92 protein-coding genes, 20 pseudogenes and 1 other annotated feature (2 of these 113 only partly in view) are annotated in these 115,343 nt (G+C 57.9%); of the genes and pseudogenes, 83 read left to right on the forward strand and 29 right to left on the reverse strand.

Features of this window, described 5'->3' with window-relative positions; all coding sequences use genetic code 11:
* The 11 genes from nifH to CCGE531_RS31230 form a co-directional block, all read left to right on the forward strand.
* Positions 1-181, forward strand: partial view of a nitrogenase iron protein gene (gene nifH, locus CCGE531_RS31180; protein WP_004126102.1) — the 3' portion only. The gene continues 713 nt to the left of window position 1, outside the view; the window shows 181 of its 894 coding nt (coding positions 714-894); the start codon falls outside the window, past its left edge; its stop codon occupies positions 179-181.
* Between the two features lie 103 nt (positions 182-284).
* Entirely contained in the window at positions 285-1,787 is a 1,503-nt protein-coding gene (gene nifD, locus CCGE531_RS31185) for a nitrogenase molybdenum-iron protein alpha chain (protein ID WP_004126105.1), read from the forward strand.
* Positions 1,788-1,912: 125 nt separating this feature from the next.
* On the forward strand, positions 1,913-3,454 hold the full coding sequence (gene nifK, locus CCGE531_RS31190; protein WP_004126108.1) for a nitrogenase molybdenum-iron protein subunit beta: 1,542 nt from the start codon (positions 1,913-1,915) through the stop codon (positions 3,452-3,454).
* Positions 3,455-3,566: 112 nt separating this feature from the next.
* A complete protein-coding gene (nifE, locus tag CCGE531_RS31195; protein ID WP_240535527.1) occupies positions 3,567-5,012 on the forward strand; it encodes a nitrogenase iron-molybdenum cofactor biosynthesis protein NifE in 1,446 nt (481 codons plus the stop codon).
* On the forward strand, positions 5,012-6,403 hold the full coding sequence (nifN, locus tag CCGE531_RS31200; protein ID WP_120670840.1) for a nitrogenase iron-molybdenum cofactor biosynthesis protein NifN: 1,392 nt from the start codon (positions 5,012-5,014) through the stop codon (positions 6,401-6,403). The genes nifE and nifN overlap by 1 nt, the downstream gene beginning before the upstream one ends.
* The gene (gene nifX, locus CCGE531_RS31205; RefSeq protein WP_120670842.1) at positions 6,369-6,869 is read left to right on the forward strand and encodes a nitrogen fixation protein NifX; all 501 of its coding nucleotides are present in this window, start codon (positions 6,369-6,371) and stop codon (positions 6,867-6,869) included. Before nifN ends, nifX begins: the two co-directional genes overlap by 35 nt.
* A 12-nt stretch (positions 6,870-6,881) precedes the next feature.
* Positions 6,882-7,370, forward strand: a complete 489-nt coding sequence (locus tag CCGE531_RS31210) for a NifX-associated nitrogen fixation protein (RefSeq protein WP_120670844.1) — start codon at positions 6,882-6,884, stop codon at positions 7,368-7,370.
* Between the two features lie 24 nt (positions 7,371-7,394).
* Complete coding sequence (locus CCGE531_RS31215) at positions 7,395-7,598, forward strand: CCE_0567 family metalloprotein (protein ID WP_120670846.1); 204 nt, start codon at positions 7,395-7,397, stop codon at positions 7,596-7,598.
* A complete protein-coding gene (fdxB, locus tag CCGE531_RS31220; RefSeq protein ID WP_120670848.1) occupies positions 7,595-7,924 on the forward strand; it encodes a ferredoxin III, nif-specific in 330 nt (109 codons plus the stop codon). Before CCGE531_RS31215 ends, fdxB begins: the two co-directional genes overlap by 4 nt.
* A gap of 108 nt (positions 7,925-8,032) precedes the next feature.
* A complete protein-coding gene (locus tag CCGE531_RS35080) occupies positions 8,033-8,203 on the forward strand; it encodes an exopolysaccharide production repressor protein (protein WP_245459610.1) in 171 nt (56 codons plus the stop codon).
* A 360-nt stretch (positions 8,204-8,563) separates the two neighbouring features.
* Positions 8,564-9,577, forward strand: a complete 1,014-nt coding sequence (locus CCGE531_RS31230) for a 1-aminocyclopropane-1-carboxylate deaminase (protein WP_120670852.1) — start codon at positions 8,564-8,566, stop codon at positions 9,575-9,577.
* 292 nt (positions 9,578-9,869) lie between these two features.
* Here the strand turns inward: CCGE531_RS31230 and CCGE531_RS31235 are convergent, their stop codons facing one another.
* Positions 9,870-10,583: a winged helix-turn-helix transcriptional regulator gene (locus tag CCGE531_RS31235; protein WP_120670854.1), complete on the reverse strand. Its 714-nt coding sequence runs from the start codon at positions 10,581-10,583 to the stop codon at positions 9,870-9,872.
* 473 nt (positions 10,584-11,056) lie between these two features.
* Between CCGE531_RS31235 and CCGE531_RS31240 the strand changes: the two genes are divergently transcribed.
* From CCGE531_RS31240 to CCGE531_RS31275, 8 genes and pseudogenes are all read left to right on the forward strand, one after another.
* Positions 11,057-11,836 carry a hypothetical protein gene (locus tag CCGE531_RS31240; RefSeq protein ID WP_245459536.1) on the forward strand — a complete coding sequence of 260 codons (780 nt, stop codon included), beginning with the start codon at positions 11,057-11,059 and terminating at the stop codon, positions 11,834-11,836.
* Between the two features lie 347 nt (positions 11,837-12,183).
* Positions 12,184-13,167, forward strand: a complete 984-nt coding sequence (locus tag CCGE531_RS31245; RefSeq protein ID WP_120670856.1) for a LuxR family transcriptional regulator — start codon at positions 12,184-12,186, stop codon at positions 13,165-13,167.
* 240 nt (positions 13,168-13,407) lie between these two features.
* Positions 13,408-14,682 (forward strand): diaminobutyrate--2-oxoglutarate transaminase, encoded by a 1,275-nt coding sequence (gene ectB, locus CCGE531_RS31250; protein WP_120671013.1) that lies wholly within the window; start codon positions 13,408-13,410, stop codon positions 14,680-14,682.
* Positions 14,683-15,455: 773 nt separating this feature from the next.
* Entirely contained in the window at positions 15,456-16,349 is an 894-nt protein-coding gene (locus tag CCGE531_RS31255) for a MurR/RpiR family transcriptional regulator (RefSeq protein ID WP_120670857.1), read from the forward strand.
* A gap of 181 nt (positions 16,350-16,530) precedes the next feature.
* Positions 16,531-17,313, forward strand: a pseudogene (locus CCGE531_RS31260) (IS5 family transposase); the annotation flags it as partial.
* A 97-nt stretch (positions 17,314-17,410) separates the two neighbouring features.
* The gene (locus tag CCGE531_RS31265; RefSeq protein WP_004126183.1) at positions 17,411-17,788 is read left to right on the forward strand and encodes a transposase; all 378 of its coding nucleotides are present in this window, start codon (positions 17,411-17,413) and stop codon (positions 17,786-17,788) included.
* Positions 17,785-18,132, forward strand: a complete 348-nt coding sequence (gene tnpB / locus CCGE531_RS31270; RefSeq protein ID WP_120670858.1) for an IS66 family insertion sequence element accessory protein TnpB — start codon at positions 17,785-17,787, stop codon at positions 18,130-18,132. The genes CCGE531_RS31265 and tnpB (CCGE531_RS31270) overlap by 4 nt, the downstream gene beginning before the upstream one ends.
* A gap of 68 nt (positions 18,133-18,200) precedes the next feature.
* Positions 18,201-19,637: pseudogene (locus tag CCGE531_RS31275) on the forward strand (IS66 family transposase); the annotation flags it as partial.
* A gap of 24 nt (positions 19,638-19,661) precedes the next feature.
* On the opposite strand, the pseudogene CCGE531_RS31280 reads toward CCGE531_RS31275, so the two are convergent.
* Positions 19,662-21,721: pseudogene (locus CCGE531_RS31280) on the reverse strand (recombinase family protein).
* Complete coding sequence (locus CCGE531_RS31285; protein ID WP_028752705.1) at positions 21,714-21,893, reverse strand: hypothetical protein; 180 nt, start codon at positions 21,891-21,893, stop codon at positions 21,714-21,716. Before CCGE531_RS31285 ends, CCGE531_RS31280 begins: the two are co-directional and overlap by 8 nt.
* Before the next feature lie 315 nt (positions 21,894-22,208).
* Here CCGE531_RS31285 and CCGE531_RS31290 point away from each other — a divergent pair.
* A pseudogene (locus CCGE531_RS31290) lies at positions 22,209-22,436 on the forward strand (transposase domain-containing protein); the annotation flags it as partial.
* Here the strand turns inward: CCGE531_RS31290 and CCGE531_RS31295 are convergent.
* Positions 22,417-22,650 carry a DUF6429 family protein gene (locus CCGE531_RS31295; RefSeq protein ID WP_004129017.1) on the reverse strand — a complete coding sequence of 78 codons (234 nt, stop codon included), beginning with the start codon at positions 22,648-22,650 and terminating at the stop codon, positions 22,417-22,419. The pseudogene CCGE531_RS31290 and the gene CCGE531_RS31295 overlap by 20 nt on opposite strands.
* A gap of 58 nt (positions 22,651-22,708) precedes the next feature.
* Here CCGE531_RS31295 and CCGE531_RS31300 point away from each other — a divergent pair.
* From CCGE531_RS31300 to CCGE531_RS31330, 6 genes and pseudogenes are all read left to right on the forward strand, one after another.
* Positions 22,709-23,235: pseudogene (locus CCGE531_RS31300) on the forward strand (transposase); the annotation flags it as partial.
* A 485-nt stretch (positions 23,236-23,720) separates the two neighbouring features.
* Positions 23,721-24,154 (forward strand): annotated as a pseudogene (locus CCGE531_RS31310) (transposase).
* Positions 24,151-24,504, forward strand: coding sequence for an IS66 family insertion sequence element accessory protein TnpB (gene tnpB, locus CCGE531_RS31315; protein WP_120670859.1), 354 nt, complete (start codon positions 24,151-24,153; stop codon positions 24,502-24,504). Before CCGE531_RS31310 ends, tnpB (CCGE531_RS31315) begins: the two are co-directional and overlap by 4 nt.
* 45 nt (positions 24,505-24,549) lie before the next feature.
* Positions 24,550-24,819 (forward strand): annotated as a pseudogene (locus tag CCGE531_RS31320) (IS66 family transposase); the annotation flags it as partial.
* A gap of 642 nt (positions 24,820-25,461) precedes the next feature.
* Positions 25,462-27,003: a group II intron reverse transcriptase/maturase gene (gene ltrA / locus CCGE531_RS31325; protein ID WP_120670860.1), complete on the forward strand. Its 1,542-nt coding sequence runs from the start codon at positions 25,462-25,464 to the stop codon at positions 27,001-27,003.
* A pseudogene (locus CCGE531_RS31330) lies at positions 26,999-28,481 on the forward strand (IS66 family transposase); the annotation flags it as partial. The gene ltrA (CCGE531_RS31325) and the pseudogene CCGE531_RS31330, both read left to right, overlap by 5 nt.
* A 466-nt stretch (positions 28,482-28,947) precedes the next feature.
* Here the strand turns inward: CCGE531_RS31330 and CCGE531_RS31335 are convergent.
* Positions 28,948-29,889 (reverse strand): cupin-like domain-containing protein, encoded by a 942-nt coding sequence (locus CCGE531_RS31335; protein ID WP_245459537.1) that lies wholly within the window; start codon positions 29,887-29,889, stop codon positions 28,948-28,950.
* A gap of 871 nt (positions 29,890-30,760) precedes the next feature.
* On the opposite strand from CCGE531_RS31335, the pseudogene CCGE531_RS31345 reads away from it, so the two are divergent.
* From CCGE531_RS31345 to tnpB (CCGE531_RS31355), 3 genes and pseudogenes are all read left to right on the forward strand, one after another.
* Positions 30,761-31,197 (forward strand): annotated as a pseudogene (locus tag CCGE531_RS31345) (transposase).
* Positions 31,198-31,231: 34 nt separating this feature from the next.
* A complete protein-coding gene (locus CCGE531_RS31350) occupies positions 31,232-32,656 on the forward strand; it encodes an IS701 family transposase (protein ID WP_065091965.1) in 1,425 nt (474 codons plus the stop codon).
* 68 nt (positions 32,657-32,724) lie between these two features.
* The gene (gene tnpB / locus CCGE531_RS31355) at positions 32,725-33,057 is read left to right on the forward strand and encodes an IS66 family insertion sequence element accessory protein TnpB (RefSeq protein ID WP_081598427.1); all 333 of its coding nucleotides are present in this window, start codon (positions 32,725-32,727) and stop codon (positions 33,055-33,057) included.
* Here tnpB (CCGE531_RS31355) and CCGE531_RS31360 read toward each other — a convergent pair.
* The 3 genes from CCGE531_RS31360 to CCGE531_RS31370 are packed head-to-tail and all read right to left on the reverse strand — an operon-like array spanning position 32,965 to position 35,575.
* A complete protein-coding gene (locus CCGE531_RS31360; RefSeq protein WP_348633856.1) occupies positions 32,965-34,827 on the reverse strand; it encodes a recombinase family protein in 1,863 nt (620 codons plus the stop codon). The genes tnpB (CCGE531_RS31355) and CCGE531_RS31360 overlap by 93 nt on opposite strands.
* Positions 34,824-35,087 (reverse strand): hypothetical protein, encoded by a 264-nt coding sequence (locus CCGE531_RS31365; RefSeq protein WP_037136419.1) that lies wholly within the window; start codon positions 35,085-35,087, stop codon positions 34,824-34,826. The genes CCGE531_RS31360 and CCGE531_RS31365 overlap by 4 nt, the downstream gene beginning before the upstream one ends.
* Before the next feature lie 26 nt (positions 35,088-35,113).
* A complete protein-coding gene (locus CCGE531_RS31370; RefSeq protein WP_120670862.1) occupies positions 35,114-35,575 on the reverse strand; it encodes a helix-turn-helix domain-containing protein in 462 nt (153 codons plus the stop codon).
* A gap of 708 nt (positions 35,576-36,283) precedes the next feature.
* Here CCGE531_RS31370 and CCGE531_RS31385 point away from each other — a divergent pair.
* Entirely contained in the window at positions 36,284-37,936 is a 1,653-nt protein-coding gene (locus CCGE531_RS31385) for an IS66 family transposase (protein WP_120670864.1), read from the forward strand.
* 272 nt (positions 37,937-38,208) lie between these two features.
* Here CCGE531_RS31385 and CCGE531_RS31390 read toward each other — a convergent pair whose 3' ends face one another.
* Positions 38,209-39,456 carry an acetyl-CoA carboxylase biotin carboxylase subunit family protein gene (locus tag CCGE531_RS31390; RefSeq protein WP_120670865.1) on the reverse strand — a complete coding sequence of 416 codons (1,248 nt, stop codon included), beginning with the start codon at positions 39,454-39,456 and terminating at the stop codon, positions 38,209-38,211.
* Between the two features lie 450 nt (positions 39,457-39,906).
* On the opposite strand from CCGE531_RS31390, the gene tnpA reads away from it, so the two are divergent.
* The 7 genes and pseudogenes from tnpA (at position 39,907) to CCGE531_RS31420 (ending at position 46,646) form a co-directional block, all read left to right on the forward strand.
* Entirely contained in the window at positions 39,907-40,332 is a 426-nt protein-coding gene (tnpA, locus tag CCGE531_RS31395; RefSeq protein ID WP_120670866.1) for an IS200/IS605 family transposase, read from the forward strand.
* Positions 40,333-40,428: 96 nt separating this feature from the next.
* The gene (locus CCGE531_RS31400; protein ID WP_120670867.1) at positions 40,429-41,292 is read left to right on the forward strand and encodes a site-specific integrase; all 864 of its coding nucleotides are present in this window, start codon (positions 40,429-40,431) and stop codon (positions 41,290-41,292) included.
* 4 nt (positions 41,293-41,296) lie between these two features.
* On the forward strand, positions 41,297-42,484 hold the full coding sequence (locus CCGE531_RS31405) for an IS91 family transposase (RefSeq protein ID WP_120670868.1): 1,188 nt from the start codon (positions 41,297-41,299) through the stop codon (positions 42,482-42,484).
* Complete coding sequence (locus CCGE531_RS34580) at positions 42,481-42,729, forward strand: hypothetical protein (protein WP_162944139.1); 249 nt, start codon at positions 42,481-42,483, stop codon at positions 42,727-42,729. The genes CCGE531_RS31405 and CCGE531_RS34580 overlap by 4 nt, the downstream gene beginning before the upstream one ends.
* 258 nt (positions 42,730-42,987) lie before the next feature.
* Positions 42,988-44,523 (forward strand): IS21 family transposase, encoded by a 1,536-nt coding sequence (gene istA, locus CCGE531_RS31410; protein WP_120670869.1) that lies wholly within the window; start codon positions 42,988-42,990, stop codon positions 44,521-44,523.
* A gap of 13 nt (positions 44,524-44,536) precedes the next feature.
* A complete protein-coding gene (gene istB, locus CCGE531_RS31415) occupies positions 44,537-45,292 on the forward strand; it encodes an IS21-like element helper ATPase IstB (protein ID WP_065091859.1) in 756 nt (251 codons plus the stop codon).
* A gap of 281 nt (positions 45,293-45,573) precedes the next feature.
* Positions 45,574-46,646 (forward strand): annotated as a pseudogene (locus CCGE531_RS31420) (IS5/IS1182 family transposase).
* Between the two features lie 176 nt (positions 46,647-46,822).
* On the opposite strand, the gene CCGE531_RS31425 reads toward CCGE531_RS31420, so the two are convergent.
* Positions 46,823-47,968: a lysine 2,3-aminomutase gene (locus CCGE531_RS31425; protein WP_120670870.1), complete on the reverse strand. Its 1,146-nt coding sequence runs from the start codon at positions 47,966-47,968 to the stop codon at positions 46,823-46,825.
* A gap of 631 nt (positions 47,969-48,599) precedes the next feature.
* On the opposite strand from CCGE531_RS31425, the pseudogene CCGE531_RS31430 reads away from it, so the two are divergent.
* A pseudogene (locus CCGE531_RS31430) lies at positions 48,600-49,629 on the forward strand (IS110 family transposase).
* A 208-nt stretch (positions 49,630-49,837) separates the two neighbouring features.
* On the opposite strand, the gene CCGE531_RS31435 reads toward CCGE531_RS31430, so the two are convergent.
* Together CCGE531_RS31435 and CCGE531_RS31440 are read right to left on the reverse strand one after the other, a co-directional pair.
* A protein-coding gene (locus CCGE531_RS31435; protein WP_245459538.1) for an IS3 family transposase occupies positions 49,838-51,015 on the reverse strand; the annotation gives its coding sequence in 2 pieces (ribosomal slippage) (positions 49,838-50,724 and positions 50,724-51,015; 1,179 coding nt in all).
* Positions 50,618-50,734 (reverse strand) — a sequence feature (AL1L pseudoknot). Its footprint overlaps the gene before it by 117 nt.
* A 92-nt stretch (positions 51,016-51,107) precedes the next feature.
* A pseudogene (locus tag CCGE531_RS31440) lies at positions 51,108-51,389 on the reverse strand (serine recombinase); the annotation flags it as partial.
* A 116-nt stretch (positions 51,390-51,505) separates the two neighbouring features.
* Here CCGE531_RS31440 and CCGE531_RS35085 point away from each other — a divergent pair.
* From CCGE531_RS35085 to CCGE531_RS31460, 4 genes and pseudogenes are all read left to right on the forward strand, one after another.
* Positions 51,506-51,787, forward strand: a pseudogene (locus CCGE531_RS35085) (hypothetical protein); the annotation flags it as partial.
* A gap of 42 nt (positions 51,788-51,829) precedes the next feature.
* Positions 51,830-52,207, forward strand: a complete 378-nt coding sequence (locus CCGE531_RS31450) for a transposase (RefSeq protein ID WP_004126183.1) — start codon at positions 51,830-51,832, stop codon at positions 52,205-52,207.
* Positions 52,204-52,551: an IS66 family insertion sequence element accessory protein TnpB gene (tnpB, locus tag CCGE531_RS31455; RefSeq protein ID WP_120670858.1), complete on the forward strand. Its 348-nt coding sequence runs from the start codon at positions 52,204-52,206 to the stop codon at positions 52,549-52,551. The genes CCGE531_RS31450 and tnpB (CCGE531_RS31455) overlap by 4 nt, the downstream gene beginning before the upstream one ends.
* 67 nt (positions 52,552-52,618) lie before the next feature.
* Positions 52,619-54,277, forward strand: a complete 1,659-nt coding sequence (locus CCGE531_RS31460; RefSeq protein WP_120671016.1) for an IS66 family transposase — start codon at positions 52,619-52,621, stop codon at positions 54,275-54,277.
* Here CCGE531_RS31460 and CCGE531_RS31465 read toward each other — a convergent pair.
* From CCGE531_RS31465 to CCGE531_RS31475, 3 genes are all read right to left on the reverse strand, one after another.
* Complete coding sequence (locus tag CCGE531_RS31465; RefSeq protein ID WP_004129017.1) at positions 54,258-54,491, reverse strand: DUF6429 family protein; 234 nt, start codon at positions 54,489-54,491, stop codon at positions 54,258-54,260. The genes CCGE531_RS31460 and CCGE531_RS31465 overlap by 20 nt on opposite strands.
* A 179-nt stretch (positions 54,492-54,670) precedes the next feature.
* Entirely contained in the window at positions 54,671-55,516 is an 846-nt protein-coding gene (gene proB / locus CCGE531_RS31470; RefSeq protein ID WP_120670872.1) for a glutamate 5-kinase, read from the reverse strand.
* 78 nt (positions 55,517-55,594) lie between these two features.
* A complete protein-coding gene (locus CCGE531_RS31475; protein WP_004128847.1) occupies positions 55,595-56,878 on the reverse strand; it encodes an acetyl-CoA carboxylase biotin carboxylase subunit family protein in 1,284 nt (427 codons plus the stop codon).
* Between the two features lie 636 nt (positions 56,879-57,514).
* On the opposite strand from CCGE531_RS31475, the gene CCGE531_RS31480 reads away from it, so the two are divergent.
* The 3 genes from CCGE531_RS31480 to CCGE531_RS35095 all read left to right on the forward strand — a co-directional run bounded on the left by CCGE531_RS31480 (position 57,515) and on the right by CCGE531_RS35095 (position 59,195).
* The gene (locus tag CCGE531_RS31480; protein WP_245459540.1) at positions 57,515-58,537 is read left to right on the forward strand and encodes a C45 family peptidase; all 1,023 of its coding nucleotides are present in this window, start codon (positions 57,515-57,517) and stop codon (positions 58,535-58,537) included.
* 164 nt (positions 58,538-58,701) lie between these two features.
* Complete coding sequence (locus tag CCGE531_RS35090) at positions 58,702-59,001, forward strand: hypothetical protein (RefSeq protein ID WP_245459542.1); 300 nt, start codon at positions 58,702-58,704, stop codon at positions 58,999-59,001.
* Complete coding sequence (locus CCGE531_RS35095) at positions 58,998-59,195, forward strand: hypothetical protein (RefSeq protein WP_245459544.1); 198 nt, start codon at positions 58,998-59,000, stop codon at positions 59,193-59,195. Before CCGE531_RS35090 ends, CCGE531_RS35095 begins: the two co-directional genes overlap by 4 nt.
* Before the next feature lie 273 nt (positions 59,196-59,468).
* Here CCGE531_RS35095 and CCGE531_RS35100 read toward each other — a convergent pair whose 3' ends face one another.
* The 3 genes from CCGE531_RS35100 to CCGE531_RS31495 form a co-directional block, all read right to left on the reverse strand.
* Positions 59,469-59,978: a CocE/NonD family hydrolase gene (locus CCGE531_RS35100; RefSeq protein WP_348633860.1), complete on the reverse strand. Its 510-nt coding sequence runs from the start codon at positions 59,976-59,978 to the stop codon at positions 59,469-59,471.
* A 681-nt stretch (positions 59,979-60,659) separates the two neighbouring features.
* A complete protein-coding gene (locus CCGE531_RS35105; RefSeq protein WP_245459545.1) occupies positions 60,660-61,247 on the reverse strand; it encodes a CocE/NonD family hydrolase in 588 nt (195 codons plus the stop codon).
* A 251-nt stretch (positions 61,248-61,498) separates the two neighbouring features.
* Positions 61,499-62,689, reverse strand: coding sequence for a Xaa-Pro peptidase family protein (locus tag CCGE531_RS31495; protein ID WP_004128852.1), 1,191 nt, complete (start codon positions 62,687-62,689; stop codon positions 61,499-61,501).
* A 547-nt stretch (positions 62,690-63,236) separates the two neighbouring features.
* Between CCGE531_RS31495 and CCGE531_RS31505 the strand changes: the two genes are divergently transcribed.
* The 3 genes from CCGE531_RS31505 (at position 63,237) to CCGE531_RS31515 (ending at position 67,363) form a co-directional block, all read left to right on the forward strand.
* A complete protein-coding gene (locus tag CCGE531_RS31505; RefSeq protein ID WP_004128854.1) occupies positions 63,237-64,340 on the forward strand; it encodes an ABC transporter substrate-binding protein in 1,104 nt (367 codons plus the stop codon).
* Positions 64,341-64,477: 137 nt separating this feature from the next.
* Positions 64,478-65,572, forward strand: a complete 1,095-nt coding sequence (locus tag CCGE531_RS31510; protein WP_004128856.1) for an ABC transporter ATP-binding protein — start codon at positions 64,478-64,480, stop codon at positions 65,570-65,572.
* 18 nt (positions 65,573-65,590) lie between these two features.
* The gene (locus tag CCGE531_RS31515; RefSeq protein WP_120670875.1) at positions 65,591-67,363 is read left to right on the forward strand and encodes an ABC transporter permease subunit; all 1,773 of its coding nucleotides are present in this window, start codon (positions 65,591-65,593) and stop codon (positions 67,361-67,363) included.
* Positions 67,364-67,744: 381 nt separating this feature from the next.
* Here the strand turns inward: CCGE531_RS31515 and CCGE531_RS31520 are convergent, their stop codons facing one another.
* Positions 67,745-68,629 carry a MurR/RpiR family transcriptional regulator gene (locus CCGE531_RS31520; RefSeq protein WP_004128868.1) on the reverse strand — a complete coding sequence of 295 codons (885 nt, stop codon included), beginning with the start codon at positions 68,627-68,629 and terminating at the stop codon, positions 67,745-67,747.
* Positions 68,630-68,863: 234 nt separating this feature from the next.
* On the opposite strand from CCGE531_RS31520, the gene CCGE531_RS31525 reads away from it, so the two are divergent.
* The 17 genes from CCGE531_RS31525 (at position 68,864) to CCGE531_RS31605 (ending at position 87,307) form a co-directional block, all read left to right on the forward strand.
* Positions 68,864-70,189, forward strand: a complete 1,326-nt coding sequence (locus CCGE531_RS31525; protein ID WP_120671017.1) for an aspartate aminotransferase family protein — start codon at positions 68,864-68,866, stop codon at positions 70,187-70,189.
* Between the two features lie 12 nt (positions 70,190-70,201).
* On the forward strand, positions 70,202-70,738 hold the full coding sequence (locus CCGE531_RS31530; RefSeq protein WP_120670876.1) for a carboxymuconolactone decarboxylase family protein: 537 nt from the start codon (positions 70,202-70,204) through the stop codon (positions 70,736-70,738).
* Positions 70,739-70,874: 136 nt separating this feature from the next.
* The gene (locus tag CCGE531_RS31535) at positions 70,875-72,089 is read left to right on the forward strand and encodes a Xaa-Pro peptidase family protein (RefSeq protein WP_244441502.1); all 1,215 of its coding nucleotides are present in this window, start codon (positions 70,875-70,877) and stop codon (positions 72,087-72,089) included.
* Positions 72,090-72,270: 181 nt separating this feature from the next.
* Complete coding sequence (locus CCGE531_RS31540) at positions 72,271-72,738, forward strand: Lrp/AsnC family transcriptional regulator (RefSeq protein WP_004128880.1); 468 nt, start codon at positions 72,271-72,273, stop codon at positions 72,736-72,738.
* A 141-nt stretch (positions 72,739-72,879) separates the two neighbouring features.
* Positions 72,880-74,064, forward strand: coding sequence for a M20 family metallopeptidase (locus CCGE531_RS31545; RefSeq protein ID WP_120670877.1), 1,185 nt, complete (start codon positions 72,880-72,882; stop codon positions 74,062-74,064).
* Positions 74,065-74,093: 29 nt separating this feature from the next.
* Positions 74,094-75,083 (forward strand): hydroxyectoine utilization dehydratase EutB, encoded by a 990-nt coding sequence (gene eutB, locus CCGE531_RS31550; RefSeq protein WP_120670878.1) that lies wholly within the window; start codon positions 74,094-74,096, stop codon positions 75,081-75,083.
* Positions 75,080-76,069 (forward strand): ectoine utilization protein EutC, encoded by a 990-nt coding sequence (gene eutC / locus CCGE531_RS31555; protein WP_004128888.1) that lies wholly within the window; start codon positions 75,080-75,082, stop codon positions 76,067-76,069. Before eutB ends, eutC begins: the two co-directional genes overlap by 4 nt.
* 121 nt (positions 76,070-76,190) lie before the next feature.
* Positions 76,191-76,907 carry a hypothetical protein gene (locus CCGE531_RS31560; protein WP_120670879.1) on the forward strand — a complete coding sequence of 239 codons (717 nt, stop codon included), beginning with the start codon at positions 76,191-76,193 and terminating at the stop codon, positions 76,905-76,907.
* A gap of 30 nt (positions 76,908-76,937) precedes the next feature.
* On the forward strand, positions 76,938-78,119 hold the full coding sequence (locus CCGE531_RS31565; RefSeq protein WP_120670880.1) for a Xaa-Pro peptidase family protein: 1,182 nt from the start codon (positions 76,938-76,940) through the stop codon (positions 78,117-78,119).
* Between the two features lie 118 nt (positions 78,120-78,237).
* Entirely contained in the window at positions 78,238-79,293 is a 1,056-nt protein-coding gene (locus CCGE531_RS31570; RefSeq protein ID WP_004128892.1) for a C45 family peptidase, read from the forward strand.
* Between the two features lie 409 nt (positions 79,294-79,702).
* Positions 79,703-81,106: an aspartate aminotransferase family protein gene (locus CCGE531_RS31575; protein WP_120670881.1), complete on the forward strand. Its 1,404-nt coding sequence runs from the start codon at positions 79,703-79,705 to the stop codon at positions 81,104-81,106.
* Between the two features lie 138 nt (positions 81,107-81,244).
* The gene (locus tag CCGE531_RS31580; RefSeq protein ID WP_120670882.1) at positions 81,245-82,654 is read left to right on the forward strand and encodes an aldehyde dehydrogenase family protein; all 1,410 of its coding nucleotides are present in this window, start codon (positions 81,245-81,247) and stop codon (positions 82,652-82,654) included.
* A 104-nt stretch (positions 82,655-82,758) separates the two neighbouring features.
* Positions 82,759-83,457 (forward strand): CoA transferase subunit A, encoded by a 699-nt coding sequence (locus tag CCGE531_RS31585; protein WP_004128896.1) that lies wholly within the window; start codon positions 82,759-82,761, stop codon positions 83,455-83,457.
* A gap of 16 nt (positions 83,458-83,473) precedes the next feature.
* Positions 83,474-84,103, forward strand: a complete 630-nt coding sequence (locus CCGE531_RS31590) for a 3-oxoacid CoA-transferase subunit B (RefSeq protein ID WP_004128898.1) — start codon at positions 83,474-83,476, stop codon at positions 84,101-84,103.
* A 70-nt stretch (positions 84,104-84,173) separates the two neighbouring features.
* Positions 84,174-85,307 carry an acetyl-CoA C-acetyltransferase gene (locus CCGE531_RS31595; RefSeq protein ID WP_004128900.1) on the forward strand — a complete coding sequence of 378 codons (1,134 nt, stop codon included), beginning with the start codon at positions 84,174-84,176 and terminating at the stop codon, positions 85,305-85,307.
* A gap of 12 nt (positions 85,308-85,319) precedes the next feature.
* A complete protein-coding gene (locus tag CCGE531_RS31600) occupies positions 85,320-85,817 on the forward strand; it encodes a UPF0262 family protein (RefSeq protein WP_004128902.1) in 498 nt (165 codons plus the stop codon).
* A gap of 134 nt (positions 85,818-85,951) precedes the next feature.
* Positions 85,952-87,307 (forward strand): Glu/Leu/Phe/Val dehydrogenase, encoded by a 1,356-nt coding sequence (locus tag CCGE531_RS31605; protein WP_120671018.1) that lies wholly within the window; start codon positions 85,952-85,954, stop codon positions 87,305-87,307.
* A 26-nt stretch (positions 87,308-87,333) separates the two neighbouring features.
* On the opposite strand, the gene CCGE531_RS31610 is transcribed toward CCGE531_RS31605, so the two are convergent.
* Entirely contained in the window at positions 87,334-88,758 is a 1,425-nt protein-coding gene (locus CCGE531_RS31610; RefSeq protein ID WP_245458839.1) for an IS701 family transposase, read from the reverse strand.
* Positions 88,759-89,004: 246 nt separating this feature from the next.
* Positions 89,005-89,461 (reverse strand): annotated as a pseudogene (locus CCGE531_RS31615) (aldehyde dehydrogenase family protein); the annotation flags it as partial.
* A gap of 90 nt (positions 89,462-89,551) precedes the next feature.
* Between CCGE531_RS31615 and tnpB (CCGE531_RS31620) the strand changes: the two are divergent.
* The 5 genes and pseudogenes from tnpB (CCGE531_RS31620) to CCGE531_RS31645 all read left to right on the forward strand — a co-directional run.
* A pseudogene (gene tnpB, locus CCGE531_RS31620) lies at positions 89,552-89,702 on the forward strand (IS66 family insertion sequence element accessory protein TnpB); the annotation flags it as partial.
* Positions 89,703-89,750: 48 nt separating this feature from the next.
* A pseudogene (locus CCGE531_RS31625) lies at positions 89,751-90,479 on the forward strand (transposase); the annotation flags it as partial.
* A gap of 333 nt (positions 90,480-90,812) precedes the next feature.
* Entirely contained in the window at positions 90,813-91,031 is a 219-nt protein-coding gene (locus tag CCGE531_RS35110; RefSeq protein ID WP_085999212.1) for a MarR family transcriptional regulator, read from the forward strand.
* Between the two features lie 127 nt (positions 91,032-91,158).
* The gene (locus CCGE531_RS31640) at positions 91,159-92,760 is read left to right on the forward strand and encodes a flavin monoamine oxidase family protein (RefSeq protein WP_004128922.1); all 1,602 of its coding nucleotides are present in this window, start codon (positions 91,159-91,161) and stop codon (positions 92,758-92,760) included.
* A 120-nt stretch (positions 92,761-92,880) separates the two neighbouring features.
* Positions 92,881-93,195, forward strand: coding sequence for a cytochrome c (locus CCGE531_RS31645; protein WP_245276724.1), 315 nt, complete (start codon positions 92,881-92,883; stop codon positions 93,193-93,195).
* A 69-nt stretch (positions 93,196-93,264) separates the two neighbouring features.
* Here the strand turns inward: CCGE531_RS31645 and CCGE531_RS31650 are convergent.
* Positions 93,265-94,026, reverse strand: a pseudogene (locus CCGE531_RS31650) (IS5 family transposase).
* 673 nt (positions 94,027-94,699) lie between these two features.
* On the opposite strand from CCGE531_RS31650, the gene ltrA (CCGE531_RS31655) reads away from it, so the two are divergent.
* Positions 94,700-95,950, forward strand: coding sequence for a group II intron reverse transcriptase/maturase (gene ltrA / locus CCGE531_RS31655; RefSeq protein WP_120670883.1), 1,251 nt, complete (start codon positions 94,700-94,702; stop codon positions 95,948-95,950).
* A 518-nt stretch (positions 95,951-96,468) separates the two neighbouring features.
* Here ltrA (CCGE531_RS31655) and CCGE531_RS31665 read toward each other — a convergent pair.
* Positions 96,469-97,758: an acetyl-CoA carboxylase biotin carboxylase subunit family protein gene (locus CCGE531_RS31665; protein ID WP_004128937.1), complete on the reverse strand. Its 1,290-nt coding sequence runs from the start codon at positions 97,756-97,758 to the stop codon at positions 96,469-96,471.
* 276 nt (positions 97,759-98,034) lie between these two features.
* On the opposite strand from CCGE531_RS31665, the gene CCGE531_RS31670 reads away from it, so the two are divergent.
* The 10 genes and pseudogenes from CCGE531_RS31670 to CCGE531_RS31715 all read left to right on the forward strand — a co-directional run bounded on the left by CCGE531_RS31670 (position 98,035) and on the right by CCGE531_RS31715 (position 107,022).
* Positions 98,035-98,505, forward strand: coding sequence for a transposase (locus CCGE531_RS31670; protein ID WP_004128939.1), 471 nt, complete (start codon positions 98,035-98,037; stop codon positions 98,503-98,505).
* Positions 98,502-98,621, forward strand: a pseudogene (tnpB, locus tag CCGE531_RS31675) (IS66 family insertion sequence element accessory protein TnpB); the annotation flags it as partial. The gene CCGE531_RS31670 and the pseudogene tnpB (CCGE531_RS31675), both read left to right, overlap by 4 nt.
* Positions 98,622-98,763: 142 nt before the next feature.
* The gene (locus CCGE531_RS31680) at positions 98,764-100,002 is read left to right on the forward strand and encodes a site-specific integrase (RefSeq protein ID WP_120670884.1); all 1,239 of its coding nucleotides are present in this window, start codon (positions 98,764-98,766) and stop codon (positions 100,000-100,002) included.
* Positions 99,999-100,931 carry a tyrosine-type recombinase/integrase gene (locus tag CCGE531_RS31685; protein ID WP_120670885.1) on the forward strand — a complete coding sequence of 311 codons (933 nt, stop codon included), beginning with the start codon at positions 99,999-100,001 and terminating at the stop codon, positions 100,929-100,931. Before CCGE531_RS31680 ends, CCGE531_RS31685 begins: the two co-directional genes overlap by 4 nt.
* The gene (locus CCGE531_RS31690) at positions 100,928-101,935 is read left to right on the forward strand and encodes a tyrosine-type recombinase/integrase (protein ID WP_004126146.1); all 1,008 of its coding nucleotides are present in this window, start codon (positions 100,928-100,930) and stop codon (positions 101,933-101,935) included. Before CCGE531_RS31685 ends, CCGE531_RS31690 begins: the two co-directional genes overlap by 4 nt.
* 217 nt (positions 101,936-102,152) lie before the next feature.
* Positions 102,153-103,031: a tyrosine-type recombinase/integrase gene (locus CCGE531_RS31695; protein WP_120670886.1), complete on the forward strand. Its 879-nt coding sequence runs from the start codon at positions 102,153-102,155 to the stop codon at positions 103,029-103,031.
* 7 nt (positions 103,032-103,038) lie between these two features.
* A complete protein-coding gene (locus CCGE531_RS31700) occupies positions 103,039-104,235 on the forward strand; it encodes an IS91 family transposase (RefSeq protein ID WP_120670887.1) in 1,197 nt (398 codons plus the stop codon).
* Positions 104,236-104,596: 361 nt separating this feature from the next.
* Positions 104,597-104,839: pseudogene (gene tnpB, locus CCGE531_RS31705) on the forward strand (IS66 family insertion sequence element accessory protein TnpB); the annotation flags it as partial.
* A 48-nt stretch (positions 104,840-104,887) separates the two neighbouring features.
* Entirely contained in the window at positions 104,888-106,462 is a 1,575-nt protein-coding gene (locus CCGE531_RS31710; RefSeq protein ID WP_120670888.1) for an IS66 family transposase, read from the forward strand.
* Positions 106,459-107,022 carry a UPF0149 family protein gene (locus CCGE531_RS31715; protein ID WP_004128954.1) on the forward strand — a complete coding sequence of 188 codons (564 nt, stop codon included), beginning with the start codon at positions 106,459-106,461 and terminating at the stop codon, positions 107,020-107,022. The genes CCGE531_RS31710 and CCGE531_RS31715 overlap by 4 nt, the downstream gene beginning before the upstream one ends.
* A gap of 180 nt (positions 107,023-107,202) precedes the next feature.
* On the opposite strand, the gene CCGE531_RS31720 is transcribed toward CCGE531_RS31715, so the two are convergent.
* From CCGE531_RS31720 to CCGE531_RS31750, 6 genes are all read right to left on the reverse strand, one after another.
* A complete protein-coding gene (locus tag CCGE531_RS31720) occupies positions 107,203-108,348 on the reverse strand; it encodes an ISAs1 family transposase (RefSeq protein ID WP_004112765.1) in 1,146 nt (381 codons plus the stop codon).
* Positions 108,349-108,639: 291 nt separating this feature from the next.
* Positions 108,640-109,569, reverse strand: a complete 930-nt coding sequence (locus CCGE531_RS31730; RefSeq protein ID WP_004128985.1) for an electron transfer flavoprotein subunit alpha/FixB family protein — start codon at positions 109,567-109,569, stop codon at positions 108,640-108,642.
* A 23-nt stretch (positions 109,570-109,592) separates the two neighbouring features.
* Positions 109,593-110,342 (reverse strand): electron transfer flavoprotein subunit beta/FixA family protein, encoded by a 750-nt coding sequence (locus tag CCGE531_RS31735; RefSeq protein WP_120670890.1) that lies wholly within the window; start codon positions 110,340-110,342, stop codon positions 109,593-109,595.
* A 15-nt stretch (positions 110,343-110,357) separates the two neighbouring features.
* Positions 110,358-111,233 (reverse strand): 3-hydroxybutyryl-CoA dehydrogenase, encoded by an 876-nt coding sequence (locus tag CCGE531_RS31740; RefSeq protein WP_004128992.1) that lies wholly within the window; start codon positions 111,231-111,233, stop codon positions 110,358-110,360.
* On the reverse strand, positions 111,230-112,408 hold the full coding sequence (locus CCGE531_RS31745; RefSeq protein ID WP_120670891.1) for a CaiB/BaiF CoA-transferase family protein: 1,179 nt from the start codon (positions 112,406-112,408) through the stop codon (positions 111,230-111,232). The genes CCGE531_RS31740 and CCGE531_RS31745 overlap by 4 nt, the downstream gene beginning before the upstream one ends.
* Positions 112,408-113,601: an acyl-CoA dehydrogenase gene (locus CCGE531_RS31750; RefSeq protein ID WP_015342015.1), complete on the reverse strand. Its 1,194-nt coding sequence runs from the start codon at positions 113,599-113,601 to the stop codon at positions 112,408-112,410. The genes CCGE531_RS31745 and CCGE531_RS31750 overlap by 1 nt, the downstream gene beginning before the upstream one ends.
* A gap of 148 nt (positions 113,602-113,749) precedes the next feature.
* Between CCGE531_RS31750 and CCGE531_RS31755 the strand changes: the two genes are divergently transcribed.
* Positions 113,750-114,646, forward strand: a complete 897-nt coding sequence (locus CCGE531_RS31755; protein WP_004128999.1) for a LysR family transcriptional regulator — start codon at positions 113,750-113,752, stop codon at positions 114,644-114,646.
* Positions 114,647-114,864: 218 nt separating this feature from the next.
* Positions 114,865-115,343, forward strand: a pseudogene (locus CCGE531_RS31760) (IS256 family transposase); it runs 644 nt beyond the window's last position.

Below are 115,343 nucleotides of genomic sequence, written 5' to 3' on the forward strand. Positions count from 1 at the left end.
CGGAGAATATCGCACCCTGGCTGAGAAAATTCATGCCAATTCGGGTCAAGGGACCGTCCCGACCCCGATCACCATGGAAGAGCTCGAGGACATGCTGCTCGACTTCGGCATCATGAAGACCGACGAGCAGATGCTTGCGGAACTTCAGGCCAAGGAATCGAAGGTGGCGGCCGCCCAATAACCGCCGCTTTCGACGGACGCGCCGGCCCTTGACCCGGCGCGTCCTTCCCGAGAACGCGCCTCAGCGCGAGGCGACATCCGAACCTTAAAAGAGGGCAGGCCCTATGAGCCTCGACTACGAGAAAAACGGCGCTTTGCATGAAAAGCTTATAGCGGACGTGCTGTCGCAATATCCGGACAAGGCGGCGAAGCGCCGCAACAAGCACCTCGGCGTTGCAACGGGCAAAGACGCGACCGACAAGGAGGACGACGTTCTTTCCGAATGCAGCGTCAAATCGAATATCAAATCCATTCCGGGCGTTATGACCATCCGCGGCTGCGCCTATGCCGGTTCCAAAGGTGTCGTGTGGGGGCCGATCAAGGATATGGTCCACATCTCCCATGGACCGGTTGGTTGCGGCCAATATTCCTGGTCGCAGCGTCGCAATTATTATGTCGGCACGACAGGGATCGACACCTTCGTGACGATGCAGTTCACCTCCGACTTCCAGGAAAGAGACATCGTTTTCGGCGGCGACAAGAGGTTGGACAAGATCATCGATGAGATCGAGGAATTATTCCCGCTGAACAAAGGCGTCAGCATCCAATCGGAATGCCCGATCGGTCTGATTGGCGATGACATCGAGGCTGTGTCGCGCAAGAAGGCGAAGGAACACGACAAGACGATCGTGCCGGTGCGCTGCGAGGGCTTCCGCGGCGTATCGCAATCACTTGGCCACCATATCGCCAACGATTCCATCCGTGACTGGGTTTTCGAGAAAACGGATGTCGAGTTCGAGGCGAGTCCTTACGACATCAACGTCGTCGGCGATTACAATATCGGCGGCGATGCGTGGGCCACGCGCATCCTCCTGGAGGAGATGGGGTTGCGCGTGGTCGGCAACTGGTCTGGAGACGCCACGCTTGCCGAAGTGGAGCGGGCGCCGAAGGCCAAGCTCAACCTCATCCACTGTTACCGGTCGATGAACTACATCTGTCGGCACATGGAGGAAAAGTACGGCATTCCATGGATGGAATACAATTTCTTTGGTCCGTCGCAGATCGAAGCCTCTTTGCGCAAGCTTGCCAAGCATTTCGGGCCGGAAATTGAGGAAAAGACCGAGAAAGTCATTGCCAAGTACCGGCCTTTGGTCGACGCCATCATCGCCAAATACCGACCACGCCTCCAAAGCAAGACCGTGATGCTCTACGTCGGCGGTTTGCGCCCTCGTCACGTGGTCACGGCCTACGAGGATCTCGGCATGGAGATCGTTGGCACCGGCTACGAGTTCGCCCACAACGACGACTATCAGCGCACCGGCCATTACGTGAAAAAAGGCACGCTCATCTACGACGACGCGACCGGTTATGAACTGGAAAAATTCATCGAGGGGATCCGCCCCGATCTCGTAGGCTCCGGTATCAAGGAAAAGTACCCGGTGCAGAAGATGGGCATTCCATTCCGCCAGATGCATTCGTGGGACTACTCCGGCCCGTATCATGGCTACGACGGCTTTGCCATCTTTGCCAAAGACATGGACCTCGCCATCAACAATCCAGTCTGGGATCTTTACGACGCCCCCTGGAAGAGAAAGGTCGCGCCGGCTGAGGCGGTTGCGGCCGAATGAGGGCCTGGCCTGTCTTGGAGCAGGGGCAGGCTAGGCTCTCGCCGCGGATTTGATCCTGACACCTCGAACATCTCGACGTCCTTTGCCGCCATTGGTGCGGCACGATGAAACGAAAGGCGATTACCATGCCGCAGTCGGCGGAAAAAATTCTCGACCACGCGCCTCTGTTCCGCGAGCCGGAATACAGGCGAATGCTTGCCGAAAAGAAGCTGAATTTCGAATGTCCGCACCCGGACCAGGTCGTTGCCGATCAAAGCGAGTTCACCAAGACCTGGGAGTACAGGGAGAAAAATCTTGCCCGCGAAGCCCTGGTGATAAATCCCGCCAAAGCCTGCCAGCCGCTCGGGGCCGTCTTTGCGGCTGCGGGCTTCGAGCGGACCATGTCCTTCGTCCACGGCAGCCAGGGCTGCGTTGCCTATTACCGGTCGCACCTTTCGCGACACTTCAAGGAGCCTTCGTCGGCGGTTTCGTCCTCGATGACTGAGGACGCGGCGGTATTTGGCGGACTGAAGAACATGGTCGACGGGCTCGCCAACACCTATGCGCTCTACGACCCGTCGATGATTGCCGTCTCGACCACCTGCATGGCGGAGGTTATCGGCGACGATTTGCACGGCTTTATCGAAAACGCCAAGAGCGAAGGCTCGGTCCCCTTAGACTTCGATGTTCCTTTCGCCCACACGCCCGCCTTCGTCGGCAGCCATGTCGATGGCTATGACGGCATGGTCAAGGGCATCCTGGAGCACTTCTGGAAGGGCAGGGAGCGCAAGGAACCGAACGGCACCATCAACATCATACCCGGGTTCGACGGCTTCTGCGTCGGCAACAACCGCGAGCTCAAGCGCCTGCTGAACCTCATGGGCGTATCGTATACCCTCATCCAGGACGCATCCGACCAGTTCGATACTCCCTCGGATGGCATGTATCGCATGTATGATGGCGGCACGACGATCGGAGACGTCAAGGAAGCTCTTGGCGCCGAAGCGACACTATCGCTGCAGCACTACAACACCCGCAAGACGCTGGAATATTGCAAGGAGTTCGGACAGCCGACGGCTTCCTTCCATTATCCCCTTGGCGTTAAAGCAACCGACGAATTGCTGGTGAAAATCTCGGAGATTTCCGGCAAGGAAATCCCTTCCGCGATCGGACTGGAGCGTGGGCGCCTCGTCGACGCCATGGCGGACAGCCAAGCCTGGCTGCACGGAAAGAAATACGCGATCTACGGCGATCCAGATTTTGTCTATGCGGTGGCCCGGTTCGTGATGGAAACCGGCGGCGAGCCCACACATTGCCTCGCGACCAACGGCACATCTGCGTGGGAAAGCGAAATGAAGGCATTGCTTGCATCCTCGCCGTTCGGAAAGGATGCCAAGGTCTGGGCGGGCAAGGACCTCTGGGCACTGCGCTCACTGCTTTTCACCGAACCGGTGGACCTGTTGATCGGCAATTCCTATGGCAAATATCTGGAGCGCGACACCGGCACGCCGCTGATCCGGCTGACGTTTCCGATTTTCGACCGGCACCATCATCATCGCTTCCCGCTGATGGGCTACCAAGGCGGGCTGCGTGTCTTAACGACAATCCTCGACACGATATTCGACAAACTCGACCGCGAGACGAGCCAAACAGGTGTCACGGACTATTCCTATGACCTCACACGCTAACGGCAAACGCTCGGCTCCGCCGCCGAGTGTCTTGCAATCGACATCCAAGACCGGCGCAAGCCGGTCGCTCGATGCCAGGATCCAGGACGTCTTCGAGGAACCCGCTTGCGAGATGAACCGCGGCAAAGATGCCAATGTCCGCAAGAAGGGTTGTTCCAAGCCGCTCACCCCCGGGGCGGCAGCCGGTGGCTGCGCGTTCGACGGCGCAAAGATCGTGCTGCAGCCGATCACCGACGTCGCGCATCTGATCCATGCTCCGCTCGCCTGCGAAGGCAATTCCTGGGATAACCGTGGTACGGCTTCGTCCGGCCCGATGCTCTGGCGCACGAGCTTCACCACCGATCTTACCGAACTCGACGTGGTGATGGGCCACGCCGAGCGGAAGCTTTTCAAAGCGATCCGCGAGATCAAGGAAACCTACGCGCCACCGGCGATCTTCGTCTATTCGACATGCGTTACGGCGCTAATCGGCGACGACATCGAAGCGGTCTGTAAGCGCGCTGCGGAAAAATTCGGCTTGCCGGTGGTGCCGATCAATGCGCCCGGCTTTTCCGGCTCCAAGAATCTTGGAAACAAGCTCGCCGGCGAGGCGCTGCTCGATCATGTCATCGGCACGGTGGAGCCCGATGATGCCGGCCCCTACGACATCAATATCCTCGGCGAATTCAATCTTTCCGGCGAGTTCTGGCTGGTAAAGCCGCTTCTTGATCGGCTTGGCATTCGCGTGCGCGCCTGCATCCCCGGTGACGCGCGTTATCGTGACATTGCCTCAGCGCATCGTGCCCGGGCAGCGATGATGGTGTGCTCGACCGCACTCATAAATCTTGCCCGCAAAATGGAGGAACTCTGGGACATTCCGTTCTTCGAAGGGTCCTTCTACGGCATTACCGACACGTCGCAATCGCTGCGGCAGATCGCTGAGCTGCTCGTCAGGAAGGGCGCCGATCCGGAGATTCTTGAGCGCACCGAGGCGCTGATCGCAGAGCAGGAGGCGATCGCCTGGAAAAAGCTCGCGGCATACCGGTCGCGGCTTCAAGGCAAGCGTGTGCTCCTTAATACCGGTGGTGTGAAGGCCTGGTCGATTGCCCACGCGCTGATGGAGATCGGCGTCGAAATTGTGGGCACCTCGACCAAGAAATCGACGGCCGAAGACAAGGAGCGCATCAAGGAAATTCTGAAGGAGGATCACCGCATGTTCGAGTCGATGGGATCGCGGGAGATGTACGACATTCTCGCAGAACACAAAGCCGACATCATGCTGTCTGGTGGGCGTACGCAATATGTCGCGCTGAAGGCAAAAACGCCCTGGCTTGATATCAACCAGGAGCGCCATCATCCCTATGCCGGCTATGAGGGCATGGTGGAGCTCGTTCGCCAGATCGATCTTGCTATCCACAACCCGATCTGGAGCGAGGTGCGGGAGCCGGCACCATGGGACGCCCAGCCCGCAATGAAGGAAGAACTGCAAAGCACGCAAAGCGAGAGCGAGACGTTCCCCGCCTCACAGATCTCGTCGGCGCCTCCGCCGGCGGCTTCCGCGGGTGGTGAGGAAAGCTGATGGCCTGCATTCTCCCGCAGACCAAGTCGGCGGCGGTCAATCCGCTGAAATCGTCGCAGCCCCTCGGTGCCGCTCTAGCCTATCTTGGCGTCGATGGTGCGATACCGCTGTTCCACGGCAGCCAAGGCTGCACCAGCTTCGCGCTGGTGCTCTTCGTGCGCCATTTCAAGGAAGCCATCCCCCTGCAGACAACGGCGATGGACGCAGTCGCGACGATCCTCGGCGGCGCCGGCAATTTGGAAGAGGCGCTCCTCAATATCAAAACACGCGCTAAACCGAAGCTGATCGGGATCTGCACGACGGCGCTGGTGGAAACCCGCGGCGAGAATTTCGAGGGCGATCTTGTCAATATCAAGCTGGAGCGTGCCGAAGAGCTAGCAGGTACCGAGGTCGTGCTAGCGAGCACACCCGATTTCGACGGTGCGATCGAGGAGGGTTGGGCAAAGGCAGTCACCTCCATGATCGAAGGCATTACGACCCCAGGCGGCCGGCCCCGCGATCTGAAGAAGATTGCGATCCTCCCCGGTTGGCACCTGACGGTCGCCGATATTGAGCTTCTGCGCGAAACGGTCGAAAGCTTTGGTCTGAAGCCGGTGATCCTGCCGGACGTCTCGGGCTCGCTCGACGGCACGGTTCCTGACGACCGCTGGGTGCCGACTACCTATGGCGGCACGAAGGTAGAGGAAATCCGCGAACTCGGCACCTGCTTCCAGGCGGTTGCGATTGGCGAGCATATGCGCACGGCCGCCGCGGCCCTGCAGGCGAAGACCGGCGTGCCTTATGTCCTCTTCGAGCAGCTTGTCGGCTTGAAAGCAATCGACCGTTTCATGACGATGCTGGCGATGATCGCCGGCAATCCCGTGCCGGCCACGGTGCGCCGCCGCCGCGCACAATTGCAGGACGCACTCCTCGACGGCCATTTTTATTTCGGCGGAAAGCGCATTGCGATTGCGGCGGAGCCAGATCATCTTTTTCAACTTGCGACGTTCTTCAAAGGGATGGGCGCCGAAATAGTCGCCGCCGTGACGACCACCGGTACCAGCTGCATTCTGCAGAAGGTGCCAGCCGACGCTGTGCAGGTCGGCGACCTTTCCGATCTCGAAACCATGGCGCGTCACGCTGGCGGTGACTTGATCGTGACCCATTCCCACGGCCGTCAGGCGGCCGAGCGGCTTGGCGTTCCGCTGATGAGGGTCGGGTTTCCGATCTTCGATCGGCTGGGCAGCCAGCATAAGAAAACCATTCTCTATGAGGGCGCGCGCAACTTCCTGTTCGAGGCCGCCAACATTTTCCAGTCGAACTGCCGCCGGCCGAGCCCCGAAGCGCTCAATCCCTTGCAAGACATGGAGGCAAAAAATGACGGCCGTCAGACGTCTTTCACTCGTCACTGACGAGGGGCCTGCCCCTGCGCCAGAGTGCCCGAAGGGAGTTCTGCGCGTTGCGATCGCGACGCAGGACCTGAAGAGGCTGAATGCCCATTTCGGATCTGCCAAGCTTTTTGCAGTCTATGACGTCACCCCAACCGGTTGGGAAATCGTCGAAGCCGTCGATTTTGGTGAGGCAACTGACGAAAGCGGCAAGCACACGAACGACGGCGGCACCGATCGCATCGCGATGAGGGTCGAGGCGTTGAAGGGATGTCATCTGCTGTTCTGCCTTGCGATCGGCGGCCCCTCCGCCGCGAAGGTCGTCGCGGCAAAAATCCATCCGATCAAGGTGCCCGAGCCATCTTCCATCGAGGAGGTGCTGACGCGCACCCAGACCATGCTGAAAACGGCCCCGCCGCCATGGCTGCGCAAGGTGCTTGCAGATGCCGGCATGGGTCTCGCCAAGCCGTTCTTCGACGACGAAGATTAAAGGAGATCGGCGATGACTTCGCCCAGCAACCTTGCGAACATACTCGCAGATGATGACAGCGACGCTATGGCAACCCCGTTCATGAAACGTCTGGTTCGCCTGGTGAGGGCGCAGGATGCTCATGGGTCGTGGGACGGAAAATCGGACACTGACCTGCTTGCCGATTTCATCGTGACGAAGGAGCAGCGCCGGCAGATGCCGATCATCGGCGACCCCGATCCGGACGTAATTTGGAGGCTTCAAATCTTTTACACCTGCGTCGGGCTTGAAATCGAGGGGCACTCCGGCCTCGTTGCATCCTCGATCGTGACGATGAATCCCGAGGGCTTTGGGCGAGTGGTTCTCACGACAGGGCGTTTGGTCGTTTTGTCGAAAACGCTCCGAGACGTCCATCGGTTCGGCTTTGAGACGCTTCGCAAACTCACCGAGGCCGGCACGAGATTGGTCGATGATGCCGTCATCGCCATTAAAGCCCATCCCGATGTGGCGCGGGCGCCATGAAATCAGTTTTTGAGGAAAGAGATAATGTCAGACATTGTGGAGCAGCTTCAGAAGGTCCGCAAACTGCAGTCACGAGCGGCAACTGCGAAGATGGAGTTGCATGACCTTGCCGAGGACCTGCCGGTCAACTGGCCCAAGATCAAGACGATCGCAGAAAAAACGTTCGCGGTATTCGCCGAGTTGAATGTGGCAAAGAAAGAGCTTGCCGCCTTGGAGGATTCACGATGACGGGGACCTTCGTTACCCGTGATGGATCCACCTGGGTGCCGGAGTATCTTACCGCTATCGATGGCAAAACCTGCATCGGCTGCGGCCGCTGCTTCAAGGTCTGCTCGCGCGATGTCATGCATCTTTACGGCGCCAATGAAGCGGGTGAAATCCTCGGTATCTGCGATGACGAAGACGACGACTTCGATGGCGAACTCAATCGTATGGTCATGGTCGTGGACGAAGCAGGGCGCTGTATCGGCTGCGGTGCCTGCGCCCGCGTCTGCCCGAAGAACTGTCAAATTCATATCGCGGCTGACAAGCTCGCTTCATGTGCTGGCGCATAAACCTGGAGAACGGCGGTGCCTTTTGCAATTTTCTGTCGCCTCCTGCAACTAATCATGTGCGTCAGCCTTCTAGGCACTTACCTCGTTTCACATTCCATCCGCAGAGCAATGGTCACGACGCTGGAAATTTGGCTCCTTCTTCAGGTGGCCTATTTCGCAAGCGTGCTTTTTTTGATCTGGCGGGCCAGTTGCGCTTCAAAGAGGAGCCAGCGTGCCTTGCGTTTTGATGATCTCGAGGAAATGCGCTACCGGCCAGACCATTGCGGAGAGAAAGACTGAAGGATTCCGATGTCCGCCAGCTTGGCTTGATGGGGCCGTTTAACGCCCTTGAGTACCGGGAATAGATCAGTCTTGAGCCTCGGGCTGCTTGGAAGACATTGCTCTTAGAGCATGACGTTGTTGGAACAACTACACGACATGAGCGTCGGCGATGGCTTCTACGGTATAGCAAACTAATGAGTTTATTGCTGTTCGGTTGCGTTGACGTTGAAGCGCGGAGGATCGGCCTGGGAGTTGCGTCGTCTTGATGACCAACGGAGGCGAGGGGACAATGGGAATGTTTCGAACGTGGGAGAGCGCCGCAACAGCTTAAGGATCGTGCATAGCTGACTTCGATTTAAAGCCACATCTGGAGCAAAAATGCTTGAAAAATTCGAACGATATCCCCTAACCTTCGGCCCTACGCCTATCGAAAAGCTTGACCGCCTCAGCGAGTATCTAGGGGGAAAGGTGGAGATCTATGCCAAGCGCGAGGACTGCAACTCGGGTCTGGCGTTCGGCGGCAACAAGCTCCGCAAACTCGAGTACATCATCCCCGACGCGATCGCGTCCAATGCCGATACGCTTGTTTCCATTGGTGGCGTGCAGTCCAACCATACCCGTATGGTTGCCGCAGTTGCCGCCAAGATCGGCATGAAATGCCTTCTGGTGCAGGAGGATTGGGTACCATATGAGGATGCTGTATACGATCGCGTTGGCAATATCCTCTTAAGCCGGATCTTGGGAGCGGAGGTCCGGCTGGTCGACGACGGCTTCGATATCGGCATCCGCAGCAGTTGGGAACGGGCGCTCGACGACGTCAAGCAAAAGGGCGGCAGACCCTATGCGATCCCAGCCGGTGCGTCTGTCCATAAATATGGCGGCTTGGGTTATGTGGGTTTTGCCGAGGAAGTGCGCGCGCAGGAAAAACAGCTTGGTTTTGCCTTTGACTATATCGTGGTTTGCACTGTGACGGGTTCGACGCAAGCCGGCATGGTCGTTGGGTTCGCCAAGGATGGACGACAGCGCAATGTGATCGGCATCGATGCTTCGGCAACTCCCCTCCAAGCCCAGTCGCAGGTGCTCAACATCGCCCGGCAAACTGCAAAGCTCGTCGAACTCGGAAGAGAAATCGCCAATGATGATGTGGTACTGCTCGCGGACTATGCGCACCCCCGTTATGGCATTCCTTCCGAAGAAACAAACGAGGCCATCCGCCTTTGTGCTCGGCTGGAGGGCATGATGACTGATCCCGTCTACGAGGGGAAATCAATGCAAGGGATGATAGATCTCATCAGCAAAGGCTTCTTTCCGAAAGGATCAAGGCTCCTATTCGCGCATCTCGGCGGCGCGCCGGCAATCAATGCGTACAGCGACACGTTTCGCGACGGCTGATCCCGAAGGATAGAGTCTCCATGTGTGCCCCCAAACTTGAAGGCTCTACCGATGCCAACAAGCGAAAGTTCTGTCGGTGACAGCCCGTTTTCACCAATCTCAGCAATATGAAGATGCGCTAACATCAGCAACAATGGCATACCGTTGGCAACTAAAAAATCCTCCGTGTGAAAACGCTGAATATCAAGCGCTGTTTTAATATGCCTACTCTACTGGGTATGCCTATTTTGACTGATCAAGACGCAGCCAAATTGGCGCCGCTTACACGGCCAGCTTCAGGCCGATCCCGCAATTACGAATCCGGTTTTTCGGAAAGCGCGTAGCCGACAGATCTTACAGTCCGTATCAGATCGCGGTCGCTATCCCTATTTAGTGCCGCGCGCAAGTTACCGATGTGAACATCGATGGTGCGAGGCCCGATATGAACGGCATGGGGCCAAGCTGCATTCTTTAGTTCATCTCGCGAGTACGCCCGGTATGGGTTCCTCATAAAGTGCTCCAGCAAGCGGAACTGGGTTGGAGCTAGATGAATCGTCCGGCCGTTTCGGCGCACATAGTGGGTGGCCACATCCAATTCAATGTCGTGAAAGGCAAGTAGTTCTTGATGGCTGGGAATGGAACTCCGACACGAGCCGTCCAAGATTCTGCCGATGCTCGTCAGCGCTATCTCTCGCGATCGGCTAACATGCTCATTGTCATCGAACGCGACCTTGTCTTCTTGAGTTACTTCGTCAGCAACCGCCGCAATCGCAATGATCGACGTTGACCGCGCCCGGCGAGAAAGACGCAGGCGAATACAGAACGTCTGCGTCTCAACGTCAGGGAAATGCGTCCTAAGAAACACCACATCTGGCGTTGCCTCTTGGAAGTGTTTGGCGAGGGCGTTCCCATGGCTGGTATTGATGTACTTACATGCGCATTCCAAGAACTGACCAGAGCAATCGTCTCGTGCAGTGATCAGCACCGCCGCTGAGTGGAAATCCCGATTAGTCTCGTTCTTCGACATCGCGTGAAATCCTCGAATGAAAGTTCGACCGACCTTCAGATTTTTTCGACAACAAAGTTTTGCACTTATCTCCAAAATCCAGTTTGTAGAACTGCGGCTCACGCAGAAGCCTTCCATCACGGCACGTCGGCGAATGGGCTTGATCCTGGAGGGAGTTCACTCCTCAGTCGGCAGTTTTGCGGATAACCATGCACACATCGTGCCAATGTAAAGATTGTTTTGAAACAGTGCCATGGCTCTAAACTGAGCGCATATGTTTGAAGTCTCGGACTTGAGCGCTTTGTCCCTAAAGCAAAGATACTCCAACCGGATCTGTAGCGAGCGACCTTGCATTAACACGCGCTTTCGGTTCGTGAAGAAATGGACATGTCAGCGGCAGAAAGAACAGCCACACACTCTTGACGCGGATCACCTGTTCGACCCTCTGATCTTGATGCTTCGCTGTCGCCGATGGCTGCGAATAGCGTTTGGACATGAGCCCGGAAGAGGCGCTGATCCACCAACCAGTCAACTATCTGATTGGGGAGTGGACCGAGTACGTTGCAGAGTTAGTCTCACCTTCTGTGCACGATCCGAGGGCACTGCTAATGGAGAAATGTGCGATCGTTATCGCAAGCCCCCGACATATTAGATTAACTGGCAAAGAGCGCCTCCCAGCCAGCGCAGTTATGGTCGACGGCACGTCCGTTCTGCAACATTTATTATCTCAATTGGCACGTGTTGGCGTGCAAAAGACGATTATCCTTGGGCTAGGAGGCGTGGGCGAGGTCGACCATCGTTTCTGTCACGAGCTGTATGGTATGGAGCTCCGCGTACGCCCACTGCGTACGCCATATCCCGGGCGTCTTATTGATGTGACAGCGGCAGATGAAGTCGCTGATGTCGATGGAGTAGTTTTGATATTTACCGCGGAAACGGTGATCAATTTCACTATGCTGGAGCGCTTGGTACGGTCATCATATCGCAACATTGTCGTTGTGAGCCAGTCACTCGGCAAACGATCGCTACGAGTGCTGACGGGCAAAGCGCAACGCCTTACAGCAATTGTACCCGAAGGCTCCGACAGCCATAAAAGTGCGTCTGCAGATTTGAGCCTCGTCGGCGTTTATAAATTTGATGCGGCGTTAGTTCGGAGGATTGCGCGGAGGCGGCAACGTCGCTCGCATGACGATCCGGAGTTCTTTGAAGCAGCATTTGGGTTTCACGGTCATCCAATCTATGTCATGTGCGCCGAACCGGGCGAAATACGATGAACCAACGACATCCATGCAGCAAGATTTTGAGTGCCGCAACTGAAGAACCTGGCCGCAACCCTGTTCCTTCGGCGCACGCAATCTTTGAGGCCCCAGATGCGGTTCCTGTTGTCGAAATGCAAAGCTTGGTGCCTGACGCAGATTGGGCGTCACAAGGTTGGTGACTCATAGCAGAACTATTGTCAACCTTATCCGGCTCAGGGCGCGACGTACTCGGCTGATTCGATGCTGCATTTCGCATACGCGGTTAAAATTTGTAGAGGCTCTGTGGGTTCTTTCAAGATTGGCACGACTCTTGAACTACGGACAGCAATTCCGACCCCTCGGAAAAACGAGAGGAAAGCAGGATGTCAGCTCTTCCACAGCCCGCTTCCAAAGCTTTAGCGATCAAGTTCGCCGGAGGCTCGGAGAGCCGTAGCCGCTCACGGCCAGCGACGTCATCTGACGGCAACATGGCGTGCCATTATTTGCCCGAGAGAGAGCATCGATTGTTTCGGGACGGTTGCGGTTCTACTCAAGTCAGTAATCAGACCGGCCGAGTTACCGATCTGAATTCCTCGGACCTCTCGCCACCTTCTCAAGCTTTAAATCGAGGGGAACTTGCGGTCGAGTTCGGCCGATTTCTTGACCAGACACACACCATCGCTCAGTCTAAACAGTTATTTGAGCACTTATCAGCTTTTGCTCTGAATCTTGGCTGCGCGTGGATAGCCTACGGTCCTCTTACAACCGAGCGCAAGGTTCTACAGCCGGTTCGATGCCCTTCATTTGAGATCCTGAACTATCCTGATGAATGGCAGAAGCGATGTCTCGAAATGGGTTATGATCGGAAAGCTCCTATTATCAAGGAAAGTCGAATGCGATCAGGCCCTATTCAATGGAGGGAGGCATACGTTGGCCCGAGTACAACTCCAAGCGAACGGCGCATCTTCGACGAGGCTGCAAGCTTTGGCGTAAGGTCAGGCATTACTATTCCATTGCGCAGCTCGGCTGGAAGTTTCGCCATCATGAGCTTTGCCCAGCAGATTGAGCGTGAATTCCACCAAAGGGCAATCGCCTACTTACAACTTGCGGCGATACATTTCCACCTGAGACTTACAAATGTGGCGAATTCGAATGCCCTGGAGAAAGTGCCTGAGCTCTCGCTCAGGGAGAAAGAATGTATTCTCTGGGTGGCACGCGGAAAATCGTCATGGGACATAGGAATTATCATGAGTATATCCGAAAACACTGTTAATTTTCACATTAAAAACGTTATGCGAAAGTTGGACGCTGCCAGCAGAACGGTTGCGGCTATTAAGGCAATAAATCTCGGATTTATCGAGCTGTAGGAGGCGATCGTCTCTCTAGGCGGCAAGCTGCCACTGCCGCAGCTCTGTTTTCCTGCTACAGGCCAGCTATAGGCAGTAGGAAGCTATCATTCTAGGTAGGAGCACAGTTAGCAATGGTCGTATAGAGTTGCAAAAGCTTCCAAATGGACGCTGGATTTCGAGGCATTGCTAGATTTCGCGGTAGCTGGCGTCAAGGGTACAGGCGCTGCTGGGTCATGGCATCTGGTTGAGGAAATAATCGTGAGTAATGACAGCATTTCCAATTCCCTATTTGCTTTTGAAAACCACGAATCCAACGTGCGATCCTATTCACGATCATTCCCCGTGGTGTTCACGAAAGCGGCAGGAGCCATCCTCGAGGACGAAAATGGTTGTGCGTTCATTGATTTTCTTTCCGGAGCGAGTGCCCTCAACTACGGTCACAACGACCCCGATATCCTAAGTGCTGCCGTGGAATACCTGCAATCAAATCAGGTTGTCCACGCATTAGACATGGCTACGTCGGCGAAACGAGAGTTTATGGAGTTCTTTGACGAGCTGATATTGCGCCCGCGTGGTCTTACATACAAATACCAGTTTGTCAGTCCCACTGGCGCCGACGCCGTCGAGGCAGCTTTAAAACTTGCACGCAAGGTCACTGGACGTCATAGCATCGTTTCATTCACCAACGGTTATCATGGGGTGAGCCTGGGCGCGCTTGCTGTAACTGGTAATCGATACTTCCGAAATGCCGCAGGTCTTCCTCCTTCCGGCGCGGTCTTCATGCCTTACGACGGTTATTGGGGGCCTGATCAGGATACGACGGAATATCTGGACAAAGTGCTTGCGGATGGTAGCAGTGGCGTCGATTTGCCGGCAGCTGTTATTCTCGAAACCGTTCAGGGTGAGGGCGGCATCAATCCTGCGAGCAGAAACTGGCTGCAGTCGCTAGAGCGGCTTTGCAGGAAGAACGACATCCTCCTGATTATTGATGACATTCAGGCGGGCTGCGGACGAACTGGCGATTTTTTCAGCTTTGAGTTTGCGGACATTTCTCCGGACATCGTTCTTTTGTCGAAGTCTCTCAGCGGTTGTGGGCTGCCGCTGTCGCTCTTACTGCTCAAACCTGAATTTGACGTATGGCAACCAGGCGAACACAGTGGAACCTTTAGGGGCAACAATCTCGCACTCGTGACAGCGACCGCTGCTTTGCGAAAATACTGGACAAATGAAAAGCTATCTAGAGAAGCTGTCGAAACAGGATGCATTCTAAAAGAGCGCCTTCAGCAGGTCGCCCAAAGCAACCAAAATTCCAACATTTGCGTGCGTGGAAGGGGCATGATGCTGGGGCTCGACTGCAGTACCGGCAAATTGGCTGCGGAAATCGTACGGAAAGCCTTTGAAGACGGGCTTGTAGTAGAGCGATGTGGCGCTGAAGATCAGGTTATTAAGCTTCTTCCTCCATTGATAACTGAACGGCAGACCTTGCAGCGTGGCCTGGACATTCTGGAGAAATCCGTGCACTCAAGCGTGTAAAACTATGCTTGGCTCTTGGAGGCATGGCAGAGCCAAAGCGATCACGCGAAGGCATCGATTGTGGTTTGGGGGCACCGCGGCTCGCACGAACCGGTTCGTCTACGGATCGCGCAGCCGTACGGGCGTCTTGCAGGCCAAACGTGTCGTAACCTGCTGGCGCTATAAAAAGTGCGCCCCCCAAGCTTATTGGGTAACGAGATCCCCCAAATGGCTAAGGTCCAGAACTATCGTTGTGAGAATCTAGCGATCACGTCGTTCCAACGGTCTCCGTCATCGCATTTGGGAACGCGGAGGTTTCCTAAGACGATGCCGAAAACCGGCCAACGGGCACTCAGTTTTGTCGGATTCCCGACACGGAATGTTCGGCCCTGCACCCCATCCTCCTAAATAGTTGAATGGTGGAAATAGGCTCTTCTTTAGCCGATACTGCGGAGTTGGCACATCTTTTGCTTTCTCCTTATTGCGAAGCAATGGATTATCGATCTTAACGTCAAGGTCGAGTCCATTATGGTAGGATGTAGAAGACAGCGTGTCACACAAGAGTAACTCCATGTTCGGCGCTGTCTTGGTTCTCATGACGATGTTGTGCGACACATGACCTTATTCTTCAAGAAAGATTCAATCAAACCAGCTCCCGGGAATGCTGCAGCGCTTGGATGAGCTAGCCACCACGGTTGTTTGAGGCGTCGCGAAAACGGCGGCCTTAAAATCCATAGGCCAAGAAAAAGACCTTTGTTGCTTAAGCATTTGCCTAATAGACTTCAGGAGTAAGAATGGATTTTCCCACCACAAGTCTCATAAAGAACAGCTATGAGCGATTTCCCCGGCAAATGAAGGTCGCTGCGCGTTGGTTGGTTGACCATCCGACAGAGGTCGCACTGCTGTCAATGAGGGAGCAGGCACGCCGAGCACGAGTGCCTCCGGCAACGTTAACGAGACTTGCAAAACGCCTTGGCTTCGATGGTTTCGACAAATTAAAGGAGGCATTCGCCGATAGCGTCAGGGATCGGCCGGAAAGCTTCGGTGGGAGTGGCGAGGAGTTATTGGCACGAGCGGAGATCGGGGGCGATGGCGTCCTCATATGCGATACAGTGAATGCTTTGCAGGGTCATCTAAGCAGGTTCGCGCAGCCGCCCGCGATTGCCGCGTTGGCGGCAGCAGCCGACCTAATAGCGGAGGCGAAACAAATTTTTTGCATCGGCCGCCGTTCAAGCTTTCCCATCGCGTATCTAATGCACCATGTTGGATCATTGCTTGGCTCTCCCACAACATTGATCGATGGGATGGGCGGTGCCTCCGATGATGCGCTTCGGTCTGTCGGCCCAGAAGACATTTTGCTAGCGGTCACAGTCAACCCTTACACTCGCTTCACAGTACAGGCAGCCGAGTTTGCCGTATCCCGTGGTGCAAAACTCGTCGCTTTGACGGACAGCGAACTGTCTCCAATCGCCAAGATTTCTCAAGCGGTAATCCGCGTTCGCACCGAAGTTCCTTCATTTATTCACACGATGACGCCGGCATTGGCCGCAGTAGAATGTCTCATGGAACTGGTCGCCGCGAGACGCGGGAGCTTCGCTCTTCGAGCTCTGGCTGACCATGAAGAACAACTTATGGAATTCGACACTTATGTCCTGAAGAGCGGCGTCGGCAAGAACTCTCATGACTAAAGAGTCGGCCGTGAAGTATCGTCAAGCTGTTGATATTCATGGTGTATTTGAGGCTTCCGAGTAATCGCTATCGCAAGAAAGGGCAGGTTTTCGATCTGTTTTCTTGCGATTTCAGATTTCGGTTTCATGATGGGCCGAAGCGTGATTCAATCCGCCATCGGCGATGAATCGGAGCCAATAAATGTCGAGACCTGATGAACGGCGCGAGGCGGGAGAGCAGGATCTGTTCCGGTCTAGCCTTGATCAGATCATCGATCTGAAGCACGAACTTGTCCGGCTGGCGCAGACGATCGATTGGCCGTTCCTGGAAGAGCGCTTCGGCGAGGTTTATCGGGACGGCGGCGGCATGCCGCCGCTGCCGACGCGGTTGATGGCGGGGCTTGCGATCCTCAAGCATACGTTCAACCTGTCGGATGAGGCCGTTTGCGCCCGCTACCTCGACAGCCCGTATTGCCAGTATTTCTGCGGCGAGGCATTCTTCCAACACACATTGCCGTTCGACCGTTCATCGCTGACACGCTGGCGCCAACGCATGGGCGAGGAGCGGATAAAGGCTCTTCTGCAAGAGAGCCTCTCGGTGGCGGTCAAGACCGGTGCGATGAAGCCCTCGGACACGCGGCAGGTGATCGTCGATACGACAGTCCAACCCAAGAACGTGATGTTTCCGACCGACGCCAAGCTCATTCACCGGGCACGGGAGCGGCTCGTGCGGCTGGCTCGCAAGGTGGGGCTCGATCTGCGCCAGACCTATGTGCGGTTGGGTAAATTCGCCCTGATCCAGCACCAGCGGTATGCCCATGCAAAACAGTTCAAGCGGGCTGGCAAGGCACTACGCAAGCTGAGGACCTATCTCGGGCGAACCGTCCGCGACATCGAGCGTCAGATCGCCGGCGACGAGCAACTCAAGGCGATCTTCATCTGGCCGCTCTATCAGGCAAAAATCGTCCTGGAGCAGAAGCAGCGTATCCCCACGCCGAGGACCGCCTTGCTTTGTCACGGTGATAGCGATGTTTTGCTGAGGTGAGCGGTATCGCCACGTTGCTAACAACGAGGATAACGACGTGTCTATCCATCAGCTTGAGATTTTGGCGGGCAGTATGCGGCGCCGGAAGTTCACACGAACTTCCAAGGAATCGATCGTTTCGGAGACGCTGACTGGCGAGATGACGGTGACGGAGGTTGCGCGACGTCACGACGTTGATCGGTCACTGGTTTATCGGTGGCGTCGTGAGCTTGGTGTTGCAGAGAGAGCGGAAGAGCCGCGCGCCTTCGTTCCGGTGAAGGTACAACAGGCGCCGGACTCGGCAATGGGAATGCCGGCTGCGACGGCGTCTTCTGCGATCGAAATCCATGTTGGCCGGGGCCGGTCGGTGCGGGTCACTCGTGACTTTGATGCCTCGACGTTGTCGCGCGTGCTTGATGTGCTGGAGGGACGATGATCCCGATCAGTTCGAACGTCAGAGTGTGGATTGCCAGCGGTCACTGCGATATGCGCAAGGGTATGCAGGGGTTGGCTCTCATCGTGCAAGAGGGGCTTAGCCGCAATCCGTTCCAGGGCGACGTTTTTGTTTTCCGCGGGAGAAATGGTCGATTGATCAAGGCCCTATGGCATGACGGTGTCGGACTATCGCTTTATGCCAAACGGCTCGACCGAGGCCACTTTATTTGGCCGGCGACAGTGGACGGAGCCATTGCCCTTACAGCCGGGCAGATGTCCTACCTTCTTGAGGGAATAGACTGGCGAAATCCGCAACAGACATGGCGTCCGACGAGCGCCGGATAGGTGCATTTTGCGGCTTGAACCTTGAAGAAAAGCTATGCAAATCAGTGGCTTTGTGGTTTGATCCGGACATGGAAAACGGCCTGGAAAACCACTCCGATTATGCCGCTGCACTTGAAGCAGAGCTGGTCGTGGCGCGTGCGGAGCGCGCCGTTGCCTTAGCCGAACTTGCCGTCGCCAAAGCCAAGGAAGCGGACGATCAAGCCACCATTCTGCGTCAGAAGGTCCATATCGAAAAGCTGCAAAGGCAATTGCGTGGTCAAAAATCGGAGCGGACTGCCAGGCTGATCGCTCAAATGGAGCTGATGCTCGAGGATGCCGAGGCGGCGGCCACCGAGGATGAACTTGCCGCTGAAATGGCCATTGCTGCGGCCGCCCCCATTGCTGTCGCCGGCTTCACACGCAAACGCCCCGTTAAGAAGCCATTCCCCGATCACCTGCCGCGCGAGCGTGTCGTTGTGCCCGGTCCGGTCGCCTGCAGCTGCTGCGGTAGTGACCGGCTGCGCAAGCTGGGCGAAGATGTCACCGAGACGATGGAGAGCATTCCACGCTCCTGGAAAGTCATTCAGACGGTGCGCGAGAAGTTCACCTGCCGCGACTGCGAGAAGATCAGCCAGGCACCGGCCCCATTCCACGTCATTCCCAGAGGCTGGGCAGGTCCAAGCCTTCTGGCGATGATCCTCTACGACAAATTCGGCCAACACATTCCCCTTAATCGTCAGGTGGAACGATTTGCGCTTGAGGGCGTGTCAATCAGCCTGTCGACGGCAGCCGATGCTATCGGTTCTTGTTGCCATGCCCTTGATCCAATCCTGAGGCGGATCGAGGCTCACACCTTTGCAGCCGAGCGGATTCACGGCGACGATACCACGGTTCCGGTTCTCGCAGCCGGCAAGACCGATACTGCTCGGATCTGGACATATGTGCACGATGATGCCGCGTTCGGTGGCACGGCGCCGCCGTCGGCGATGTTCTATTATTCCCGCGACCGCAGCGGTGACCATCCGCAGGCGCATCTGGCCGGCTATTGCGGCATCCTGCAAGCAGATGCCTATGGCGGTTATACCAAGCTCTATCTTCCTGATCGCAGTCCATGTCCGATCTATGAGGCAGCGTGCTGGGCGCACGCAAGGCGACCATTCTTCATCATGGCCGATCTCGAGGCCAATGCCCGGCGCAAGGCTCAGGGCAAACCCGCTGCCGTCATCTCACCAATCGCCATCGAGATGGTGCGCCGGATCGATGCGCTGTTCGAGATCGAACGTCAGATCAATGGCCAGACGGCCGATGAGCGCAAAGCGACGCGTCAGCAGCATAGCAAGCCACTGATCGCCAACATGGAGCGGTGGGTGCGCGAGCAACGTGCCAAGCTGTCTCGCGACAATGATCTGGCCAAAGCGTTCGACTACATGTTGAACCGCTGGGTATCGTTTACTCGTTTCCTCGACGATGGCCGGATCTGCCTGTCGAACAACGCGGCAGAGCGTTCGCTGCGCGGAATTGCGATGTCTGATTCATTGTACGCGTCCTTCTCAAGTGTTTGGAAACATTAGGATCTGATTTTGGGCTTCGAGGTGACACGGCCCCCCGTTACGCCCCATCGCACGAACTACGGCGTCGGAGTGAAGATCGGCGGCGAGGATTTGATAGGGAGCGCCGGGCACGACCTGTTCTGCGGGAAGGATTTTAGCCTCGATCAAGCGCCGGATCCGATGACTTGTGACCCCGCAGTGTTGTGCCGCCTCGCGCAGAGTGAGCCACGTGCCGTCCTTCTCCGCCGAACGATAAGCGTGGATATCGCGCACGCGCCGTATGGAACTCACGCGCTTGGCTGTCCAAGTCTTCCCTTGCGCCGTCGGCATCCGCATTCTGTTCAGCGTGGCGGCGATATCCTCGTCAGACCATCGAGCGGCCATGCTGGTAATCACGGCAATGGCGTCGTCGGACGTGCGGCATTCATGTTCTCCGGAGCTCGGTTTATGCAGTCGAACCTCCGAGTGCTGACCGCCCTTCCAATGGATGATCAGAACAATCTCACGGGCAACGTCATCGATATTGGCCGTGATCTCGTTGACGAGCGACCGAAGCAACTGCTGGCGGGTGCGCATCGTCACTTGCGGACTTGCCCAAGCCGCTTGCAGATCGTCGGCGAGACCGGCAAAATCCGGAACGGTCTTACCAGCGTTGGTGGCTTTTGCGGCGCTCAACCGCGCTTCGAACTCTTGAACGCGTCGTAGGGTCGCCTCCCAGTTCTTCTCGAGCGTCGCGGCGATCAAGCGATTGTCTGGATCGCAGGCTGCGTAACGGCGCTCGGCTAAAGAGGCATCATAACGGGCTTGCTGAAGTTCCAGCTCGATCATCCGCTGTTGCTCTGCCTGACCTTCCATGTACGTCCTCTCCGCCGTAAGCGCCGCTTCGACCGCCATGGGCTCGACGGCACGGATGAGCTCAGAAGCGATCACTCTATCGGTACGTTGCCCCGCAAAACTCATACAGCGCGTCGAGTTGTAGACATCCGCGCCGAAGCATTGGTAGATGGGGTAAGGATAGCGCCCCCTATACCCAACCTTCAAGCGGCGTCCGCATCGACCGCAAGCCATTAATCCAATCAGTAAGGATCGCCCACCTCTACCGGACTTCGGCCCACCCCGACGGCCGAAATCGTTGAGGGAAAGCTGCTTCTGGTTGCGTTCGTACTCGGACCAATCGATGCCCTCATGGTGGCCCTTTAGAAGAATCTCGCAATCGCTGAGGGCGCGAGGATGTTTATAGGTTTTGTGGGCGCGTCCGTCGATGATCTCAGTGCGTTTCTCAGTCTTACCGTAGGCATAGGCTCCCGCATAAAATGGGTTCTTCAAAACCGAGATGACGTTACGATAGCGGATCGGCGTCCAATCAAACGACACTGACCGCTTACCGTCGGATGGGCGGGGGAAGTGAACTCGCTCCGCGCTGAGAGCGCGGTAGACCTGGCGACCACTTCCCTGTTGGCGAAAGCGCTCGAATATTTGACGAATGGCTTCTTGAACCCGAAGGTCAGGATCAAAACCGAGGCCAACTTCCCGGTGCCAGATGTAGCCGATTGGCACCGGAATACGCAGTTCGCCGCGACGCGCCTTGGATCGAGCCGCATCGAGCATTCTTAATCGCAAGATACCAAGTTCAAACTCGCTGATGCTGCCCTTCATTCCCAGAAGCAGCCTATCGTTCGGGCGGCAAGGGTTGTACACGCCTTCAAGATCAATGACCCTTGCCTCAACCAGCCCGCAGAGCTCAAGCAAATGATGCCAGTCACGCCCATTGCGAGCCAAACGCGACGCATCCAGGCAGAGAACGGCGCCCACATTGCCGGCACATAGCCCAGCGACGAGTTTATCAAATCCTGGGCGAGCGACCGTTCCGCTAGCAGAACGGCCAAGGTCATCGTCGATAACTTCAACGTCTCGGAATCCGCGCCGGTGGGCCTCATCGGCTCATACTGCCGCCGCTGGCTCTCAAGGTTGTTTTGGACCTGGGCTTGCGTCGATTGGCGAACATAAACCACGGCTTTGCGCTTCAATATCGAAGGCGGCAAAATATCGACGTCAGTCATTGCCGCTCTCCACCGTTATCGCGCCGGCGGCCTCCATGAGAAGCCGCGCCAACCTTACGGTGACCGCGCTTCGTTCGATGGCCTTGATCCCCTTCAGCTCCGGCGGGTCCAACAAGATGCAGAGCTGGCGCGGCCGGCGGGGCGTTAACATCAGGTCGAATGACTTCCTCATGACGGTCCTCCTGGACGACGGTGCTGTCGTCTGAAGAACTTCGCCTGAGTCTATGCCCTTCAAGCAAGCGACATAGATCTGCGAGACCCTCAATGTTTACGTGGGGCTCCCCGATCTGCATGACGGCACAAATTATCGGATCGAAGATCCAAGCCGGCAAGCAAAGCGCCACCCCAGGCGCCACTTCGGCGACGATCGTCTCCATACCTCGCCGCGTCTCATCATAAAACCGCCGCACGCGACGCCCGTAAAGCGCGTGCCAGCGATAATGGACTACAAGCTCTTGCTCGATATGGGCAGAATGTCCGCCCGACCGCATTGGGAAGAAAGGCTTGGCTATTCGCCGGCTCCGACCGTGGTGGTCAACGAGCTGCCGCCATGTACAGTTTGATCGTCACCGCAAAGATGAACCATGTCGATCCGCAGGCCTGGCTTGCCGATGTGCTTGCCCGTATCGCCGACCACCCGGCAAACAGGATCGACGAGTTGTTGCCGTGGGCTTGGAAGGCCGAAAAGGCGGCACCTATTGCGGCGGCCGCGTAAACAGTTCCCGAAACAGCTCCTCTGACCGTTGCAGGCCTTCATCCGTTAAGATCAACGACTTCGACTTGTTCACCGGATCGGCGATCAGCCCCTTCTTGAACAAACGATCCGTCGTCTCCCAGTCCAAACCCTTCCAGGCTCGATACCCGTCATGCAGCGTCAGCCACAACAGCGCCAGCACCGCATCGTCGATCTTGTCTTCGTCGATATCCATTGCGAGAGCTTATCACGTGCAAATACGAAATTAATGCGGTACTCGCCGAATGCGTACGAGGCAGCGTCAGCGCGGCCGCAAGATCTACAGCCTGCACGCCGACGAAGTTGAGTGCATCGGCAAGGGAAAGGCCCATCGCCCAGATGAATTTGGCGTTAAGGTGTCGGTAGCCACGACATTGCACCGCTCCAAGGGCGGCCAGTTCGCCCTGCACGCCATGGCACTGCCAGGCAACCCTTATGATGGCCACACCCTCGAGACCGTCATCCCCGATATCGAGGAGACGATCGGTAACGAGCTCTCCCGCATTCTGGCCGACGCCGGATACCGCGGCCACAATGCGCCCCAGAGCCACAAGCTGCGGGTCTTCACAAGTGGCCAGAAGCGCCGCGTGACGCCGGCCATCAAGCCATCAAACGTCTGATGCGAAGGCGGTCAGCCGTCGAACTCTTAGCCGGCAGGCGCATGCTCGCATGCGCCGAAAGGCCCGTCATCGGGCACCTCAAGAACGAGCGCAGAATGGACCGCAACTATCTTGCCGGACAGCAGGGCGATGCCCTCAATGCCGTTCTGGCTGCCGCCGGATCAGGCTTACTTCAACGCGCTGACACCGATGATGGTAGCAGCATAATCGAGGCGGAAATCCACTTAGCGAAACGCCCGGAACTGTTCAGACAAACCGAGCCACCTCACTTCTCTGTTGCGATCCCGCCAAATCCCCACCTAAAAACCACCCTAAAACCATAATCAGGCAAACTCTCGACGCCGACAATCATGCGCCGCCACACCGAAAACGGCGTTCTTCACGGGCGACTAAAGAAGAGCCAGAAATTTGAACCGCTCGTTTCCGCCTAACATGGTCGCTGAACTCTATCGCATCGAGGCTGAGTTGCGTTTGTTTCCCCTATCGATTGGTCGGAGGACAGGATCGATCAGCGCCCTTGATAGCGCACATGCGGACCTAGCTGAGCCACCATCTGGCTGTATCCGTCCGAGCGAGACCGCCTGTGAATATTGAGTAAAATTGTTCAGACCTGTCCTTATTCCCATGCATAAGGACAGTTGGACGGATGGAGATTTTGGGAGGAGACAGCGGGTCTCGGGTGAGCCGTATCGAGGTGATCAACACCGGTCGGCGGCGTCGCTTTACTGAGGATGAGAAGCTGCGGATTGTCGCAGAAAGCTTTGCGGGGAGAGGCCGGGCGTCGGCCACGGCGGTCAGTACGGCATCAGTCGCTCCCTGTTGAACCGTTGGCGCAAATCGGTTCGCCAAGGTTTGCACGGCCAGAAACAAACCGATGGTTTTGTGCCGGCGTTCGTCATGCCGGAAACTTTTGTGCCAGTAAAGCAGGTCACTCCACCTGTTGCGATGGAGCATCCGGTGGCGCCTCCTTCCGGCCGCATGGAGATTGTTGCGGCGAACGGCCGTCGTGTGATCGTGGACGGCAGCGTCGACGTTGAGGCGCTGCTGCGGATCATGCGGGGGCTGGAGACGTTGCGGTGATCACGCTTCCTTCCGGTCAAAATGTGCGGGTGTGGATTGCAACGGGCCATACGGACATGCGGTGTGGGTTTCCATCCCTTGCGTTGCGGGTGCAGGAGGTGCTGAAACTGAACCCTCTGGACGGCAATCTTTTTGTATTCCGCGGTCGCAGCGGATCGCTGATAAAAGTGATCTGGAGTGACGGCCAGGGGAGCTGCCTTTTTACAAAAAAGTTAGACCGCGGGCGGTTCGTCTGGCCGTCTGCGGAAGGCGGCGCGATAGCGATATCGCCTGCGCAGCTTTCTTATTTGTTGTCCGGAATTGATTGGCGCCATCCGCAGGAAACCTCTCGTCCGACGAAGGTCGGATAGCATTATTATATTGAAAATGTTGAGTGAATCTGATCAGATGGCTTCATGGTATCGAAGCCCTCCGATCTTCCTGCGGACCTTACAAGCGCCTATCGGGCGCTGCTTTCCGAGCGTGCGATCCTTCAGGCCGAACGCGATGTCGTTGCCGCCGAGCGCGACATCGTCACCGCCGAGCGGGACATCGCGGTGGCCCAAGCTGCCAATGCACAGGCCATGCTGTCGGACAGCGAGGCGCTGATCGTCAGTCTGGAACTGGCGATCGAAAAGCTCCGGCGCGAACTGCGCGGTCAGAGGTCCGAGCGCACGGCGCGTCTGAATTACAGCTCGAAGAGCTCGGTGCGACGTGAAGTCGCTTGAATAATTGTTCGAAAGGGAAAGGAGAAAATCCACGCAGAGAACCTGACGTTCCGTCGTCTGTAGCCTACCGGCACATGCGGGATTGGCAACAATCCGGTGTGAAGCTGCCGGGACAATGTAGCCGGGCCCTCGGGCCGTGCGGAAGCCGTGAGGTGGAGGCATCATCTGCGAGCATCGACGCGGATCGGGCGCTAGGCTGGGCGGTATGACCAACTCAAGTGAACTGCTGTACTCGTCGTCATCGAGAACAAGCCAAAGATGCTGACAGGCTTGAACCAAAAGGTGCACGGTCGGATGCTTCCCGCTAGTTTGGAAGCACACGGACAACATGACCGCCGGCGAAAAGGCAGGGTCTAACCCGCTCCTGTTATTCAAGTGAAACACGGTAAGCCCGTATCCCCGCCCGGCAACGGGCAGGCCGACCGCAAGGAACGCTGTCGGAGGTGCGGGTAAAGGATGTTGGAGAAAGCGAAGGCCGTGCTGCAATGGCGCGGATAGGGGTTATGGGCAACCAACATCACCCCGCCCGAAAGGGAGCAGACTTCCGACTGGTCTCTCATCGCGAGAGAACAGGCAGAACCCTCACAGGAGGAAAAGCAAATGGCGGTCATGAAAATGACTGGTGCAGCCTCCCGCGGAACGGCGGACTGGAACCAGATTGACTGGAGCAAGGTTCGACAATCCGTGCGGCGGCTGCAAGTGCGTATCGCGAAAGCAGTTCGGGAACGCCGCTGGGGCAAGGTAAAAGCCTTGCAACGGCTGCTGACCCACTCGTTCAGCGGCAAGGCATTGGCCGTGAAGCGAGTAACGGAAAATAGAGGAAAGAGAACACCCGGGGTGGACCGGACCATCTGGGACACACCCGGGAAATGCATCGGAGGATTATCGTCACTCAAACGGCGAGGGTATTCCCCGCTGCCGTTGAGGCGGGTTCATATATTGAAGCCGAACGGCAAATTAAGGCCGCTCGGCATACCCGCAATGAAGGATCGGGCGATGCAAGCACTGTACTTGCTTGCACTTGAGCCCGTGGCGGAGACCACAGCAGATCCTAACTCGTACGGCTTCCGGCCGTATGGGGCCACCCGCGATGCTGCCGCGCAGTGCTTCAATACACTGAGCAGTCGGCACGCAGCGGGCTGGGTTTTGGATGCCGACATCTCCGGCTGTTTTGACGAAATCAGCAAAGACTGGATCATCACCAACATCCCCACGGACAAGGTGGTGCTCCGGAAATGGCTGGACTCCGGCTACATGCAGGACGGTGCATGCTATGCGACGAAGGCAGGGACCCCGCAAGGTAGTCCGATCTCGCCGACGATCGCTAACATGGCTTTGGACGGAATGGAGGCGATGCTGCAAGCCCATTATGGCCCAAGGCGCCGCAACTGCCGAACCAAGGTTAACTTGATACGCTACGCCGACGACTTCGTCATCACTGGAGCTTCAAAGGAAGTTCTGGAGGAAACGAAGTCGATGGTTGAAACCTTCCTGTCGGAACGAGGGCTATCCTTGTCCGCAGAGAAGACCCGCATCGTGCGGGTGGAAGAAGGTTTCGACTTCCTCGGCTGGACCGTGCGCAAATACGATGGGAAGCTCCTCATCAAGCCCGCCAAGAAGAATGTGGCGGCGTTCCTGCGCAAAGTCCGGGCGATCATCAAGGGCGCCGCCGGCATGACGCAGGAGTATCTGATAGCCAGGCTCAACCCAGTTATTCGTGGCTGGGCCGGCTATCATTGCAATCAGGTGGCGAAGGAGACCTTCTGCAAGGCCAACTACCTCATCTGGGAGCAACTCTGGCGCTGGGCCTGTCGCAGACATCCGAACAAACCGCGCCGATGGGTGAAGGATCGTTACTTCGCCCTGGAAGGCACGCGCAAATGGGTGTTCCGCGCAGCTAGGAAGGACAGGGATGGAAAATGGACCTCTGTGCAGCTGCTAAACGCGGCGGACGTTCCCATCCGTCGTCATCGTAAGATACGGGCTGACGCCAATCCATTCGATCCGGCGTGGGATGGTTACTTCGCCCTACGGCGACACCAACCCTCGCCACGAGCGGATAAGCTCGATCCACGATCCCACTCCCTTTTATTATCACCGGAACCGGTGGCTCTCGTCGCTGAGGGCTTAGCAGAGGCTTGAGCTGCATGCCGGGAAACTGGCACGTGCAGTTCTAAGGGGGGTGCGGCCCGGAAACGGGCCGCGCCTACCCGACTGATGGCCGCGACGGAGGATGAAGTGGCGGCCCAGGCTGCTGCCCCCAGAACGTCGAGCGTGCGTTCGTTCACACGCAAACGGCCGGTGCGCAAACCCTGGCCAGAGGATGCCGAGCGCGAGCGCGTGGTGATCGATCCCCCGACCATCTGTGCTTGCTGCGGCGGGTCGCGCCTGTCGAAGCTGGGCGAGGATGTCAACGAGACACTGGAGGAGATACCGCGCCGCTTCAAGGTGATCGAGACGGTTCGGGAGAAATTTACCTGCCGCGATTGCGAGGCGATCAGCCAGGCGCCAGCACCGTTCCATGCCACGCCGCGCGGCTTCATCGGTCCGCATCTGCTGGCGACGATCGTCTTCGACAAATTTGGGATGCACAGTCCGCTGAACCGCCAGAGCACAAGGTTCAAATGTGAGGGCATAGACCTGTCGACCTCGACGTTGGCCGATCAGGTCGGATTTGGAGCGGCGGCCCTCATGCCGGTCTATGACCTGATCGAGAAGCATGTCTTCGCGGCCGAGCGATTGCATGGTGACGACACGACCATCCCGATCCAGGCCAAGGGCAAATGCGTAACCGGGCGAATATGGACCTACATCCGGGACGACCAGCCGTTCGGGGGAACGGCTGCGCCGGCGGCGATCTATTATGCGTCAAGTGACCGGCGCGGCGAACATCCGCAGAAGCATCTGGCCGAGTATGGCGGCATTCTACAGAGCGATTGCTACAATGGCTTCGAGCCACTCGCTGTCGCCGAGGCAAAAACGGTTCCGATCACCTTTGCCTTTTGCCACGCCCATTCGCGTCGCAAATTCTTTGCACTGGCCGATATCCAGAAGAATGCTCGGGATCACAAGCGGAAAGGCAAGCCGATCTCGCCGATCGCATTGGAAGCCGTCAAGCGCTACGACGAATTGTTCGAGATCGAGCGGCAGATCAACGGATTGAGCGCCGAAGAACGACTGGCTGTGCGGCAGCAGAAGAGCAAGCCACTGTTTGATGACATGCACGAGTGGTTGACGAAGGAACGCGCCACGCTCAGCAGATCGTCCGAGGTCATCGAGCCGATCGACTACATGCTCAAGCGCTGGGAGGGCTTTGCCCTCTTCCTCGAAGACGGAAGGGTCTGTCTTACGAACAATGCAGCGGAAAGAGCGTTGCGCGGTGTGGCGTTAGGAAGGAAAAACTGGACCTTCGCCGGTTCCCAGCGTGGGGCGATCGTGCCGCCGTCATGCTGACCGTCATCACCACATGCCGCCTCAACGATGTCGACCCAAAGGGATGGCTTGCCGATGTCTTCGCCCGCATCGCCGATCTGCCCGTCTCCCGGCTGCACGAACTGCTCCCATGGGAGTGGAAAAGGCTGCGCCAGGCCGAAAAAGCCTCTGCTCAAATCACCGCCTGAATCTTATCCGCAGCATACATCAGCAATGACCCGCGCACGCGACCCAGTTCCGCGGTTCCCGGAGTATGAATACATCTGGCTCGCGTCGCTGGCTGCTCAACTCTCTAAAGCTCTGTCTCCCGCCCTGCGCAGCCGCTCCAAATACCAGGCCCATAATAAGGAAGGCCGAAGGTTGCACAATTTACCTTTACAATGAACATCAGAGCTCACGTGCGATAACTGGCTATCAAACCGAACCTTCAAATCGACGACATCGTCTTTCACTGCTGCGATGCATGGCGCAAGCTTCAACGCCAGCTTTGGCGCGTCATGTCAATGGGCCAGGGCATGGAAAGCCCTCCTGTTACGAGGATTACTCGGCTTGTTCAAGCGACCGTCGGAGGAACAGCTCAGGGGGCAACACCTTACTACCGCAGCAGGTTTGATCTAGCAATCCCGTATGCGAGCTCGTTGCGGCTCACTGTTGTCAACTCACATAGCTCAGATAGGGCCGATATAGGGGAAACGTGATAGCTTCCGGTAGGTTGCTGATTACCGCCAGCGCGGTGACCGCGTTGTAAAAAATGACCTCTTTCGGCATGCCCTTGTCTGCCTGCGTTAGCGCATCTAATACGCTGCGATTCGTGTGAAAATCGATGTTGAAGGAAATCGAGGCCGATAAGCTGCGAACGTGATGGAGCGTTCCGGGCGGCATATAAAGGATGTCACCGGGATTTACCGTGATTACGACGGGTGTCGCTCGCTTGTACTGCGGAAAGCGCACATAGTCCGGTTGCTCCGGGTCCACATCAAACCACCGCCAACCTCGGCGTGCACAGCGGGTGGCTTGGCTGGGTGGGAGAATGGTGAACTGCTTCGCACCGAAGATTTGGAAAAATAGGTTATGGCTAAGCAGCGTATCGAAGTGGAGGGGGGTAACGGTTCCTTCCGGACCCATGAAAAACTGCGTATAGCGCCACCAGTGCCGGCGGTAAGACGAACTGACAAAGTTAACCGGGAAGGGCTGACAGTCCTCCGCCAAGCTCTCCACTAAGCCCAGTAGGGGGATGTCGTGGCAGTAGGGTGCCGCTCTCGCGTTCAATGAAGAGGCTCCATCGTGGCAAGATGGTGACTCCATTACAAACCGGGCGTATTTTGCTAGTTCCCAAGAAGAGACCTTAATCTCGCTGCCGTCGAGCGTTTTGGTGGGCACAATCATTGACCCGGCGACTTTCTCAAAATACTCAGGTGACCAGCGCTGACAGGCACTCCAGGCTGCACAGCCTCCACGTAGGAGAACCGGCCGCATGGGATCTCGGTAGTTCGTCGCAAATTCCCAGTCAAATAGCTCTGTCACTGTAGGAATCGATGACCAGCCAGAGTCTTCTAGCGGCGCCAATGAGGATGCTACTGTTTCGAGTTCAACCATTTTTAATCTCATATTTTGCGTGAATTCGTTGAGCGACGACTCCCATCGCGACCGTAGCGAATTGGCTAACCAGCAGCATGCGGTATTAACCTTTTGGACGGGTAAGTAGACCTTATATTTATGCAGGCGGCGGTCGAAACGTAGACCCGGCACTATCGAACCACTCGGGTCCCATTTCCGTATGCTTGCTCACATACTCACGAGCACTTGTCGCGGAAGGTGTCGTTTGCACCGAACTCTCTGAGCTTTGTAAACCGCATGGGATCACAATTCCCGCAGACGCCCGGGTGTACATTCATTCCTGTCATTTTCCTGTTAATTTCCGGATAGTAGGATATTCCGAATGTGCCCACCTGCTCAACTATTAGTCTTGGTAGTTGGTGTATATACATCTGAGCAGACCACCTCGGATGCGTACTGTCGACCGCGCGCATACAACTCGACCGCAAATGTCGGGATCTGGAACGATGCGCACGAGATAGGTGCTGGTTTCCATTGCTTTTGACGGATGGAGCGTGCTGAAACCAACGCATCAACGGCAGGGCGTTGCTTTTGCAAAGCAGGTAGAGACGTGGGGAAGTGACCTTCTCACCAGCAGCTTTGGGTTCGCACCAGTTGGCGACTTAATTGGCAATCGCGGTTTGCTGAACATCTGGCGTCGGGACGCTCGGCTGACCGTATGTCGGCGAGGAGATCTTGAAGATCGTCAATCCCATTTTCGGTCAGGCCTTTCATGGCGGCGATTTCTTGTGAGCAAGATAAAACCTCCACCTTCGGTGGAGCGTAAGCCCCGTCTGTGTCCATCGGTTCGGCTGCTTTTTGCAGCATAGGTTCGAATGCGAGAAGGTTTCCAGGCGCATATGGAAGCTGAATGATGGATGATGGATTTGTTGGTCGCTACGAGGTTGTTGAGCCGCGCCGCGGTAACCGGCGGTGGCCGGATGAAGTGAAGGCTCGAATTGTGGCGGAAAGCCTTGAGCCTGGTGTGCGAGTTGTGGATGTCGCGCGTCGTCACGGCGTAATAGCGAACCAGCTTTCCGATTGGCGGCGTCAGGCTCGCAACGGCATTCTGATACTGCCGCAATACTGCCGTCGGAGCGCAATGGTGTCGAGCCAGCGTTCGTGCCTCTGCCAATCGCTGCGGAGTCGCCTGAGCCTGTCACTCGTTTGTCGCTGCCGAAGCCGGCCTCCGACGGGCCTCAGGCGCAGGTTTTGACGTTGGAGATTGGCTCAGACATAGCGATACGGGGTCCTAATCTTACTGAGTCACAAAAAACGGGAGATTCGCAGTTTGCGATGATGTGCTAGCGTGGCGATTCGTGGTCAGCAGGAGCAAGCTGAGATGAATGGCCTGAGCGGAAGAAGTGAATCAGACTTTGCGGATTATGTCGAGAGGCTTGTCGATGTGATCGGCCATGCCGATCGGGCAGAGCCGCTGAAGGATTACTGCCTTGGCCTCATGCTGCCGGTGGAGCGCAAGAGTGTCGAGCCTCTGGCAGCGGTAACGGCACCGGCGAGGGTTTCGTCCAAGCATCAGTCGTTACTGCATTTCGTCGGTCAGGCGCCGTGGTCGGACGAGGCGCTTCTGCGGCGGATTGGCGATTTGGTGCTGCCGCTGATCGAGCGACATGGGCCGATCGAGGCGTGGATTGTAGATGACACCGGCTTTCCCAAGAAGGGCAGGCATTCGGTCGGGGTGGCGCGGCAATATTGTGGCCAACTCGGCAAGCAGGACAACTGCCAAGTCGCGGTCAGCTTGTCGATCGCCAACGTCGCAGCGAGCTTGCCGATTGCCTACCGGCTGTATCTACCCGAGATCTGGGCCGACGATGCCGAGCGGCGGCGCAAGGCGAAGATCCCTGACAGCGTCGCATTCCAGACCAAACCGGCCATCGCGCTGGAGCAGATCCGAGCCGCCCAGGCAGCCGGAGTGGCGCCCGGTGTGGTGTTGGCCGATGCCGGCTATGGCGTGGACGGCGCATTCCGCGCCGGCCTGTCGGCACTCGGCCTCGACTATGTCGTGGGCGTGCAGCCGACACTCAGCGTCTGGCGACCCGGCGAGGGACCATTGCCACCCGAGCCCTGGCGCGGAAAGGGGCGGCCAACCTCGCTGATGCGCCGCAGCCCCGAGCACAGCCCGATATCGGCCAAGGCGTTGGCGCAGGAACTGCCGCAAGATGCCTGGCAGATCATCGGCTGGCGGGAAGGAACCAACACTGACCTCAACTCTCGCTTCGCCGCCGTGCGCGTCAGGCCCGCGTCCAGGGATTACAAATTGACCGAGCCCCGCGCCGAGGAATGGCTGCTGATCGAATGGCCCGAGGGTGATGCCGAACCACTCAAATACTGGCTCTCCACTCTCCCGGCCGCCGCTTCGCTCGCAAAGCTCGTCAGCACCGCCAAGCTGCGCTGGCGCATCGAGCGCGACTATCAGGAACTCAAACAGGAACTCGGGCTCGGCCACTATGAGGGACGCGGTTGGCGCGGCTTCCATCATCATGCAAGCCTCTGCATTGCCGCTTACGGATTCCTCATCTCCCAAAGGGAGACGATTCCCCCCTCAGCGCCGCCCGAAACCAAAAACCGCCCGCAATCTGGCCTTCCCCAGGGTTATCGACCCCGCGGAGCCCCCGATCCGACCCGAGCGACACGTGTCGAATTCGATCGCCACAATCCGAAGGCACTTGACCGTCGCACTCAGTCGCAACCCCCAGCGATGTCCATGCTGCTCCCGGATGAAGGATCGATAAAATCCACAAATTTGTGACGCAGTAAGACTAACGATGTGCCCGTTGAACGGATCGCCGCTCTGGTGCGAGCCATGCGAGGGACGGCATGATCGTCGCGGGCCAACGCCTGCCGATCCTGATTGCAACGCGGCCGGTTGACTTCCGCTGTGGGCATCAGGCGCTGGCTCTGATGGTGCAGACCGAGTTGAAGCTCGATCCGCATTCCGGGGTGACGGTGATCTTCCGGTCGAAGCGCGGCGATCGCCTGAAGATCCTGGTGTGGGATGGCACCGGAATGGTGCTAACCTACAACGATCTGCATTCATACTGCATCTCTCTTTCGGATTCAGTTGAAGGTTTTGGCGTGTCTGGCATTTTCCTTATGGGCGGCGAGGCGATCGACGAGTTGGTTCCATCGACTGCATTGCTTTTGCGGTAAATCGCTCTTCGGAAGCTCGTACAGGTAATAGTGTCCGTTGTAGGCATGGCTGGTGACGAGGCCATGTTCAGCCCATCTGGCGAGGGTATGCTCATGGATATTGAGGTGTGCAGCCGCCTCCTTCTTTGTCAACATCCCACGATCCCGGAGTCGGTCATAGCGTGATCTCAGCTTGTATTCGCGAACAAGATAGGTGACGCGTTTGGTTGTGAAGCGGGCGTTGCGCTGGTCACGGCGCGTCACCGAGCCCGGACGGTATCCCTGATTGTTGAGAATGTCGGCGATCTCGGAAAAAATATGATCGTCGAGGAGTTTATCGATCAGTTGGATGACGTCGGGGCTCGTCTTGACCTGCTGGCTGGGCGATTTTGGGCTGATGGTGACGAGTGTCTGGGTTTTGCCGCCTTTGAAGCGAATATGAGCCTTGGTTGTGCCTCTCTTCGGTAGTTTGAGGAGGGTGACATCCTCAATGATGTGGGCAAGCAAGCGCTTTCGTTCGCGGTTCGGGGTCTCTGAATTGGTCCAGAGCTTTTTGAAGTCCGCCGTCATTGTGACCAACCGCTCGTGGACGGCCTTATTGAGGATGAATTGATCGTGCTCCTGGGCGCGCTCGCGCTCTTCGCGGGCATTAGCCAAGATGCGGAGCTTCTCGTTCCATTCCCCTTCGAGCGTGTCGGCGACAAGGCGGTTATTGGGATCGACGAGCATGAAACGGCGCTGGGCGAGATCGGCCTCGGTTTGGGCGCGCTCGATTGCGCGACAGCGCAGCCGGTCCGCCTCTTCATGTCGCGCTTCGATTTCTTTGCGGACTTCAATTGCCAGTTCGACGGCTGCCGGCGTCATCTGATCCGCGATCAACATGCCGATGGCTTCGTCGACGGGAGGAGCAGCGATCGCCTGGCACACGTGTTCTCCGCGATTGCTACGGGCGCGGTCACAAACGTACCAGGCTTCCTGTCGACCGCGTCGGGCAGCGTAGCGCATGTGAAAATGCCTGCCGCATTGCCCACACACGGCCCGTCCCTGCAGCACGCGCATCGCCGTCGAAGGCGTCAGTGGCCGAAAAACAGTCTGGCTATCGTGCAGGCGGGAGGGAAAGAGAATACCTTCCTGACGAACGGCCTTGACGGTCTGGGAGGCGGATCCGACGCGAGAGAACGTCTCAAAGAAATGAGCAATCGTCTCTCTAATTTGCATGTCCGGATCGAGAGCCACATTGCCGGAATGGTCATAGACCAGTCCGGTTGGCAGGGGGCAACGGAACTCGCCGCGCCGTGCCTTGTTGAGAATACCGCCGCGCAGCCTTGCCTTGATCACATGCAGTTCGGCCTCACTCATTGTTCCCTTGAGGCCGAGCAGGAGGCGGTCGTTGAAACTTGCCGGGTCATAGACACCGTCCTCGTCGAGGATCAGGGTGTCAGCAAGGGCGCAGATCTCCAGTAGACGCTGCCAGTCGGCATTGTTGCGCGCCAGCCGGGAGACCTCCAGACCCATGACGATCCCGGCATGCCCCATGCCGACATCGCTGACCAGCCGCTGAAATCCCTCGCGCCAGACCGCCGATGCGCCGGATTCACCCTGATCGTTATCGATGACGATAATTTGCTCCTCGCGCCAACCAAGTGCGATAGCGCGCCCGCGAAGCGCATATTGCCGCATGGCGCTCTCGGTATTGTCGATGACTTGCCGCATCGAAGATTGGCGGATGTAGAGGTAGGCGCTGCGTTCACGGTGATGGGACTGGACTTTGAGGTGTACATTCATGTTCATGGTGCTCTCCGTTGGTGGATGCTCATGGCGATGGTCGCCAGGACATGAACGACGGCGCTGAGGTCGTCGCGCGCCGGTCGGGTGGCCAATGACAGGTAAAACGGGTCTTGATCAGGGCTTGCCGCCGCAGGCAGTGCACGGGCCCATCCCCACATGCCGCGGCGCAGAAAAAGCATGAGGCCGCTACGGGCCTTGAGCGGCAGAACTTCGCCGAGAGCTGCACTGCGCAGCATCTCGTACTGGTCCGCGATGGCCGGCAATGAACATGCCGGTCCCGTGGCAACGTCTAGCAGATCGTTTTTTTTAACACCCGCTCGATCGTCCTGGGATGAAGCTCGATATCGAGTTCGTTGCGGACCATCTTGGCGAGCTCGCGTGCATGAACGGGTACGCCCGGAACCAGCCTTGCCTGCAGAAATGCCAGGACTTTGTCGTCGACCTTGTGGGGCCCGCGGGGACCCGGCTTTGCCGGCACCAGTCCAGCAATCCCACTCGTGTCGAAGTTTGCCTTGGCCTGGTAGTAGGTCGGTCTGGAAACACCATACTCGTCGGAAGCGTCCGTTACCGAGACGTTGTCGACGGAGACGCGTCGCAGCATCTCGTATTTGACCTGGACGGCGTCGCGCGGATCGAAGAACTCGCTGCCGCGGAACTTCGGGTCGCGCACCTTCTCGGAATTTGGATTGAAGGTGCCCTCGTCGATGAGGGCATCCATCTTTGATCGCTTGCCGCCGTACTTCGCAGGCATTGCGGGCTCCGGGTATGAGATCGAGCATTAATGTAATGCTAATTATACCGCACTTCTGATTTGTATCAAGGACATTCTCTGAGCAAATTAGGGAAATGTGCCGTACAAATCGGGATATATTGCTCATTGCGAGTCCTCTTGCGGCATAATCTCATTTACATTAGCGGCATAATTATCCTTACACTCCGCTCGCGACCGCGCTGCCAACCTGTCACAAAGGTGTTCCACCATGTTGGCCAATTCCATCAAGTTCGAAACCAGCAAGAGCGCCCGCCCGTTGCTCGCGGCAACTTCCGGATCAACGCTCACAAGATCAGTCCATTGAGGGGGAAGCGGCCATATGGCGCCATCGTCGGTCTGCAACAGCAAACGGCTGCCCTGTAAGTTACTTCGCTTGCCAACGCAGGGCAGCTGCCGTGCGAATAGAGGATGAAACGGATGCGTGACCCGCACTAGCTGCTGATCTGCGCTGGTTGAGGCTGCATTCTCAGATAAGGTACAAAATTCTTGAACATGGAAACTTTGCCTGGCCCAAGGTTCAGGATGGGACCATGCGTCTTTCCAGGGCTCAATATGAGGCTTTGTTCGAAGGTCTTGACTGGCGACGGGTCATGGCGCAACGGGTGACCGCGCCGTCCGCGGCGGGGTAAATATCCGGCCGCCTTTGCATTGTTTTATTTGGTTTGTGCTGCCTTGCTATAAGGCCGCATGTCATCGCCCCTTGATCTCAGCCTGTTTCCGGACCTTCCGCCAGAGGTTGTCAAAGCCTTTGCGGCGATGGAGTTCGAACTGTCGGTCGAGCGTGCTGCACGTCAACATGAGCAGGCTGTGGTTGCCGAAAGGGACGCGTTCATCGCCGAGCTGAAGGAACTGGTCGAGAAGCTTGAGGGGCAGGTTCACGACTATCGGCGCACGAAGTTCGGGCCGAAATCGGAAAAGCTCGATCCGGCGCAGATGGAACTGGCGCTGGAAGACCTTGAAACGGCGATTGCCGAAACACAGGCGCGGATCGCCGCCGTCGAGAAAAAGATCGAAGCCGGCGCATCCGATCCGGACAAGGCCGCCCCTCGCAAGGAGCGTAAGGCCCGTGCATTACCCGAACACCTGCCGCGGGTCGAGAAGGTGATCGAGCCCGACAGTATTGTCTGCCCCTGTGGTTGCGGCAACATGGTCCGGATCGGTGAAGACCGGACGGAACGGCTCGACCGGATTCCGGCACGCTACGAGGTGATCGTCACGATCCGCCCGAAATACGCTTGCCCCAAGGGTCGAACGGGCGTCGTCCAGGCCAGAGCGCCGGCGCATCTCTTGGAAGGGAGCTGGCCGACGGAAGCCCTTCTGGCTGAGATTGCCGTCTCCAAGCATTCCGAACATATGCCGCTCAACCGGCAGGCCGAGGTCATGGCGCGACACGGCGTGCCGATAGACCGCACGGTCCTTTCCGATTGGATGGGGCGCACGGGCAGCGAAATCGCACCGGTGGTCGACTACATGGCAAAACGGCTGCTGTTTGAAAGCACGCGGCTCTATGTCGACGAGACCACGGCTCCGGTGTTGGATCCGGGGCGAGGCAAGACGAAGACCGGTTATCTCTGGGCCGTGTTGCGTGACGACCGCGGCTGGAACGGTTCTGCGCCGCCGGGCGTGGTGTTCCATTATCGACCCGGGCGTAAAGGCGAATATGCCGCTGAAATCCTCGACGGGTTCAACGGGACAATCCAGGTGGATGCCTACGGTGGTTACTCTCACCTCGCCACGTCGGACCGGATGGGCGGTGATCCCTTGAAGCTGGCTTTCTGTTGGGCGCACGGGCGCAGAAAGCTGATCAAGGCCGCGCCAAAGAGTGGATCGCCCATCGTCGACGAGGCGCTGGTGCGGATCGCCGCGCTCTACAAGATCGAAGGCAGTATCCGGGGCTCAGATCCCGAACATCGCCGGGCAGTTCGACAGGACCTGTCCCTCCCGCTGGTGGACGAATTCTTCACCTGGCTGGCAGCGCAAGCCCAGCGCGTCTCACGCAAGTCCGACCTCGGAAAAGCCCTGGCCTATATGCTGACGCGGCAGGACGGATTCCGGCTGTTTCTGGACGACGGCCACGTCGATATCGACTCCAACCTGGTGGAAAACGCGATCCGCCGACCGGCCATGAACCGCCGCAATGCGCTCTTTGCGGGGCACGATGAAGGGGGCAGCAATTGGGCTCGGTTTGCCAGCCTGATCGGCACTTGTAAAATGAATGGCGTTGAACCCTACGCCTATCTGTGCGACCTCTTCACCCGCCTCGCAAACCGCCACCTCGCCAAAGACATCGATGCCCTGATGCCGTGGGCCTATGCCGCTCGCATCAAGGCCTCACAATGAGCTCGTCAGGTACTATCCGGTGAGCTCATATCCGGCCTCAGGAAACACTATTGTTGAGTCGCTGAAACTGAAAAAATCAATGGGGCGTAGACGCCGCACACGGCGGAGCCACAATGCACCTGAGAGTCACTAGCTGCGGGTCTTCACAAGCCACGACAGCGCCAGCCCCGCATCGTCGATATCCCTTGCGAGAGCTTATCACGAGCAAATACGAAATTAATGCGGTCCTCGCCGAATGCGTACTGCATCTCAAAAGCTGCTCGAGCAGATGCTTACAATTGTTCCTGTTCGCCAATGTTCGGAAAAGGTGTAATCGACCAACTGATTAGGTTAACGGCACGCTCAAGTATGATCTCGGTCTGACTGCGACTGGGTGAGGTGGCAATGACGTGTCCAATCGAGTCTCGGTCATCGCTTTTCCTGACGAACGGCGTCTTCGGTTTAAGGTACAGTTCAATCTCGGCGACACCGGGTTCAGCGGCTGCCTGCCTATCGCCATCGATCCAATCGAGGATGCCATCGGTATCAGGAACTAGGAATCGTGCGGCCGCCGTCTGCGAACGTCTTCGGCTCAAATCCCATTTCTCGCCTATGACAAGCTTGATGTGCTGATTGATGAGATCGACACCGTACGCCAGCTGAACCAGCCGAGGAGTGGTCCAACCCGGAAGACGCGGATTGACTTCAATAGCGACTGGACCTCGCTTCGTCCACCGCAATTCAATGTTCGCTGGCCCCCAACCAAGACCGAGAGCTCGTAAGCAGCTTAGTGAAACATCGGCGATGCACTTACATTGACCATCAGTTAGGGGCGCCGGAAAGATGCTCTCACGAACGACGAAATGCGGTGGGCTGCCAAACTTGGCGGTGCCAATTGCAACGACCTCATTCCCCATTGTGTCGACACTATAGTATGATCCTTGAGCGAACTCTTCGATTAGTATCCCTGGCGAAGATCGCCAGATGTGCTTACCGCCCAGCAGATAAGTCGTGTGTTCAGCCACCTCCGTGATGTTGCGGCATAATCGGACCCCGCTGCTGCCGCTGCCAGTGACTGGCTTAAGTATCACCGGCAGACCAATCTCCTCTGCAGAGCTTTCAACGTCCGTTGCATCCGTTGCCAAGCGGTAGGCAGGTATTGGAACGCCCGCCCGTGCGAGGAGTTGACGTTGAACGAATTTGTCGTAGCACTGTTCAATCGATGCTGGGTCTGGTCCGGGTAGATCGAAATGGCGGCAGAGCCTCCCAACTGTCACATAGACCGATTCATCTCGGCCCGCGAACCCAGTGATACCCGCGATGTCATAAGTCGCACGTAGCTGGGTACACTCATGAATCATTGCATCGAGATCGCCTGTATCGACACGGATTGCTTGTACCCTTTTTGCCGAAATATAGTCGTACTGAGCTGGGTCAACCGATAGAGTAATTGGTTGAATGCCAAGGCGCTGGGCAGCTTGAATATACAGAGGACCATTACCTCTACTACCTTCAACTAGGATGAGCGCTCTTCTTGCCATTTACGCGGAGCTCCGACGTTGACGCTCTGGATGATCTGAGGGCAAATTGCAAAGTCTCCCTCTCTCACTCAAGGCGTATCTTCAGTTTATGTTAGCGTATCATTGTCGGGGGGTTGCTTGTGCAAAGATTCTGTAAACTTTTGAGGGGCCTATGCAGCGTCTATTTGAAGTTGAATCTGTCAAGTTCGTCAAACGAGGCCAAGGTAGTCGGCCGCGAATTATCCGGAAGTAGTTGATGTTTCAAGTACATCGTACGCGTCCAATTAGTCGGTGTCGCAAGAAAGCTGTCGCATTGCGTCAGGAACAATGGGAGCCAACAAATGTCGAGACCTAGCGTCAGCGGGAGACCCCCCGGCTTTGCCGGGGAGGCAGTAGCAGTTTGACAGTTCCGGCAGTCCATCGATGAAGGTTTGCAGTGTCGCCACCACGCAGACACAAGGACCAACACCGATGGACGCTTATGAAAGCCTAAGCCACAGCGTATTTGAGTGCAAATATCACGTTGTGTTCATACCGAAATACCGGCGCAAGACGTTCTATGGAACATTGAGGCCGCACCTTGGAAAGGTATTCCGCCAACTTGCGCAGCAGAAGGAGTGCCGAGTTGAGGAAGGGCACCTGATGCCTGACCACGTGCACATGCTTTTGTCGATCCCGCCGAAATATGCGGTGAGCCAGGTTGTTGGCTACATGAAGGGCAAGAGTGCGATCCACCTTGCCAGGACCTATGCCGAGCGCAAACGAAACTACGCCGGGCAGCACTTTTGGGCTCGGGGCTATTTTGTCTCGACCGTTGGGAGAGACGAGGAAGCGATCAGGCAATACATTCGCAACCAAGAGAAAGAGGATTTGAGGCTGGAGTGTAGATTGAACTAAGCCGCTAATCGCGGCAATTGGTGCCCGCTTTGAGAGATGCCTCCTGTCTGAGAGGATTTGGGTGTTGCAAACCCACCCTTCAGACAGGAGATCCAGATGGCCGAGATGAGCCCTCTGCGTCGCCGGATGATCGAGGACATGACTGTCCGCAATCTATCTCCGGCCACGCAGCAATCCTATCTTTATGCAGTCGCGAAGTTTAGCCGCTATTTTGGCCGATCGCCGGATCGTCTGGGCCTGGACGACATTCATGCCTTCCAGGTTCACCTCGTCTCGACGGGTATATCCTGGTCCGGATTGAACCAGATCGTCTGCGCACTCCGGTTCCTCTATGGCGTGACGCTCGGCCAGGATACAATCCCGGAGCATATTCCGTATGCGCGAGAGCCTCGCCAGTTGCCGGTTGTTCTTTCCAGCGACGAGGTCGTCGAATTTCTGCAAGCCGTCTCCAGCTTGAAGGCGCGGGTGGCTCTGACAACAGCCTATGCCGCTGGTCTCAGAGTCTCGGAGGTCTGTGGTCTTCGTGCCAACGATATCGACAGTTCAAGAATGGTGATCCACATTACGCGTGGCAAAGGCGGCAAAGCCCGCTACGTCATGCTGTCGCCGGAACTGCTCGGGATCCTGCGCAGCTATTGGCGCTTGGCGCGGCCCCAGGACATTCTGTTTCCTGGGCGCGATCCTGACAAGTCGATCGAGCCGTCGGTGCTGCACGCAGCCTGCCGTTCGGCGGTTGCGGCGGCGGGTCTTTCCAAGCACGTCACCGTCCATACGCTGCGGCATTCCTTTGCCACTCACCTGCTCGAGAACGGCACCGATATCCGCATCATCCAGGTCCTGCTCGGCCACGCCAACCTCTCGACGACAGCGCGCTATACGCAGGTCTCTACCGACACGATCCGGTCGACGGCCAGTCCGCTCGATCGATTACGCCTGGAGGTGACGCCGCCGGAATCGTAATCGGTTGCGCTCCACCTTCGAAGTCGCCGATATCTTTCGACGACATGGGAGCTCCTACAGGCGTGAGAACGCCGGTCATCTTGGCCGCGGCGAGCGACGTGTCATGGGCGCGATCGAAGCCTGCCGCACACCAAGGCTCGGCGGGCACGTCGATGCCTGCGACGATTGCGGCAGGACCCGCATCTCCTATAATTCCTGCCGCAATCGCCATTGCCCGAAGTGCCAAGGCGCGGCCCGCAAGGAGTGGGTCGATGCACGCGTCGCCGATCTCTTGCCGGTCCCGTACTTTCATGTGGTCTTCACGCTACCATCAGGCATCGCCGAGATCGCCTTTCACAACAAGGCGGTCGTCTATGCATTGCTGATGCGGATCGCAGCCCAGACGCTGCAGACGGTCGCCGCCGAGCCCAAGCGGCTGGGTGCCGAGATCGGTATCATCGCCGTGCTTCACACCTGGGGCCAGGCCATGACCCACCATCCCCACGTCCACTGCGTCGTACCCGGCGGCGGTCTCTCACCGGATAAGTCAAAGTGGATCGCATGCCGGCCGGGCTTCTTCTTGCCTGTCCGCGTGCTGTCGCGGCTATTCCGGCGGCTCTTTCTGACGGCCCTTGCTGACGCCTTCGCTCACGGTGAACTTCGCTTTTCCAACGCGCTTGCGCACCTTGCCGACCCCGCCGCTTTCACCTGCCATCTCGCGCACGCTCGTCGCAGTGAATGGGTCGTCTACGCCAAGCCGCCTTTCGGCGGCCCCGACCAGGTGCTCGCCTATCTCGGCCGCTACACCCATCGTGTTGCCATCGCCAACAGCCGCATCGTCGAGGTCAATGACGGCCATGTTGCCTTCCGATGGAAGGATTACCGTAGCAATGGTCGCGACCGCGAGAAGATCATGCGCCTTAACCCGCACGAGTTCATCCGCCGCTTTCTTCTGCACGTGCTCCCTGACGGCTTCCACCGCATGCGCCACTTCGGCTTTCTCGCCAATAGCCACCGACGGGATCGGATCGGTCTCTGCAGGGAGCTCCTCTACACGCCATCACCAGCAGGCGAGCAACCCCAGACCGGCAAATCACAGCACGGGCAGTCCTACGAATGCCCCGACTGCCGGCGTCCCATGCGCAGGACCGGCATCAACGTTGCGCCTGTTTCACCGCCGCAGCCGTCATCGTTCAGGTGCGATACGTCATGATGTCCGGCAAGCCGAATACTGGCCAATATATTCATAAAACCAAACGCCTTTCCGGCGCGCGATACCGCTTGACCCTGGCCACCCCGAAAGACCGACAGGGTGCATTGAGAGTGCAAAAATCGCCGCCAATCGCCCGGCAATCTGCTGGCGACGGTCGCCAGATCAAGCCAAAATTCGGTAGTGCGACCGCCGCACGCGACCAATTTGATATCGCCGTCAAACAACGTGCTCTACTATTCCCATAACAGCGCCAAACAACCCGCGCCTTACTTCAATCCGGCTTATGTGAGGTCGCTCGAGCTTGCCGCGACGACGGATGCGACCTCACATAACCCTCCAGATTCCGATGATTTACCGGACGGCGTTCCAATCAAAAACCGGACACGATTCCGAGAATTAGCCGGACGCGATTCCGATTTGATACCGGACAGTTTTTCAACGTAAGCAGTGCCCCTGGGTCAGCAACCTTGGCATGCATTTCCTTTTGAACTTGAGGAGATGGCATGTCGAAGAGACGAAGGCTGACCATGAGACAACTACGACATTTGCTTCGACTGCGATCAGACGGCGTGAGCGTTCGCGATATTGCCGATCTGCTCGGGATTGCCCGCAGCACGGTGCAGGACGGGATCGGGCGGGCTGCGACGGCAGGGCTGTCATGGCCTTTGCCTGCCGATCTGACTGACGACGTCCTGGAAGGCAAACTTTTCGCCCGGCAAGGCACCAAACAAGGGGTGCGGCGACTACCAGAGCCGGATTGGAGCGTCATTGCGGTCGAGCTGAAGAAGCCCGGCGTGACGCTGACGATCCTGTGGGAGGAATACCGGGCGATTCATCCGGATGGCTACGGGTTCAGCCGGTTCTGCGACCTGTTCCGCGGCTTTGAGCGACGTCTGACGCCAACGATGCGGCAGATCCATATCGCCGGCGACAAGGTGTTCGTCGACTATTCCGGCAAGAAGCTGCCGATCGTCGATCGCAAGACCGGCGAGATCCGCGAGGCGGAGATCTTTGTCGGCGTGCTTGGCGCATCGAGTTATGCGTTTGCAGAAGCAACCTGGACCCAGACCCTACCGGATTGGATTGGCTCGCACGTGCGCATGTTCGCCTTCTTCAGCGGCGTGCCGCGCCTTATCGTTCCGGATAATTTGAAGTCCGGCGTCAACAAGGCGAGCTTCTACGATCCAGAGATCAATCGCAGTTATGGCACCATGGCCGCCTATTACGGCGTCGGTGTCCTCCCCGCACGACCGAGGCGCCCGAAAGACAAGCCAAAGGTCGAGGCCGGCGTTCGTTTTGCCCAAAGCTGCATCCTCGGCCGGCTGCGTAATCAGACCTTCTTCTCACTGGAGGAAGCCAATGCCGCGATCCGCGGAGCCGTCGAGCGGATCAACACGCACGTAATGAAGCGGCTTGGCAAAACCCGCCAGGAGATGTTCGAGACCATGGAACGCCCGGCACTGGCGGCTCTTCCGGCGGAGGCTTACGAATACGCCGAATGGAAGCTGGCGCGGGTGTCGACTGACTATCACGTCGAGTTCGAGCACTATTTCTATTCCGTGCCCCATGCGCTCATCCGCCAGCAGGTGGATATCCGGGCCACGAGCCGCACAATCGAGGTCTTCTTCAAAGGCAAGAGGGTTGCGGCCCACCAACGCCGTTACGGCGGTTCCCGCCACGGAACCGACCCCGACCATATGCCCAGTTCGCACCGCCGTTACGCAGAATGGTCTCCCGAACGCTTCCAGCGCTGGGGTGCATCCATCGGACCTCACACAGAGGGGCTGATCATCGCCATCCTGGCCAACCGTCCTCATCCAGAACAAGGCTTTCGAACTTGCCTCGGCGTGCTGAAGCTCTATCGGGCAATTCCCACGATGCAGGCCGAAGCGGTGTCCGCCCGTGCCGTCGAGATCGGTGGACTGACCTGCAAAAGCATCAGCGCCCTCATCAGCACCTACAAGGCACCAAGACATTCCGCCGAAACCGCCGCCGTCGGTGAGCATGCCAATCTTCGCGGCAAAGCCTACTTTCATTAGGAGACAATCAAAAATGCTGACCAATCCCACCGTCGATACTCTGTACCAACTCGGCCTTTCCGGCATGGCCACCGCTTTCCAGGACCTGGAGAAGCAACCGGAAGCGAGAAGCCTTCAGCATGGCGAATGGCTCGCGATCTTGCTCGAACGCGAGCAGACCACGCGCCGCCAGAAACGCTTCGAGGCACGAGCCCGCGCGGCCAGGCTCCGTCATGACGCCCAGGTCGAGAATGTCGATTTCCGTGCAGCACGCGGTCTCGACCGTAATCTCTTCCTCAAGCTTTCGACCTGCGACTGGATCAGACAGCGGCACTCCTTGCTATTGATCGGACCAGCCGGCGTCGGCAAAAGCTGGCTGGCCTGCGCCCTCGGCCACAAGGCGTGCCGTGAGGATCTTTCCGTCGCCTATCACCGCGTGCCCCGGCTCTTTGCCGCGCTTGCCTTGGGACGAGGCGACGGTCGCTACGCAAAGGTGCTCAAGAGCTTGGCCAAAACCGATCTCCTGATCCTGGATGATTGGGGCCCCGAGAAGCTCAGCGACGAGCAACGCCGCGATCTCCTGGAGATTGTTGAGGATCGCTACGAGAAGCGCTCGACCATCGTTACCAGCCAAATCCCGGTGGACCACTGGTACGATATGATCGGAAATCCCACGATCGCCGACGCCGTGCTGGATCGCCTCGTCCACAACGCCTACCGCATCGAACTTTCCGGTGAGAGCCTGCGCAAACATCGAAACCTGTCAGCCGAGGATGCAACTCAGGCTTGACCAGCCTGATATTCGCCGACAATGATCAACTCAGACCCAGAGACGCTCTACACCGTCCGGCTTCGCCTCGGAATCGCGTCCGGTAAAACGCTGGAATAAGCGTCCGGTCAATGATCGGAAACCCCGTCCGGTTTCATTGGAATACACAGCTGGAGCAACTTGAAATGTGGAAATGATCCGCCTTTAGGCGGTTCCAGCCCGTCGGGACGCAATTGCGTTCCGCTCAAGCCGCTTTGAGCGGCTCATATCCTAAAGCCCCCGGCTTTGCCGGGGGATATTTACTGAACGGCGCGAGACGGGAGCAGGATCCGTTCCGGTCTCGTCTTGATCAGATCATTGATCTGAAGCACGAACTTATCTGGTTGGCGCAGACAATCGATTGGCCGTTCTAGAAGAACGATATGGTGAGATTTATTCGGATGGAGCCGGTATGCCGCCACTACCTCGACAGCCTCTCCAGTATTTCTGCGGCGGGACATTCTTCCAACACACATTGCCGTTCGATCGTTCGTCGCTGATGGCAGCGCAAATGCAGTTTGTCGCATGGCTGGCGCCAACGCATGGGCGAGTAGCGGATAAAGGCGCTTCTGCAGGACAGCTCTTGGTGGCGTCAAGACCGGTGCGATGAAGCCGTCGGACACGCGGCAGGCGATCGTCGATACAATAGTCCAAGAACATGATGTTTCCGACCGCCGCCAAGCTCATTGACCGGGCACGGAGCGGCTCGTGTGGCTGGCTCGCAGGGTGGCGCTCGATCTGCGCCAGACGGCTGGGCAAATTCGCCCTGATCCAGCACCAGCGGTGTGCCCATGCCAAACAGTTCAGGCGGGCTGGGGGTGCTGCGCAAGCTAAGGACCTATCTCGGGCGAACGATCCGCGACATCTCACGCCGACGAAGTCGAATGCATCCGTAAAGGCAAGGCGCACAAGCCTTACGAGTTTGGCGTCAAGTCTCGGTGGCCTCGATACTGAACCGCTCTCCAAAGGCGGCCAGTTCGCCCTCCATGCCATGGCACCGCCAGGCAACCCCTATTATGGGCGCACCCTCGAGACCATCATCCCCGACATGGAGGAGACGATCGGCAACGAGTTGTCCGCATCCTGGCTGATGCCGGATATCGCGGCCACAATGCACCTGAGAGTCACAAGCTGCGGGTCTTCACAAGCCACAACAGCGCCGCGTGACGCCGGCCATCAAACGACAGATGCGACGAGAGCCAGCCGTCGAGCCCGTCATCGGCCACATCAAGAACGAGCATCGGATGGATCGCAATTATCTCGCCGGACAAAAGGAGATGCCGTCGATGCCGTTCTGGCTGCCGTTGGCTACAACTTCTTGCTCCTGCTCAGGTGATTCAGAGACCTGCCTGCTCACCGTCATGCTTTTGGCGTCTCTGCACCAGCGGCGCATGCTTCCTGAAGATCTCAACGTAAAAACTGGTTCTGCCGCACGGCGGGAGAGTTCATCATCGCCGTCCACGGCACTTCCACAGGGAATGATTTGGTAGTTTGCATTGGCGCCCACAGATCTCATCCTTCGGGCAGATCGTCCAACCAACAGGCGCCTTCGAGGTTCGGCCGGGAAAAGATCTTTCCGATCTTTTCTGAAGCCTTGTTTTGGTGATATCGCATATAGACGCGGCCATCAGTTCCAAAGTCGAGAATCTCGATCTTACCTGTGTAATGCGACATGATGTATTTAAATGTCTTTTGAATGCCGCTCAGGCGTTGGTTGATGCCATGCGAAATCTCCAGGCCGCGGCGCAGTGGAACCTGAAAATGCGATGCACCTTTCACCGGCCTGCCTTGAAATAGGTAATATGGGCGGACACCCATATGGTGACACTTGGCGAAGGTCGCGGCCAAAATGTCGGGGTCATCGTTGACTTTCGCGAGAAGCACGCACTGGTTTAGGAACTGCGTACCACGCGCCCGCAATGACCGAATGCTTCGCTCCGCGTCGGCCGAAATTTCGCCGATATGGTCAAAATGCGTAACGATCACTGCGGATTTTCCAGCTACATGGATCCGTTCGAACAAGGCCACTAGAGCAGGATCCTCAAACCTTTGGGGCGTGTAGGCGAGCATTTTTGTGCCAAAACGAATGGAATTCAGATGTGGGAATGGCAGCAGATGATCAAGAATTTCATGGAGGCTGGCGGTGTTGAGCACGAACGGGTCACCTCCTGATATCAGGACGTTCGTCATCTCAGGATGAGCTCCAATGTATCGCGCAATCTGCCCTAGGTCAGCTGCGATTTCATCTGAGTCCTTGCCAACAATGCGTTTGCGGAAGCAATAACGGCAGTATGAAGCGCAGCGGTCCGTTGCAAGCAACAATCCTGTTTGCGCGTACTTGTGCTGAAACCCGGGCGCGACCGTGTTTTCGTGCTCTCCGCTGGTATCCAGAGTGCCGGGACCGTTGAACTCTTCGAATGAGGGCTCGACGATGAATTTAAGCTGATCATAATGACCACTGTTGATGATCTGTTCACGATAGAATTTTGTAACACGATAACGCGTGATGCTGTTTGCTTCCACCTCGGCGGGGGTGACTGCGCGTGCCCCCTCAATGAAATTTATGATCTTGGACGACAACAGCGGGTCCGAACTGATGAGCGGAGCCACTTTTAATTGTTTTGTCGTCTTACCTTGGATAGTTCGAGTGGTCTTCATCTAGAGCCCTTAATTAAAGAAGGCGAGAGGCAATTGTCGTACGGTTCTTCGTTATGCACCTGCAATCAATGTGCCGTCGACGATCTGATTGCTGTCAAAGTGACGCAAAGTCAGGTTACGCAGGCGTCCACAGAATACGAGGGTCTTCAGGGTGTCAGGGCCAGAACAGAAATGGACCCAATTTGACACGGCCAATGTAAGGAATGATTGAGCCGTTGTTTTTCGAAGCACCATCTGATGTTGTTGCCGCCGCGCATGTCATGCGCTTGTCTTGCGGCGTGCTGATTTTTTGGCGCGCGTGGCTGGGGCTTGGCTGGACGCGCTTCTCGCTCTTTCCATAGACGTAGACGCCTGCGTAGAAAGTTTGAACCGCGCCGGGTTTGCCGGAGGCCGTTTGGTTTAAGTTATGCGGCCATGGCTGGCGCGTCCAGCATGGCATAGTAACGTTCTTCGGCTTCGGCAGGCGGAATGTTTCCTATGGGCTCCAGAAGACGCCGGTTGTTGAACATGGGGTAATCGCGGTGCGATCCCCTCTGACAACCAAGTTCATTGCGGGGTGGTTGCCCCCCGATAAGATGGAAAAACGGGCTCACGATCTGCACCAGGCCCAAGCATCGAATGGAGAGCAACCATGGAACAGTATATCGGCCTTGATGTTTCGCAGAAAGAGACCGCGATTTCGATTCGGCAAGGCGGCTCGCGGATTTGGCGAGGCAAGTGCGCATCAGATCCCACAGTCCTGGCAGCAATTATTCGCAAGCAAGCACCCAATGTGAAGCGCGTGGTTTTCGAGACGGGTCCACTCTCGACATGGTTCTACCACGCGCTATCGTCTGAGGGATTGCCTGTGATTTGTATCGAAGCGCGCCACGCGCAGAAAATTTTGAACGAAACGCTAAACAAGACCGATGCCAATGACGCGGATGGATTAGCGCAATTGGCCGAGGCCGGCTTTTACAAGGCTGTTCGCGTGAAGGGCTTCGATGCCATGCTGACCCGCACTTTGATCGGCGTTCGCAAGCAGGTCGCGGGCATGTCGATCCAGCTCAGCAACCAAATCCGTGGTGTGATGAAGACGTTTGGCCTCATCGTGCCAAGGAGCAAAGGCCAGGTATTCGAGGGCACGTTCGAGAACTGCTCGCCGGCAACGACAATCTGGCCAAGGTGATATTACCTCTGGTCGATGCATGGCGCGACATCCGCAAGCATGTTGCCAACTTGGACCGGCAGTTGCTGGCAGCGGCGCGCAACAGCAAGGCAGCCAAATTACTGATGACAATCCCGGGTATCGGCGCCATCACCTCGCTGTCGTTCTCATCCGCGATTGAAGATCCGGACAACTTCAAGCGATCTCGCTCTGTCGGCGCCTGGCTCGGATTGACCACGAGACGATATCAATCCGGAGAAATCGATTACGACGGCCACATCTCCCGTCGTGGAGATAGCCACTTGCGAAGCCTTCTCTACGAAGCGGCGATGGTGATGCTCACGCGAACCAAGTCCCGAAATGACAGTAGCCTCAAGGATTGGGGCTCAGGCTTCGAGAGCGTCTCGGTATCAAGCGTGCCGCCGTTGCAGTGGCGCGTAAGTTGGCCGTCATCATGCACAGGATGCTGAAGATGGGAGAGCCATTCAACCGGTTGGTTGTCGTTCCCGCATAATCCGAGGCCCTAAAAGTCAGAAATTCTGCGCGTCACGATCGTCGCGTGAGAGGTCCCTGCCGCGGACGTGGGTCTGGTCATTCCGTTTAGATTGGATGCAGTTCCTAAAACTGCGTGTTGAACATAGGAAGGCCATTCCTGCGAAGACCATGATGCGGCGGCTCCTGCCGACCGCGGAAACAACCCCGCTCCCGGCCGGTGATTATCCTCACACAAAATCTGGACGAACGGGCTTGACCTGTGCGATGCGATTAAACAACCAATCCACCCATTCGAGTGTGGCGAACTCCACGGCTTCGAAATTGCGCCATGGTCCCCGCCGATGGATGACCTCGGCCTTGTAGAGGCCGTTGATCGTTTCGGCGAGAGCGTTGTCGTAACTGTCGCCGACGCTTCCAACGGAAGGCTCGATGCCTGCCTCCGCCAGCCGTTCGGAATACTTGATCGATACGTATTGAACACCCCTGTCGGAGTGGTGGATGAGACCACCGCGATGGACTGGCCGCCGGTCATGGAGTGCCTGGTCCAGGGCATCGAGGACGAAACCCGCATGAGCGGTTCGGCTCGCCCGCCAGCCGACGATGCGGCGGGCGAACGCGTCGATCACGAAAGCGACGTAAACGAAGCCTTGCCAAGTGGCTACATACGTGAAATCGGAAAGCCACAACATGTTCGGCGCGGGAGCGCAGAACTGGCGGTTCACGCGGTCGAGCGGACATAGAGCGGCCTTGTCAGACACGGTCGTTTTGACGGGCTTTCCACGGATAATGCCCTGAAGACCCATCATTCTCATAAGCCGAGAAACAGTGCATCGAGCTATGTCGAAGCCTTCCCGCTGCAACTGCCGCCATACTTTCCGCACGCCGTAGACTTGGAAATTCTCATTGAACACTCGGCGTATCTCGACCTTCATGGCCGCGTCGCGACGAGCGCGGGCCGACAGGCGGTCCACGTCCGTGCGCTTGGCGATGGCGTCATAGTAAGTGGACGGGGCAATCGGCAGCAGCCTGCAGATCGGCTCGACCCCGAACTTTGAGCGGTGTTCGTCGATGAAGGAAATCATCGCTTCAGTGGGCGGTCGAGCTCCGCCTGGGCAAAATAAGCCGACGCCTTGCGCAAAATCTCATTGGCCTGTCGAAGCTCGCGGTTCTCCCGCTCAAGGGCCTTCATCTTCTCGGCGACGTCGCTTGGAAGGCCTGCTCGTTTGCCGCTGTCAACATCGGCCTTCTTCACCCACTCATGCAGCGTATGTGCCGAGCAGCCAATCTTGGCGGCTATGGATGAAACTGCCGCCCACCGGGATGGATGCTCGGCCTCATGGTCCAAAACCATGCGGATGGCTCGGTCACGAACTTCAGGTGAAAATTTGTTGGTCGTCTTGCTCATATCGGCTCCACTTTCTCACGAGTTGGAGCCTCCGGCAAACCCGGCGCGGTTCAGTTCTTGAGGATGCCGATCACATTGCGATAACGGACTCATGTCCAGACGAAACTGGTCATACGCCCTTCGTCCGACGGCCGTGGGAAGTGAATCTGATCTTTCGTCGTAGACAGCAGCACCTGGCGTGCGTTGCCGTGTTAGTGGAAGCGGGCGAAGATGGATCGGATCACATTTTGCAGACGCAACTCGGGATCAAGCCCAAGCCCCGCCTCTCGACGCAAAATGTAGCCGAACGGCACAGAAAGGCGCAATTCGCCGCACCGCGCTTTCGATCTGGCGGCATCGAGCATTCGAGTTCTTAGCACGCCCAATTCGAACTCGCCTGCTGCCGTTCAACTTCGCCAGAACCGAGGCCGCCTGACACGATACGGTTCCAAACGTTGAGCCGATACCAATCAGCGTGTTGGCGTCAACATGCAGCGAAAGTCACGCTTACGACGAAGGCAGGATGCCGATCGGCAACAATTTGCTGGAACGTGATATCAGAATCTTCGCCACTGGAAGAGAGTTGGCTCGTCTGTCTAGCGACACGGTCCAGGGTGCCAAGGCCAGCGACGTCATTTATAGCCTGATACTGACCTGTCGTGCCTGCCGTGTCGGACCTTCGCCTGGTTGCGGCACGTCCTCACCGCTGCTGCGGCGCCCCGACGATGCCAATATCGTATCCCCACGCCGAGGACCGCCTTGCTTTGTCACGGTGATAGCGATGTTTTGCTGAGGTGAGCGGTATCGCCACGTTGCTAACAACGAGGATAACGACGTGTCTATCCATCAGCTTGAGATTTTGGCGGGCAGTATGCGGCGCCGGAAGTTCACACGAACTTCCAAGGAATCGATCGTTTCGGAGACGCTGACTGGCGAGATGACGGTGACGGAGGTTGCGCGACGTCACGACGTTGATCGGTCACTGGTTTATCGGTGGCGTCGTGAGCTTGGTGTTGCAGAGAGAGCGGAAGAGCCGCGCGCCTTCGTTCCGGTGAAGGTACAACAGGCGCCGGACTCGGCAATGGGAATGCCGGCTGCGACGGCGTCTTCTGCGATCGAAATCCATGTTGGCCGGGGCCGGTCGGTGCGGGTCACTCGTGACTTTGATGCCTCGACGTTGTCGCGCGTGCTTGATGTGCTGGAGGGACGATGATCCCGATCAGTTCGAACGTCAGAGTGTGGATTGCCAGCGGTCACTGCGATATGCGCAAGGGTATGCAGGGGTTGGCTCTCATCGTGCAAGAGGGGCTTAGCCGCAATCCGTTCCAGGGCGACGTTTTTGTTTTCCGCGGGAGAAATGGTCGATTGATCAAGGCCCTATGGCATGACGGTGTCGGACTATCGCTTTATGCCAAACGGCTCGACCGAGGCCACTTTATTTGGCCGGCGACAGTGGACGGAGCCATTGCCCTTACAGCCGGGCAGATGTCCTACCTTCTTGAGGGAATAGACTGGCGAAATCCGCAACAGACATGGCGTCCGACGAGCGCCGGATAGGTGCATTTTGCGGCTCGAACCTTGAAGAAAAGCTATGCAAATCAGTGGTTTGTGGTTTGATCCGGACATGGAAAACGGCCTGGAAAACCACTCCGATTATGCCGCTGCACTTGAAGCAGAGCTGGTCGTGGCGCGTGCGGAGCGCGCCGTTGCCTTAGCCGAACTTGCCGTCGCCAAAGCCAAGGAAGCGGACGATCAAGCCACCATTCTGCGTCAGAAGGTCCATATCGAAAAGCTGCAAAGGCAATTGCGTGGTCAGAAATCGGAGCGGACTGCCAGGCTGATCGCTCAAATGGAGCTGATGCTCGAGGATGCCGAGGCGGCGGCCACCGAGGATGAACTTGCCGCTGAAATGGCCATTGCTGCGGCCGCCCCCATTGCTGTCGCCGGCTTCACACGCAAACGCCCCGTTAAGAAGCCATTCCCCGATCACCTGCCGCGCGAGCGTGTCGTTGTGCCCGGTCCGGTCGCCTGCAGCTGCTGCGGTAGTGACCGGCTGCGCAAGCTGGGCGAAGATGTCACCGAGACGATGGAGAGCATTCCACGCTCCTGGAAAGTCATTCAGACGGTGCGCGAGAAGTTCACCTGCCGCGACTGCGAGAAGATCAGCCAGGCACCGGCCCCATTCCACGTCATTCCCAGAGGCTGGGCAGGTCCAAGCCTTCTGGCGATGATCCTCTACGACAAATTCGGCCAACACATTCCCCTTAATCGTCAGGTGGAACGATTTGCGCTTGAGGGCGTGTCAATCAGCCTGTCGACGGCAGCCGATGCTATCGGTTCTTGTTGCCATGCCCTTGATCCAATCCTGAGGCGGATCGAGGCTCACACCTTTGCAGCCGAGCGGATTCACGGCGACGATACCACGGTTCCGGTTCTCGCAGCCGGCAAGACCGATACTGCTCGGATCTGGACATATGTGCACGATGATGCCGCGTTCGGTGGCACGGCGCCGCCGTCGGCGATGTTCTATTATTCCCGCGACCGCAGCGGTGACCATCCGCAGGCGCATCTGGCCGGCTATTGCGGCATCCTGCAAGCAGATGCCTATGGCGGTTATACCAAGCTCTATCTTCCTGATCGCAGTCCATGTCCGATCTATGAGGCAGCGTGCTGGGCGCACGCAAGGCGACCATTCTTCATCATGGCCGATCTCGAGGCCAATGCCCGGCGCAAGGCTCAGGGCAAACCCGCTGCCGTCATCTCACCAATCGCCATCGAGATGGTGCGCCGGATCGATGCGCTGTTCGAGATCGAACGTCAGATCAATGGCCAGACGGCCGATGAGCGCAAGGCGACGCGTCAGCAGCATAGCAAGCCACTGATCGCCAACATGGAGCGGTGGGTGCGCGAGCAACGTGCCAAGCTGTCTCGCGACAATGATCTGGCCAAAGCGTTCGACTACATGTTGAACCGCTGGGTATCGTTTACTCGTTTCCTCGACGATGGCCGGATCTGCCTGTCGAACAACGCGGCAGAGCGTTCGCTGCGCGGAATTGCATTGGGAAGAAAGGCTTGGCTATTCGCCGGCTCCGACCGTGGTGGTCAACGAGCTGCCGCCATGTACAGTTTGATCGTCACCGCAAAGATGAACCATGTCGATCCGCAGGCCTGGCTTGCCGATGTGCTTGCCCGTATCGCCGACCACCCGGCAAACAGGATCGACGAGTTGTTGCCGTGGGCTTGGAAGGCCGAAAAGGCGGCACCTATTGCGGCGGCCGCGTAAACAGTTCCCGAAACAGCTCCTCTGACCGTTGCAGGCCTTCATCCGTTAAGATCAACGACTTCGACTTGTTCACCGGATCGGCGATCAGCCCCTTCTTGAACAAACGATCCGTCGTCTCCCAGTCCAAACCCTTCCAGGCTCGATACCCGTCATGCAGCGTCAGCCACAACAGCGCCAGCACCGCATCGTCGATCTTGTCTTCGTCGATATCCATTGCGAGAGCTTATCACGTGCAAATACGAAATTAATGCGGTACTCGCCGAATGCGTACCCAATATCGAGGATCTGCTGCCCTTCAACTTCAAAAGCCAGCCAGCATAAGCCGCCGCTCTTCAAAACGATTTACGACGTGCACTGAAAAGAGCGCTACCAATAATCAGCAATGCAGGACGATTATTGAGCCTGCGGTAGGTTGTTGCCACAAGTGTGGCGGTCGCTCCTATCCCTTGCAAACGGGACAAACCAGGTTGATGGGCCACCGTTCTCGATGGCCGACAGCGGGTAAGATTTGTTTCCCTTCGCGATGATCATGTTACACCCGGCATCCATGGCGATCCTTGCTGCCATCAACTTCGTCAGCATGCCACCCGAACTATGACGAGAGACGGAATGACCGGCCATGGCCTCTATTTGGGGGGTAATGCGTCGCACCTCTGTGATCAAACGGGCCGACGGGTTGTCGTGTGGATCTTCCGTGAAGAGGCCATCTATGTTGGAAAGCAAAATAATTATGTCAGCCTGCACCAACTCTGCGAGCTGGGCCGCCAAACGATCATTGTCGCCAAAACGGGTTTCGGCAGTTGCGGTTGTGTCGTTCTCATTGATAACGGGAACGGCGCCAACTTTGAGGATTTGTCGAACAGTTGACAGAACATTGAGTCGGCGATGCGGGTTGCGTAGATCTTCGCCCATCAATAGTATTTGTCCGAGTCCAAATCCAAACCGTTTTAAGCTCTGTTCGAAGGCAAGCATGAGTCGAACTTGACCGATGGCTGCAGCCGCTTGTCGCTCTTCACTTCTCAGAGGAACGTCAAACTCATTGAAGTGACGTGACCCAACCGCGACAGCACCGGAGGTCACGATGATCACCTGCTGCCCACGTGAGAAAAATCGGACCACATCTTCTATCATCGTTTCAAGCCAAGAACCGCGAATGTCTCCGGTTTCTCCGTCGGCAATTAGTGCAGAGCCAATCTTCACGATTATTCGATGAGCGGAAATTAATTGCGCCGTGGTCATCAAGTGTTGCCTCGCTAAAAGGAACGCACGTCTCTGCAATCTACACTGGGCAACTCAATATTCATTGCGAATTGCCCTTTACCTAGAGCCTTTGAGGCTGCTGGAGGAGTTTAACGGCACGGCGTGTTCTTCTTCGCCAGAGGTAGAGAATGGCGTGATCGACCAATCGATTAGACCGACCGCATGCTGAAGTATGGCCTTGGTCTGTGCAAAGCTGGATGAAGCGGCGATCACATGTCCTATGCGGTCCCGGTAGTCACCTTTCCTGACTATCTGCGTCTTAGGCTTAACATAAAATTTGACCTCTACAACGCCCGACACGGCAGCCGCCCGACTGTCGCCGTCGATCCAACTGAGGGTGCCATCGCGATCAGGGAGTAGGAATCGCACGGCTGCAGTCTGGAGATACGTGGTGCGTAAGTCACATTCCACGCCGGTGGCAAGCTTAATGTGCTCGGTTACGAGATCGACACCATAAGCAAGATGAGCCCGCCGAGGATAGGTTCCGCCCGCAATACGCGGATTGACTTCTATTACAACTGGGCCACGCGTCGTCCACCGCAATTCAATGTTGGTTGGCCCCCACCCAAGTCCCAGAGCTCCCAAACAGCGCAGCGCCACGTCGGAGATTCGCTCGTGCTCGTCGTTAGTCAGCAGGGCCGGAAAGATGCTCTCACGAAAGAGAAAATGTGGTGGATGATCGAAATCGGCGGCGCTAATCCCAATGACCTCATTTCCCATCGTGTCGGCTTCATAGAACGGGCCCTGTGCGAATTCTTCGACCAGGATCTTCGGTGAAGACCGCCATGTATGCTTCCCACCTAAAAGATGGGCCGTATGTTCGGCCAACTCGGCGACGTTTCGGCACAGTCGAACACCGATGCCGCCGATACCCCCGATCGCAGGCTTGACCACCACTGGCAGGCCGATTTCCGCGGCACAGCTTTCAACCTCCGCCGCGTTAGTGGCCAGGCGATAAGCAGGTATCGGAACGCCTCCATCAGCGAGCAGGCGACGTTGAATGAATTTGTCGCAACATTGTTCGACCGAAGCGGGGTTTGGTCCCGGTAAATCGAATTGCTGGCAGAGCTTTCCGGCGGTCGCGTAGACCTTCTCCTCGGCGCTTGTAATGCCAACAATTTCGTAGGTCTTACCCAGCCGAGAGCATTCGTTGATCAGCGCATGGAGATTGTCTGTATCGACTTGGATTGCTTCAACACCTCCCGCTGCGAGATAGGGGTACTGAGCTGGATCGGTCGATAGGGTAATTGGATGAAGGCCAAAACTCTTGGCAGCTTGGACATATTGCTCACCAGTACCATGTCCGTTGCCTTCAAGCAGGATGAGCGCTCTTCTTGCCATTGACTGCTGACCCTCCGTTGCGGGATTTGCGGCGGTCCGAGCGTATCCGCATCAACCTTGCTAGCTACGCCCGGCCACAGATCTGCAGTGAACGTACCATCCTCAGCGAATTGCGGACGTAAAGATCTTGTAAATTTTTTGTTTGACGGATCTAGGTGTGCGATGTTTTGATCGGCGCACGGTGGAATGGAGCATCACCCAGCCTACTGGCGATATCGGTAATCACGCGGTCCGAAGAATACTCGTGTACTACCGTCACAATAACGACCGCTCAGACCTTTGCACCCTTGAGTGATCGTAATTGCTTCAGGGATCCTCTCGTTGCCTTGGCTGGCCGGGGTATTGCATCAGCGATCTAGCAAGAGCGCCGTAGAGCCGGGGGCCGACACAGCTTTTCAGTCGGAGAATGAAGCAATTGACTCATAAAGCATTAATTTGTATCAAATGATTTATGCAGGATACTTAGCCTCGACGCGCCGCAATGAATTTGGCTGAGCGGCCTGGCAGCGGAAGGGGAGCCACGACCTGAAAACCAAACGCTCTCCCACTTCTGACGACAGCGCCAGCAGTCTCTCCGAAACATACCGACAGTAAGCGGAAAGCAGAGAACTCAATGACAAAAACCTCATAACCAGTGTGCACGCCAAGGGCGACGCCTTCTCGATTGGTTGTGCGCTCGGGAAGGCCAATGCCACAAGCTTCCTCGAGTATCGGCTTGGCACGGAGCAATTTCGCGCTCTAGATGCTCGATGGCGCGGATCGGAATATTTGAAGAATTTGGAAGCTGCAGCCCGCGCGGCATATCCCCGCTACGTGCGCGAAATCGAGGGTATCGCAGAAGGTGCCGGCAAGGATTTCGAGACCATCTTCCTATTGAATTGCCAGACTGATCTGCAGATTCCAGACGCCGCCTCCGCGGCAAAAGCTGTTGCCGGAATGGGCTGCACGACTGTCCTAATACCAGCTGAATGCAATGGGCCGGCGGTTATCGCCCACAATGAGGACGGCGAGCCCGAATCGCTGGGTGCCAATTTCTGGGTGGAGATTGAGCCCGATGTGGGGCCGGCGTGGAGCAGCTTTATGACCGCGGGCATGCTGCCGGGCGGTACCTTCCGCCTGAACGAGACCGGCCTGGTCCAGACGATCAACGCGATCACCCCGAACGACCAAAAACCTGGCGTGCCCCGACAGGTTCTTTGCCGCGCCATTCTTGATGCTAAAAGTTTGGACGAAGCGGTCGGCATTTTGAAGCGCAATGACCGCTCGTGTGGATTCCATCACACTCTTGGCGATGCGAAGACCCGCAAGGTACTCTCTGTCGAAGCGCCGGCCTCAGGCTGCGTCGTGGTAGAGGTTGCTGAACCGCGAGCGCATGCCAACCATCTGCTCTCCAGCGAGTTCAGTGGGGTGAAGCAGACCATCGGCGCTTCCTCCCGTGACCGACAAGCAGCGGCGGATCGAATGATCGGCGAAGGCGCGTTGGCGGGTGGAGCAGAAGCGGTGCTGTTTGACGAGACCACTCTAATCTTCAAGGATTGGAAAGACTCCCGGACCCTCGCGACGAGTGTTTTCGAGCTTTTTCCAGACCGCATCGAGTGGCGGATACATGCGGCTCGTGACGAGCGAGCTGCACTAAGCGGAACAATGCGCGTCGTCTAATGCGGCCTCAAGTCGCCGAGCGGTGCGACGTCGTCGTCCGGGGACCGAACCCACGGGTGCGTCGGGCAGCGATCAGCCACGTCAAAAAAACTGCAGCCGGTCTGTTCAAGGCCCGGCCAGGTGAAAAATCCCACAAACCCCATTGCGAAGTTGCAAGGAAAGATATGAGCTATCATCTCAGAGACGATCAGTATCAACGGCTCGTCGTATTTCACGAGCGCGCCGGCCGCCTGTCGGATTCCGAAGCCTTAATGGCATTGGCAGACAACGCTTTCCAGGAGGAATTTGGCCACAAGCTCTTTACCCTCCTCAAGGTTGATAGAGCCGCAGGCGTTATGCGGCGGATCTACTCGACCGACCTCATTACAGTCCCCTCGGAGGAACGAAGCCCCTCGCCGATGACGAGTGGAGTAGGCGTGTCGGCGCTGGTCGGCACTTTCTGGGCAAAGATTGCGAAGACATGAAGCGCTACTTTGCCGACCACGAAACATTGATCAAAATGGGCCTCGTGGGTGTATTGAATACCGCAGTCGTTTGGCGGAACGAGGTCATTGGTTGGATCAACCTCTTGGATGCTGCCGAACATTATACCCTCGAGATGTGCGATCTCGCAGGCCTATACGCGCAGGCTCTCGCGCCTTCTTTCCTTGCTAACTGAAATGCACGGCTCGAAACGCGTCGATGTATGCCAGACGCTCAGCATGATCTACATTGACGGCCGGTCGGTTTGGGTCCGCATTCTGTATCGGCGCGGACTTTTGTAGGTAGTTCGCCCGACGGCGCTCCACCCGCACGAGAGTGAATTCTAAAGCTCTCCGCGGCGCTTCGAGCGAAGATGAGACTATCCCAAGTCGGGTCGGAAACTATCACTTTGCTGGAGGCGACGCCGAATTAACGACGCCGCTCTCTTTATGGGAGATGAAGACTGCCCTCACCGTTCAACAACGGGTAAATCGATGTAGCAACCGTGAGGACCGCGATGCAACTTGAGCTGCGGCGGTTCTCCGTCAGCGGGTACATTGGCGAAACTCGTGCTCTCGCTTCCCGCTAGACACACCCTCAAGCTATAGTCCGCTGGTATGAGCGCCGAAATCGGTAACAGTGTAAACGCCAATCTGGTCGGTTCTCCTGGTGTGAGCGGCTCGGCGTCGCTTTCCAAATAGCTTTGTTGTGGTCCGAGCGCGCCGAAAGGCGAGGCAGTCCATACTTTCCGATGACGCGCACGCAACTGGCCTTCTGTAAGGTAGCAGGAGGTCCCATCAGGTTTAACTGCTTCCAAATAGACGAAGAAAATACCGTCTTCACGGGTTGAGGTTATGTTCAGATCCACAACTGGATGCCCGGTGATCTCCAAATCATTCTGCAGCGGTTCGCTCGTATAGGCCAGTCGAGCCGCATCGAACTGTCGCCGATCTCTATAATCGATTTCCCATGTTCCAATGCCACCATTGGTGTCCCATCTGTTGAGAGGACGTCCCCCAGTTCACGGTCAACCTGCAGAGTGTCGTAGCCCGTGTCACTCGGCGATGAGCTCAGGCGCGAGCCACTTGCCATATGCCATCGTTGTCGGACGGCCGGGACTGGCCATGAGCGCGTTGACTTCCAGGATCCCTCGCCGCACGTGTAGTAGTGAATGACTTTATCGGCCTGCAGAGCAGCCTCGCCCGTGAAACAAGCATCAATGAATCGAATATCATTTGCGTGTTGCGCCGCCATGATCGGAGCGCAGTCCTGAACATCAGCACGCAGTGGGTCATATGGTTTGCGGCCGCCATGGTTCCACGGACCAAGAATGATGTTCATGGGTTCGACTGGAGTAGAAATCGCCGGATAGACCCGAGGGGCGACCCAGAATCGAACCAACTGCCCCAATTTTGAATCGGAACCCCCGATTGCGAGATAAGGTCAGCCGACGCCTCGTGGAGAGAAATCGAACCCAGAACGTTTGCTGAGCCAATCGTCAAGGACGTGGTTTGCTCGACCGGCTGGAATGACGGCGCGCGGCCGTGTTCTTGCAGCGCGGTCGTCAACTCCGCTTGGCTTCCCACCGGACGAATTCCCGCACGGAGAGTTGAGGCGCGATCAGCATTGATCTCGCTATTTTTCGTCTCTGTTCAACGATTCAACCGTTGACTCCACCTGTCGAGGTAAGGTTCGGAACACCTCCTGGATAGGTTTCGAAAAAGATATCGTAGTCGACATAGCGCGGCACGATGCCTTTCAGGGCGGGATGATTTCTCGAAGCAATAAGGTCTGCAGAGTTGGCGGTGTAGGACACGCCGTACGCAAGCACATTGCCCGTCGACCAAGGCTGTGCAGCGATCCAGTCTAACACGTAACTAAAGTCGAGGATTTCTTCGCGCGAGCGGTGACCTGGCCAAACGCCGAACGAGGCGCCGGTACCGCGAACATCTCCAACCACCACCGCATAGCCTTCTGGAACGAACAAATCCGCATATTGATTGGACGGCTCGCCCTTCTTTCCGCGCCCATAACAGGTCATAACCAAGATGGTGTTGCGCTTATGATCCGCGCTATCGCCCATCGGACGAACCACGTCCAAAGCGAGCCTGACACCTTCGTGCGCATACACATACGTCGATTCCAATGGGCCGAGTTTCTCTCTGCCTGCAGCTTTGGCACTGAGATCAAGGCGGTATACTGGATTTTCGTTCGGCTCGGCCTGGGCCTGAAAGCGAGAATCGGTCATGCAAACGCTCCTGTGAGTGTGCGACATATGGTTCAGTACGTAGTGTTTTGCGGCATTTGTCTTACCAGTGCAGGGGCGCCGGCCTGGAGGGTGCGGATTGCGGGGCGCGACCGTGTTAGCCAAGCGATCCCACTAGCAGCTTTATGGTAGGCCGTTCGCGGCTCTGGGCGTGCCACCGCTCCACCGGAGCGATGACCAAAGGGCAAAGCGGCAAAATCGCGATCGCGACTAGATTCTGTCGGGACGAAGTGTCACAGAACAGTCTGGCTTCTTAGATCCTTAGACGCCCGTGTCAGCACTTCAGGCTTTTCCCCGATGACGACCGTATCGTCTTGTCGGAAGCCGCCGAGTCCATAAACATACAATCCGGGCTCGACCGAATAAACTTCGTTTTCGAGCAAGGCACGGTGATTGAATGCCATGTCTCCGGGGTACTCGTGGCACAACAAGCCCATGCCGTGTCCTGTCCGGTGCATGATGTAGTTTCCAAAACCCGCTTTTTCGATGATTGCCTGCGCTGCTGCATCAATTCCCGACACCGGTCGACCCGCCACAGCGGCTTCAATTCCAGCTTCATTTGCAGCGAGCGCGACCTCGAAGAAGCGTTCCTGCCGGGTATCCGGCTTGCCACAGAACCAGGTCCGCTCATTCTCCACGACCACTCCATTAATGCGGGGGATAATCAAGTTGATCATCACGTGTCCTTTTTCGAGGATCGCACCGGATCGCTTGCCGTCCCCGTGTGGAGCTGCCGACGGTGGACCCGAGATCGACCACAGGTCGAGCAAGGCAACATCCTGCGCTGGAAAGCGTCGTGCGGCCTCCTGCGCTAACTCGGCTCCCATCATCATATCCAATTCCATCAGGAGCCGACCCGGACGGATACTCTCCCGGTAGCGATCCTGTAACCAGTCGGTCAAGCTCGCTATCTCGCGCATGAGTGCGATCTCTTCGGGATGCTTGACCCAACGAAGCGCTCGAAACTCTTGCGTCTTCATTAGAGGACGGGCCTCAGGTAGCAGCGCGAACGCCTTCTGCAATGGACCGCCACCAACATCGGTCCCGATGCGAGCTCTCCCGAGACCTGCACTTCGTAGTTTTTCGGCAACCATCTCCGGCCATTCATGCACAAGATGCATTCGATTGGAGAGGACTGGATGCTCCGCATAAAAGCTTGTGTCGGATACCCAAAGACGCCCGTCTTCGTGCGCATATCGCCAATTGTTTGTCGAAAGCTCATTGAGGACAACAAACGGCGCGCCGTTCCTCGGGACGACACAGAGAATTGGCCGCTCCCAGGTGGTGACATCCGTCTGGAAGTTGGTCGCGAACTGAAAGAACTCTGTGCTTGCGAAAGCGACAGCATCCAGGTTCTCGCGATCCATCAGTTCATTTAGTAGCTTGTACCGATACTCACGCACATTATTGCCCAAGTATGCCATCTGACCTCTTCTCTTTTCCTGAAAGCTTACCTGGTGTCTTCGACCGGCGGTTCGCAGAGTGAAATGATGCCGATCAGCGACCGCGCTTACGCGGATGAATCGGCCTCTTTGGAACCGAATGAAACATATGAGTCGCTATTGTGTCAATGATCCATTTGAATCAGGTACGGTTAAAAACCACGTCCCGGAAGTCCAGAGCCTGCAGGCGCTCCCGTAGGGCTGGCGTCGGCAGCAGTGTTCGGCAGATGGTAAACTGAGGCGACCAAAGGCTCAGATATCAATAATACGCTTGATGCATATTGAGCGTTATAAAACATTTGTTGCATTCCTTATCGTGTTGCGTTAGGACATAGATGGTAGCGGTCGAGGAGGCTGCTGCCTGAACACTGCAATCGTTTATGCGCCACCGTCTTGGTGAATGCGGGACCGAGTGGAAACGCAGGAACCGCGTGCGTTGGTCTGACATCGCCGGCGTCGTGTTCGCCGTACACTGATGAAGTGAGATCCCCGTGCGCCATGAGCAAGGAATTAACAGAGGGAGAACGAAATGAGCATTCTGATAAATCGCCGGCGGTTCATGCAGGCTACTTCGACCGCAATTGCGGTAGGCGCGTTGGCTTCCGCGGCCGGCCGTGCAACGGCCGCCTCCACCGGCGAGCTCAAAGTCAACATGAGCGGCGGCAACTGGGGCGATGCGGTGATGAAGGCTTACGTCGAGTCCTTTGAGGCCGAGACCGGAGTCAAGGTGACGCGCGTCAATGCGGACTTCTCATCGACACAGATTGCGATGATGGTCGATACCAAAAACGTTTCGGCCGACGTCGTCAACCTTGGTCAAACCAATGTCGATCCGCTTACTGCCAAGGGCTACCTCGAAAAGATCGATTATTCCATCTGGAAGAAGGAAGACCTGGAAGCAATCGCAGAAAACTGGAGGCAACCGAACGGCTTTGCTTCGTACGTATACTCGGTGAATATGGTCTGGAACACGAAGAAGTTCCCGGCAGGAAAGCCCCGGCCGACCACCTGGGCGGAATTCTGGGACGTCAAGAAGTTCCCTGGCGTTCGCTCCATCAATACCGGCGAATACGGAAGTGGGCCTTGGGAAGAAGCATTGCTCGCGGATGGCGTTCCGATGGACAAGCTCTACCCGATGGATATCGACCGCGTGTTTGCAAGCTTGGACAAGATCAAGCCGCACATTCGCAAATGGTGGACGAGCGGGTCGGAAATTCTTCAGATCATGCGAGACAACATCGCCGACATCGTGCAGTCCTATGACGCGCGCGCACTTACCCTTATTGATGAAGGTGGGCCAATCGAGATCAACCGCAACCAGGCGAAACTGACAACGGACTATTGGTGCATCCCGAAGGGCAGTCCGAATGCCGAAAATGCTCAAAAATTTATTGCGCTGACAAGCCGCCCGGACCGACAGGCCGAGTTTGCAAAGCTTATCGCGCAGGGCCCAACGAACAAGAACGCCTTCAAATTGATTCCTGACGATGTCGCCCGAAAACTTGCGTCGCATCCCGACTACGAGGCGATCAGCTTCGCTATGAACGCCAAATGGTATGCCGAGGTTGGATCGGACGGAAAGTCGAACAAGGAGCGGCTTGTGCAGCGTTGGAATGAGTGGATTCTTCAGTAATCCTCTGTCCCCAACGATCTATCGGTGGCGCTCGTCCAGTCGGCGCGGGCCGTCAAAGGTTAGCGCCACCTCTTCCCACTACCTGCCTTACGGGACTGCATGCCAAAGTTGCTCATCAGTCCTGCTGGAGTATCGTAATGAACTTGAATCTGAAAAATCATCTTCCTGCCGAGGACGAAGTGTTGCAGAAGCTTCCGGATACCGCTCAAATCGAATTTCGCAATGTTTCCAAGATCTATGGGGCCGTTGCTGCGGTTAAGGATATCTCCCTTTCTGTTTCGCGCGGCGAGTTCCTTACGATTCTTGGACCGAGCGGTTCTGGCAAAACGACAGCATTGATGCTGCTCGCCGGCTTCACGACCCCTACCGGAGGAGACATCCTCATTTCCGGCAAGTCCGTGTCCGAAGTCCCGTCTTACCGCCGCGACCAAGGCATTGTCTTCCAGAGCTATGCACTTTTCCCGCACCTTACGGTGCATCACAACTTGGAGTTCCCGCTCGAAATGCGCGGCATCAAGGCCTCTGACAGAGCGTCGCGGGTCAAAAGAATGCTTGAGCGTGTTCGCCTGGGTGAGTTTGGCGAGCGCATGCCATCACAATTGAGTGGGGGCCAGCAACAACGCGTGGCCGTCGCGCGCGCCTTGATTGCAGATCCACCGATTTTGCTGCTGGACGAACCGCTGGGCGCGCTCGATCGAAATCTGCGCGAGCAGATGCAAGTGGAAATCAAAGAGCTGCACAAGGAGTTTGGGAAAACGACCATCTGCGTCACCCACGATCAAGAAGAAGCACTCACGCTTTCGGACCGCATCGTTGTCATGCGCGCCGGTCAAATCGAGCAGATCGATACACCGGAGGCCTTGTACGATCGCCCCAAAACGCGCTTTGTCGCCAACTTCCTGGGTGAAGCAAATATCCTCGAAAGCGTTGATTTCAAGATTGAATCGGACGTTGTTCCTTCTTCCGGTATGGTATCGATGCTTCGGCCGGAGCGCATTTGCGTCAGTGTGCCTTCAGCAGCAAGGCGCGCAGATGCGGACCACAGACAGTCCGTCTCGGGGATCGTGGACGATATGATCTATGCTGGACCCTTGAGGAAGTACCGGGTGCGGGTTGGGAATGCGACGCTGATCGCGCGCGAACATGTGGCATCGGGCCAGCAAGTCTTCCGTCCGGGCGAAGAGGTTCGCCTTGATTGGCTTCGATCCGACATCCGGTTTGTCGCTGCGTAAAGCGGAAGGACAGCATCCATGACAACACTTCAGAGAATCCGGTCCACGCCGATGTTGCTAACTTTGCCAGCGTTCGCTGTGCTGTTTGCGATTTTCGGCATACCCATGCTCCTTCTTTTCGCGACCAGCCTCAATGCGCCAAATCTGTCTTTTGCGAATTATATCGCTTTTTTCGAACAGCGCTCATTTGTCCTGATCCTGATTCAGACCTTCAAGATCAGCTTCATAGCCACGGCACTTTGTTTGATCATCGGCTACCCGACGGCTTATTTGATTACGATCGCCGGCCGTGCAAGACCAATCCTCCTGGTGCTTGTCTTCCTACCTTGGCTGACGAGTGCTCTGGTTCGGACCTACGCATGGACTGTCGTCTTGGGTGATAGTGGATTGATCAACCGCGTGTTGCTCAATTCGGGCATAATCGATAGCCCTTTGTCTCTCATCTATAATCGTTTCGCTGTTTATGTTGGCATGGTGCATATCATGTTGCCCATGATGATTTTGCCGATTGTCAGCGTGATGATGAGCATTGATACTTCCTTGATGGCAGCCGCTCGCAGCATGGGCGCAAAGCCGTTCACCGCCTTTCTCCGGGTCTTCGTACCTCTTAGTGTCCCGGGCGTTCGAAGCGGCTGCATATTGGTTTTTGTTGTTTGCCTGGGCTTTTACATCACGCCACAAGCATTGGGCGGCTTGGGCGACACCATGCTTTCAACCCTCATCAATTCGCAGCTTACAACATCGTTGAACATTGCGGCGACCGCCGCGGCAGCCTTTATATTGTTGGCGATGGCGCTCGCGGTTCTTTCCGTAGCGGGCGTCAATCTCGCCGGCGCGCATGGACAGCCTGCTTCAAGCGAGCAGAACGCCCGACGACGTAAACTGCCTTCATTCGACAAGGCATCCCGCTATCTCAACGAGTTTCTCGTCCCGTATCGGGCGCGACGCTGGGCAGCAAAGCTCCATCAAGCGCAGCGGGAAACCCCGTGGTCCAAGATTGCGGGGGCAGCATTCCTTGCCGTCGTTGTCATCTATCTATTGGCGCCCGGTTTCATCGTGATCATCGTCTCGTTCAATGCAGGGGAGTTCCTCGAGTTCCCACCTAAGGCTGTTTCGCTCAGATGGTACTATTCGTTCTTCAACGACCCCTCGTGGATCGGCGCATTGTGGAACAGCTTCCAATTCGGCGTAATTGTCAGCGTGGTATCGACCATAGTCGGCACATTGGCAGCGTTTGGCCTCAGCCGGTGCTCGTCGCGCTTGCGCTCGGGTCTAACCATGGTGATCCTGACGCCGATTACCTTCCCAATCATTGTTGTTGGTGTTGCTGTCTATACCGGGCTGGCCAAACTAGGATTGGTTGGAACGAACACCGGGATCATCCTGGGCCAGACGATCGGAGCCATCGGCTATGTCGTTGTCATCGTCCTTGCGACACTCGCAGGATTCGACAGGAGGCTGGAACAGGCGGCAATGAGCATGCGCGCCGGGCCGACCCAGACGTTCATGCGGGTTACTCTCCCGTTAATCCGCTCTGGTATCATCGGCGGCGCGCTCTTCGCGTTCTTGGCTTCCTTCGACGAGGTCATCATCACGTCGTTTGTCAGTGGCTATGCGATCCCGACATTGCCATTGAAAATGCTGGAAAACCTGAAGCAGCAACTTGACCCGACGATCGCTGCCGTTGGCGCTTTGCTGACAATGTTGCCAATCGTCTGGCTGGTTGCGCTTTATTTCACGCTTTGGCGCGGAAGAGGGGCGTTGAAGAGTGCTCCGGTCGCCGCGACCTGAGTCATCATACTCATGCCGGCTCCGTAACTCGCAGCCGTGAAACTGACTGCCTGTCCCAGAGCGAACTCTGGGGCGGGCTCCTGGCTCGAAGACTGCCCGGCGCATTTACTGCGCAATGGAGCTCATCAATCGCTTGTGCTCAAAGCCGAAGCCGGTCACGACGGACTTTCTAGGCAAGCTCTGGTTTCATTGACGCATTAGACGGTCATCCCTCGGGTGACGGCGCGTTCCCTATTTGCTGTCAGTCCGTTCTTTGCGGGACAATTCCGCGGCAACCATCAGGTCCACTCATCGGACATCGACTGATGTGCGAATAACTTCAATTCCGGTTGCAAGGTCAGGAGGCGCCGTTGGCGCGAGTAGCCGGCCTCGTAAACGTCGCTAAATCTTTCGTCGCGGAATGGACGTCGCATACGTGTTCATTGCAGAAAGATGGCGATCGGCTAGCTTCAACTCTTTCAAGGCCGCCGCACGATCTCGGCTCGCCAGTAGACCACATAGAACTTCAGAGACGGCCAGCGCTGGCGCCAGCGTGTGAAAGAATGTTTGGCTTTCAGTCGGAAAGAAGACAACGTGCTCTGCGATCGTCACCAGGGGAGACACTTCGCTGTCGGTGATCGCCAGGATGGACAGTCCCTTCTCACGGGCGGCCTCGGCAAGCTCAAGCGTCTGAAGCGAATAGGGGTTGATGGAAATCGCCAAAAGCACGTCCTCATGAGTTGCGCGGATGAGGGGGTCGCCGCTTGTTCCAGCCGGACCATCCAAGTGGACAGTCTTTTCGCCGAGCAATGTCATGACGTAGTGGAAATGCCACGCGACCGAGTGGCACGAACGCAAGCCGAGCACGAAAATCCGCCTCGCTTTTGCCAGGTGCTCCGCCATTGTATCCAAACGCGAAATCGTATCAGGGTCGCGGAGCCGATCGATCTGCGCGGAGAGACCTTGGAGCATCCTATAAGCCAAGCCCTCACCATTCGCCGCCCCTTCTTCTCTTTGTAAAGCCCTGGCCGCAAATCCGTCGGCGCTCACCCTGATGACGTCGGCGTGTTGCTCTCGGAAATCTTCATACCCGGAGAATTCAAGAAACTTCGCCAGCCTCGTCATTGTCGATGGCTGAACACCGGCATTCCGCGCGAGTTCGCGCATCGAAACGAGCGCCACCTCCTGCGGATGTTCCAATATGTGTCGAGCCGCTTGCTGCAACTGCTCGGACATGTCGTCGAATCGCTCGATGATCCGAGCGTGTAATGGGCCTTTTTGCAACATTTGCCTCACATACGATGTCATAATTCACCTGGACCATCTCTCTCGGGAACTAAAAAGTCAAACAGCCGTCGGCTATCTCACATCACAACCGCTCCAAAAATTCTGACTTGAGAGCGGGAAAACAAATGCATCAAAACGTAATTTATAAAACAGTTGTTGCATATTTCGCCAAAACCTGCAAATCAATGGATGGAAACGTTCGAAAGCCGGACGGATAAGCACCCCGAGATGACCATGACAAAAATTCTCCATCGAACGATCGGAACAACTCTGCCAACCGCGGTCGCGGGGGAGGGCATCTACGTCGTGGATAGCGAGGGCAGGAGCTACCTGGATGGGTCGGGGGGCGCCGCCGTCAGTTGCCTCGGGCACAATCATCCAGAAGTTCTTGACGCAATGAAGCTACAGATGGGTCGGATCAGCTACGCCCATACGTCGTTCTTCACGACCGACGTCGCCGAGCGGCTTGCCGAGCAATTGGTTGAACTTGCGCCCGAAGGCCTCGATTATGTCTATCTGGTGTCTGGCGGTTCGGAAGCTGTCGAGGCCGCTCTCAAAATGGCGCGCCAGTATTTTGTCGAAGTCGGGCAGCCGCAGCGGCGCCACATCATCGCACGTCGGCAAAGCTATCACGGCAATACGATCGGTGCCTTGGCAACAGGCGGCAATGCCTGGCGCCGTGCCCAGTTCAAGCCGATCTTGCCTGAAACGCATCATGTTTCTCCTTGCTATGCCTACCGCGACCTGCAGGTGGGCGAAACGCCGGAGGCTTATGCCGAGCGTCTTGCTGCGGAACTGGAAGACAAGGTTCTTGAACTTGGCGCGGACAAGGTCATGGCCTTCGTCGCCGAGCCGGTGGTCGGTGCGACGCTGGGTGCCGTTGGCCCGGTTTCGGACTATTTCAAGCGGGTTCGGCAGGTGTGCGACAAGTATGGCATCTTGCTGATCCTCGACGAGGTCATGTGCGGAATGGGGCGTACCGGCACAATCTTCGCTATGGAGCAGGAGGGCATTGTCGCGGATCTGGTCACGATTGCGAAGGGACTGGGCGGCGGCTTTCAGCCGATCGGAGCGGTATTGCTCTCCGAAAAGATCTACCGTGCGTTCGCCGACGGGTCGGGTCTGTTTCAGCATGGACATACCTATATCGGACATCCGATCGCAGCAGCGGCAGCCAGTAAGGTGGTTGAAATAATCACGCGCCCGGACATGATGGCAAACGTCATCCGGATGGGCAAGCGCCTCCAGGCCGGGCTCGATGAGGCACTTGGACAATCACCCTATGTCGGCGACATCCGCGGTCGTGGTCTTTTCCGCGGCGTCGAGATCGTGGCCGACAAAGACACCAAGCAACCTTTCGATCCGGCCCGCAAGATGCATTCCCGCATCAAGAAGGAAGCCATGCGCAGAGGCCTTATGTGCTACCCAATGGGCGGTACGATCGACGGCGCGCAGGGCGACCACGTGCTGCTAGCACCACCCTACATCATTCAGCCTGAAGAAATCGATTTGATTGTCGAACGGCTTTCCGACGCCATCCGCGCCGCAGTAGTAGACTGAGGTTCTCGCGAAATGACAACATCGTCCTGTCCGCCTATCGCTGATGAAAACTGGCCCGCGGAAATCGCGGACATGAAAACGGGCTTCGCCAGCGCGCTGAACGTCTATCGCACCATGGCTCATCATCCCGCGCTGCTGAGAGCGTGGGCTCCGCTGCGGCAGCATATCGTAAAAGATAGTGCGTTAGGTCCGGTCCGGTCCGAGCTCGTGATTTTGCGCGCGGCACATCGTATGGGCTCCGCCTATGAGTGGTCCCACCATGTAAGCCGCGCTCGCGCTCTTGGTATTTCCGATGCGCGAATCCGGAGTATGGCTGGAACTCCCGATGGCGAAGACGGCGTACTTGCCGGTGCTGTCGACGCGCTATTTGACGGCGCACGTCTGCCTTCGCATCTCGAGCAAGCTATTGCTGCGAGCATAGGTCGGCAAGCCGTGTTCGACCTTATGGCGACCGTCGGCTTCTATTCGGTGCTCGGTTTCATATTGATGACTTTCGACACGCCGATCGACCAAGACGTTGTCGACGAGATGGCTGAACACCCAATCTGATGGAGCAAAAAACGAGAGTTCGGCCTTCCGATCCAGCCGTGCCCTTAGGCTGCAGGTTCAAGCGTGGAGCCGATCAGGAGCCGATCAATACAGGGATAACGACGGCCCGCTTTGCCCCCTGACAGACGGGGAAATATTGGCGCGGCAGCCGCGGCCGAATGGGAGATCAAGAATGATAAAAGAATTGCACTTCGCACTGGGAGAATTCCAGACCCGTCTAGCAGCCGTTAAAAAGGAAATGGCGAAGAGAGAGATTGACATCCTCCTCCTCTCAGAACCGCCGAACCAGAACTACCTTACCGGCTATAATGCGTATTCCTTCTACACACCGCAAATGGTGATTGTGGCGCAAGACCACGCAGAACCGATTTGGATCGGCCGTTTCATGGACCGTGTTTCGGCTTCCATGACCACCTATCTGGCCGAGGACAATATCCGAGCCTATCCCGACACCTATGTTCAATCGGCAACGCTGTCGGCCTATACTTTCATGGCCGATATCGTGAAGGAGCTCGGAGGGGAAAAGGCGCGTATCGGCGTCGAGATGGGGGGATATTACTATCCGGCCCGCGGCCACGCAGATCTCACGCGAGCCTTGCCGAATGCAGAGTTCGTCGACGCCGATCTTCTTGTTGGATGGATCCGGCTCGTAAAGAGCCCAGCCGAGGTGGCCATTATGCATCAAGCTGGCCAGCTTGCGGATGCCGCCATGACGCGCGTCATCGATATGGTGCAAGCCGGGGTCCGTGAGTGCGATATTGCTGCTGCGATCTATCACCAGCAGATTTCGGGCACGCCCGAGTTCGGTGGCGACTATCCTTGTTGCCCCCCCGATTTGTGCATTGGCGAACGCTCAATCGCGCCGCATGCCGCCTGGACGGACGACCCCCTGCCGGAGTCCACCGTTGTCAACCTGGAACTGAACGGTTGCCGGCATCGCTACCAGGTCAACCTGGCGCGCACGATCGTCGTCGGCCAGCCTTCATCCGCTTTCCTGAACCTGTCGGAAATCGCTGTTGAGGCCTTGAATGCCGGGCTGGAAGCAGTTCGGCCCGGTCGCACCTGCTCGCAGGTCGATGCCGACTTCCGCAAGGCGCTTGCCCGCCACGGGATCGAGAAAGAGTCTCGCATTGGTTATCCGACCGGCATTGGGTTCCCTCCGGCCTCAGGCGAACGAACGGCAAGCATTCGCAAGGGCGACGAAACCGTACTCAAGCCGGGTATGGTGTTCCACATGATGCCTGGCCTGTGGCTCGACAATGTCGGGATCACGATCACACAGAGCTTTGCGGTCTCCGAAACGGGTTACGAGCCCCTGACGAAGACGCCGCGCAAGCTCTTCGTCAAATAGAGACTGTATCCGGTGCATACTCGTCTGGTTCCAGCATGTCTGCTTCGTTTCCGAAATGGCCTAACCAGTTCGGACGAGTATCTGCGCCGGGAACGTCGAAGCAACCGGCCTATGCCAGGTCGCATCGGCGCTGCAGGGCTCCGCGCGGGCTCCCCAGGTTCTTGTTTCGGGGAGGTAGGTGATGGTTGAACTCGATCGCGCCGACATTGCGCTTCTCCAAGCCGTTCAGAAAAACAACCGGCTGACCTCTGAAGAACTCGCGGGGATGGTCCACCTCTCGCCGACGGCGTGCCAACGGCGTTTGAGAAGGTTGCGCAACGAGGGCGTCATCGAGGGAGACGTTTCCATCGTCTCGCCCAAAGCAGTCGGACGACACATCACCATGATCGTCATGGTGTCCCTTGAACGGGAAAGGGCCGACATCGTCGATCGATTCAAGGCTGCGATACGAAATACGCGTGAGGTGATGATGGGTTTCTACGTAACGGGAGATGCCGACTTCATGCTCGTGATTACCGCGAAAGATATGCAGGACTACGAGCACTTCACGCGCCGGTTTTTCTATGAAAACGCAGATATCAAAGGCTTCAAGACCATGGTTGTGATGGACCGTCTCAAGGCCAGCTTCGCTATCCCGCTCGAGGTGTAGTGATGATGTCGCAGCGACGGATCCAGTGTCACCTCCATTTATGCAGGGACCCTGCGTGATGTGCATTCGAATCGACGGGCCGCGCAGCTCCGCTGCTAGGTGCAACAACAGACACCATGACGACTAGACCAGGAGACCACCATGAACATGCCTACCAACAACTTCCTCTCCGAGGTCGAGCGTAACGCAGTCGTCGAGATGCGGCACGCCATGCATCGCGAGCCCGAACTTTCCAACAACGAGTGGAAGACCCAGAAGCGGATTATCGAGACCTTGGCCGCCTTCGGCCTGACCGAAGCAAAGACGTTTCACAAGACCGGTGTCTATGTCGATATCCAGGGCTTGGCCCCAGGCGCAAATCGTTCGATCGCGATGCGCGGAGACATCGACGCGCTTCCCATTCAGGAAGCCCGCGACGACCTGCCGTATCGGTCGCAAGTGCCAGGCGTCATGCATGCGTGCGGTCATGACATGCATGGCTCAATCGCCTTGGGAACGGCGCTCGCTTTCCATCGCATGCGCGAAAATTTCTCAGGCAGGCTGCGAGTGTTCTTTCAACCCGCTGAAGAAGCAGAACCACTTGGCGGCCGGACTGTCGTTGAAGAAAACTTGCTAGACGGGTTCGACGCCGCAGTGGGATTTCATGTCCGCACTGACATTCCAGCCGGCTCCTATGGCGCCCGTGCGGGCGCCGTAACAAAGTCAGCGGATCAGTTCTCGCTCGAAGCTATCGGGACGATGGCACACGGCGCCAAGCCTCACTTGGGCGTGGACGCGATCGCGATAGCAGGCGCCTTCATCAACGAAGTTCAGAAGGTGGTGTCGCGCGAAATGCCGGTTGACGATGGCGCTGTCGTTACGATCGGCACGATCCACGGCGGGGAAGCGACGAACATAATCTGCCCTTCGGTCACAATGACCGGAACGATCCGGACGAGCAGTCCCGAGAGGAGAAAGTTGCTGGTTCAACGGGTGCGCGAAATTGCCGAGGGCGTTGCTGCGATCCATCGAGGCCGGGCCGAATTTAGCTCACACGCGGGCGAGCCTCCTGTGGTCAACGACAACTCAATGGTCGAGCGATTCAAGCAGATCGTCGTGCAGTCCGATGGCGAGGACAAATATATCGAGGGTTCGGCAAGCTCCGGCAGCGATGACTTTGGTTTTTACTCCGGCTGCATCCCGTCAATCTATTTCTGGTTCGGCAGCAAGGAGCCGGGAAACGAATCCGGCGTCCATACGCCGACGTTCGGGGTGTCCGACCAGACTCTCGTCCCGACAACCGAGCTGGCGATCCGCTACTGCTGGGAACTCTTTCAAAGCGCGTAACGCGCGGCTGGTGCGGAGGGAGGACCTTGATGATTGACCTCGACGACATTGAAGGCGCAAAACGGCGCATCAAAGATCACATACTCACTACGCCGCTCGCGCATTCTCCGTCTCTGTCGAACTGTTGCGCTGTGCCCGTATATCTAAAGCTGGAGCACCATCAGACGACAGGCAGTTTCAAGCTGCGCGGCGCCTTCAATGCCATTCTTCAACTGTCCGCGGACGAGCGGGCACGCGGCGTTGTGGCCGCGTCGACGGGCAATCACGGTCGTGCTCTGTCGTTCGCAGCCAACACGTGTGGTGTGACGGCCACGATCTGCATGTCGAACCTGGTCCCCGAAAACAAGGTCTCGGAAATTCGCCGGTTAGGTGCCGAGGTCCGTATCGTCGGAAAATCCCAGGATGACGCTCAGGAAGAGGCCGAGAGGTTGGCGGGCGAGGGACGGTGCCTCGTCCCGCCGTTCGATCACCCGGCAATCATTGCCGGTCAAGGAACGCTAGGGCTAGAAATCGTCGAAGCGTTGCCGGACGTGGCGACTGTGCTCATCCAGCTCTCGGGGGGCGGTTTGGCTTCTGGGGTGGCGGCAGCCGTGAAAAGCCAGCGGCCGGATGTGCGTATCATTGGGCTCACGATGGATCGCGGCGCTGCGATGAAGGCAAGCCTTGATGCAGGTCGCCCGGTGCAGGTCGATGAGTTTGAAAGTCTGGCGGATTCGCTCGGCGGCGGGATTGGCCTCGCCAATCAATGGACTTTTCCCATGTGCCGCGACCTCTTGGACGATGTCATTTTGTTGAGCGAAGCCGAAATAGCGGCTGGCATCCGACATGCATACCTCCAGGAGCGCGAGATCGTCGAAGGCGCAGGGGCGATTGGCATCGCGGCGCTCCTGGCGAACAAAGTGCGCAACCTTCATGGACCCGTCGTGACTGTGCTGTCGGGCCGCAACATCGATATGAATTTACATCGTCGCGTCGTGAGCGATGAGACAGCAGATATTATTGCGAGGACCACGTCATGAGATCGATGACCATTTTGACTGAACGGCAACTGAGAGATCTGGTGACTCTTGATCTGGAGGCTGTGCGTTGCGTGGAAGAGGCATTTCGCACGCTTGCAACAAAAAAAGTGGTGATGCCGCCAATTCTTCGCCTCGATATTTTGGAGCATCGCGGTGAGGTTGACGTCAAGACGGCCTACGTACCTGGTCTCGATGGCTTCGCCATCAAGATCAGCCCCGGCTTTTTCGGCAATCCCGAAATTGGCTTGCCCAGTACAAACGGCCTTATGGTTTTGCTGTCAAGCAAGACCGGTTTGGTTCAAGCATTGTTGCTGGATAATGGTTATCTCACCGATGTTCGGACGGCCGCAGCAGGTGCCGTGGCTGCAATGCACCTCGCTCGCAAAGACGCGTCGGTGGCTGCTGTCTTTGGCGCTGGTATGCAGGCGCGCCTACAGTTGCAGGCGCTCATGCTGGTCCGACAAATTCGTGAGGCGCGGATTTGGGCGCGTGACGCTGCCAAAGCCAACAAGACGGCCCGAGAACTGTCTGACCAATTGGGCATCAGCGTCATCGCTTCCGATAGCCGGGAAGCAGCCGTTGCCGGTGCGCATGTGATCATCACCACAACGCCGGCTGATCAGCCGATCCTGGAAGCTCGATGGCTCGAACAAGGACAGCACATCACGGCGATGGGCTCCGATGCCGAACACAAGAACGAAGTAGAGGCCGAGGCTATTGCGCGCGCCGATCTCTACGTGGCTGACAGCCTCGCTCAGACGCGACGCCTCGGTGAGTTGCATCACGCGATTGAGGCGGGGGCTGTCGCGGAAGATCGTGCCCTTCGAGAACTCGGCCAGATTGTTGCCGGTGCTGTGGCTGGACGCACCGACGATCGCCAGATCACGATCGCCGATCTGACCGGGACGGGTATTCAAGACACTGCCATTGCAAATCTTGCTTTCGCAAGAGCGCTGGCCGTCAAAGCCGGAACAACAATAGACTGATGACGTGCCTGGGCCGGCACTGAAGTCGGTGGCCGCCTGGGCGTGAGGCGCAGTCGAGCAAGTTCACACGTCTTACGATACTCGCATTGACCAAACCCGTCCGAAATCGAGGAACTTCATCATGACTTCGCAAAGCAGCACTGTTCTTGGACTACTTGAGCTGGATGAAGGCGTGTCACCAGACAGTCCGCTTCTTAGCCCGCGCGAAGGATCCCTATTGCACCCGGCAACGTTTGGCGGGCCTGTGATCACGGAAATGGTGGAAGGCGCCTTTGCAGATGTTGTCATTCGAGGTGATGCTTCGCTGGAACACGCCTGCATTGCGGCTGCACAGCGATTGGTCGATCGAGGTGCCAACGTTGTTGCCGCTGACTGCGGCTTCCTTATCCGCCACCAGTCTGCAATCTCTGCAGCAGTCAATGTACCCGTCATAACCTCAAGCCTTCTACTCATTCCGACTTTGTTACGTCAGCTATCGCCCGCGAAAAAGCTCGCGGTATTAACAGCGGATTCGCGACATTGCACCGAAGACCTGTTGGGCATCCAGCACCCGGCGGATCGGAAGCGCGTGGTCGTCGGAGGCATCGAAGGTGGCGTATACGTGCGCAATGCCGTGGCGCGGCCGTTCGTGCGGACAGCGCTGGATCAGATCCAGCAGGAGGTCGGTGCCCGTATCGATCAACTGCGCTCCGACCACCCCGAGATTGCGATGATACTCTTCGAGTGCACTGGCTTCCCTGTCGTTGCAAATGCCCTTCGGCTGAAGACAGAACTGCCCATCTACGACATTACCGACCTCTGCAAACTGACGCTTGCGACTGTGACCGCCCGCGTCTGACTTAGCGCATCCAAATCTAAAGGAACTGAAATGTCTGACGAGAAACTACGGTTCGAACTTTCTGAATACAGAACACGCCTCGAGAAGGCGCGCAGCGCCATGGAGCGAGCTGGCATAGACGTACTGGTCGTTACCGATCCCGCTAACATGGGCTGGCTTACCGGTTACGAGGGCAACTCGTTCTACGTGCCACAATGTGTTGTTGTGTCAAAGGACAAGGATCCCCTCTGGTTCGGCCGTGGTCAGGATGCCAATGGATGCCGTCGCACGGCATATATCGGCGAGGATCGGATCAGGTGGTACGAGGACCACTACGTTCAGTCAGACACCTTGCACCCCATGACCGTTCTTGGCCAGTTCCTCACGGATGAGGGGCACGGTTCAGCCATAATCGGTCTGGAGAAGGACAGCTACTATTTCTCACCGGCCGGTTTCGAAGCCCTTACAGCCGCACTTCCCAACGCGCGCTTCAAAAACGCCATGCGCATGATCAACTGGGAACGCATCGTCAAATCCCCTCGTGAAATCGAATATATGCGCGGCGCCGGCAAGATTGTCGAAGCGATGTATGAGCGCATCACAGAGGTGCTGCGGCCGGGAGTAAAACAGTCGGACATAATCGCTGAAATTTCCTATGTTGGCACCCGTGGTGTGGGCGACTACTGGGGAGATTATCCGTCAGCCGTACCCAACCTTGGCGCCGGTGCCGATGCCTCAGCTCCTCATCTGACGTGGACTGATAAGCCCATTCGCGCGAACGAAAGCATCTTCTTTGAACTTGCTGGTGTACACAAACGGTACCACTGCCCGCTCTCTCGGTCGTACTATCTCGGTAAGCCGAGCCAGCAAATGCTGGATGCTGAGAAGGCCGTTTTGGAAGGCATGAGCGCCGGCCTTGAGAAGGCTGTGGTGGGAAATTACTGCGAAGATATCGCTCTGGCCTACGGAAATGCCCTTGCGAAATACGGTCTGAAGAAGGCAAGCCGCGCCGGCTACTCCATTGGCATGGGATACCCGCCGGCGTGGGGCGAGAACTCCGCCAGCTTCCGCGACGGTGATAAGACCGAGCTGCGCCCAGGCATGACATTTCATTTCATGTCCGGGCTTTGGTACGACGACTGGGGTATCGAAATTACCGAAAGTTTCTTGATCACGGAGGGCGAAGTCGAATTCCTGTCCAATGTCCCCCGCAAGTTGCTCGTTATCGAGTGAGTCCAATCCCCGGGCGAAATCGTGATCCACAATGCGCCCGGTGACGCCTTGCCACAAGGAGGCGTGGCTTCCTTGAATTGGACACCTCAAGTGCGAAAGAAACGATGAGGAAAGTCGCATGTCCAAAAATCCCATTTCGCGCGTCCGTGCCAAGGGCGATGCCTTCTCGATCGGCGTGACACTCGGACGAGCAAGCGCTTCTGCTTTCCGAGAGCGCGTCTTGCACACTGAAGAATATCGGGCGTTGGATACCCGGTGGCGCCGATCTGCATATTTGAAGGCTCTCGAAGCTGCGGCGCGCGCAACCTATCCCCGCTTTGTGCGCGAAATCGAGGGCATCGCCGAAGGCGCCGGTCAAGATTTCGATTCGATCTTCCTCTGGAATTGCCGCGGAGACCTTCGGCTTCCCGAGGATGTCTCCCCGGCAACAGGGTCGGTTGCTGCCAATGGATGCACGACACTCCTGCTGCCGGCGCAGGACGACCGCCCCGCAATAATTGCCCATAACGAGGACGGTGACCAAGCGCTCCTCGGCGCCTGCTTTTGGGTTGAAGTCGAGCCGGACGAGGGACCAGCCTGGGCCAGCTTCATGTACCCTGGCATGCTGCCCGGCCACACGTTTGGCTTCAATGAGATGGGGCTCGTGCAGACGATAAATAACATCACCGCGCATGATCTTCAGCCTGGAGTACCCCGACACATCATCTGCCGCGCGATCCTCGACTCAAGGTCGTTATGCGATGCGGTAGAAATCCTCAAGCGCAAGGACCGTGCCAGCGGATTCCATCATAATCTCGGCGAGACGAAAACGCGCCGGCTCGTCTCAATCGAGGCTCCCGCTTCAGGCTGCGCCATTCGGGAGGCCGTCACCCCCCAAGGCCATGCGAACCATTTGATCTTCGAAGAATTCGCCCAGTTGGAGCAGACCATCAGCGCCTCTTCCCGCGATCGTCAGGCGGCAGTGGACCGGGTTACTGCCGGACAAAGGCTCGCTGAAGACGCAGAAGTCGCTCTATTCGATGAGACGGTGCCGATCTACAAGAACGGAACAATCGATGGGTCGCAAACTCTGGCGATGGGCGTGTTCGCGCTATCCGCTGACCGGGTTGATTGGAGCGTCCATGCTGCCCCCAACGAGTGCGATGTCCTGGGAGGAACGGTGCTAGTCAAGTAGGCTGGTGATGTTTTGAGGCTGCGCGGACGCTTGCGATGGGTGGAGAGTGTGGCCTGACATTCCAATCTCACTGAGGTGGGCCGGTCCTCAAGCACCCTCGATCCTCGCTTTGTTCTTCAACCTATGTCTCCGCGGTCGATCCAACCCAATGAGCCGACCGCACGGGTCAAATCAGCAAAGCCTCCACCGATAGCGAATTCCTGCAAAAAGCGAGGAAGATTGCAGGAACCCGGCGTCACCCCGGAGCGAAATGGTGCGATGAAGCTAGCACCTACAGGCAATATCATCTGAGCGGGTCGGGCAAGCGAAAGCTGTCCTCAAGTCGAGGTTTTGCTCCTCGCACTTGATCAGGCCCAGGTTCACAGGAAGAAAAGCGCGCAGCTGAAAAGCGGCGACCGAAGGGGTTAAAATGACCATCAACATCAAAGACATCGCTGAGAAAGATCGTAACTCGGTCCTGCATCCCTTCACCCAGTTGAAGGACTTTGCGACCGGCAAGCTCGGCGAACCGACGATCGTGGAGACCGGCAAGGGAATCCGCATCCAGGATGCGCACGGCAACCAGCTGATCGACGGTTTTGCCGGTCTCTACTGCGTCAATGTCGGCTATGGCCGCACCGAGGTTGCCGAGGCGATCTCTCGTCAGGCCTATCGCCTGGCCTATTATCATTCCTATGCCGCGCACACGACCGATGAGTTGGCTATCCTCTCCGACCGCCTCGTCAAGATGGCGCCCGGCAAGATGAGCAAGGTGTTCTACGGCATGTCCGGTTCGGACGCCAACGAGACCCAGGCCAAGCTCGTCTGGTACTACAACAATCTGCGTGGCAAGCCGACGAAGAAGAAGATCATTTCGCGTGAACGCGGCTATCATGGCTGTAGCGTCGTCTCCGGCTCGATGACCGGCATGAGCTTCTATCACGACCATATGGATCTGCCGCTCCCGCAGATCGATCACGCCGGTGTTCCGCATCACTATTGGGGCGCCAACCCCGGCGAGACCGAACGCGAATTCTCGGCCCGTCGCGCCGCCGAGCTCGACGAGATGATCGAGACGCTTGGACCGGACAATGTCGGCGCTTTCATCGCCGAGCCGGTGCTTGGCACCGGTGGCATCACGCCACCGCCGGAAGGCTATTGGGAAGCAATCCAGGCGGTGCTGAAGAAGCACGACGTGCTGCTGATCGCCGACGAGGTGATCACCGGCTTCGGCCGCACCGGCTCGATGTTCGGTTCGCAGCACTACGGCATCGAACCCGACCTGATCACGGTCGCCAAGGGCCTGACCTCGGCCTACTTTCCGCTATCGGCTTCGATCGTGGGCGAGAAGGTCTACAAGGTCATGGAAGAGGGAGCTGACAAGGTCGGCGCCTTCTCGCATGGCTATACCTATTCCGGGCACCCGATCGGTGCGGCCGCCGCAAACGCGGTGCTCGACATTGTCGAGAAAGAAAACCTGCCGGGAAATGCCCGCGAGGTCGGTGCCTATTTCCAGGCGCAGCTCAAGGAGAAGTTCGCGCAGCTGCCGATCGTCGGTGAAGTGCGTGGTGTTGGCCTGATGGGCGCGATTGAATTCGTTGCCGACCGTGAGAACAAGACCAGGTTTGATCCGTCGCTGAAGGTCGGTGCCCGCGTCTCCAAGGCTGCTCGAGACCGGGGCCTCATCGCCCGCGCCATGCCGCATGGCGACATCCTCGGCTTCGCGCCGCCGCTCGTCACCACCAAGGCGGAGATCGACGAGATCGTCTCGATCGCGGAAAAGGCAGTACGCTGCGTCATCGATGACCTGGTTCTGAACGGTCAGAAAATCTGACCGCCAAGCGGTCGGTCGCTCCGACCGCAACCAATGCAGTCATGGAAACGAGAACAGGGCAGGGACCTCTCCTTGCCCTGACCGACCAACTCAGCCGCCGCGCAGGTGGCGCATCATCACGCAAGAGGAAGCCGGCCTATGACCGTTGCCAAACTTCATATCACCACCAGTCTGGCGCCGATCACTGTTTACAGCCCTTATGACGGGTCTGTCCTCGGGACGATTGACGCCACGGATGCGAGCGAAATTAACGAACTTCTGGCCCGCGCCCGTCGCGGCGCAGAGCTTTCAGCCAGGCTGCCGAGACATGAGCGCGCGCGCATCCTCGAAGGAGCTGCGCGGATCATCGAGAGCCGCCGTGAAGCATTTGCCGAAACCATCGTGCGCGAAGCCGGCAAGACGATCGTCCAGGCGCGCAAGGAAGTGCTTCGTTGCGTCAATACGTTAAAGCTCTCTGCCGAGGAGGCAAAGCGCAATGCCGGTGAGATCGTACCGTTCGATGCCTATGTCGGCTCGGAACAGCGTCAGGGCTGGTTCACCCGCGAGCCGCTCGGGATCATCACCGCCATTACACCTTACAACGATCCGCTGAACCTGGTCGCGCACAAGCTCGGTCCGGCGATTGCCGGCGGCAATGCGGTTCTGCTGAAACCGTCAAACCTGACGCCGTTCTCCTCGATCAAGCTTGTCGAAGCCTTGGTGGAAGCGGGCTTGCCACCCGAGATCATCACCGTCGTTCACGGCGATCGCGAGATCGTCTCGGCTCTCGTCTCCGCGCGTGAGGTTCGCATGGTGTCGTTTACCGGCGGCTTCGCTACCGGAGAAGCGATCAGCCGCAAGGCGGGCCTTAAGAAACTCGCGATGGAGCTTGGCGGCAATGCGCCGGTCATCGTCATGAACGACTGCGACTTCGACAAGGCGGTTGAAGGATGCGTCTCCGGCGCCTTCTGGGCAGCCGGTCAGAATTGCATCGGCGCCCAGCGTGTTCTTGTCCAGGCCGAGCTTTATGAGCGCTTCCGCGATGCTTTCGTGGCGGCGACGAACAAACTCAAGGCCGGCGATCCGCTGAAGGAGGACACAGATGTCGGTCCGATGATCTCCAAGGAGGTCGCCCAACGCACCGAAGCAGCCGTCAACGACGCCATCGCCGCCGGCGCGAAGTTGCTCTGCGGCCACAAACGCGAAGGGTCGCTCTATCACCCGACGGTGCTGGAAGGTACGCCGGTGACCTGCCGCCTGTGGCACGAAGAAGTGTTTGCGCCCGTGGTCATGCTTGCACCGTTCGAGACGCTCGATGAAGCGGTCGAGCTGGCCAATGAACCCGAATACAGCCTGCACGCCGGCATCTTCACCAGCAACCTCAATGTCGCACTTGACGCCGCAGCCAGGATCGAAGCTGGCGGCGTGATGATCAACGACTCCTCAGACTACCGCTTCGATGCCATGCCATTCGGCGGCTCCAAATACGGCAGCATGGGCCGGGAAGGCGTGCGCTTCGCCTATGAAGAGATGACCCAGCCAAAGGTCGTTTGTATCAACCGTGGGTAAAGGGACCTAGCAGCCGTTTGATACCGCTGCCGGACTTTCGAACCCAAGTGAATGAATCCAGGCGGCGCCTCGGCGCCGCAACAGCCGAACCTGATGGGGGGAGAATGAACAAAATCTTCGACAATCCGACGTCAGCACTTGAGGGCTTGCTGTTCGACGGCATGTTCATCGCGGCGGGTGGCTTTGGCCTTTGCGGCATTCCGGAGCTGTTGATCGATGCGATCCGCAAAGCTGGCACCAAGGACCTGACAATCGCGTCGAACAATTGCGGTGTTGACGACTTCGGCCTTGGCGTGCTGCTGACGACCAGGCAGATCCGGAAGATGATCTCGTCCTATGTCGGTGAGAACGCCGAGTTCATGCGGCAATATCTGAGCGGTGAACTCGAGCTCGAGTTCAACCCCCAGGGAACACTTGCCGAGCGCATGCGCGCCGGCGGCGCCGGCATTGCCGGCTTCTACACCAAGACCGGCGTCGGCACCGTCGTCGCGAAAGGAAAAGAACTCAAGGTCTTTGATGGAGAGGTCTTCGTTCTCGAGACTGGAATCGTCGCCGACCTGTCGATCGTCAAGGCCTGGAAGGCGGATACCTCGGGCAATCTCGTCTTCCGCAAGACGGCCCGCAACTTCAATCCGCCGGCCGCCACATGCGGCAAGATCTGTGTCGCTGAAGTCGAGGAAATCGTCCCGGTCGGCAGCCTGGATCCCGATCACATCCATGTGCCGGGGATCTACGTGCATCGCCTGATCCAGGGTCAGCACGGGAAACGCATCGAACAGCGCACCACGCGCGCGGCGGCTTGAGGCTGGGGAGAAACACATGGCCTGGGACAGAAACCAGATGGCGGCGCGCGCTGCACGCGAACTTCAAGACGGCACCTACGTCAATCTCGGCATCGGCATCCCGACGCTGGTCGCCAACTACATCCCTGACGGCGTCCACGTGACGCTGCAGTCGGAGAATGGCCTGCTCGGCATCGGTCCCTTTCCGTCCGAGGGTGAGATCGATGCCGATCTGATCAATGCCGGCAAGCAGACGGTGACGGCACTGCCGCATTCCGCCTTCTTCGATTCAGCGCAGAGCTTCGCGATGATCCGCGGCGGCAAGATCGCGATGGCGATCCTGGGCGCGATGGAGGTAGCCGAGAACGGTGACCTCGCCAACTGGATGATCCCCGGCAAGCTCGTCAAGGGCATGGGTGGCGCGATGGATCTGGTTGCTGGTGTGAAGCGGGTGGTAGTCGTCATGGACCACACCAACAAATCAGGCGAATCTAAGGTGCTGAAGGCCTGCACCCTGCCGCTGACCGGACAAAGCGTCGTCGATCGGATCATCACCAATCTCGGTGTGCTCGACGTCGTCGATGGCGGACTGAAGCTGGTCGAGCTTGCCGAGGGCGTCACCGACGGCGAGATCCGCAGCGCCACCGAGGCGACCATCGTCAACTAGGCCTGAGCCTTTTGCCGAGTAGCTGGAGCCGGCCTGTGCCGGCTTCGCGAGGACCATAGAGGAGACCACCATGAGCATCCCATCGATCGTCATCGCCAGTGCTGGCCGCACCGCGGTCGGATCCTTCAACGGCGCCTTCGGCAACACGCCGGCGCATGAGCTCGGTGCTGCCGTCATCAAGGGCGTACTTGAGCGCGCGGGCGTCGAAGCGGGTGAAGTCGACGAGGTGATCCTCGGCCAGGTGCTGCAGGCTGGCGAGGGCCAGAATCCGGCGCGCCAGGCAGCGATGAAGGCGGGTGTCCCACAGGAAAAGACCGCCTGGGGCATGAACCAGCTCTGTGGCTCGGGCCTTCGCGCCGTCGCGCTCGGCATGCAGCAGATTGCAACCGGTGATGCGGATATCATCGTCGCTGGCGGCATGAAGATGGGCGACTTCAAGATGATCGACACGATGATCAAGGACGGCCTGACCGACGCCTTCTACGGTTATCATATGGGCATCACCGCCGAGAACGTCGCCCGTCAGTGGCAGCTCAGCCGCGAGGAGCAGGATGCGTTCGCACTCGCCTCGCAGAACCAGGCCGAGGCCGCACAGAAGGCTGGGCGTTTCGCCGACGAGATCATTCCCTTCATCGTCAATGGCCGCAAGGGCGACGTCACCGTCGACCAGGACGAATATATCCGCCACGGCGCAACGCTCGACCAGATGACCAAGCTGCGTCCGGCCTTCGACAAGGAAGGCACGGTCACCGCCGGCAACGCCTCCGGCCTCAATGACGGCGCCGCCGCCACCCTGCTGATGAGCGAAGCGCAGGCTTCCAAGCGCGGCATCCAGCCGCTCGCCCGGATCGTCTCCTGGGCAACGGCCGGCGTCGATCCGCAGGTCATGGGCACCGGCCCTATCCCGGCTTCGCGCAAGGCGCTGGCCAGAGCCGGCTGGGCGATCGGCGATGTCGAGCTGGTCGAGGCCAACGAGGCTTTCGCGGCGCAGGCCTGCGCGGTCAACAAGGACCTCGGCTGGGATCCTGGCATCGTCAATGTCAATGGTGGCGCCATCGCCATCGGCCATCCGATCGGTGCCTCCGGCGCCCGCGTGCTCAACACGCTGCTCTTCGAAATGAAGCGCCGCGGCGCCAGGAAACGTCTGGCAACGCTCTGCATCGGCGGCGGCATGGGTGTCGCCATGTGCGTGGAAGCGATGTGAGGAGGCAGGGCCATGGCCTCCGCCGAGTACCGTCTCTGCGACGTATCGCTCGACCGGTCGTTCGCTGGCCGGGACGCGAGAATTGAGCGGGAGCAAGCGCTCGCGGTTATCGACCTCTTGGAATCCAACACCTTCATTCCGGTCGGTCACGATGGCGGGCCATACCGCCTCACGATTGCGGCGGCCGACGGGCGCCTCGCGTTACATGTCGCCGATGCCCATGGCGAGCATGTCGTCAGTCACTACCTGTCGCTGACGCCGTTCCGCCGATTGCTGAAAGACTACACCCGCATCTGTGAGAGCTACTACGACGCCATCCGCCACCCAGGCCCTGAACGGCTTGAGGCGATCGATATGGGCCGGCGCGGCGTCCATAACGAGGCAGCCGAACTGCTGAAAAGCCGGCTGTCAGCGAAAGTGAACATCGACAACGACACCGCCCGCCGGCTGTTCACACTGATCTACGCCCTGCTCGTGCGCAATGCCGACCGTCGAGTTCTGCTGAGCTGACACAGCTTCGGCCCGAAACTTTCCCACCAAGGAGGAACACCCCAGTGAACGCAATACCACAACGCAACGTGCAAGCCGGAGAAACCAGCTCCGCAGGCTTCCTGGATAGCGTTGACCAAAACTTCCGTCATGCCATGACATTCCTCGACCTGCCGGAAGGCCTGTCGGAGCGGATCATGCAGTGCAACTCGACCTACACGGTTCGGTTCGGCGTCCGCCTGCGGGGTCGCATGTACAGCTTTATCGGCTGGCGCTCGGTCCATAGCGAGCACTGCGAGCCGGTGAAGGGCGGCATTCGCTATGCGTCGAATGCCGATGCTGAAGAGGTCGAGGCCCTGGCAGCGCTGATGACGCTCAAATGCTCGCTGGTCGATGTGCCGTTCGGCGGCTCGAAGGGCGCGCTAAAGATCGATCCGCGCGAATGGACGCCGCAGGAGCTCGAGCGCATCACCCGCCGCTTCACCCAGGAACTCAACAAGCGCGGCCTGATCGGCCCCGGCGTCAACGTCCCGGCACCCGACATCGGCACCGGCGAGCGGGAAATGGCCTGGATGATGGACGAGTTCCGCCGCGCCAATCCGACCGATGTCATCAACGCGCGCGCCTGCGTCACCGGCAAGCCGCTGTCGAAGGGCGGTATTGCCGGCCGCACCGAGGCAACCGGCCGAGGCGTGCAGTTCGCCATCCAGAGCTATCTCCGCGATCCGCGCACTGCCGGCCTGAACGGCAAGCGCGATCTGAAGGGTGCTGCAATCATCGTCCAGGGCTTCGGCAATGTCGGCTACCATGCGGCAAAGTTCGTCTCTGAAGAAGACGGTGCCCGGGTGACGATTGTTGCCGAACGCGACGGCTATGTCGCCAACGCCGATGGTCTTGCGATCGAGGCGCTGAAGCAGCATCATATCAAGACCGGCAGCATTCTCGGCTTCGAAGGCGCCACCTCGTTTGCCGGCGATATGACGGGCATTGCGCAGCCATGCGACGTCCTCATTCCGGCGGCCATGGAGAATGCCATCCATGCGGGCAATGCAGACCGCATCAAGGCAAATCTGGTCGTCGAGGCGGCCAACGGCCCGATCACCTTCGAGGCTGACAAGGTGCTTCGCACCCGAGGGATCACCGTTCTTCCCGATCTTTACGTCAATGCCGGCGGTGTCGTCGTCAGCTACTTCGAGTGGGTAAAGAACCTGACGCATATTCCCTTCGGTCTGATGGAACGGCGCCGGCGCGAGCGGCGCAACCAGACCATCGCAATGGCGCTGGAACGCATGACCGGCAAGGAATTCCCCGCCGATATCCGCGATGAATTCCTCGAAGGCGGCGCCGAGATCGACCTCGTCCGGTCCGGCCTCGAAGACGTCATGCGCAGCACCTGGACACGGATCGCCGACCTCATCGAACAGCAACCGGAACTCGGTGACTACCGGACCGCCGCCTATGTCGCGTCGATCCGGCAGATCGCCGATGCTTATGAAGCGATAGGAATCTGATCAATTGCCTGCCTAGTCTTACTGCGTCACAAATTTGTGGATTTTATCGATCCTTCATCCGGGAGCAGCATGGACATCGCTGGAGGTTGCGACTGAGTGCGACGGTCAAGTGCCTTCGGATTGTGGCGATCGAATTCGACACGTGTCGCTCGGGTCGGATCGGGGGCTCCGCGGGGTCGATAACCCTGGGGAAGGCCAGATTGCGGGCGGTTTTTGGTTTCGGGCGGCGCTGAGGGGGGAATCGTCTCCCTTTGGGAGATGAGGAATCCGTAAGCGGCAATGCAGAGGCTTGCATGATGATGGAAGCCGCGCCAACCGCGTCCCTCATAGTGGCCGAGCCCGAGTTCCTGTTTGAGTTCCTGATAGTCGCGCTCGATGCGCCAGCGCAGCTTGGCGGTGCTGACGAGCTTTGCGAGCGAAGCGGCGGCCGGGAGAGTGGAGAGCCAGTATTTGAGTGGTTCGGCATCACCCTCGGGCCATTCGATCAGCAGCCATTCCTCGGCGCGGGGCTCGGTCAATTTGTAATCCCTGGACGCGGGCCTGACGCGCACGGCGGCGAAGCGAGAGTTGAGGTCAGTGTTGGTTCCTTCCCGCCAGCCGATGATCTGCCAGGCATCTTGCGGCAGTTCCTGCGCCAACGCCTTGGCCGATATCGGGCTGTGCTCGGGGCTGCGGCGCATCAGCGAGGTTGGCCGCCCCTTTCCGCGCCAGGGCTCGGGTGGCAATGGTCCCTCGCCGGGTCGCCAGACGCTGAGTGTCGGCTGCACGCCCACGACATAGTCGAGGCCGAGTGCCGACAGGCCGGCGCGGAATGCGCCGTCCACGCCATAGCCGGCATCGGCCAACACCACACCGGGCGCCACTCCGGCTGCCTGGGCGGCTCGGATCTGCTCCAGCGCGATGGCCGGTTTGGTCTGGAATGCGACGCTGTCAGGGATCTTCGCCTTGCGCCGCCGCTCGGCATCGTCGGCCCAGATCTCGGGTAGATACAGCCGGTAGGCAATCGGCAAGCTCGCTGCGACGTTGGCGATCGACAAGCTGACCGCGACTTGGCAGTTGTCCTGCTTGCCGAGTTGGCCACAATATTGCCGCGCCACCCCGACCGAATGCCTGCCCTTCTTGGGAAAGCCGGTGTCATCTACAATCCACGCCTCGATCGGCCCATGTCGCTCGATCAGCGGCAGCACCAAATCGCCAATCCGCCGCAGAAGCGCCTCGTCCGACCACGGCGCCTGACCGACGAAATGCAGTAACGACTGATGCTTGGACGAAACCCTCGCCGGTGCCGTTACCGCTGCCAGAGGCTCGACACTCTTGCGCTCCACCGGCAGCATGAGGCCAAGGCAGTAATCCTTCAGCGGCTCTGCCCGATCGGCATGGCCGATCACATCGACAAGCCTCTCGACATAATCCGCAAAGTCTGGTTCACTTCTTCCGTTCAGGCCATTCATCTCAGCTTGCTCCTGCTGACCACGAATCGCCACGCTAGCACATCATCGCAAACCGCGAATCTCCCGTTTTTTGTGACTCAGTAAGACTAGAGAGCCAGCGATTCTTCGATGGCCCTGGCAATAAATTCGCCTCCCACGCGACTTGGCTGCCGTAGGACATGTGTCGACGGCAGCCTCTTTTTTTGAGGTGATCCGGATCTTAACATCGTCGAACCCGGCGTCGATGTTGGAGGGCGGCAACCAGCGTTAGAGGCCGCCCATGCAGAGGTACTTCATTTCGAGATAGTCCTCGAGACCGTGCCGAGAGCCTTCGCGTCCAATGCCGGACTGCTTGATGCCTCCGAAGGGTGCCACCTCCGATGACATGCGGCCAGTGTTGATGCCAACCATGCGCCTCGGCCACGCGCCAGACGCGTTTGAGGTTCGAGGCGTAGAAATAGGCGGCGAGGCCGTAGATCGTATCGTTGGCTTCCCGAATCACCTGCTCCGGGTCATCATAACGGATGATCGGCGCCAGCGGACCGAACGTCTCTTCCTGCGCGATCCGCATCGAACCGACGACGTTGGTGATGACGGTCGCCTCAAAAAATGTTCCCTTCGCGCCGATCCGACGACCGCCGCAGCGAACCATCGCCCCTTTTTTGACAGCGTCATCGACATGCGCTTCGATCTTTTTCAGAGCATCATTGTCGATTAGAGGCCCGTTGCCGTCCGAAAAGCGGATGAAACTGATGTGTAACCAGCACTAGCTGCTGATCTGTGCTGGTCGAGGCTGCATTCTCAGATAAGGTACAAGTGGTTGGAGGCTGGCAAGTTCGTTTGGCCACCCGGTCCGCGATGGCGCCATGCAGATGACGCGCGAAGAGTTCTCGCTTTTGCTAGCCGGTATTGACTGGACGCGCGTCAAACGAAACGCTGTGAGGAGGCCCTCAAAAGCAGGCTGATCCTGTCGGTTTTACGTGAAGATTCAGGCTCCTATGGTAGGGCCAGTCATGCCGCTTCGACATGATACCTTACCCCAGGACACCGTGCAACTGACCCGGATCATTCTCTCGCTCAACGAAGAGAATGCCGACCTTAAGGCGCGCGTGGCCTTCCTTGAGCGCCTGCTCTTCGGGACGAAATCGGAGAAGATGACGATCATCGATCCGACGCAGGCAATGCTCGATCTTGGCGATCTAAGCGACATTCCCGTTGCTGCCAATGACGATGTCGTGCCGGTCATTGAAGACAAAATGCAGGCACGGCGATCGCCAGCGCGCAATATCGGCCGCTTGCCCAAGCACCTTCCGCGGTATGACGAGGTCATCGAACCAGAGAGCAAGACTTGCCCCTGCTGTTCGTTCGAACTTCATTGCATCGGCACTGATGTCAGCGAGGCGCTCGACATCGTGCCTGCGGTTGTCCGGGTGAAACGGACGATCCGGCCACGCTATGCATGCCGGGCCTGCGAAAGTGTTGTTGTGCAGGCGTCCGCACCGGCACGCGTGATGGACGGTGGCATGGTGACCACGGCGTTTGCCGCGCATGTCGCTGTTTCGAAGTTTGCCTGGCATCTCCCGCTCAACAGACAGGCGCAAATACTGGCCTCCTGCGGCGTCATCATTGATCGCGGTACGCTCGGGGCATGGGTCACGCGTGTCGCCTGGTGGCTTGAGCTCCTCTACGATGCGCTCACCGCCTTCATCCGCTCGCAGCCGGGGGTATTCTGTGACGAGAGTATGCTGCAGAGGCACGGAAGGAGTTCAGTATGAACTGACACTGTGTCGTAAAGCTGCGTGAATGATGGAGGCTGGCCCTCCGGGATCGGTTTTCGGGAGCGGGTCTCACCAGTCCGAGCTGCTGCGGTAAAGAGCCGTGGTGGTGAGCGTCGGATGAAAAGTTCGGACGAGATCGAGCAGGTGCGTGTCCGAAAGACGAACGAAAGTGAACCATCCGAAGACGCGTCGTTAAGAAATTCAAGCGTCGTCGAAACCAGGACCGTTTCGTCATCCTGGGATAAGCCCGCGCAACGAGACAAGGAGCCTCCTGCCGGAGCGCCACAGTTCACGCAGTTGCAGGGCCGATACCTGGTCTTCATTTATGCCTATACCAGGATCTTCAAACGCTCCCCGGCAGAAGCGGACATGCGTCGCCACTTTGAGGTGACCGCACCGTCTGTACACCAGATGGTGATAACCCTGGAAAAAGCCGGCCTCATTCAATGCCAGCCTGGAGAAGCGCGAAGCATTCAATTGCTCGTAGAACCTGAGGCGCTGCCAATCCTACGCTAGCTCACCAGTCAGAATCTCTTAGGAGCGGTACTAGTTGCCGTGGTGGCATAGCGATTGAATGGATAAAAAAAGTTTCAAAGGGCTTCGCAAACTTACAGTTTTGGCACGGACAGTGAGAGGACGGAAAATGGCACAAGATAAGCTAGTTGGCTTAAACCGGCGCAATCTTCTATCGCTAATCGGTATGACTGCAGGCAGTATGACGATGTACCACGCCATGACTACGCTCGGGCTGGCTGGTGAGTCTAGATACAACGGACCAATAAAGCTGGAAGGCGCTCCGAAGGACACTTCCGTCTTGATTCTTGGAGCAGGATTGGCGGGTATGACGGCAGCACTCGAACTGCGTCAGGCCGGTTACAACGTGAAAATACTGGAATACAACAATCGAGTAGGTGGCCGAAATTGGACGATACGCGGCGGCGATAGCGTGAAGGAACTGGGCGGCGAGATCCGGAATTGTGAATTTGATGAGGGGCTTTACATCAATCCTGGTCCGTGGCGAATTCCGTATCATCACCATGGCTTGCTCGCATACTGCAAGCGGCTGGGCGTGGTGCTAGAGCCCTTCCAACAACTCAACCACAACGCGTTCCTGCACTCCACAAGGGGGGGCGGCGGCAAGCCGCAGCGAGTGCGTTACGTTATGACCGATATTCGGGGACACATATCAGAGCTGCTGTGTAAGGTGACGCGCAAGGGCGCACTCGAAGGGAGTGTCACTAAGGAAGATCAGGAGATGCTACTTGAGGCCCTTCGCTCCTGGGGCGCGTTGGATGAGAATTATGCCTACCAGAATAGCACACACGTGAGAGAGTTTCGCGGTTCGGTCGAAGCCTATCGCGCGGGGAGAAATAGCGTCGTGCCAACGTCCGGAAAGCCGCTGAGCCTTTCCGAAATACTAGGTTCGGGCCTTTGGAGCGATCTAGCCGCTTTTGCGCGCTATGAATTCCAAACAACCATGTTCCAGCCACGTGGCGGCATCGACCTGATTGGCAAGGCTTTCAGCAAGGAAGTGGACGACCTCGTCACCTATAACGCCAAGGTGACAAAGATCGAGCAGGACGAGAAGCGCGTCACGGCCTATTACGAAGACAGCGAGAATCCCGGTACAATACAGCGGGCGAGCGGCGACTGGTGCGTATGTACGATTCCCCTGACGATCCTCAGTCAAATCGACATCAATGTCAGCGCCGAAATGCTCGCAGCGATCAAAGCTGTACCCTATGCATCATCCGTGAAGGTAGGCCTACAGTTCAAGCGTCGTTTTTGGGAGGAAGATGACCTGATTTTCGGGGGCGTGAGCTACACCAATCTGCCGATCCGGCAGATTTCTTATCCAAGCAGTGACTTCAATACGAAGGGAAAGGGCGTTCTGCTGGGCTGTTACACTTGGAATGGGCCGAATTCCTATGAGTTCACGTCAATGGCTCCCGAGGAACGCGTGAAGCGGGTTGTCGAATACGGTGCGCGGATCCATCCTCAATACAAAGAGGAATTCGAAAATGGCGTTTCCTGGGCCTGGCATCGCTCCCCGTTTACACTTGGCTGCGCCGGGGACTGGACGGAAGACACCCGCAGGGAACACTTCAATAATCTTTGCAAGATCGACGGTCGCGTAGTAATCGCCGGCGAGCATGCATCCCAAGTCCCGGCCTGGATGGAGGGGGCGATTCTCTCCTCACTAGACGCAATCACAAGGCTTCATAAGCGCATCATGGCTGGCTGATAATACGTTGCGACCAATTGAAGGTTTTTTCCGATGGCGAAAAACTCCAAAGGGCCTCTAGGCTCCGTTGTTGTTTCAATCTTGACGATGGCGCTCGCTGTCCCCGTCGGAGCCCAAGTAATGTTGAGCGACGGTGAGAACTTCAGTGAACAAAGCGGGGAAGCGCTGTATGCGAACGTCTGTGCCGCTTGTCATATGAACCATGGGGAAGGTGCGATGGGGGCAGGCAAATATCCGGCCCTTACTCAAAATCAGAATCTAGTGGTCGGGGATTACCCAGTTTACTTGGTGCTCCACGGGCATACAGGCATGCCACCTATCGGTCATATGATGAGCGATGACCAAGTTGCTGCCGTCGTTAACTACGTGCGCACAAATTTCGGCAACAATTACGAAAATGAAGTGACACGCGAGGACGTGGCGGACATCCGATAAGGCGAACACGACGGTCCGTTTCGAAAGAAGAGAATGACCGCAGCAAGCCAAATTCTCTATGGCGTCGACTCATAAACTCTGGCACCATATTCTTGTTGCGACGAGCTTTACGGCGGCGAGGTAGTTTTCCGGGTGCTTGTCATATCGGGTTGCGATGCCTCGGAACTGCTTGATCCTGTTGAAGAACCGTTCCACGAGATTACGTTGCCGATAGACCCAGCGCGAAAATACAAAGAGCCCTTGCGATTACTCTTCGGCGGGATGTTGGCCCAGGCCTTTCTCTCGGCGGCCTTAGCCCGTATGGCATTCGTGTCATAACCCTTGTCGGCCAGCAGGATGTCCCCCTCGCCAAGCTCATCCGTCAGCGCGTCGGCTTCGGCACAATCGGCGATCTGTCCACCAGTCAGACGCAGATTGACCGGGCGACCTTCGGCATCGACGAGCGCATGGATTTTGCTCGTAAGGCCGCCGCGGGAACGTCCCATGCCACCATCGTCTCCATCCCTTTTTTCCCGTGTCCGCGTGCTGGTGAACGCGGACACAGGTCGAGTCGATCATGACGATGTCGCCATCGTAGGCCTTGGACACCGCTTCAAGAAGCCGATCCCATACCCCGGCTTTGCGCCAGCGGACGAAGCGGTTGTAACAGGTCGTCGGCGGGCCATAGCGTTCCGGAACTTCCGCCCAAGGCGAGCCCGTTCGAAACCGCCAGAGGATGCCATTCAGTACCCGCCGATCATCAACGCGGGCAACGCCGCGTGGCTTGTTGGGTAACAACGGCGATATAATCGACCATTCGTGGTCAGTCAGTTCGTAGCGACGACGCGTCATCAAATGCTTCCCTACTTCGAAGCCTTGAATCACGGCGGTCGATAAATGCCAAGAAATTTTATGAGTTTACGCTGTAATCTTCCAGGAGCGATCAATCCTGGCGGATCCAGGGGGACGAACGTGTGCTGCAGGCACACATGAAGGGAGTTCAACATGAACAACTAACGTGTGGACAAGCTGCGTGAAAGATGAGGGTGGGCCCCTCGGGATCGGCTTTCAGGAGCAGGTTCCAAACCAGTCCGAGCTGCTTGCTGCGGTAAAGAGCCGTGGTGGTGAGCGTCGGATCAAAAGCTCATGGCATGACCATGAGCAGGTGCGTGTCCGAAAGACGAACAAACGTGAACCCTCGAAGACTCGTCGTAAACTGGTCAGATACCGTCAAAATCAGGGGCGGTTCGTTCCTCTGAGACAAGTCCGTCAGGAGCCTGATTATCGGGCGGACGGCGGTCGGCGGTGAGAGGGCGTGAGTCGGTCACAGGCTTTTGCGCGGAACTGCAGGAACCAGCTTTCTGATGCCAAGGGAGAAGCACAAGCGGCACATCACCGTGAGGCGAGAGTACAGATACAGGAAGTTGGGGCGAACCGACCCGTAGTAGTGATGAAGGCGCTTTAATGGAGCTGGAGCAAAGGGGTCGGATCAGGTGGTCGTATTTTCGAAACAACTGGAGACAGGATGACGTCGGCGGATACGACAGACAAGCCGTTTAGGATCGATAAGCGGCTGGTGTACGAAGCTTATAAAGCGGTCAAATCCAATGGTGGTGCGGCCGGAGTGGATGGGCAGACGATCGAGCAGTTCGAAGCCGACTTGAAGGCTAATCTCTACAAGATCTGGAACGGGATGAGTTCGGGAAGCTACTTTCCGCCACCGGTCCGTGCCGTCCCCATTCCCAAAAAGACTGGGGGCCAGCGGATTTTGGGTGTGCCCACCGTGAGCGATAGGATCGCGCAAATGGTGGTCAAACGGCTCATTGAACCGGAACTTGATCAGATCTTCCGGCCAGATTCCTACGGCTACCGACCGGGCAAATCTGCTCTGGACGCGGTAGGGATCACGCGTCAGCGGTGCTGGAAATATGATTGGGTTTTAGAGTTTGATATCAAGGGCCTAAATGACAACTTGGCGCACGATCTCTTGCTCAAGGCGGTCCACAAGCATGTCAAGGGTCAAGGGGCGTTGCTCTATATCGAAAGATGGCTGACGGCGCCCTTGGAACAGGATGGACAAAGGATAGGGCGGATCGCGGTACCCCGCAAGGGGGTGTGGTCAGTCCGATTCTTTCAAATCTGTTCCTGCACTACGCATTTGATCTCTGACCGGACATACCCCGACCTCCCATGGTGCCGGTATGCGGATGACGGTCTGGTGCACTGCCGGACCGAACAGGAAGCGGAGGCCGTCAAGGCTGCCCTTCAAGCAAGGCTGGCGGAATGCCAGCTGGAAATGCATCCCACCAAAACCAAGATCGGTTACTGCAAAGACCCCAAACGCAGGGGAACGTATCCGAACGTCAGCTTTGACTTTCTCGGATACTGTTTTCGACCGCGAGTGGTGAAAAATCCGCAAAATGGGCGACTGTTCTGCGGATTTACGCCGGGGGTTGCTCCCTCGGCGCTGAACCACATGCGGGCGACGATCCGGGACTTGAAACTCCGACAGAAAACGCATGTGTCGCTGGCCGACATTGCTCGCGAGATCAATCCGCTCCTCCGGGGGTGGATTGCGTATTACGGGCGGTTTACGCCATCGGCGCTGGATGCCTTGCGGCGTTACGTCAATCAGACGCTGTGCGTGTGGGTGAGAAGGAAGTTCAAGCGCTATGCCCGTTCGACCCAAGCAGGGAAATTTCTACAACGCCTTGCCCAAAGTCGAACGAAGCTTTTCGTGCATTGGCAGCTCGGAATAACCGGTAAGTTCGTCTGATGGGAGCCGTGTGAAGCGACAGTTTCACGCACGGTTCTGAGAGCGCGGAGGGTGAAGTCCCTCCGCGACTCGCCCGATCGCGACATGGCTTCAAACGCCGCTACTAAGAATGGTCTCGTCCTCCCGAGCCTTTGCCGCAACGCAAGCGGAATGATGGTGCAGCCGCTCGGCGCGGCGACCGAATGTGAGTTTGAACCGGCAATGGAAACAGGCCCGTTCACGCGAACAGGCTCAGCCTTGGATGCCGAAAGAGCGACCGAAGAAAACATGCGATGGAGTTCTTGACCCGATCTTCCCCATATGAGTCGCTCGCTCCCAAGAACGTAAATGGTCAAGCGAGGACAGAAGCATCGGCGCTGCAGTTAACTGAACGGATCTGCGATGCTGTATCCTTCAGCATCGTTCGCGCTGTCGTCCAAGACATGACTGTTTGTTGGCAAGCCTGCCATCTGACAAGAGGGCACTAGCAAAAGGAATACGAAGCTCCCAGAAGAAGGCCTTGCAAACTCTTATTTAGATCATCCTTCGCGAGGCGCCTCCTTCGCCCCGGAGATTGAGGTCGATATTTCGTCCGGTTCGCAAAGGGACGGAAATGGTGCGATTGACCACCTGATCAGATTAACGGCACGCTCCAGCATCATTTCTGTCTGAGAACGACTTGACGAACATGCGATGACATGTCCAATCGAGTCTAAATAATCACCTCTTCTGACGATTTGTGCCTTTGGTGTAACGTAAAATTTGACCTCGTTGACACCCGGTACAGCAGCCGCGCGATTGTCACCACTGATCCAATCGAGGATGCCATCGCCCTCCGGAAGCAGGCTCCTCACTGCTGCTATGTGCGAATGCTTTGCTCGCAAGTCACAAATTTGTTGGCCGATGACAAGATTGATGTGCGCCGTGATCAAATCAACGCCGTACGCCAGTTGAACCAGTCTAGCTTCCCCGGTCGGAAGGCGGGGATTAACTTCAATGACAACTGGGCCATCGTTCGTCCATCGGAATTCAATGTTTGCCGGTCCCCATCCAAGACCGAGAGCTCGCAAGCAGCTAAGTGAAACATCGATGATGCGTTGAAGTTCGGTTTCAGTCAGCGGGGCAGGAAAGGTGTATTCACGAAAGACGAAATGTGGCGGGGGGCCGAAGTCAGCGGTACCAATTGCAATGACTTGGTTTCCCATTGTATTAGCGCCGTAGTACGGGCCTTGTGCGAATTCTTCGACGAGTATCTTCGGCGAAGATTGCCACGGGTGATCTCCGTCGAGCAGATGGCTCGTATGTTGAGCTAACTCTTTGGCATCCCGGCACAATCGGACACCGCTGCCGCCGAGGCCTGCGGTTGGCTTTAGTATCACCGGCAGACCAATCTTCTCCGCTGAGCATTCCACCTCCATTGCATCTGTTGCCAAGCGGTAAGCAGGTACTGGAACTCCGTATTCCGCGAGTACTTGGCGTTGCACAAATTTGTCGCAGCATCGATCAATCGATGCGGGGTCCGGTCCAGGTAGAGTGAAGTGTCGACAGAGTCGGGCAACTGTTGCATAGACTGTCTCGCTCGGGCTTGGAAACCCGGTAATGCCAGCAATCTCATAAGTCGTGCTTAACTGGTAGCATTCGCGGATTAACGCATCGAGATCGTCTGTATCGACACAGATTGTCTGAACCTCGTTCGCGCCAAGATAGTCGTACTGAGCTGGATCTGCAGACAGAGTAATAAGATGGAGACCAAGCCGCTGAGCCGCTTGGACGTACAGCGGGCCATTAGCCCGTGAACCTTCAATTAAGATGAGTGTTCTTCCTTTCATTGGCGTCAACCTCCATGTGGCGTGCTTTCAGGCGAGCTGAGGATGAATTTCCATCAGTTTTTACGCACGCCTCTCCGCGGATTTGCGGGTGAACGTATCATTGCCGAGCAATCTGCGAACGCGAAGATTTTGTAAATTTTTTCTGAGAGGACGTGCGACGACGTCTAATATTGCTGTGGCAAACTACTGTCATCCGTGAGCGCGACGAACAACCCACCTTTTCTTTTGTGAATGAGGCCGTGAGATAAGCTCCTTCATCGATAGGAGCGGAATGGAATGGTTGGAGATCGCGTTGATGCCATGCTTGAAGTCATGGATGAAGGCATGCATGAAGCCAGGCATGAGGGAAAGTATCGCCGGATCGAGGTGATCACCGGTCGGCGCCAGCGGCGGAATTGGACTGACGAGGAGAAGGCGCAGATCCTTGCGGAAAGCGCAGAACCTGACGTGAACATCTCGGCCGTTGCCCGGCGCTGGGGCGTCAATCGCGGCTTGCTGAATGTGTGGCGACGGGATGCCGGACTAACCTCTCAACGGTCGGCAAAGGCCAGTTTGCCGTCTGCCGTGTTCGTGCCGGTGACAGTGGTTGGGGATGGCGCACGACACGAAGGCTCGCCATCGAATGCCTCGGAGGTTCTTGCTGGCCGAATTGAGATCGAAATTGCGGGCGCACGCATGACGGTTATCGGCTCGGTGGCGCCCGAGTTGGCGCAGGCGATGGTGGCGGTGTTGCGAGGGCGCCGGTGATCGGACTTTCACCAAGCGGTGTGAAGATCATGGTTGCGACGCGACCTGTCGACTTCCGGCGCGGCATGAATGGCCTGGTGGCGTTGGTGGCGTCAGCCCTTGAAGCAGATCCTTATTTATGCGTCGGGTGAGATTTTGTGGCGGAGCCGTCCCGGCGTTAGCCGAGGCCCGTCTAATCTGGAATTCTCCGCCACATAATATTTCGTGCCTCTTGGGATGGGTGCGGGATCCCCCCGCGCCGCTATTCGGAGGGACAACATGCTCGACTTCTATTTCTGGTATCGTGGGGTGCTCAAGCGCCTGCGTAGTGGTGCGCTTGGTGGCGAGATGGATCGCCTCGCGGAGCATTTTTTCACGCTCGGTTATAAGCGAGCGTCCGCCAAGATTTACCTGAGCCGGATTGCGCGTTTTAGCCAGTTTGCCTTGACGCGCTGTGGTCCGATGCCGATCCATCAAGATGTTATCGACAGCTATTTGGGCGCGTTTACTGCTGATACTCCGCGCATTGGGGCAGTATCGGCTCTGGCACATGCACGGAGAGTGGCTCCGGAGCGGTTCATTATTTCTGTTTCAAGTGAAGAGGATGATCCGGATGCTGCGCTTCTGGCCTCCTTTTCGGACTATCTGCGCAGGGTACGGGGGCTGGAGCCTAATACCCGCGAAGGCGTTCTTCTGGGCGGCCGCCGCTTTCTGGATTGGTTCCGCCATCACCATCTCGGCCAGGACCTCGAGGCGTTGACGGCTGAGCAGGTCCTTGCTGCTGTCGAGCATCGGCTGTCACTATCGGCGACCTCCGGCACCCGCACGGCAGCGACTGCTCACACTCGAACATTTCTTCGGTTTTTGTATTGGGCTGGCTACCATCGCCAAGATCTCGCCGGCGTTGTCCCAAGGACGCCCTCTTGGCGTTTGGCACATTTGCCGCCACGCCTTGCATGGGATGACGTTCGGCAGGCGATCGATGCGATCGGCGCAACGACGCCGGTCGACATCCGCGATCGAGCCGTCCTGCTGCTGCTCGCCACTACGGGCATTCGCAACGGCGAGTTACGCGCCATTCGGCTGAAGGATATCGACTGGCGTACTGGCGAGGTTTTTGTCCGGCGCACCAAGGGCAAGCGTGATCGGGTGGTGCCACTCCTAGAGGAGACCGGCGCCGCACTCGCCGATTACATCCTGCGCGCTCGACCGAAGGTGGATAGTCCGTATCTGTTCCTGTCCTTCACGCCGCCGCTGGGGCCGTTCAAGTGCGCGTCGCCTGTTTCGAGGATCGTGCGGAAGCGGTTGCGGCATGGCGGGGTCGAACTTGGGCGAGTCGCAGGTGCGCATCTCCTGCGCCACAGCCTTGCCACCCAGCTCGTCAGGCAGCAAAGGCCAATCAACGAGGTCGCCGATCTTCTTGGCCACCGGAGCATCAACACAACGGCGTTGTACGTGAAGGTTGCGGCCTCGCAACTCGCCGAGGTCGCACTCCCCTTTCCGGGAGGCGCCGCATGACCGCCTTTGCCCGATTCCTCGGCGAGAAGGTTGAGCGTTACATCGAACTGCGCCACTCGCTCGGCTATGCCTTCAGTAAGCAAGCTGGTACGTTGCGCGCTTTTGTCCGCTACATTGAACGCACTCAAATCGACGCGCCCGCCACCCGGACGATGGCGCTGGACTTCGTCCTATCGTTCGGCGGGGCCGCCAACAGCCGCACCACTCGTCACGGCGTGCTCCGCAGATTCTACGAGTATCTCGCCGTCTATGACGCCCAAACCGAGAGCTTGGAGCGTAGGGTCTTTCCCAGATCCAGGGCAATTCCGCCGCCGCGGATCCTCAGCGAGTCAGAGTTGGCGTCGCTCATCGACGCATGTGCGCGCATTTCGCCAAGCATCCCTCTCAGGGGGCGGACGATGGCAACGCTAATCGGATTGTTGGCAAGCTCGGGACTGCGATCTGGCGAAGTGGTAAGGCTTGATCGTTCCGACGTCGATCTGACCAACGGGGTTCTTCTCGTTCGGAAGACGAAGTTCCGCAAGGACCGTCTCGTTCCAGTTCACACGACGACCCAGGCTGCCCTTCGCCACTACGCCAGTGAGCGTGACGCCGCTTTTCCCACGCCCAAGGACCAGGGCTTCTTCCTCAGCTCTCGTGGCAACCGCCTCTCAGCGACCGGCCTGCAAAACGGTTTTGCCGAGGTGCGTAAGCTCTCCGGCCTTGATGGCGGTAAGCCCTTAAGGCCGCACGATCTCAGGCACCGGTTCGCCGTGACCCGCCTCAGCTTCTGGCATCAACAGCGCGCAGACGTTCAGGCGTTGCTCCCGTTGCTCGCCACCTATCTCGGCCACGCCAGCTACAGCGATACCGCTTACTACCTCACTGGTTCGGCGGATCTTCTCGCCATTGCGGCGGACCGCGCTTTCCTCGATGGAGGTGCAGCATGAGCGAACATCTGCTCCTGGCGCCGCTCCTGGAATCCTACTTTCGCCGGCGCCTAACCAAGCAGCGCAACGCCACTCCCGCGACTGTCGCGAGCTATCGCGACGCCTTGCGCATGCTGATCCTCTTTGCCGCCGCCAGGTTGCGGAAGAGGCCGGCGGCGTTGGTGCTCGAAGATCTCGATCGAGACCTCGTTCTCGCATTTCTCGACGAACTCGAGGAGAAGCGGAACAACACCGTCGCCACGCGTAATGCCCGACTAGCTGCGATACGATCTTTCTTCCACCATGTGGCAGCCGCCGACCCGGCGTCCTTTGGTGTCGCGCAACGCGTGCTGACGATTCCCACAAAACGCGCGCACATTGAGGTGACGCACCATCTCACCGACGCAGAAGTGGACACCGTCATTGCGGCGCCCGATCAGAGGACGCCCCGTGGTCGGCGCGACCGCGCGTTTCTGCTGTTCCTGGCGCGGACCGGCGCGCGGGTCTCCGAAGCCATCGGTGTCAATGCTGACGACCTTCAGTTGGGACGCCCGCACTCGCAGGTGCTATTGCACGGTAAGGGGCGCAGAGATCGCGTCATCCCCGTTCCTCAGGATCTGGCGAGAGCGCTGGCGGCCTTGTTGCGCGAGCGCGGAATCACCAACCACGAACCACGACCGATCTTTATCGGTGCCCACAATGAGCGCCTGACGCGCTTCGGGGCGACCCACATCGTACGACGAGCGGCGGCCAAGGCAGTGGCCACAAGGCCGGATTTGGCCGAAAAGCCCATATCGCCACACATCTTCCGGCACTCCCTTGCCATGAAGCTTCTCCAGTCCGGCGTGGATCTTTTGACGATTCAAGCCTGGCTCGGGCACGCACAGGTCGCCACCACCCACCGCTATGCCGCCGCGGATGTCGAGATGATGCGTAACGGACTCGAAAAGGCGGGCATCAAGGGCGATTACGGGACGCGCTTCCGGCCCACCGATGCCGTTCTGCAACTGCTGAACAGCATCTAAGCTAAAACATTATGTGGCGGAAGATGCCAGATTTGGCAGTCCCCGGCTGGCGCCATGACGGCTCCGCCACAAAATCTCACCCGATGCATAAAAAGGGTTGGACTAACCCGCTCCGCTACGCCGGAGCGGGAAGGAGGTCAGGTATTCAGTAGGAGCCCCAACTGCGAGAGGATGGGACGGCTGTTTTCAGCTATTCCATCAGACAGAGGAGCTCGTCATGACCCCACTTCGCCAGCGCATGAGCGAAGACATGCAAATGCGCAATTTTTCGCTCAATACCCAGATCTCATATCTGCGGCAGGTATCGCTGTTTGCACGATACTTCGGCAAAGCGCCTGACTTGCTCGGCCGTGAGGATATTCGGACCTATCAGGTCTATCTGGCCAACGAGAAGAAGCTGGCGCCTACCTCAATCCATATCGCGGTTTCGGCGTTGCGCTTTTTCTTCAGCGTCACGCTCGAGAGGGACTGGGTGCCTGCAGAGGTCTTGCCGCTTCCCAAGAAGCCGCAGAAACTGCCGATCATCCTCAGTCCGGATGAAGTACGGCACTTTCTCGGCTGCGTGGCCGATCTCAAACACCACGCCATCCTGACGACCTGCTATGCCGCCGGTCTGCGCATTTCGGAAGCGGTGCAGCTGAAGCCCACGGACATCGACAGCCAGAGAATGGTCGTCCGTGTCGAGCAGGGCAAAGGCCAGAAGGACCGCTATGTGATGCTGTCGCCCAAGCTCCTGGAGATCCTGCGCGACTATTGGAGGATGCGGCGGCCAGAGGCATGGCTCTTCCCTGGCGATCGCACCGGCCACCCGATCAGCAGGGATGCAGTTGGGCAAGCCTGCGCAAAAGCGCACGATCTTTCCGGCTTGTCCAAACCAGTGACGCCGCACAGCTTGCGGCACGCCTTCGCCGTCCATCTTCTCGAGGCCGGCGCCGACGTGCGCACCATTCAATTGCTGCTCGGTCACCGCAGCCTCGCGACCACCGCCCACTATCTACGGATCGCCACCAACAAGGTCTGCGCTACGGCGAGCCCGTTCGAGCTATTGCCGCGTCCGGCGCCGACCCTGCCACCCGCCAAGCCGGAGTATTTCTGAGCTCCCGATGGCCCGTTCGGGGCCGGAAGTGGCGGACATCTTCCGCCGCTACGGCGAGGCCTATCGTGCCCAGCACACATCGCTGTCGACCGCTCAGCGCCGTGTCATGACGGCGATCGAGTTGTGCCGGACCGCCGCGCTCGGTGGGCACGTCGAAGCGTGCGATCAATGCGGCCACCGGCGCATCGCCTTCAACAGCTGCCGTGACAGGCATTGTCCCCGCTGCCAATCGCTGGCCCGGGCGCAATGGCTGGACGATCGACGCGCCGAGCTGCTCGACACCCAGTACTTTCACGTCGTCTTCACACTGCCGGAGGCCATTGCCGCCATCGCCTATCAGAACAAGGCGCTCGTCTACGGGCTGCTCTTCCGGGCCACCGCCGATCCGCTGCGCACCATCGCCGCCGACCCCAAGCATCTCGGCGCCGAGATCGGCTTCTTTGCCGTCCTGCACACCTGGGGACAAAATCTGCTGCACCATCCGCACCTGCACTGCGTCGTCCCGGGTGGCGGGTTCTCGCCGGACGGCACGCGATGGATCGCCTGCAAGCCCGGCTTCTTCCTGCCGGTCCGCGTGCTCTCGCGCCTGTTCCGCCGCTTGTTCCTGGAGCACCTGGCGAAAGCCTTCGACGCGGGCAAGCTGCAGTTCTTTTCCGACTTGCAGCGCCTTGGCGAGCGCAAAGCCTTCCGGCGCTATCTGGCACCGCTGCGAAAGGCCGACTGGGTCGTCTACGCCAAGCCGCCGTTCGCAGGGCCCGAACAGGTGCTCGACTATGTCGGCCGCTACACCCACCGCGTCGCCATCTCCAACAACCGCCTCGTCGATATCGAGGATGGCGCCGTGCGTTTCCGCTGGAAGGATTATCGGCACGGCGATCGGCAAAAGGTCATGACCGTCTCCGCCGATGAATTCATCCGCCGCTTTCTGTTACACGTCCTGCCCGAGGGCTTCCATCGGATCCGCTATTACGGTTTCCTCGGCAACCGCTACCGCGAACAAAAGCTTGCCCATTGCCGCGAGCTGCTCGGCATGCCGGTACCCGAGCCATCAGAGAGCCGAGCCTCGAAGGACTACCGCGACCGCTACGAGGAACTTACCGGATGTTCCCTCAGGCAATGCCCGGCCTGTCGTCAAGGGCAGATGATCACCATCGAAGTTTTCGACGGCGTCACCGGACCGCCGCGTTACTGGGATACGTCATGAAAGAAGCGCAGCGCTTTCATCGTCGCCGTTCCACCGGAAACCGGTCGGTCCCGAGAAGGTGTGTGCCGTCGCGCCTATCAGCCCTTCCCGGCAAGGTACAACGGCAATCCTTATCCTTATCGAATTCCAAATCGGCGCTGTGTTCGTCCCGTGCACCCAGCGGCGACTCTCGTCAACACCGCGCCTGCGGCGCCTTTGCTCAGAGCCGCACCATTCAATCCCCATAGAACCCGGGTCGCGCCCGCGGCTTAGCCCAACACGTTTTTAGCGCACCGTCGCTGTCGGCCTCGGCGCGCTCCTCAACGTGCATACCCGCGACGCCACGCTAAAAACGCTCTGCATTATGTGGCGCGCCACATAACCTTATTGCGGCGACGTGTTCGTGTTCCGCGCCAAGCGTCTTGATCGGCTTCGTTGCATTTACTGGGACGGATCAGGCATGATTTTAGCGACGAAGTGGTTGGAGGCAGGCAAGTTCGTTTGGCCACCGATCCGCGATGGCGCCATGCAGATGACGCGCGAAGAGTTCTCACTTTTGGTTGCCGGTATTGACTGGACGCGCGTCAAACGAAACGCTGTGAGGAGGCCCTCAAAAGCAGGCTGATCCTGTCGGTTTTACGTGAAGATTCAGGCTCCTATGGTAGGGTCCGTCATGCCGCTTCGACATGATACCTTACCCCAGGACACTGCGCAATTGACCCGGATCATTCTCTCGCTCAACGAAGAGAATGCCGACCTTAAGGCGCGCGTGGCCTTCCTTGAGCGCCTGCTCTTCGGGACGAAATCGGAGAAGATGACGATCATCGATCCGACGCAGGCAATGCTCGATCTTGGCGATCTAAGCGACATTCCCGTTGCTGCCAATGACGATGTCGTGCCGGTCATTGAAGACAAAATGCAGGCACGGCGATCGCCAGCGCGCAATATCGGCCGCTTGCCCAAGCACCTTCCGCGGTATGACGAGGTCATCGAACCAGAGAGCAAGACTTGCCCCTGCTGTTCGTTCGAACTTCATTGCATCGGCACTGATGTCAGCGAGGCGCTCGACATCGTGCCTGCGGTTGTCCGGGTGAAACGGACGATCCGGCCACGCTATGCATGCCGGGCCTGCGAAAGTGTTGTTGTGCAGGCGTCCGCACCGGCACGCGTGATGGACGGTGGCATGGTGACCACGGCGTTTGCCGCGCATGTCGCTGTTTCGAAGTTTGCCTGGCATCTCCCGCTCAACAGACAGGCGCAAATGCTGGCCTCCTGCGGCGTCATCATTGATCGCGGTACGCTCGGGGCATGGGTCACGCGTGTCGCCTGGTGGCTTGAGCTCCTCTACGATGCGCTGACCGCCTTCATCCGCTCGCAGCCGAGGGTGTTCTGTGACGAGACGCCGCTTCCGCGCCTCGATCCAGGACGCAAGCGAACCAAGGTCTGCCAGTTATGGGCGCAAGCGGTTGACGACCGCCCCTGGAATGGTCCGGCGCCGCCGGCGGTTGCTTATATCTTTGCCGAAAGCCGCAGTGCGCGCGAGATCGAGGGGCAATTGTCGTCGTTTGCCGGCGTGCTTCAGGTTGATGGATACCAAGCCTATAAAACCATGGTCAAACGACGCGGCAAGAGCAACGTTGCCCCCATGCGGCTGGCCTTCTGCCTCGCCCATGCACGGCGAAAGTTCGTTGATGTCGTCAAACTGACCGGCTCTTCGGAGGCCTTGTCGATCCTTGCCAGGATTGCCGAAATCTATCGCATCGAAGCAAAACTACGAGGGGAAGATGAAGATACCCGGCTTAGCGGCAGGCGTCGTGAGGCGGCTCCCATCATGAGGGAGCTGAAGGTCCATCTCACCGAACTGAGCGACGAGGTGTCGTCGAAATCAGCACTTGGCAAGGCAGTCACTTACATGCTCAACCACTGGGGCGGCCTGACAGCCTTCCTCGATGATGGCCGGATCGAGGTGGACTCCAACGTAGTCGAGCGTTCAATGAAATCCGTGGCTCTGACGAGAAAGAACTCATTATTCGTGGGCAACGAGCGGGGTGGCCAGACCTTCGCGGTCCTGGCATCGCTCGTGAACACGGCAAAGCTTAACGGCGTGGACCCCGACGCCTGGCTTGCCGATGTGCTGGAACGCATCATCTCCGGCAAAGTCAAAGCCAACGAGATGGAGAGCCTTTTGCCTTGGGCCTGGAACGCCGAGCGCGAAGCGATGACACAGCAGGAGCGACAAGCGGCATGACACAGAACAGCCAGGAGATGACGCCGCGACCGAAGCTCGATGACGACGCATTCGAAGCCTTTATCAGGAGACGTCGTCCGCCATCGCCTATCTGGTCAATGAGCAGTCTCGATGGTTATCTTACGGCCCTCATCATCGGCCCGAAGTTCATCGACCCACGCCAATGGATCCCGGAACTGACCGGCCCGGATGCCCTGAACCTGCCGATGGAAACAACCGAACATCGGGCCGTGCAGACGATCGTGGCGGAGTATAATCGGATATCTGCAAGCCTTTCCGAGAGACCGAAAGACCACCGGCCCAGGTTCACCAGGATCGATGATCAGACCCTTGATCCATTCGATTGGGACATCTGCTTTCTCCTCGGAACAGGATACGCGCCGAGGCTTTGGCAGCCTGTCCTTCGAGGTCATGCCGTCACTGGGGATATCATCGCGCCGATCCGCAAGCTCGGCGAGACAAAACGGAAAGCGACCCACCAGGATGCTGCTGCCGTCGCCGAAGCACTCGTCAATATCCGAACCTATTTTATGCCGAAGCGGGCAAAGCAGAAGTTCTAAAAGAAAGTGCTATTGCGATCCCGTCAACGCCGAAAGCAGTGGGCTGTTCGTCGCGCTCACTGTCATCCTGAATGTACGATGGTGTCAGAACCCAGCGAGTGTCTCTTGCCCATGTCATATTTCGACATTGATGTTTATAGAGCCACCAGCGACGCCACGGCGCTGAATCCGGGTTAACAGTCATGCTCGGATGATTTCGGCCATGTATTGTGGGTTTCTGCCTGCTTTGTTTCGTCTGAGTTTGATACTGCGCTTGTCGTTATGGCTTCGAACCATGTTGATGGCGAAGTGTCGGACGACGGCCATGTTGGCTGGTCCATGCCCGGTTCGAGATCGGGCGGCATCCTCGTTGAAGGTGACGTCGAGTACCCAATGGAGGGAGTTCTCGATGGCCCAATGGCCACGTATGGCCTCGGCGAACTGGAGCGCGGTCATCGACCGCGAGGAGATATAGAAGCGGACCTGGCTGCTTTGCCTGGACTTTTCATAGACTTGTGCTTGCACCTTGACGATGGTGGCGATGGACGGGAAGCGGTATTCGCCGGGAAAGCGCCTGTCGCCGGAGAGCCAGTCGATTTGAGTGGAGACGGTGACCCGCCGCTCTTCGACCCGGCCATGGCCCTTGTCGACTTCGGTCACGGTTGAGGTGAGGTTTGCCGGAGCGTCGGCAAAGAAGCGCTCGATCTCACCCATCAGGCCGGGCTGATTGGCCTTGGCCGCCAGGAGGTAATCAGCGCCTGCATCGAGCACCGCCTGGGCGGTTTTGGCATTGCAGGCAATGGCGTCGATGGTCACGAGCGCGCCTTTCAGGCGATCTTTTTCGGCCAACCGTTCCAGCAGCAAGGGGATGGTGTCCTGCTCACAGCTTGTCGTTGCCACTGCCTCTTGTCCAAGAACCAGCCGTTCACGGGTGGCGAAAGCCGAGACGAGATGCAGCGCCGCCCGGCCGTTGGCCCGGTCATGACTGCCGCGCGAGGTCTTTCCGTCAATCGCCACCAGCGCCGGAGCATCGGGTCGAAGCGTCGCCGCCCAGGATATGAAGCAGTTCGAAAACAGGTCCGGATCGATCCGGTTGAGCAGAATGCGCAGCCAGCGCGAACCCGGTATGCCATGGTGATAGGGAAGAAACCGACGTAAAAACGCCAGGTTATCCTCCCCCCATTCGACGATCTCGTCAAAATCGTCGCATGCGCCGATCGTCCCGCAAACGACCAGAAGAAGCACCTCGGGTAACGGATGGGCGACCCGCCATTGCTCCCGCTCATCCTCAACGAGACTAAAATGGTCCAGCAAAACCCGCAGCCGCGGGCGATCGTCTTCAAACATGTCGGCCTCCAAATCACCGACACTCTTGAATCACACCCAAACCGTTCAGGGAAGAAACGTTAACCCGAGTTCAGAGCCGTGCCAGCGACGCATCAATTCCCACAACATAGTCCCCGCTTGTCCCCCGCTTGATGCTTGGGGCCGAAATCATCGGACCCGCTTCACCATCGTCGCTCTGAGGCACAGTCATCTTCTTGGCTATGCGGAGCGCCGCCCCATTGCGGCATCTGGCTTCGTCGTTTGAGCGCGCCCTCACAACGGGCATGCTAGATCGGAAACAGATATCAATCTTCACAGCGCCTCTTCGAGTTCCGGCAGTGCCTCGAAGAGATCGGCGACGAGGCCGTAGTCGGCGATCTGGAAGATCGGTGCCTCCTCGTCCTTGTTGATGGCGACGATGACCTTCGAGTCCTTCATGCCGGCGAGATGCTGGATGGCGCCTGATATGCCGCAGGCGATGTAAAGCTGCGGTGCCACCACCTTGCCGGTCTGGCCGACCTGCCAGTCGTTCGGCGCGTAGCCGGCATCGACGGCAGCGCGGGATGCGCCGACGGCGGCACCAAGCTTGTCGGCAACCGGCAGAATGACTTCCTTGAACTTCTCCGCCGAACCGAGTGCGCGTCCGCCCGAGATGATGATCTTGGCCGAGGTCAGTTCCGGACGATCGGAGGTCGACAGCGCATCGGCGACGAAGCTCGAAAGACCGGGATTGGCGACCGCCGGGATTGCCTCGACAGTGGCCGAACCGTCTTCTGCGGCGGAAGCGAAGGAGGCGGTGCGCACGGTGATCACCTTCTTGGCATCGCTTGCCTGCACCGTCTGGATGGCATTGCCGGCATAGATCGGCCGCTTGAAGGTGTTGGACGAAACCACCTCGATGATTTCCGAGACCTGGGCGACATCGAGGAGAGCTGCGACACGCGGCATGACGTTCTTGCCGACCGAGGTAGCAGCCGTCAGGATGGTGTCATAACCTGCCGCCAGCGAGACGATGAGATCGGCAAGCGGTTCGGCGAGATTGTTGGCAAGCTCGTCGCTTTCGGCCAGCAGCACCTTGGAGACGCCGGCAAGCTTGGCGGCGGCATCGGCCGCAGCCTTGGCGGCTTTGCCGGCCACCAGCACATGGATATCGCCGCCGATCTGAGTGGCCGCCGTCAGCGCCTTGGCGGTCTGGTCGGAAAGATGGGCATTGTCGTGGTCAGCCAGAAGAAGAATGGCCATGGTGAAGTTCTCCCTTTCTATCCTCAGAGCACGCCGGCTTCGGTCTTCAGCTTCTCGACGAGCTCGGCGACCGACTTGACCTTGACGCCTGCCTTGCGGCCGGACGGCTCTTCGGTCTTCAGCACCTTCAGCCGCGGTGTCGTATCGACGCCGAAATCGGCAGGCGCCTTCTTGTCGAGCGGCTTCTTCTTCGCCTTCATGATGTTCGGCAGCGAGGCGTAACGCGGCTCGTTGAGGCGAAGATCCGTGGTCACCACCGCTGGCAGCTTGACCTCGATCGTCTGCAGGCCGCCATCGACCTCGCGGGTCACCTGAGCTTTTCCCTCGCCGATCTCGATCTTCGAGGCGAAGGTGGCCTGGGCAGAACCCAGCAGCGCCGCCAGCATCTGGCCGGTCTGGTTCGAGTCATCATCGATCGCCTGCTTGCCGACGATGATCAGGCCCGGCTGTTCGGCATCGGCAACACCTTTGAGGATCTTGGCGACGGCCAGCGGCTCGACCTGATCTTCGGTCTCGACCAGGATGGCGCGATCCGCGCCCATGGCAAGGGCGGTGCGCAATGTCTCCTCGGCCTTGGCCGGGCCGATCGACACCACCACCACTTCCTCGGCCTTGCCGGCCTCCTTCAGCCGCAGCGCTTCTTCGACCGAAATCTCGTCGAACGGGTTCATCGACATCTTCACATTCGCAAGCTCGACGCCCGAACCATCCGGCTTCACCCGGATCTTCACGTTGTAATCAACTACCCGCTTCACGGGGACGAGAATCTTCATGTGCAGCACTCCTGATCAGCGGCTCGGAACCGGCGTATCGCCGCAATAATCATAAAAGCCTCTGGCGACTTTGCGTCCTAGCCATCCCGCTTCGACATATTTCACCAACAGTGGACATGGGCGGTACTTGCTGTCCGCCAGGCCTTCATGCAGAACGTTCATGATGGCGAGGCAGGTATCGAGGCCGATGAAATCAGCCAGTTCCAGCGGTCCCATCGGATGATTCGCGCCAAGCTTCATGCTCTGATCGATGTCGAAAACCGAACCGACACCCTCGTAAAGCGTATAAACGGCTTCGTTGATCATCGGGACCAGAATCCGGTTCACGATAAAGGCGGGGTAATCCTCCGCAACGACTGCGGTTTTGCCGAGTCGTTGTACGACGGCGCGGACAGCCTCGAAAGTCTCGTTGCTGGTCACGATTCCACGAATGAGCTCGACGAGCTGCATGACCGGAACCGGATTCATGAAGTGGAGGCCCATAAACTGCTCGGGCTTTCGAGTCCGTCCGGCTAGACGGGTGATCGAGAGCGAAGACGTGTTTGAGGTGAGGATCGCTTCCGGCTTCAGGTGAGGTCGGAGATCGTCGAATAATTTCAGCTTGACCGGCTCGCTCTCCGCCGCCGTCTCGATGATCAGATCGAGCGTGCCAAGTTCGGGCAGGTTTACGGTCGTCCTGAGGCGTCCAACGGCGCTCAACATTGCCTCGGCCGCGATCGTTCCCCGTGCCACCTGCCGGTCCATATCCTCGCTAATTTTGGCGACCGCGGCGACGAGCCGATCCGCGTCGACGTCCATCAGCGAGACCTCGAATCCCGCAATTGCAAGCACATGAGCGATACCGCTGCCCATCTGCCCGGCGCCGAGCACTCCGATGGTTTCGATCGTCATTTCGTGTCTACCCTCGACTCTTCGGAAGAAAAGCTCCAGCGTCCAGCACCCAAAAGCGGCGAGGCACTGTCGAGCGTGAGGAGGCTGCGCGACAAGCCGATCGGCGTTCTCAGGCCGGACAAGCCTTCCGGAGCGATCTTAAGCCGGCGCGCCTTGATCTGCGGATCGTCGATCGCCTCGGCGACGCTATTGATCGGTCCTCCCGGAACACCCGCCCCTTCAAGTGCGGCGATCAGTTCTGCTTTCGGCCGAAGTCGCGTCTTTTCCGCAATCATCGCGCAAAGCTTCTCGCGGTTTTCCACTCGTGCGGGATTGGTGGCGTAGGCCGGGTCTCCGGCGAGCGCAGCGAGATCCAGCAGGTCGCAAAGGGATGCGAACTGCCGATCGTTGCCACAAGCGATAATGAGATGACCGTCGAAGGCCGGGAAAACCTGATAGGGCACGATATTCGGATGAGCGTTTCCCATACGGTGAGGCACGTTGCCGGTTGCGAGATAATTCATGGCCTGGTTGGCAAGGACGGAAACTCCGACGTCGAAGAGCGCCAGATCGACATGCTGGCCAACGCCGGAGCGGTCGCGCTCGGCAAGCGCTGCCTGAATGCCGATGACGCCGTAAAGTCCGGTAAAGACGTCGATCCAGGCGACGCCGACTTTCTGCGGTTCACCGTCTGGCTCACCGGTCAGGTCCATAATTCCGCACATACCCTGTATGAGGAAATCGTATCCTGGCTGACGGGCGCGCGGGCCTGTCTGACCGAAACCGGTCACCGAAGCGTAGACGATCCGCGGATTGATCGCGGCGATGCTTTCATAATCGAGACCGAATTTTTGCAGCCCGGCAACTTTGAAGTTCTCAATCACAACGTCAGCTTCTGCGATCAATGCTTTGACGCGCTCAAGACCCTCGGGATCGCCGAAGTCACAAATGACCGACGACTTGCCTCGGTTTGCCGCATGAAAATACGCCGCCACCTTCTCAGCGCCGCCCTTACCGTCCGGGCGTTCGATAAAGGGTGGCCCCCAACTGCGGGTGTCGTCGCCCTGCGGGCTTTCCACCTTGATAACCTCGGCGCCGAGATCGGCGAGTGTCTGGCCGATCCAGGGACCGGCAAGGATGCGGGCAAGTTCGACGACTTTCAGGCCGGCAAGCGGTGCACTGTTCGGACCGCCCATCAGAAGAACGCCTGAATACCGGTCTGGGCGCGGCCGAGGATCAGTGCGTGGACATCATGCGTGCCCTCATAGGTGTTGACCGTTTCAAGGTTCTGGGAATGGCGCATGACGTGGTATTCGATCTGGATGCCGTTGCCGCCGTGCATGTCACGGGCTTGCCTGGCGATATCGAGCGCCTTGCCGCAGTTGTTGCGCTTGACGATAGAAATCATTTCCGGCGCGAACTTGTGCTCGTCCATCAGGCGCCCTACCCGGAGTGAAGCCTGCAGCCCCAGTGCAATCTCCGTCTGCATGTCCGCCAGCCTCCTCTGGAAGAGTTGAGCGCCAGCCAGCGGTTTGCCAAATTGAACGCGGTCCAGTCCATATTGCCGCGAACGCAACCAGCAATCCTCGGCAGCGCCGAGCACGCCCCAGGAAATGCCATAACGGGCGCGGTTCAGGCAGCCGAACGGCCCCTTGAGACCCGAAACATTCGGCAGCAGGGCGTCCTCGCCGATCTCGACGCCGTCCATCACGATCTCGCCGGTGATCGAGGCACGCAGCGACAGCTTGCCGCCGATCTTCGGCGCCGACAGGCCTTTCATGCCCTTTTCGAGGATGAAACCGCGGATCTGGCGGTTATGAGCTTCCGACTTCGCCCAGACAACGAAGACATCGGCGATCGGCGCATTGGAGATCCACATCTTTGAGCCGCGCAGGCGGTACCCGCCGTCGATTTTCTCGGCGCGGGTCTTCATGTCGCCGGGATCGGAGCCGGCATCCGGCTCGGTCAGACCGAAGCAGCCGATCAATTCCCCGGATACGAGGCCCGGTAGATACTTGTCTCGCTGTTCTTCCGAGCCATAGGCATAGATCGGATAGATCACCAGCGACGACTGGACGCTCATCATCGACCGATAGCCTGAATCGACGCGTTCGACCTCGCGCGCAACCAGGCCGTAAGAGACGAAGTTGGCGCCAGCCGCCCCATATTTTTCCGGCAACGTTACGCCGAGAAGCCCGGCCCTGCCCATCAGCCGGAAGAGACCGGGATCAGTCTTCTCCTCAAGATAGGCATCCCCCACGTGCGGCAGCAATTCGGCCTCTGCAAAGGCCTTGGCAGCATCGCGGATCATGCGTTCCTCTTCAGAGAGCTGCTCCTCCAAGAGGAAGGGATCGTCCCACGCAAACGCGCTCGTCTGTGCGGAAGACATGGCTGTGGCGAAATTTGTCGTCACGGATTTCCCTCGAATGAAATGCGACCTCGGATATCGAAGCTGCTTGCTCATGCATTTACCGATTGTGTTTCGCGAGAAATAACCCTATTTAGATGTGATCTAATTCATAAAATGCATAGGTTTGATGCGCCCGCGTCGGTTCCTTCCCTCCATGAGCCTCCTCTCTGCGTTCGAAGCCGTCTTGCGCACCGGCTCAACGGCGGCGGCGGCGCGTGAGCTTGATTTGACACAGAGCACTGTGAGCCGCCTCGTGCAGAATCTGGAGCAGCAGCTTGGCCGGCCGCTCTTCGAGCGACACAGGCAGAAGCTCATTCCGACGGAAGCAGCCCATGCCTACGGGCGGAACGTGAGCCGCGCGCTCGATCTCATCCAGCGGGGCAGCATGGAATTCGCCGCCAACCCAGGCGGCGGCACCCTGTCGCTGGCTATCCTGCCGGCTTTCGGTACGCGATGGCTGGCGCCGCGGTTGGGCGCATTCCTGGTCAAACATCCAGGTATCACGATCAACCTCGCGACGCGGCTCAAGCGCTTTAACTTTGCCGCCGAGAGTTTTGACGCAGCCATTCATTTTGGAGCAGACGATTGGCGGGATGCCGACCATATGAAACTCTTCGAGGAGCGCCTGACGGCGTGCATTTCGCCAGCGCTCCTCGCTGAACATCCGATTGACGACATCGCGGACATGGCGAGGTTGCCACTTCTGCAACTGGAAACCAGGCCGACCGGCTGGAGGATCTGGTTTGCCGCTCAGGGAGCGCGACCGGCGAACGTGACGGGGATGCTTTTCGACCAGTTCGCGACGATGACGCAGTCGGCGATCTCCGGGCTCGGCGTGGCTCTTCTTCCGGCCTATCTCGCTGACACTGAAATAATCGAAGGGCGCCTGGTACCGGTCCTGAAGAGATCGGTGCCGGGCTCGGGGTCCTACTGGCTCGTCTGGCCGCAATCGCGGACCAATTACCCGCCGCTCGAAGCTTTCCGCGCCTGGCTGGCCAAAGAAAAGGTCTCGGGAACCTCGTGAGTCTTAGCAGCAAGACGGGAAGCGGCTGTGTCGTTTTCGTGACAGTCATCATCGCCACATTATAGTCGGCCCGAGCTTGTGGGCATGCATGATGTGTCCCTCATTTCGGGCAACGGATCGTGTCCCGCCGGGTAGTGTAGGTCCTGAGGATTAGATGGCCATCAGTTTTTTTCCGGCAGGGTCGGGCTGTTCAAGACCAACCTGATGGAAAGACACCGATGACCGACGATATGATGAACGTGCGCTCGCTTGTTGAGAAGAGTGCCGATGCCGATTTGCTACGGGAGATGATCGGCGTTGCCGCCGAACGGCTGATGGAGCTGGAGGTCGGCAGTGCGACCGGTGCTGGCTACGGCGAGAAGAACGCGATGCGGCTGGCCCAACGCAACGGCTACCGCGACCGAGACTGGGACACGTCGCATGGCGGAAAAGGCTCTGACGGCTGTTATCCAGGAAGCTTACATCCAAGGCATCTCAACGCGTTCCGTCGACGATCTCGTCAAGGCGATGGGTATGAGCGGCATCTCCAAGAGCCAGGTGAGCCCTCTGTGCGAGGAGATCGATGTCAAGGTCAAGGTTTTCCTCGAAAGACCCATCGACGGGCTGGCCCTATCTCTGGATCGATGCCCACCTATCTGAAGGTCCGGCGCGGTGGCCGCATTGTTTCCGTTGCCGTTATCATCGCCGTCGGCGTCAA

This window comes from Rhizobium sp. CCGE531, assembly GCF_003627795.1.
Taxonomy (GTDB): Bacteria; Pseudomonadota; Alphaproteobacteria; order Rhizobiales; family Rhizobiaceae; genus Rhizobium.

Bases quoted from the DNA above. Each gene is read 5' to 3' on its own strand.
- CCGE531_RS31235 (WP_120670854.1), bottom strand. From the start codon at position 10,583: ATGTCGAAGAACGAGACTAATCGGGATTTCCACTCAGCGGCGGTGCTG.
- CCGE531_RS31755 (WP_004128999.1), top strand. From the start codon at position 113,750: ATGCGCCCGCGTCGGTTCCTTCCCTCCATGAGCCTCCTCTCTGCGTTC.
- CCGE531_RS31520 (WP_004128868.1), bottom strand. From the start codon at position 68,629: ATGTTGCAAAAAGGCCCATTACACGCTCGGATCATCGAGCGATTCGAC.
- CCGE531_RS35090 (WP_245459542.1), top strand. From the start codon at position 58,702: ATGAGCTATCATCTCAGAGACGATCAGTATCAACGGCTCGTCGTATTT.
- CCGE531_RS35105 (WP_245459545.1), bottom strand. From the start codon at position 61,247: ATGACCGATTCTCGCTTTCAGGCCCAGGCCGAGCCGAACGAAAATCCA.
- CCGE531_RS31335 (WP_245459537.1), bottom strand. From the start codon at position 29,889: ATGGTTGAACTCGAAACAGTAGCATCCTCATTGGCGCCGCTAGAAGAC.
- CCGE531_RS31465 (WP_004129017.1), bottom strand. From the start codon at position 54,491: ATGGATATCGACGAAGACAAGATCGACGATGCGGTGCTGGCGCTGTTG.
- CCGE531_RS31545 (WP_120670877.1), top strand. From the start codon at position 72,880: ATGAACATGCCTACCAACAACTTCCTCTCCGAGGTCGAGCGTAACGCA.
- CCGE531_RS31590 (WP_004128898.1), top strand. From the start codon at position 83,474: ATGGCCTGGGACAGAAACCAGATGGCGGCGCGCGCTGCACGCGAACTT.
- CCGE531_RS31245 (WP_120670856.1), top strand. From the start codon at position 12,184: ATGTCAGCTCTTCCACAGCCCGCTTCCAAAGCTTTAGCGATCAAGTTC.
- CCGE531_RS31720 (WP_004112765.1), bottom strand. From the start codon at position 108,348: ATGTTTGAAGACGATCGCCCGCGGCTGCGGGTTTTGCTGGACCATTTT.
- CCGE531_RS31360 (WP_348633856.1), bottom strand. From the start codon at position 34,827: ATGAACATGAATGTACACCTCAAAGTCCAGTCCCATCACCGTGAACGC.
- CCGE531_RS31610 (WP_245458839.1), bottom strand. From the start codon at position 88,758: ATGAATGGCCTGAACGGAAGAAGTGAACCAGACTTTGCGGATTATGTC.
- nifK (WP_004126108.1), top strand. From the start codon at position 1,913: ATGCCGCAGTCGGCGGAAAAAATTCTCGACCACGCGCCTCTGTTCCGC.
- CCGE531_RS31580 (WP_120670882.1), top strand. From the start codon at position 81,245: ATGACCGTTGCCAAACTTCATATCACCACCAGTCTGGCGCCGATCACT.
- CCGE531_RS34580 (WP_162944139.1), top strand. From the start codon at position 42,481: ATGATGTCCGGCAAGCCGAATACTGGCCAATATATTCATAAAACCAAA.
- CCGE531_RS31530 (WP_120670876.1), top strand. From the start codon at position 70,202: ATGACAACATCGTCCTGTCCGCCTATCGCTGATGAAAACTGGCCCGCG.
- tnpB (WP_081598427.1), top strand. From the start codon at position 32,725: ATGATCGTCGCGGGCCAACGCCTGCCGATCCTGATTGCAACGCGGCCG.
- CCGE531_RS31255 (WP_120670857.1), top strand. From the start codon at position 15,456: ATGGATTTTCCCACCACAAGTCTCATAAAGAACAGCTATGAGCGATTT.
- CCGE531_RS31730 (WP_004128985.1), bottom strand. From the start codon at position 109,569: ATGGCCATTCTTCTTCTGGCTGACCACGACAATGCCCATCTTTCCGAC.
- fdxB (WP_120670848.1), top strand. From the start codon at position 7,595: ATGACGGGGACCTTCGTTACCCGTGATGGATCCACCTGGGTGCCGGAG.
- CCGE531_RS31750 (WP_015342015.1), bottom strand. From the start codon at position 113,601: ATGTCTTCCGCACAGACGAGCGCGTTTGCGTGGGACGATCCCTTCCTC.
- CCGE531_RS31505 (WP_004128854.1), top strand. From the start codon at position 63,237: ATGAGCATTCTGATAAATCGCCGGCGGTTCATGCAGGCTACTTCGACC.
- CCGE531_RS31475 (WP_004128847.1), bottom strand. From the start codon at position 56,878: ATGGCAAGAAGAGCGCTCATCCTGCTTGAAGGCAACGGACATGGTACT.
- nifN (WP_120670840.1), top strand. From the start codon at position 5,012: ATGGCCTGCATTCTCCCGCAGACCAAGTCGGCGGCGGTCAATCCGCTG.
- CCGE531_RS31670 (WP_004128939.1), top strand. From the start codon at position 98,035: ATGGTTGGAGATCGCGTTGATGCCATGCTTGAAGTCATGGATGAAGGC.
- CCGE531_RS31570 (WP_004128892.1), top strand. From the start codon at position 78,238: ATGTCCAAAAATCCCATTTCGCGCGTCCGTGCCAAGGGCGATGCCTTC.
- CCGE531_RS31685 (WP_120670885.1), top strand. From the start codon at position 99,999: ATGACCGCCTTTGCCCGATTCCTCGGCGAGAAGGTTGAGCGTTACATC.
- CCGE531_RS31595 (WP_004128900.1), top strand. From the start codon at position 84,174: ATGAGCATCCCATCGATCGTCATCGCCAGTGCTGGCCGCACCGCGGTC.
- CCGE531_RS31745 (WP_120670891.1), bottom strand. From the start codon at position 112,408: ATGGGCGGTCCGAACAGTGCACCGCTTGCCGGCCTGAAAGTCGTCGAA.
- CCGE531_RS31240 (WP_245459536.1), top strand. From the start codon at position 11,057: ATGAGCCCGGAAGAGGCGCTGATCCACCAACCAGTCAACTATCTGATT.
- CCGE531_RS31565 (WP_120670880.1), top strand. From the start codon at position 76,938: ATGTCTGACGAGAAACTACGGTTCGAACTTTCTGAATACAGAACACGC.
- CCGE531_RS31605 (WP_120671018.1), top strand. From the start codon at position 85,952: ATGACATTCCTCGACCTGCCGGAAGGCCTGTCGGAGCGGATCATGCAG.
- CCGE531_RS31285 (WP_028752705.1), bottom strand. From the start codon at position 21,893: ATGAGGAAGTCATTCGACCTGATGTTAACGCCCCGCCGGCCGCGCCAG.
- CCGE531_RS31645 (WP_245276724.1), top strand. From the start codon at position 92,881: ATGTTGAGCGACGGTGAGAACTTCAGTGAACAAAGCGGGGAAGCGCTG.
- CCGE531_RS31695 (WP_120670886.1), top strand. From the start codon at position 102,153: ATGACCCCACTTCGCCAGCGCATGAGCGAAGACATGCAAATGCGCAAT.
- ltrA (WP_120670883.1), top strand. From the start codon at position 94,700: ATGACGTCGGCGGATACGACAGACAAGCCGTTTAGGATCGATAAGCGG.
- CCGE531_RS31230 (WP_120670852.1), top strand. From the start codon at position 8,564: ATGCTTGAAAAATTCGAACGATATCCCCTAACCTTCGGCCCTACGCCT.
- CCGE531_RS31510 (WP_004128856.1), top strand. From the start codon at position 64,478: ATGAACTTGAATCTGAAAAATCATCTTCCTGCCGAGGACGAAGTGTTG.
- ltrA (WP_120670860.1), top strand. From the start codon at position 25,462: ATGGCGGTCATGAAAATGACTGGTGCAGCCTCCCGCGGAACGGCGGAC.
- istA (WP_120670869.1), top strand. From the start codon at position 42,988: ATGTCGAAGAGACGAAGGCTGACCATGAGACAACTACGACATTTGCTT.
- CCGE531_RS35080 (WP_245459610.1), top strand. From the start codon at position 8,033: ATGGTCACGACGCTGGAAATTTGGCTCCTTCTTCAGGTGGCCTATTTC.
- CCGE531_RS31515 (WP_120670875.1), top strand. From the start codon at position 65,591: ATGACAACACTTCAGAGAATCCGGTCCACGCCGATGTTGCTAACTTTG.
- CCGE531_RS31525 (WP_120671017.1), top strand. From the start codon at position 68,864: ATGACAAAAATTCTCCATCGAACGATCGGAACAACTCTGCCAACCGCG.
- CCGE531_RS31560 (WP_120670879.1), top strand. From the start codon at position 76,191: ATGACTTCGCAAAGCAGCACTGTTCTTGGACTACTTGAGCTGGATGAA.
- proB (WP_120670872.1), bottom strand. From the start codon at position 55,516: ATGACCACGGCGCAATTAATTTCCGCTCATCGAATAATCGTGAAGATT.
- CCGE531_RS31600 (WP_004128902.1), top strand. From the start codon at position 85,320: ATGGCCTCCGCCGAGTACCGTCTCTGCGACGTATCGCTCGACCGGTCG.
- tnpA (WP_120670866.1), top strand. From the start codon at position 39,907: ATGGACGCTTATGAAAGCCTAAGCCACAGCGTATTTGAGTGCAAATAT.
- CCGE531_RS31400 (WP_120670867.1), top strand. From the start codon at position 40,429: ATGGCCGAGATGAGCCCTCTGCGTCGCCGGATGATCGAGGACATGACT.
- CCGE531_RS31295 (WP_004129017.1), bottom strand. From the start codon at position 22,650: ATGGATATCGACGAAGACAAGATCGACGATGCGGTGCTGGCGCTGTTG.
- CCGE531_RS31385 (WP_120670864.1), top strand. From the start codon at position 36,284: ATGTCATCGCCCCTTGATCTCAGCCTGTTTCCGGACCTTCCGCCAGAG.
- CCGE531_RS31210 (WP_120670844.1), top strand. From the start codon at position 6,882: ATGACTTCGCCCAGCAACCTTGCGAACATACTCGCAGATGATGACAGC.
- eutB (WP_120670878.1), top strand. From the start codon at position 74,094: ATGATTGACCTCGACGACATTGAAGGCGCAAAACGGCGCATCAAAGAT.
- CCGE531_RS31690 (WP_004126146.1), top strand. From the start codon at position 100,928: ATGAGCGAACATCTGCTCCTGGCGCCGCTCCTGGAATCCTACTTTCGC.
- CCGE531_RS31215 (WP_120670846.1), top strand. From the start codon at position 7,395: ATGTCAGACATTGTGGAGCAGCTTCAGAAGGTCCGCAAACTGCAGTCA.
- CCGE531_RS31735 (WP_120670890.1), bottom strand. From the start codon at position 110,342: ATGAAGATTCTCGTCCCCGTGAAGCGGGTAGTTGATTACAACGTGAAG.
- CCGE531_RS31425 (WP_120670870.1), bottom strand. From the start codon at position 47,968: ATGAAGACCACTCGAACTATCCAAGGTAAGACGACAAAACAATTAAAA.
- CCGE531_RS31460 (WP_120671016.1), top strand. From the start codon at position 52,619: ATGGAAAACGGCCTGGAAAACCACTCCGATTATGCCGCTGCACTTGAA.
- CCGE531_RS31680 (WP_120670884.1), top strand. From the start codon at position 98,764: ATGCTCGACTTCTATTTCTGGTATCGTGGGGTGCTCAAGCGCCTGCGT.
- CCGE531_RS31585 (WP_004128896.1), top strand. From the start codon at position 82,759: ATGAACAAAATCTTCGACAATCCGACGTCAGCACTTGAGGGCTTGCTG.
- eutC (WP_004128888.1), top strand. From the start codon at position 75,080: ATGAGATCGATGACCATTTTGACTGAACGGCAACTGAGAGATCTGGTG.
- CCGE531_RS31350 (WP_065091965.1), top strand. From the start codon at position 31,232: ATGAATGGCCTGAGCGGAAGAAGTGAATCAGACTTTGCGGATTATGTC.
- nifX (WP_120670842.1), top strand. From the start codon at position 6,369: ATGACGGCCGTCAGACGTCTTTCACTCGTCACTGACGAGGGGCCTGCC.
- CCGE531_RS31740 (WP_004128992.1), bottom strand. From the start codon at position 111,233: ATGACGATCGAAACCATCGGAGTGCTCGGCGCCGGGCAGATGGGCAGC.
- istB (WP_065091859.1), top strand. From the start codon at position 44,537: ATGCTGACCAATCCCACCGTCGATACTCTGTACCAACTCGGCCTTTCC.
- nifD (WP_004126105.1), top strand. From the start codon at position 285: ATGAGCCTCGACTACGAGAAAAACGGCGCTTTGCATGAAAAGCTTATA.
- CCGE531_RS31710 (WP_120670888.1), top strand. From the start codon at position 104,888: ATGCCGCTTCGACATGATACCTTACCCCAGGACACTGCGCAATTGACC.
- CCGE531_RS35095 (WP_245459544.1), top strand. From the start codon at position 58,998: ATGAAGCGCTACTTTGCCGACCACGAAACATTGATCAAAATGGGCCTC.
- tnpB (WP_120670858.1), top strand. From the start codon at position 17,785: ATGATCCCGATCAGTTCGAACGTCAGAGTGTGGATTGCCAGCGGTCAC.
- CCGE531_RS31700 (WP_120670887.1), top strand. From the start codon at position 103,039: ATGGCCCGTTCGGGGCCGGAAGTGGCGGACATCTTCCGCCGCTACGGC.
- tnpB (WP_120670858.1), top strand. From the start codon at position 52,204: ATGATCCCGATCAGTTCGAACGTCAGAGTGTGGATTGCCAGCGGTCAC.
- CCGE531_RS31390 (WP_120670865.1), bottom strand. From the start codon at position 39,456: ATGGCAAGAAGAGCGCTCATCCTAGTTGAAGGTAGTAGAGGTAATGGT.
- CCGE531_RS31715 (WP_004128954.1), top strand. From the start codon at position 106,459: ATGACACAGAACAGCCAGGAGATGACGCCGCGACCGAAGCTCGATGAC.
- CCGE531_RS31370 (WP_120670862.1), bottom strand. From the start codon at position 35,575: ATGCCTGCGAAGTACGGCGGCAAGCGATCAAAGATGGATGCCCTCATC.
- nifE (WP_240535527.1), top strand. From the start codon at position 3,567: ATGAACCGCGGCAAAGATGCCAATGTCCGCAAGAAGGGTTGTTCCAAG.
- CCGE531_RS31640 (WP_004128922.1), top strand. From the start codon at position 91,159: ATGGCACAAGATAAGCTAGTTGGCTTAAACCGGCGCAATCTTCTATCG.
- CCGE531_RS31495 (WP_004128852.1), bottom strand. From the start codon at position 62,689: ATGGCATACTTGGGCAATAATGTGCGTGAGTATCGGTACAAGCTACTA.
- CCGE531_RS31540 (WP_004128880.1), top strand. From the start codon at position 72,271: ATGGTTGAACTCGATCGCGCCGACATTGCGCTTCTCCAAGCCGTTCAG.
- CCGE531_RS31575 (WP_120670881.1), top strand. From the start codon at position 79,703: ATGACCATCAACATCAAAGACATCGCTGAGAAAGATCGTAACTCGGTC.
- CCGE531_RS31665 (WP_004128937.1), bottom strand. From the start codon at position 97,758: ATGAAAGGAAGAACACTCATCTTAATTGAAGGTTCACGGGCTAATGGC.